The 111,919-nt window shown below is 64.4% G+C and carries 110 protein-coding genes (2 of these 110 running past the window's edge); 47 read left to right on the top strand and 63 right to left on the bottom strand.

What is annotated here, in order from left to right:
• Positions 1 to 440, bottom strand: the beginning of a protein-coding gene (gene poxB, locus B5D62_RS19515) for a ubiquinone-dependent pyruvate dehydrogenase (RefSeq protein WP_085935601.1). 1,282 nt of this gene lie to the left of the window's left edge; only the first 440 of its 1,722 coding nucleotides appear in the window; the start codon lies at positions 438 to 440; the stop codon falls past the left edge of the window.
• A 209-nt stretch (positions 441 to 649) separates the two neighbouring features.
• Positions 650 to 1,513, bottom strand: a complete 864-nt coding sequence (locus tag B5D62_RS19510) for an alpha/beta fold hydrolase (RefSeq protein WP_170921029.1) — start codon at positions 1,511 to 1,513, stop codon at positions 650 to 652.
• Here B5D62_RS19510 and B5D62_RS19505 point away from each other — a divergent pair.
• Positions 1,503 to 2,291 (top strand): TetR/AcrR family transcriptional regulator, encoded by a 789-nt coding sequence (locus B5D62_RS19505; RefSeq protein ID WP_231714873.1) that lies wholly within the window; start codon positions 1,503 to 1,505, stop codon positions 2,289 to 2,291. The two genes, B5D62_RS19510 and B5D62_RS19505, sit on opposite strands and share 11 nt — an antisense overlap.
• Here the strand turns inward: B5D62_RS19505 and B5D62_RS19500 are convergent.
• The 5 genes from B5D62_RS19500 to B5D62_RS19480 form a co-directional block, all read right to left on the bottom strand.
• A complete protein-coding gene (locus B5D62_RS19500; RefSeq protein ID WP_085935600.1) occupies positions 2,288 to 3,313 on the bottom strand; it encodes a histone deacetylase family protein in 1,026 nt (341 codons plus the stop codon). The two genes, B5D62_RS19505 and B5D62_RS19500, sit on opposite strands and share 4 nt — an antisense overlap.
• A 9-nt stretch (positions 3,314 to 3,322) precedes the next feature.
• Entirely contained in the window at positions 3,323 to 4,495 is a 1,173-nt protein-coding gene (locus tag B5D62_RS19495; protein WP_085935599.1) for a CaiB/BaiF CoA transferase family protein, read from the bottom strand.
• A gap of 61 nt (positions 4,496 to 4,556) precedes the next feature.
• Complete coding sequence (locus B5D62_RS19490) at positions 4,557 to 4,886, bottom strand: type II toxin-antitoxin system RelE/ParE family toxin (RefSeq protein ID WP_085935598.1); 330 nt, start codon at positions 4,884 to 4,886, stop codon at positions 4,557 to 4,559.
• Positions 4,883 to 5,167: a type II toxin-antitoxin system Phd/YefM family antitoxin gene (locus B5D62_RS19485; RefSeq protein ID WP_085935597.1), complete on the bottom strand. Its 285-nt coding sequence runs from the start codon at positions 5,165 to 5,167 to the stop codon at positions 4,883 to 4,885. Before B5D62_RS19485 ends, B5D62_RS19490 begins: the two co-directional genes overlap by 4 nt.
• 107 nt (positions 5,168 to 5,274) lie before the next feature.
• On the bottom strand, positions 5,275 to 5,838 hold the full coding sequence (locus tag B5D62_RS19480) for a carboxymuconolactone decarboxylase family protein (protein WP_218191159.1): 564 nt from the start codon (positions 5,836 to 5,838) through the stop codon (positions 5,275 to 5,277).
• 102 nt (positions 5,839 to 5,940) lie between these two features.
• Between B5D62_RS19480 and B5D62_RS19475 the strand changes: the two genes are divergently transcribed.
• Positions 5,941 to 6,273: a winged helix-turn-helix transcriptional regulator gene (locus B5D62_RS19475; protein WP_085935596.1), complete on the top strand. Its 333-nt coding sequence runs from the start codon at positions 5,941 to 5,943 to the stop codon at positions 6,271 to 6,273.
• A 417-nt stretch (positions 6,274 to 6,690) separates the two neighbouring features.
• Positions 6,691 to 7,320, top strand: coding sequence for an OmpA family protein (locus B5D62_RS19470; RefSeq protein ID WP_085935595.1), 630 nt, complete (start codon positions 6,691 to 6,693; stop codon positions 7,318 to 7,320).
• A 75-nt stretch (positions 7,321 to 7,395) separates the two neighbouring features.
• On the opposite strand, the gene B5D62_RS19465 is transcribed toward B5D62_RS19470, so the two are convergent.
• The 12 genes from B5D62_RS19465 to boxC form a co-directional block, all read right to left on the bottom strand.
• Positions 7,396 to 8,184, bottom strand: coding sequence for an ABC transporter permease (locus B5D62_RS19465; RefSeq protein WP_218191158.1), 789 nt, complete (start codon positions 8,182 to 8,184; stop codon positions 7,396 to 7,398).
• Positions 8,181 to 9,020, bottom strand: coding sequence for an ABC transporter permease (locus B5D62_RS19460; RefSeq protein WP_085935594.1), 840 nt, complete (start codon positions 9,018 to 9,020; stop codon positions 8,181 to 8,183). Before B5D62_RS19460 ends, B5D62_RS19465 begins: the two co-directional genes overlap by 4 nt.
• 44 nt (positions 9,021 to 9,064) lie before the next feature.
• On the bottom strand, positions 9,065 to 10,129 hold the full coding sequence (locus B5D62_RS19455) for an ABC transporter ATP-binding protein (RefSeq protein WP_085935593.1): 1,065 nt from the start codon (positions 10,127 to 10,129) through the stop codon (positions 9,065 to 9,067).
• Entirely contained in the window at positions 10,071 to 11,153 is a 1,083-nt protein-coding gene (locus B5D62_RS19450) for a polyamine ABC transporter substrate-binding protein (protein ID WP_085935592.1), read from the bottom strand. The genes B5D62_RS19455 and B5D62_RS19450 overlap by 59 nt, the downstream gene beginning before the upstream one ends.
• 16 nt (positions 11,154 to 11,169) lie before the next feature.
• On the bottom strand, positions 11,170 to 11,871 hold the full coding sequence (locus tag B5D62_RS19445; protein ID WP_085935591.1) for an ABC transporter ATP-binding protein: 702 nt from the start codon (positions 11,869 to 11,871) through the stop codon (positions 11,170 to 11,172).
• Positions 11,871 to 12,623 carry an ABC transporter ATP-binding protein gene (locus B5D62_RS19440; protein WP_085935590.1) on the bottom strand — a complete coding sequence of 251 codons (753 nt, stop codon included), beginning with the start codon at positions 12,621 to 12,623 and terminating at the stop codon, positions 11,871 to 11,873. Before B5D62_RS19440 ends, B5D62_RS19445 begins: the two co-directional genes overlap by 1 nt.
• Positions 12,616 to 13,596, bottom strand: a complete 981-nt coding sequence (locus tag B5D62_RS19435; protein WP_218191157.1) for a branched-chain amino acid ABC transporter permease — start codon at positions 13,594 to 13,596, stop codon at positions 12,616 to 12,618. The genes B5D62_RS19440 and B5D62_RS19435 overlap by 8 nt, the downstream gene beginning before the upstream one ends.
• A gap of 5 nt (positions 13,597 to 13,601) precedes the next feature.
• Entirely contained in the window at positions 13,602 to 14,513 is a 912-nt protein-coding gene (locus tag B5D62_RS19430; protein ID WP_085935589.1) for a branched-chain amino acid ABC transporter permease, read from the bottom strand.
• A 113-nt stretch (positions 14,514 to 14,626) separates the two neighbouring features.
• Positions 14,627 to 15,769, bottom strand: a complete 1,143-nt coding sequence (locus B5D62_RS19425) for an ABC transporter substrate-binding protein (RefSeq protein ID WP_139373987.1) — start codon at positions 15,767 to 15,769, stop codon at positions 14,627 to 14,629.
• 111 nt (positions 15,770 to 15,880) lie between these two features.
• A complete protein-coding gene (locus tag B5D62_RS19420) occupies positions 15,881 to 17,434 on the bottom strand; it encodes a benzoate-CoA ligase family protein (RefSeq protein WP_085935587.1) in 1,554 nt (517 codons plus the stop codon).
• Positions 17,435 to 17,523: 89 nt separating this feature from the next.
• Complete coding sequence (gene boxB, locus B5D62_RS19415) at positions 17,524 to 18,942, bottom strand: benzoyl-CoA 2,3-epoxidase subunit BoxB (RefSeq protein ID WP_231714871.1); 1,419 nt, start codon at positions 18,940 to 18,942, stop codon at positions 17,524 to 17,526.
• A gap of 38 nt (positions 18,943 to 18,980) precedes the next feature.
• On the bottom strand, positions 18,981 to 20,657 hold the full coding sequence (boxC, locus tag B5D62_RS19410; protein ID WP_085935586.1) for a 2,3-epoxybenzoyl-CoA dihydrolase: 1,677 nt from the start codon (positions 20,655 to 20,657) through the stop codon (positions 18,981 to 18,983).
• 82 nt (positions 20,658 to 20,739) lie between these two features.
• On the opposite strand from boxC, the gene B5D62_RS19405 reads away from it, so the two are divergent.
• From B5D62_RS19405 to katG, 5 genes are all read left to right on the top strand, one after another.
• Positions 20,740 to 21,159, top strand: a complete 420-nt coding sequence (locus tag B5D62_RS19405; RefSeq protein ID WP_085935585.1) for a GNAT family N-acetyltransferase — start codon at positions 20,740 to 20,742, stop codon at positions 21,157 to 21,159.
• A 22-nt stretch (positions 21,160 to 21,181) separates the two neighbouring features.
• Positions 21,182 to 21,595, top strand: a complete 414-nt coding sequence (locus tag B5D62_RS19400; RefSeq protein WP_085935584.1) for an Rrf2 family transcriptional regulator — start codon at positions 21,182 to 21,184, stop codon at positions 21,593 to 21,595.
• 72 nt (positions 21,596 to 21,667) lie between these two features.
• Complete coding sequence (locus tag B5D62_RS19395) at positions 21,668 to 23,557, top strand: putative toxin (protein WP_085935583.1); 1,890 nt, start codon at positions 21,668 to 21,670, stop codon at positions 23,555 to 23,557.
• Entirely contained in the window at positions 23,554 to 24,270 is a 717-nt protein-coding gene (locus B5D62_RS32965) for a hypothetical protein (RefSeq protein ID WP_139373972.1), read from the top strand. Before B5D62_RS19395 ends, B5D62_RS32965 begins: the two co-directional genes overlap by 4 nt.
• Before the next feature lie 291 nt (positions 24,271 to 24,561).
• Entirely contained in the window at positions 24,562 to 26,739 is a 2,178-nt protein-coding gene (katG, locus tag B5D62_RS19385) for a catalase/peroxidase HPI (RefSeq protein WP_085935581.1), read from the top strand.
• Between the two features lie 71 nt (positions 26,740 to 26,810).
• Here the strand turns inward: katG and acdA are convergent, their stop codons facing one another.
• The 9 genes from acdA to B5D62_RS19340 all read right to left on the bottom strand — a co-directional run bounded on the left by acdA (position 26,811) and on the right by B5D62_RS19340 (position 36,927).
• Positions 26,811 to 28,016, bottom strand: coding sequence for a 3-sulfinopropanoyl-CoA desulfinase (gene acdA, locus B5D62_RS19380; protein WP_085935580.1), 1,206 nt, complete (start codon positions 28,014 to 28,016; stop codon positions 26,811 to 26,813).
• Positions 28,013 to 29,530, bottom strand: a complete 1,518-nt coding sequence (locus tag B5D62_RS19375; RefSeq protein ID WP_085935579.1) for an adenylate/guanylate cyclase domain-containing protein — start codon at positions 29,528 to 29,530, stop codon at positions 28,013 to 28,015. The genes acdA and B5D62_RS19375 overlap by 4 nt, the downstream gene beginning before the upstream one ends.
• Positions 29,527 to 31,077 carry an adenylate/guanylate cyclase domain-containing protein gene (locus B5D62_RS19370; protein WP_085935578.1) on the bottom strand — a complete coding sequence of 517 codons (1,551 nt, stop codon included), beginning with the start codon at positions 31,075 to 31,077 and terminating at the stop codon, positions 29,527 to 29,529. Before B5D62_RS19370 ends, B5D62_RS19375 begins: the two co-directional genes overlap by 4 nt.
• 17 nt (positions 31,078 to 31,094) lie before the next feature.
• Complete coding sequence (locus B5D62_RS19365; protein WP_085935734.1) at positions 31,095 to 32,180, bottom strand: transglutaminase-like domain-containing protein; 1,086 nt, start codon at positions 32,178 to 32,180, stop codon at positions 31,095 to 31,097.
• Between the two features lie 162 nt (positions 32,181 to 32,342).
• Complete coding sequence (locus B5D62_RS19360; protein ID WP_231714870.1) at positions 32,343 to 33,059, bottom strand: ABC transporter ATP-binding protein; 717 nt, start codon at positions 33,057 to 33,059, stop codon at positions 32,343 to 32,345.
• A complete protein-coding gene (locus B5D62_RS19355) occupies positions 33,056 to 33,787 on the bottom strand; it encodes an ABC transporter ATP-binding protein (RefSeq protein WP_085935577.1) in 732 nt (243 codons plus the stop codon). Before B5D62_RS19355 ends, B5D62_RS19360 begins: the two co-directional genes overlap by 4 nt.
• A complete protein-coding gene (locus tag B5D62_RS19350) occupies positions 33,784 to 34,782 on the bottom strand; it encodes a branched-chain amino acid ABC transporter permease (protein WP_085935576.1) in 999 nt (332 codons plus the stop codon). Before B5D62_RS19350 ends, B5D62_RS19355 begins: the two co-directional genes overlap by 4 nt.
• The gene (locus tag B5D62_RS19345; protein WP_085935575.1) at positions 34,779 to 35,660 is read right to left on the bottom strand and encodes a branched-chain amino acid ABC transporter permease; all 882 of its coding nucleotides are present in this window, start codon (positions 35,658 to 35,660) and stop codon (positions 34,779 to 34,781) included. The genes B5D62_RS19350 and B5D62_RS19345 overlap by 4 nt, the downstream gene beginning before the upstream one ends.
• 13 nt (positions 35,661 to 35,673) lie before the next feature.
• A complete protein-coding gene (locus tag B5D62_RS19340) occupies positions 35,674 to 36,927 on the bottom strand; it encodes an ABC transporter substrate-binding protein (protein ID WP_085935574.1) in 1,254 nt (417 codons plus the stop codon).
• Between the two features lie 94 nt (positions 36,928 to 37,021).
• Here B5D62_RS19340 and uraD point away from each other — a divergent pair, with 94 nt between their 5' ends.
• A complete protein-coding gene (uraD, locus tag B5D62_RS19335) occupies positions 37,022 to 37,903 on the top strand; it encodes a 2-oxo-4-hydroxy-4-carboxy-5-ureidoimidazoline decarboxylase (protein ID WP_085935573.1) in 882 nt (293 codons plus the stop codon).
• 20 nt (positions 37,904 to 37,923) lie between these two features.
• Complete coding sequence (locus tag B5D62_RS19330) at positions 37,924 to 39,363, top strand: NAD-dependent succinate-semialdehyde dehydrogenase (RefSeq protein ID WP_085935572.1); 1,440 nt, start codon at positions 37,924 to 37,926, stop codon at positions 39,361 to 39,363.
• Positions 39,364 to 39,372: 9 nt separating this feature from the next.
• On the opposite strand, the gene B5D62_RS19325 is transcribed toward B5D62_RS19330, so the two are convergent.
• Together B5D62_RS19325 and B5D62_RS19320 are read right to left on the bottom strand one after the other, a co-directional pair.
• Positions 39,373 to 39,888, bottom strand: a complete 516-nt coding sequence (locus B5D62_RS19325) for a hypothetical protein (RefSeq protein WP_085935571.1) — start codon at positions 39,886 to 39,888, stop codon at positions 39,373 to 39,375.
• Between the two features lie 72 nt (positions 39,889 to 39,960).
• Positions 39,961 to 40,953, bottom strand: a complete 993-nt coding sequence (locus B5D62_RS19320) for a Bug family tripartite tricarboxylate transporter substrate binding protein (RefSeq protein WP_085935570.1) — start codon at positions 40,951 to 40,953, stop codon at positions 39,961 to 39,963.
• Positions 40,954 to 41,078: 125 nt separating this feature from the next.
• Here B5D62_RS19320 and B5D62_RS19315 point away from each other — a divergent pair, with 125 nt between their 5' ends.
• The gene (locus B5D62_RS19315; protein ID WP_085935569.1) at positions 41,079 to 42,905 is read left to right on the top strand and encodes a CocE/NonD family hydrolase; all 1,827 of its coding nucleotides are present in this window, start codon (positions 41,079 to 41,081) and stop codon (positions 42,903 to 42,905) included.
• Here the strand turns inward: B5D62_RS19315 and B5D62_RS19310 are convergent.
• From B5D62_RS19310 to B5D62_RS19300, 3 genes are all read right to left on the bottom strand, one after another.
• Positions 42,902 to 43,648 carry an SDR family NAD(P)-dependent oxidoreductase gene (locus tag B5D62_RS19310; protein WP_085935568.1) on the bottom strand — a complete coding sequence of 249 codons (747 nt, stop codon included), beginning with the start codon at positions 43,646 to 43,648 and terminating at the stop codon, positions 42,902 to 42,904. The genes B5D62_RS19315 and B5D62_RS19310 overlap by 4 nt on opposite strands.
• Positions 43,648 to 44,829 carry a CaiB/BaiF CoA transferase family protein gene (locus B5D62_RS19305; RefSeq protein WP_085935567.1) on the bottom strand — a complete coding sequence of 394 codons (1,182 nt, stop codon included), beginning with the start codon at positions 44,827 to 44,829 and terminating at the stop codon, positions 43,648 to 43,650. The genes B5D62_RS19310 and B5D62_RS19305 overlap by 1 nt, the downstream gene beginning before the upstream one ends.
• A gap of 110 nt (positions 44,830 to 44,939) precedes the next feature.
• Positions 44,940 to 45,728 carry an enoyl-CoA hydratase gene (locus tag B5D62_RS19300; protein ID WP_085935566.1) on the bottom strand — a complete coding sequence of 263 codons (789 nt, stop codon included), beginning with the start codon at positions 45,726 to 45,728 and terminating at the stop codon, positions 44,940 to 44,942.
• A gap of 126 nt (positions 45,729 to 45,854) precedes the next feature.
• On the opposite strand from B5D62_RS19300, the gene B5D62_RS19295 reads away from it, so the two are divergent.
• From B5D62_RS19295 to B5D62_RS19280, 4 genes are read left to right on the top strand one after another with little or no spacing between them, the layout of a single operon-like run.
• A complete protein-coding gene (locus tag B5D62_RS19295) occupies positions 45,855 to 46,928 on the top strand; it encodes an ABC transporter ATP-binding protein (protein ID WP_085935565.1) in 1,074 nt (357 codons plus the stop codon).
• A complete protein-coding gene (locus B5D62_RS19290) occupies positions 46,925 to 47,986 on the top strand; it encodes an extracellular solute-binding protein (protein ID WP_085935564.1) in 1,062 nt (353 codons plus the stop codon). The genes B5D62_RS19295 and B5D62_RS19290 overlap by 4 nt, the downstream gene beginning before the upstream one ends.
• Positions 47,987 to 47,991: 5 nt before the next feature.
• On the top strand, positions 47,992 to 49,041 hold the full coding sequence (locus tag B5D62_RS19285; protein ID WP_218191155.1) for an extracellular solute-binding protein: 1,050 nt from the start codon (positions 47,992 to 47,994) through the stop codon (positions 49,039 to 49,041).
• Positions 49,038 to 50,738: an ABC transporter permease gene (locus tag B5D62_RS19280; protein ID WP_085935563.1), complete on the top strand. Its 1,701-nt coding sequence runs from the start codon at positions 49,038 to 49,040 to the stop codon at positions 50,736 to 50,738. Before B5D62_RS19285 ends, B5D62_RS19280 begins: the two co-directional genes overlap by 4 nt.
• On the opposite strand, the gene B5D62_RS19275 is transcribed toward B5D62_RS19280, so the two are convergent.
• Both B5D62_RS19275 and B5D62_RS19270 read right to left on the bottom strand, forming a co-directional pair.
• Positions 50,735 to 51,730, bottom strand: coding sequence for an ABC transporter substrate-binding protein (locus B5D62_RS19275; protein WP_085935562.1), 996 nt, complete (start codon positions 51,728 to 51,730; stop codon positions 50,735 to 50,737). The two genes, B5D62_RS19280 and B5D62_RS19275, sit on opposite strands and share 4 nt — an antisense overlap.
• 35 nt (positions 51,731 to 51,765) lie before the next feature.
• Positions 51,766 to 52,680: an ABC transporter substrate-binding protein gene (locus tag B5D62_RS19270; protein WP_170921028.1), complete on the bottom strand. Its 915-nt coding sequence runs from the start codon at positions 52,678 to 52,680 to the stop codon at positions 51,766 to 51,768.
• 212 nt (positions 52,681 to 52,892) lie between these two features.
• On the opposite strand from B5D62_RS19270, the gene B5D62_RS19265 reads away from it, so the two are divergent.
• The 4 genes from B5D62_RS19265 to B5D62_RS19250 all read left to right on the top strand — a co-directional run bounded on the left by B5D62_RS19265 (position 52,893) and on the right by B5D62_RS19250 (position 55,418).
• Positions 52,893 to 53,318, top strand: coding sequence for a tetratricopeptide repeat protein (locus B5D62_RS19265; RefSeq protein ID WP_170921027.1), 426 nt, complete (start codon positions 52,893 to 52,895; stop codon positions 53,316 to 53,318).
• 207 nt (positions 53,319 to 53,525) lie between these two features.
• Entirely contained in the window at positions 53,526 to 54,563 is a 1,038-nt protein-coding gene (locus B5D62_RS19260; protein WP_170921026.1) for a M23 family metallopeptidase, read from the top strand.
• Between the two features lie 89 nt (positions 54,564 to 54,652).
• Positions 54,653 to 55,153, top strand: coding sequence for an NUDIX hydrolase (locus B5D62_RS19255; RefSeq protein WP_085935558.1), 501 nt, complete (start codon positions 54,653 to 54,655; stop codon positions 55,151 to 55,153).
• A 52-nt stretch (positions 55,154 to 55,205) separates the two neighbouring features.
• On the top strand, positions 55,206 to 55,418 hold the full coding sequence (locus B5D62_RS19250; RefSeq protein ID WP_139373970.1) for a hypothetical protein: 213 nt from the start codon (positions 55,206 to 55,208) through the stop codon (positions 55,416 to 55,418).
• A gap of 4 nt (positions 55,419 to 55,422) precedes the next feature.
• Here the strand turns inward: B5D62_RS19250 and B5D62_RS19245 are convergent, their stop codons facing one another.
• The 6 genes from B5D62_RS19245 to B5D62_RS33650 form a co-directional block, all read right to left on the bottom strand.
• The gene (locus B5D62_RS19245; protein ID WP_085935557.1) at positions 55,423 to 55,968 is read right to left on the bottom strand and encodes an ester cyclase; all 546 of its coding nucleotides are present in this window, start codon (positions 55,966 to 55,968) and stop codon (positions 55,423 to 55,425) included.
• Between the two features lie 40 nt (positions 55,969 to 56,008).
• On the bottom strand, positions 56,009 to 56,755 hold the full coding sequence (locus B5D62_RS19240) for a hypothetical protein (protein WP_085935556.1): 747 nt from the start codon (positions 56,753 to 56,755) through the stop codon (positions 56,009 to 56,011).
• The gene (grrM, locus tag B5D62_RS19235) at positions 56,752 to 57,960 is read right to left on the bottom strand and encodes a cyclophane-forming radical SAM/SPASM peptide maturase GrrM/OscB (RefSeq protein WP_170921025.1); all 1,209 of its coding nucleotides are present in this window, start codon (positions 57,958 to 57,960) and stop codon (positions 56,752 to 56,754) included. Before grrM ends, B5D62_RS19240 begins: the two co-directional genes overlap by 4 nt.
• A 13-nt stretch (positions 57,961 to 57,973) precedes the next feature.
• Positions 57,974 to 58,270 (bottom strand): GrrA/OscA1 family cyclophane-containing rSAM-modified RiPP, encoded by a 297-nt coding sequence (grrA, locus tag B5D62_RS19230; protein WP_170921024.1) that lies wholly within the window; start codon positions 58,268 to 58,270, stop codon positions 57,974 to 57,976.
• Positions 58,271 to 58,403: 133 nt separating this feature from the next.
• On the bottom strand, positions 58,404 to 60,746 hold the full coding sequence (locus B5D62_RS19225) for a xanthine dehydrogenase family protein molybdopterin-binding subunit (protein ID WP_085935554.1): 2,343 nt from the start codon (positions 60,744 to 60,746) through the stop codon (positions 58,404 to 58,406).
• A gap of 124 nt (positions 60,747 to 60,870) precedes the next feature.
• Positions 60,871 to 61,302: a DUF6496 domain-containing protein gene (locus B5D62_RS33650; RefSeq protein WP_178097481.1), complete on the bottom strand. Its 432-nt coding sequence runs from the start codon at positions 61,300 to 61,302 to the stop codon at positions 60,871 to 60,873.
• A gap of 90 nt (positions 61,303 to 61,392) precedes the next feature.
• On the opposite strand from B5D62_RS33650, the gene B5D62_RS19215 reads away from it, so the two are divergent.
• Positions 61,393 to 62,403, top strand: coding sequence for an adenosine deaminase (locus tag B5D62_RS19215; protein ID WP_085935553.1), 1,011 nt, complete (start codon positions 61,393 to 61,395; stop codon positions 62,401 to 62,403).
• On the top strand, positions 62,400 to 63,323 hold the full coding sequence (locus B5D62_RS19210) for an SAM-dependent methyltransferase (protein ID WP_085935552.1): 924 nt from the start codon (positions 62,400 to 62,402) through the stop codon (positions 63,321 to 63,323). The genes B5D62_RS19215 and B5D62_RS19210 overlap by 4 nt, the downstream gene beginning before the upstream one ends.
• On the opposite strand, the gene B5D62_RS19205 is transcribed toward B5D62_RS19210, so the two are convergent.
• Complete coding sequence (locus B5D62_RS19205; RefSeq protein ID WP_085935551.1) at positions 63,289 to 64,203, bottom strand: LysR family transcriptional regulator; 915 nt, start codon at positions 64,201 to 64,203, stop codon at positions 63,289 to 63,291. The genes B5D62_RS19210 and B5D62_RS19205 overlap by 35 nt on opposite strands.
• A 113-nt stretch (positions 64,204 to 64,316) precedes the next feature.
• On the opposite strand from B5D62_RS19205, the gene B5D62_RS19200 reads away from it, so the two are divergent.
• Genes B5D62_RS19200 through B5D62_RS19160 form a run of 9 tightly spaced genes read left to right on the top strand, consistent with a single transcriptional unit; the run spans position 64,317 to position 72,976 of the window.
• Positions 64,317 to 65,351 (top strand): ABC transporter substrate-binding protein, encoded by a 1,035-nt coding sequence (locus B5D62_RS19200; RefSeq protein ID WP_085935550.1) that lies wholly within the window; start codon positions 64,317 to 64,319, stop codon positions 65,349 to 65,351.
• A 12-nt stretch (positions 65,352 to 65,363) separates the two neighbouring features.
• Positions 65,364 to 66,287, top strand: a complete 924-nt coding sequence (locus B5D62_RS19195; RefSeq protein WP_085935549.1) for an ABC transporter ATP-binding protein — start codon at positions 65,364 to 65,366, stop codon at positions 66,285 to 66,287.
• 52 nt (positions 66,288 to 66,339) lie between these two features.
• Complete coding sequence (locus B5D62_RS19190; protein ID WP_085935548.1) at positions 66,340 to 67,191, top strand: ABC transporter permease; 852 nt, start codon at positions 66,340 to 66,342, stop codon at positions 67,189 to 67,191.
• Positions 67,188 to 67,994 carry an ABC transporter permease gene (locus tag B5D62_RS19185; protein ID WP_085935547.1) on the top strand — a complete coding sequence of 269 codons (807 nt, stop codon included), beginning with the start codon at positions 67,188 to 67,190 and terminating at the stop codon, positions 67,992 to 67,994. Before B5D62_RS19190 ends, B5D62_RS19185 begins: the two co-directional genes overlap by 4 nt.
• Entirely contained in the window at positions 67,984 to 69,108 is a 1,125-nt protein-coding gene (locus B5D62_RS19180) for an NAD(P)/FAD-dependent oxidoreductase (protein WP_085935546.1), read from the top strand. Before B5D62_RS19185 ends, B5D62_RS19180 begins: the two co-directional genes overlap by 11 nt.
• Positions 69,089 to 69,379 (top strand): (2Fe-2S)-binding protein, encoded by a 291-nt coding sequence (locus tag B5D62_RS19175; protein WP_085935545.1) that lies wholly within the window; start codon positions 69,089 to 69,091, stop codon positions 69,377 to 69,379. The genes B5D62_RS19180 and B5D62_RS19175 overlap by 20 nt, the downstream gene beginning before the upstream one ends.
• A complete protein-coding gene (locus B5D62_RS19170; RefSeq protein ID WP_419188796.1) occupies positions 69,379 to 70,785 on the top strand; it encodes an FAD-dependent oxidoreductase in 1,407 nt (468 codons plus the stop codon). Before B5D62_RS19175 ends, B5D62_RS19170 begins: the two co-directional genes overlap by 1 nt.
• Entirely contained in the window at positions 70,782 to 71,900 is a 1,119-nt protein-coding gene (locus tag B5D62_RS19165) for an NAD(P)/FAD-dependent oxidoreductase (protein ID WP_085935729.1), read from the top strand. Before B5D62_RS19170 ends, B5D62_RS19165 begins: the two co-directional genes overlap by 4 nt.
• The gene (locus B5D62_RS19160; RefSeq protein ID WP_085935543.1) at positions 71,897 to 72,976 is read left to right on the top strand and encodes an SGNH/GDSL hydrolase family protein; all 1,080 of its coding nucleotides are present in this window, start codon (positions 71,897 to 71,899) and stop codon (positions 72,974 to 72,976) included. The genes B5D62_RS19165 and B5D62_RS19160 overlap by 4 nt, the downstream gene beginning before the upstream one ends.
• Positions 72,977 to 72,993: 17 nt before the next feature.
• Here the strand turns inward: B5D62_RS19160 and B5D62_RS19155 are convergent, their stop codons facing one another.
• From B5D62_RS19155 to B5D62_RS19145, 3 genes are all read right to left on the bottom strand, one after another.
• The gene (locus B5D62_RS19155; protein ID WP_085935542.1) at positions 72,994 to 73,923 is read right to left on the bottom strand and encodes a glutathione S-transferase family protein; all 930 of its coding nucleotides are present in this window, start codon (positions 73,921 to 73,923) and stop codon (positions 72,994 to 72,996) included.
• A gap of 3 nt (positions 73,924 to 73,926) precedes the next feature.
• Positions 73,927 to 74,724, bottom strand: coding sequence for a phytanoyl-CoA dioxygenase family protein (locus B5D62_RS19150; RefSeq protein ID WP_085935541.1), 798 nt, complete (start codon positions 74,722 to 74,724; stop codon positions 73,927 to 73,929).
• An 86-nt stretch (positions 74,725 to 74,810) separates the two neighbouring features.
• Positions 74,811 to 75,254: a GNAT family N-acetyltransferase gene (locus tag B5D62_RS19145; protein ID WP_085935540.1), complete on the bottom strand. Its 444-nt coding sequence runs from the start codon at positions 75,252 to 75,254 to the stop codon at positions 74,811 to 74,813.
• A gap of 70 nt (positions 75,255 to 75,324) precedes the next feature.
• Between B5D62_RS19145 and B5D62_RS19140 the strand changes: the two genes are divergently transcribed.
• Entirely contained in the window at positions 75,325 to 76,491 is a 1,167-nt protein-coding gene (locus tag B5D62_RS19140) for an alpha-hydroxy acid oxidase (protein WP_085935539.1), read from the top strand.
• Between the two features lie 4 nt (positions 76,492 to 76,495).
• Here B5D62_RS19140 and B5D62_RS19135 read toward each other — a convergent pair whose 3' ends face one another.
• The 3 genes from B5D62_RS19135 to B5D62_RS19125 all read right to left on the bottom strand — a co-directional run bounded on the left by B5D62_RS19135 (position 76,496) and on the right by B5D62_RS19125 (position 78,723).
• A complete protein-coding gene (locus tag B5D62_RS19135) occupies positions 76,496 to 76,888 on the bottom strand; it encodes a VOC family protein (protein ID WP_085935538.1) in 393 nt (130 codons plus the stop codon).
• A 261-nt stretch (positions 76,889 to 77,149) separates the two neighbouring features.
• A complete protein-coding gene (locus B5D62_RS19130; protein ID WP_085935537.1) occupies positions 77,150 to 77,821 on the bottom strand; it encodes a DUF4410 domain-containing protein in 672 nt (223 codons plus the stop codon).
• A 299-nt stretch (positions 77,822 to 78,120) separates the two neighbouring features.
• A complete protein-coding gene (locus tag B5D62_RS19125) occupies positions 78,121 to 78,723 on the bottom strand; it encodes a bifunctional transcriptional activator/DNA repair enzyme AdaA (protein ID WP_231714869.1) in 603 nt (200 codons plus the stop codon).
• Positions 78,724 to 78,745: 22 nt separating this feature from the next.
• Between B5D62_RS19125 and B5D62_RS19120 the strand changes: the two genes are divergently transcribed.
• Both B5D62_RS19120 and B5D62_RS19115 read left to right on the top strand, forming a co-directional pair.
• Positions 78,746 to 79,429, top strand: coding sequence for a GNAT family N-acetyltransferase (locus tag B5D62_RS19120; protein WP_170921023.1), 684 nt, complete (start codon positions 78,746 to 78,748; stop codon positions 79,427 to 79,429).
• Complete coding sequence (locus tag B5D62_RS19115) at positions 79,411 to 80,601, top strand: MFS transporter (protein ID WP_170921022.1); 1,191 nt, start codon at positions 79,411 to 79,413, stop codon at positions 80,599 to 80,601. The genes B5D62_RS19120 and B5D62_RS19115 overlap by 19 nt, the downstream gene beginning before the upstream one ends.
• A gap of 344 nt (positions 80,602 to 80,945) precedes the next feature.
• Here the strand turns inward: B5D62_RS19115 and B5D62_RS19110 are convergent, their stop codons facing one another.
• From B5D62_RS19110 to B5D62_RS19100, 3 genes are read right to left on the bottom strand one after another with little or no spacing between them, the layout of a single operon-like run.
• Positions 80,946 to 82,136 carry an acetyl-CoA C-acyltransferase gene (locus tag B5D62_RS19110; RefSeq protein WP_085935534.1) on the bottom strand — a complete coding sequence of 397 codons (1,191 nt, stop codon included), beginning with the start codon at positions 82,134 to 82,136 and terminating at the stop codon, positions 80,946 to 80,948.
• Positions 82,129 to 82,626 (bottom strand): hypothetical protein, encoded by a 498-nt coding sequence (locus B5D62_RS19105; protein WP_085935533.1) that lies wholly within the window; start codon positions 82,624 to 82,626, stop codon positions 82,129 to 82,131. The genes B5D62_RS19110 and B5D62_RS19105 overlap by 8 nt, the downstream gene beginning before the upstream one ends.
• Before the next feature lie 6 nt (positions 82,627 to 82,632).
• Entirely contained in the window at positions 82,633 to 84,729 is a 2,097-nt protein-coding gene (locus B5D62_RS19100; protein ID WP_085935532.1) for a 3-hydroxyacyl-CoA dehydrogenase NAD-binding domain-containing protein, read from the bottom strand.
• A gap of 162 nt (positions 84,730 to 84,891) precedes the next feature.
• Between B5D62_RS19100 and B5D62_RS19095 the strand changes: the two genes are divergently transcribed.
• Both B5D62_RS19095 and B5D62_RS19090 read left to right on the top strand, forming a co-directional pair.
• The gene (locus B5D62_RS19095; RefSeq protein WP_170921021.1) at positions 84,892 to 85,887 is read left to right on the top strand and encodes a Bug family tripartite tricarboxylate transporter substrate binding protein; all 996 of its coding nucleotides are present in this window, start codon (positions 84,892 to 84,894) and stop codon (positions 85,885 to 85,887) included.
• An 8-nt stretch (positions 85,888 to 85,895) separates the two neighbouring features.
• Positions 85,896 to 86,465 carry a dihydrofolate reductase family protein gene (locus B5D62_RS19090; protein ID WP_085935530.1) on the top strand — a complete coding sequence of 190 codons (570 nt, stop codon included), beginning with the start codon at positions 85,896 to 85,898 and terminating at the stop codon, positions 86,463 to 86,465.
• On the opposite strand, the gene B5D62_RS19085 is transcribed toward B5D62_RS19090, so the two are convergent.
• Both B5D62_RS19085 and B5D62_RS19080 read right to left on the bottom strand, forming a co-directional pair.
• The gene (locus B5D62_RS19085; protein WP_085935529.1) at positions 86,462 to 87,352 is read right to left on the bottom strand and encodes a TauD/TfdA dioxygenase family protein; all 891 of its coding nucleotides are present in this window, start codon (positions 87,350 to 87,352) and stop codon (positions 86,462 to 86,464) included. The genes B5D62_RS19090 and B5D62_RS19085 overlap by 4 nt on opposite strands.
• A 9-nt stretch (positions 87,353 to 87,361) precedes the next feature.
• On the bottom strand, positions 87,362 to 88,069 hold the full coding sequence (locus tag B5D62_RS19080) for a helix-turn-helix transcriptional regulator (protein ID WP_085935528.1): 708 nt from the start codon (positions 88,067 to 88,069) through the stop codon (positions 87,362 to 87,364).
• 79 nt (positions 88,070 to 88,148) lie between these two features.
• Between B5D62_RS19080 and B5D62_RS19075 the strand changes: the two genes are divergently transcribed.
• Genes B5D62_RS19075 through B5D62_RS19065 form a run of 3 tightly spaced genes read left to right on the top strand, consistent with a single transcriptional unit; the run spans position 88,149 to position 90,010 of the window.
• On the top strand, positions 88,149 to 88,553 hold the full coding sequence (locus tag B5D62_RS19075) for a RidA family protein (RefSeq protein ID WP_085935527.1): 405 nt from the start codon (positions 88,149 to 88,151) through the stop codon (positions 88,551 to 88,553).
• Positions 88,554 to 88,581: 28 nt separating this feature from the next.
• The gene (locus B5D62_RS19070; RefSeq protein ID WP_085935526.1) at positions 88,582 to 89,505 is read left to right on the top strand and encodes a DMT family transporter; all 924 of its coding nucleotides are present in this window, start codon (positions 88,582 to 88,584) and stop codon (positions 89,503 to 89,505) included.
• Positions 89,453 to 90,010: a pyridoxamine 5'-phosphate oxidase family protein gene (locus B5D62_RS19065; RefSeq protein WP_085935525.1), complete on the top strand. Its 558-nt coding sequence runs from the start codon at positions 89,453 to 89,455 to the stop codon at positions 90,008 to 90,010. Before B5D62_RS19070 ends, B5D62_RS19065 begins: the two co-directional genes overlap by 53 nt.
• 12 nt (positions 90,011 to 90,022) lie before the next feature.
• Here the strand turns inward: B5D62_RS19065 and B5D62_RS19060 are convergent, their stop codons facing one another.
• The 6 genes from B5D62_RS19060 to B5D62_RS19035 all read right to left on the bottom strand — a co-directional run bounded on the left by B5D62_RS19060 (position 90,023) and on the right by B5D62_RS19035 (position 96,997).
• On the bottom strand, positions 90,023 to 90,433 hold the full coding sequence (locus tag B5D62_RS19060; RefSeq protein ID WP_085935524.1) for a hypothetical protein: 411 nt from the start codon (positions 90,431 to 90,433) through the stop codon (positions 90,023 to 90,025).
• Between the two features lie 94 nt (positions 90,434 to 90,527).
• Positions 90,528 to 92,159 (bottom strand): 3-(methylthio)propionyl-CoA ligase, encoded by a 1,632-nt coding sequence (locus B5D62_RS19055; protein WP_085935523.1) that lies wholly within the window; start codon positions 92,157 to 92,159, stop codon positions 90,528 to 90,530.
• A 13-nt stretch (positions 92,160 to 92,172) separates the two neighbouring features.
• The gene (locus B5D62_RS19050) at positions 92,173 to 93,321 is read right to left on the bottom strand and encodes a mandelate racemase/muconate lactonizing enzyme family protein (RefSeq protein WP_085935522.1); all 1,149 of its coding nucleotides are present in this window, start codon (positions 93,319 to 93,321) and stop codon (positions 92,173 to 92,175) included.
• Positions 93,322 to 94,170, bottom strand: coding sequence for a serine hydrolase domain-containing protein (locus tag B5D62_RS19045; protein ID WP_170921016.1), 849 nt, complete (start codon positions 94,168 to 94,170; stop codon positions 93,322 to 93,324).
• A complete protein-coding gene (locus tag B5D62_RS19040; protein WP_139373968.1) occupies positions 94,167 to 95,153 on the bottom strand; it encodes an isopenicillin N synthase family dioxygenase in 987 nt (328 codons plus the stop codon). Before B5D62_RS19040 ends, B5D62_RS19045 begins: the two co-directional genes overlap by 4 nt.
• 209 nt (positions 95,154 to 95,362) lie before the next feature.
• A complete protein-coding gene (locus B5D62_RS19035; protein ID WP_085935520.1) occupies positions 95,363 to 96,997 on the bottom strand; it encodes a 3-(methylthio)propionyl-CoA ligase in 1,635 nt (544 codons plus the stop codon).
• 181 nt (positions 96,998 to 97,178) lie between these two features.
• On the opposite strand from B5D62_RS19035, the gene B5D62_RS19030 reads away from it, so the two are divergent.
• From B5D62_RS19030 to B5D62_RS19020, 3 genes are all read left to right on the top strand, one after another.
• On the top strand, positions 97,179 to 99,140 hold the full coding sequence (locus tag B5D62_RS19030) for a mechanosensitive ion channel family protein (RefSeq protein ID WP_170921020.1): 1,962 nt from the start codon (positions 97,179 to 97,181) through the stop codon (positions 99,138 to 99,140).
• 28 nt (positions 99,141 to 99,168) lie between these two features.
• Positions 99,169 to 100,116 carry an aldo/keto reductase gene (locus tag B5D62_RS19025; RefSeq protein ID WP_085935518.1) on the top strand — a complete coding sequence of 316 codons (948 nt, stop codon included), beginning with the start codon at positions 99,169 to 99,171 and terminating at the stop codon, positions 100,114 to 100,116.
• 121 nt (positions 100,117 to 100,237) lie between these two features.
• Positions 100,238 to 101,317 (top strand): rhodanese-like domain-containing protein, encoded by a 1,080-nt coding sequence (locus B5D62_RS19020; RefSeq protein WP_085935517.1) that lies wholly within the window; start codon positions 100,238 to 100,240, stop codon positions 101,315 to 101,317.
• Between the two features lie 18 nt (positions 101,318 to 101,335).
• Here B5D62_RS19020 and B5D62_RS19015 read toward each other — a convergent pair whose 3' ends face one another.
• Together B5D62_RS19015 and B5D62_RS19010 are read right to left on the bottom strand one after the other, a co-directional pair.
• Positions 101,336 to 102,901, bottom strand: coding sequence for an ABC transporter substrate-binding protein (locus B5D62_RS19015; RefSeq protein ID WP_085935516.1), 1,566 nt, complete (start codon positions 102,899 to 102,901; stop codon positions 101,336 to 101,338).
• A 22-nt stretch (positions 102,902 to 102,923) separates the two neighbouring features.
• Positions 102,924 to 103,994 (bottom strand): isopenicillin N synthase family dioxygenase, encoded by a 1,071-nt coding sequence (locus tag B5D62_RS19010; RefSeq protein ID WP_170921019.1) that lies wholly within the window; start codon positions 103,992 to 103,994, stop codon positions 102,924 to 102,926.
• Positions 103,995 to 104,119: 125 nt separating this feature from the next.
• On the opposite strand from B5D62_RS19010, the gene B5D62_RS19005 reads away from it, so the two are divergent.
• Both B5D62_RS19005 and ctaD read left to right on the top strand, forming a co-directional pair.
• A complete protein-coding gene (locus tag B5D62_RS19005; protein ID WP_085935514.1) occupies positions 104,120 to 104,890 on the top strand; it encodes an SDR family NAD(P)-dependent oxidoreductase in 771 nt (256 codons plus the stop codon).
• 278 nt (positions 104,891 to 105,168) lie between these two features.
• Positions 105,169 to 106,794 carry a cytochrome c oxidase subunit I gene (gene ctaD / locus B5D62_RS19000; RefSeq protein ID WP_085935513.1) on the top strand — a complete coding sequence of 542 codons (1,626 nt, stop codon included), beginning with the start codon at positions 105,169 to 105,171 and terminating at the stop codon, positions 106,792 to 106,794.
• A 100-nt stretch (positions 106,795 to 106,894) separates the two neighbouring features.
• Here the strand turns inward: ctaD and B5D62_RS18995 are convergent, their stop codons facing one another.
• A complete protein-coding gene (locus B5D62_RS18995) occupies positions 106,895 to 107,785 on the bottom strand; it encodes a LysR family transcriptional regulator (protein WP_218191151.1) in 891 nt (296 codons plus the stop codon).
• Positions 107,786 to 107,908: 123 nt separating this feature from the next.
• On the opposite strand from B5D62_RS18995, the gene B5D62_RS18990 reads away from it, so the two are divergent.
• The 4 genes from B5D62_RS18990 to phnC are packed head-to-tail and all read left to right on the top strand — an operon-like array spanning position 107,909 to position 111,374.
• Entirely contained in the window at positions 107,909 to 108,766 is an 858-nt protein-coding gene (locus B5D62_RS18990; protein ID WP_085935512.1) for a phytanoyl-CoA dioxygenase family protein, read from the top strand.
• Positions 108,767 to 108,788: 22 nt separating this feature from the next.
• Positions 108,789 to 109,655 (top strand): phosphate/phosphite/phosphonate ABC transporter substrate-binding protein, encoded by an 867-nt coding sequence (locus B5D62_RS18985; RefSeq protein WP_085935511.1) that lies wholly within the window; start codon positions 108,789 to 108,791, stop codon positions 109,653 to 109,655.
• A 59-nt stretch (positions 109,656 to 109,714) separates the two neighbouring features.
• A complete protein-coding gene (phnE, locus tag B5D62_RS18980) occupies positions 109,715 to 110,584 on the top strand; it encodes a phosphonate ABC transporter, permease protein PhnE (RefSeq protein WP_085935510.1) in 870 nt (289 codons plus the stop codon).
• The gene (gene phnC, locus B5D62_RS18975) at positions 110,577 to 111,374 is read left to right on the top strand and encodes a phosphonate ABC transporter ATP-binding protein (RefSeq protein ID WP_218191149.1); all 798 of its coding nucleotides are present in this window, start codon (positions 110,577 to 110,579) and stop codon (positions 111,372 to 111,374) included. Before phnE ends, phnC begins: the two co-directional genes overlap by 8 nt.
• A 19-nt stretch (positions 111,375 to 111,393) precedes the next feature.
• Here phnC and B5D62_RS18970 read toward each other — a convergent pair whose 3' ends face one another.
• On the bottom strand, positions 111,394 to 111,919 hold the 3' portion of the coding sequence (locus tag B5D62_RS18970) for a 2OG-Fe dioxygenase family protein (RefSeq protein WP_085935509.1). Its footprint extends 224 nt past the window's final position; 526 of the gene's 750 nt are visible here — the last part of the coding sequence; the start codon falls outside the window, past its right edge — the gene reads right to left on this strand; the stop codon is at positions 111,394 to 111,396.

The following is a 111,919-nucleotide window of genomic DNA, read 5'->3' as shown; positions in this document are numbered from 1 at the left end:
ACGCGGATCGCCTTGTCGAGCACCCGCGGCATCTGCTCGACGCTGGAGATCGTTCCGACATAGTGCGAGCATTCGGTGAAGAGCTGTTCCGGGCGCGTCTCCTGGAAATAGTGACCGCCGATCTCGGCACTGGGGATCTGCGCTGCGATGGCCAGCACGGGCACGCGGCTGCGGTAGCAATCGAACAGACCGTTGACGAGATGCATGTTGCCGGGGCCGCAGCTTCCGGCGCACACCGCGAGTTCTCCGGTGATATGGGCTTCGGCGCCGGCCGCGAAGGCGCCGGCTTCTTCGTTCCGCACATGCACCCAGTCGAGTCCCTTCATGCGGCGCAGCGAGTCGGTGAAGCCGTTGAGCGAGTCCCCGGCCACGCCGTAGACCCGCTTCACGCCGGCGGCTTGAAGCGTCTCGGCCATCAGGTCGGCAATCGTCCGTGCCATGCAGAACTCCGTGTTGCTGGTCGGGCAATCGCCTATGAAGTCATTTCGTCATCCCGAGCGAAGCCGCCTGCAGGGCTCGCTCCGCTCGGCTTCGCTCGGGATGACGGGAAATCTTTGCATAGGCGATTGCCCTAGGGGAGGGTGCGAGTGAGAGCCATCGCACTACCCCACGGAGGCCGTGTGCCACAAGCGCCGGCTGCAGGCCGCGATCAGCTCGAGGCGAAATCACCGAGTTCGCGATTGAACCGTTCGGCGTCTTCGTAGAAAGGCGTGTGACCGGCTTGTTCGTAGATCGACAGCGTGGCTCGGGGATTGAGGGTCAGGAGGCGACGGGACATCTCCGGTCGCGTCAGCGCATCCTTCGCGCCGAATGTCACGAGCAGGCGGGGAGCCCGAGCGAAGGCCTCGTCCAGACCGTCGTTGCCGATTCGCACCACGCCCTGCTGCACGGCGCGGGGCACCATGCCGTTGAACACGAGCATGCGTGCGAACGCCTCTGCCGACGGCATCTCGGCGAAGCAGGCGGCGAGGAAGCGTGCGATCGCTTCGGTCCGCGCCGACAGGTCCGGCGAGGCGAGCCGGCCGGCATAGTCGAGCGATGTCTGCGTCAGCAGGTCGGGCGACAGCTTCGTCACGGCATTGACCAGGTTGATCCCGCCGATCCCGTCGATGCCGCGGCGCGCCACATAGTGGCCGATCACGAGTCCGCCCAACGACCAGCCGACGAGAGTCGGCCGCCGCAGCTTGGCGGCCGCGATCACGGCGCCCAGATCGTCCGCCCAACGGGCTCCGTCGGCATAGGCGGGCGCCTCGTCCGGCTTGTCGGAATCGCCGTGGCCGCGCAGGTCGAACGTCACGATGCGGAAGCGTTGCACGAGGGCGCTGTCGGTCTGCAGTTCCCACGACAACCGGCTCTGGCCCAGGCCATGGACCAGGACGATTTCCGGATGGCCGGGATCGCCATAGGCGCGCGCCGACAGCCGCAATCCGTCGGGTGTGCGGACCGCGAGAGGCTGGCCCGGCTCGACCGATCCTGAAAGCTGCTGCTGCGCGCGCAGCTGCGTGGCGGCCAAGCCGAGTCCAAGAGCTGTGCCGAAAAGGACGCGTCGCGAGAATTCCATGGCGAACCTCATATGTTATGTAGTGATCGATAAAGAACTGTCCTTGACCTCTCGTGTCAAGGGTTGTTTAGTGGTCGTTATGGAAGTGGAGGAGAAAGAGAAATCAAAGGGCGGGCGGCCGCGCGGCTTCGATCGCGACAAGGCCGTCGACATCGCCATGCGCCTGTTCTGGCGACACGGCTATGAGGGCGTGTCGATCGCGGAGCTAACGAAGGCGATCGGCATTGCCGCGCCGAGTCTGTACGCCGCCTTCGGCAGCAAGGAGGAACTGTTCGCTGCGGCGCTTGCCCGCTATGAGCAGGATTCCGCGGCGTTCGATCTCTCGAAGCTGCGGGGCGCGAAGTCGTTGTCGCAGGCGGTGCGGCTGTTGCTGGAGGCCAGCATCGATGCCGTCACCAGTCCCAAGCGGGAGCGTGGCTGCATGATTTCAAGCGGGTTGATCGCCTGCCATCCCGACCATCAGGCACTGGCCGATGATCTCGGTCGGCGCCGCGATGCCATGCGCAAGGCGATCGGCGCGGCGCTGCGTCCCTGGGTTGACGAGAAGGAGGCGCAGCGCATCGCCCGACATCTGGCGGCAGTGATGCAGGGCATTTCCATCCAGGCCCGTGATGGCGCTTCGTCGGTGGAGTTGCGTGAGATCGTCGACGAGGTCGTGGCCGGCTTGGCCACCCGTCCGGCGGCAGCGGTTTCCGCCCGGCATCGTGCGTCGCGATCGCGATCGAACTAGCGACCCTTCTCGAAGCCCGACAGGACCTGCACCAGGTTGCGGCCGAGATCGTCGCTGAGATAGCCGCCTTCCTGGACCAGCACGGTGGGCAGCCCCAGGCTGGCGATCTTCTGCCCCATGGCATGGAAGCCGGCACCGGTGACCTTCAGCCCCTGTAGCGGATCGCTCTCGCTGGCATCGAGACCGAGGGCGATCACGAGGGCGGTGGGATTGAAGGCGCGGATCCGGGCGATCGCCTTGTCGCCGGCCGCAAGCCAAACGGCATCGGATGAGCCAAGCGGTTGCGGCAGGTTGAGGTTGAAGCCCTGGCCCGCGCCAGCTCCCGTCTCGTGCGCATGGCCCCAGAAGTAGGGATAGTAGTCGGCCGGATCGGCATGGATCGAGATGGTGAGCACATCGGCACGCTCGTAGAAGATGCCCTGCGTGCCGTTGCCGTGATGCACGTCGATATCGAGGACCGCCACGCGCTGGTGTTTGGCGAGCAGCCGCTGGGCCGCGATGGCGGTGTTGTTCAGAAAGCAGAAGCCGCCTGCCATGTCGGCATAGGCGTGATGGCCGGGCGGTCGGCACAGCGCATAGGCCTCGCGGGCGCCTTCCAGCACGAGGTCGGCGGCTGTCGCCGCTACCTCGCTCGAGGCGAGGGCGGCCTCCCAGGTACCGGGTCCGATCGGGCAGGCAAGATCGGCCTGATGCCAGCCGGCGCGGCCGGCCAGTGCCCGCGGATAGGTCGCGGCGTAGCGCGAGGGATGCATGTTCGGCACGACCTCGGCCGAGGCGTTGGGCAGCTTGGCCCATTCGCGCGAAGCGATATGCAGGAAGTCGAGATAGTCAGGCGTATGGATGGTGGCGGCCGGGGCGGTGCCGTAGGCGCGCGGTCCGACGATCTCGTGGCCGGCCTCGGTGGCGGCGCCCAGAAGACGTGTTGCCCGCTCGGGCTGCTCGGTGCTCCTCTGCTTCACGCCGCGCACGACGAAGGTCTGCGGATCGTGAACGGCATGCTTGTCGGAATAGACGATCTTCATCGAGCGGACTCAGGTTGTGGCGACGGCTTTCGCCTCCCGAAGGGCGGCGATCTCGGCATCGCTATAGCCCACTTCGCGCATGATCTCGACGGTGTGTTCGCCGACCATCGGCGACTTGCGCCGAGTCTCGACCGGCGCGTCCGACAGCTTGATCGGGTTGTTGGCCGATTTCACCGTGCCGATGCCGGGATAATCGATCCCCAGCACGCTGCCACGCGCCGCGGTGTGCGGGTTCTTCACCACGTCGCTCACCTTGTAGGCCGCCGAACAGGCCATGCCGGCCGGGATCAGCTTGTCGAGGAGTTCGTCCGCCGTGTGCTCCAGGAAATAGGCCTCGATCATCGGCTCGAGGATGGCGCGGTTGGCGACCCGGTCGGCATTGGTCGTGAAGCGCTTGTCGTCCAGCCAGTCCTTGCGGCCGAGCGCGGTGCAGAGAATGCGCCAGAAGGCATCGTTGGTGCCGGCGATGAAGATCGGCTGCGTGCGGGTCGGAAAGACGCGCAGGGGGCAGATCAACGAATTCGACGTGCCCATGCGCTCGGGATTTTCCCCGGTCAGCCCGTGATTGGTGATCCAGTGGCTCATCAGGTGCATGCCGACATCGAACAGGGACAGGTCGAGCCGTTGGCCCTTCCCGGTCTTGTGGCGCCCCAGCAGGGCGAAGGCGATGCCGCTGGCGCAGGCGAGGCCGGTGGCATAGTCGATCGGCGCCGTGCCGACCCGGCACATCTCGCCCTGGTACGGGCCGGTGGCGTCCATCAGGCCGATCTCCGCCTGGATGCAGGGATCGTAGCCCGCGCGGTGCGAATAGGGGCCGGTCTGGCCGTAGCCGGAGATCGAGGCATAGATCAGCCGCGGATTCTCCTTCGCCACCACCTCCCAGCCGAAGCCCAGCTTGTCGATCACGCCGGGGGTGAAGGCTTCCATGAAGACATCGGCCTTGCGCACAAGCCGCATCAGCACCTCGCGGCCGCCCGCGGTGCGCAGATCGAGCGCCAGGCCGCGCTTGTTGCGGTTCATCGACGGCACCCAGGCGCCGCCGAAATGCGGCCGGAAGTGTTCGCCATGAAGCGGTTCGACCTTGATCACGTCGGCGCCCATGTCGCCCAGGATCTGGCCGGCGGTCGGACCGGCGATAACCTGCGTGAGATCGAGAACGAGCGTATCGCTGAGCGGCAGCATTGCGTGACCCTTGGAAGTGAGGCTGGATCATTAGCCTCGCTCTTCCGGACGGGCCAGCGCGCTAGGCTCCCAGCAATCGTCTGGCGAGCAGGGACCGCATGTCGCGCCGTCCGTCGGCGATCAGGAAGATCACGACCTCGCGCTCGTATACCCGGTAGATGACGCGGTAGGGCTTGAAGTGGATTTCCCGGAACATCCGGTTTCCCATCTCCAGCAGTTCGCGTGGATGGGCCCCCCGACTTGGGAGCGTGGACAGCGACGAGAAGGCTCGCTCGATTTGCTGCGCAACGTACTCGGCCCTTTGAGGCGTGTCGTGATGCGCGATGTAGAGAGCGATGTCGTCGAGATCGAGAAGCGCCTGCTCGGTCAGCCGGACGGCGTAACGCTTCATTTTCTGGGGCTGCGCTTCGTCCGCTCCCGAAAGCGCTGCATCGCCTTGGCAGCCGTTACGGTCTTGCCTTCCTTTACCTGCTGCTCTCCGAGCGCAAGGATTTTAAGGAGTGCCAGGGTCTCCTGGGTCTGCTCATAGGACGCAATATCCTGGACGATCGCCTTCGCCTCGCCGTTCTGCGTTATGATCAACGGCTCTCCGCCTTCGTTCAGGTCGCGGATGACCTCGGCGGCATTGGCCTTGAAATAGCTGATGGGCTTGATACGAGCGGCACGGGTCATGCGGAACTCCAGGTCACGGTCTGAATTTAGTCCGTTAACGGTTCGGTGGCAATGAAGCGGGCGCATGAGCGCCACCGATCCTCCTGTTCTCCGACTTGTCGCCCGTATCAGGACGAATGCGGCAGTTCCTTGGGCGGGAAGCGGGCGCCATAGCTTTCGAGCGGCAAGTCGAGGCCGCGGCAGAGGAAACTGATGGTGTGATAGTAGCCGACGAGCGCGATCGCCTCGAGGCTCTGCGCATCGTCGAAATGGGCGCGCAGAGCGTCCCAGGCGCTGTCGCCGATCGTGCGGCGATCGACCAATTCGTCGACGAGCCCGATCAAGGCGCTTTCGGCCGCCGTCCAGCAGGCCGCCGTCGCGGGGCCATGGACGATGGCGGCGATCTCCTGCTCGGTGAAGCCCACGCGCTCGGCGAACAGGGCGATATGCACGCCCCATTCGTATTCACAGCCCAGCCGCGCGGTGGTGCGGTCGATGACCAGTTCGCGGTGGCGCAGACTTAGTGGCCCCCTGTCGAGCAGCCCGCCCGCGAACATCTTCGCGAAGATCCTCGGGCTTGCGGCCATGCTGCGGAACAGCAGCAACGGTTCCAGGCCGGGCGGCATGATCTGTTGCAACGCGTCGGCGATGGCAGGGGCATAAGGCGCTCGTACGGGTTCGATACGCGGCAAGCGAAACTCCCAGGCAAGTTGCTATATTTTCTGTAGCATACCGGATGCTGTAGCGCATCGAATCGCATGGCGCTATGGAAATTGTAGCAATAGGATACGCGAATGACGAAACCCCTCCGACCTGGGAAGCCGGCCCGCGGTTCCGCGAGCGGGCGCCCGATCATGGTCCTGCTCGACCTCCTGGGTCGGCGGTGGACGCTGCGGCTGCTTTGGGAGTTGCGCGAGAAGCCCAGGCGGTTCCGGGCGCTTCAGGACGCGATCGGGGCCAGCCCGGCGATCGTGAACGAACGGCTGAGAGAATTGCGGGACGCCAAGCTCGTGGTGCTGGACGATACCAGCGGCTATTGCCTTACCTCGCTAGGCGGCGAGCTCGTGACTCTCCTGCTGCCGCTTCACGTCTGGTCCGAGAAATGGGCTCGTCACCTGCCCAAGTAACCTGGTCAAGCGGCGCCTGCTGTTGTCATAAAGACAGCTCAATGAGAACCGCACATCGGGAACGGCCAAATTGGGGCCTCGCCTGACTGATGCGGCCCTCGGATGGCCGCTCCCGGCGCGTCATTCGTGAAGTGCCGCTATGCCGATGCCCGAATGCTTGCATCGCCAATCATCGCGGCCCGCTTACCCGGTGGAAGCATCTAAACCTCCGTGTCGGATATGACTGACATAATCCAGTCACGCACCGGCAACGTTGTCAATATCATCGTTACAAATGCGTGTCTGATTGCCATAGGTTCGCTCAGTTCCAGAAAACTGCTTTGACGTAGATCAAAGGCGCATGACGCGGAGGTCGTCATTGTGATCTAGTTCGTTTTGGGTTCGCGGTGATCGCGGCCTAACTGAGGGGGAGAATACATGTTCAAGAAGTTGATTGCCGTGTGTGCCGCTGCATTCCTGATGGCGGCCTGTGACGAGACACCTCAAGCATCGATGCAACCGCCGCCGCCGCCGCCCGCTCCGAAGACCTTCATGGTCTTCTTCGATTGGGACAGCATCAAGCTGAGCGACCAGGCGCTGAGGACACTCACGCAGGCGGGCGACGCCTACAAGACGAGCGGCAACGTGCAGGTCACCGTGACCGGCCACACCGACACCTCGGGCTCGCCGCAATACAACATGGCACTGTCGCTGCGCCGCGCCAATGCGGTTAAGGACGTGCTGGTCCGCCAGGGTGTTCCCGCGACGGCCATTACGACGGTGGGCCGTGGCGAGCAGGGGCTTCTGGTCCCGACCGGTGATGGGGTGCGCGAGCCGCAGAATCGCCGGGCCGAGATCGTGATCCCGCAGCCTGCCGCGTCGCCCAACGACGCCGCCTATTGCGCCGCGCTGAGCGCCAAGTATCGCACGATCGACCGCGCCAACGAGGTGCAGGCGGCCGCTGCGGATGCCATGAACAAGTGCGCCCAGGGCGACTATGCCGCCGGCATTCCGGTGCTGGAGAAGATCCTCATCGACGGCAAGGTGCCGCTGCCGCCGCGCACCTGATCGCACCACAAACGCTTTGGCCAGCTGGACTGGCCATGCAGGAACGCGCCGGGGGCAACTCCGGCGCGTTTTCCTTTAGCGCCGCCGCGTCAGTCGACCCGAGATCGCCAGCGTCGTCGCCGCGATGACGACGACAAGCGTGGCGAGAACGTTGATCTGCGGATCGACGCCGAGGCGCACGCTGGAATAGACTCGCATGGGCAAGGTCTGCGTCTCTGCGCCGGCGACGAACTGGGTCATGATCAGATCGTCGAGCGACAGGGTGAAGGCCAGTAACCAGCCCGAGCCCAGCGCTGGTGCAATCAGCGGCAGGGTGATGGTGCGAAAGGTCGTCCACGGCGTTGCGCCAAGATCCATCGCCGCCTCCTCGAGCGAGCGATCGAAATCGGCCAGGCGCGCCTGCACGACGATGGCGACGAAGGAGAGCGAGAAAGTCGTGTGCGCGATCACGATGGTGAGGAAGCCGCGATCCGGTCCGCCGAGAAAACGTTCGGCGCCCACGAAAAGCAGAAGCATGGAAATGCCCATCACCACTTCGGGCATCACCATCGGCGCGATGACCAGGCTGCCGAAAAGGGTGCGGCCGAGAAAGGCCGGTGCGCGTGCCAGCACATAACCGGCGGCAAGACCGAGGATCGCCGACAGCGTCGCACTCACGAGGGCAATGCGCAGCGACAGCCACGCGGCGGACAGCATGGCCTCGTTCTGGAACAGGGTCCGCCACCAATGCAGCGAGAAGCCAGCCCACACCGTCACCAGCCGCGAGGCGTTGAAGGAATAGATCATCACCAGGCCGATGGGCACATAAAGAAAGGCGTAGCCGAAGCAGAGCACCGTGAAGGCGAAGCGCGCTCGCGGCATCATCGGTGTCGCTCCAGGCTGCGCGCCTGCTGGCGCTGGAACAGGGCCATCGGTCCGACCAGCAGGACAAGCAGGCAGACCGCGACCGCCGAGGCCAGCGGCCAGTCGGCATTGGTGAAGAATTCGTCCCACAGAACCTTGCCGATCATCAGCGTGCCGGTGCCGCCCAGCAGATCCGGGATCACGAACTCGCCGACGGCCGGGATGAAGACCAGCAGGCAGCCGGCGACGACACCCGGCAGTGACAGAGGCAGCGTGACGGTGAGGAATGCCGCCACCGGTCTGGCGCCCAGATCCGCCGCGGCCTCGAGCAGGCTCCAGTCGAGCTTCTCCAGCGTCGCGTAGAGCGGCAGCACCATGAAGGGTAGATAGGCATAGACGATGCCGATATGGACGGCCCATTCGGTGCCGAGGATCGTGCCGGGATCCGGGACCAGTCCCGTCCAGCGCAGGAACTGGTTGAGGATGCCGTTCTCGGCCAGCAGACCCATCCAGGCATAGACGCGGATGAGGAACGAGGTCCAGAAGGGCAACACCACCAGCATCAGCGGGAGCGAGCGCCGTTCCGGTCGAGCGCGCGCGATGGCGTAGGCCATGGGATAGCCGAGCAACAAGGTCGCGATGGTCGAGGTCGCGGCGATGCGCAGCGAGCTCAGCCAGGCGGCAACGTAAAGATCGTCCGTGAACAGCAGCTTGAAATTGTCGAGGCTCCAGGTGAGCGCGACCGGCGGCGCGGCATCGGGCGCGTTGGTGCCGAACGAGATGGCCAGCACCAGCGCGAACGGCAGCAGGAAGAATACGATCAGCCAGGTGAAGGGCAGGGCGATGACCGCGCGCATGTCAGGGCCTGGAAAGGCAAACGGCGTCGATCGCCGGCATCGGCCTATTCATCCAGCACCTGCCCGGCATCGTTGCCCCAGCCGAGCCAAACGGGCTGGCCGCGACGGAACGACGGCTCCTCGACGCGGCGGACGTTTGCCCGCCAGACCAGCATGACCGGCCCACCCTTGACCGCGACGCGGTAAAGCGAGCGATCGCCTTCGTAGGCGACATCGACCACGTCGCCTGGGACCGCGTGGGCGAGATCGGGGCGATCGACAGAGAGCGCGATCTTCTCGGGCCGGATCGCCAGCCACCGGCCGTTTCCCAAGTCGAGGATATTGGCGACGCCGACGAAATCGGCCACGAAGCGCGACACCGGCCGCTCGTACAGCTGGTGTGGTGTTCCCGTTTGCACGATGCGGCCGGCATTCATGACCGCCAGCCGCGTCGCCATCGACATGGCCTCTTCCTGGTCGTGCGTCACCATCACGAAGGTGAGGCCGAGTTGCTCCTGCAGGCGCACCAGCTCGAAGCGGGTGCCCTCGCGCAGCTTGCGATCGAGTGCCGCCAGCGGTTCGTCGAGCAGCAGCAGCTTCGGCCGCTTCACCAGGGCGCGCGCCAGTGCCACGCGCTGCCGCTGGCCGCCGGAAAGCTGGGCCGGCCTGCGACCGTCCAGCCCCTCGAGCTTCACCAGCGCCAGCAGCTCGGCGACCCGCTCGGCGATCTTGGCGCGGGCCAGGCCTTCGCGGCGCAGTCCGTAGGCGACATTGTCGGCGACGGTCATGTGCGGGAAGAGGGCGTAGGACTGGAACATCATGTTCACGGGCCGCACATGCGGCGGCACGCCCGTCATGTCGTGACCATCGATCAGCACGCGGCCGGCATCCGGCGTTTCGAAGCCCGCCAGCAATCGCAGCAACGTCGTCTTGCCGCATCCAGACCCGCCCAGCAGCCCGAACAGCTCGCCGCGAGCGATCTCCAGATCGACGCCGTCGACTGCGGCCACGTCGCCGAAGCGTTTGACGAGGCCCTCTACCTTGACGATCGGTCCGCTCGGCGACACCGGCTCACCGACCGGTCTTGATGGTGGTCCAGAGCCGGGTGCGCTCGCGCACCTGCTCGGCATTGGCGGCGGTAACGGTATAGAGCTTGGCGCGGATGTCGGGTGGCGGATAGATCCAGGGATTCTCCGCTATCGCCTTGGGGAGCAGGGCGGTTGCCGCCGCATTGCCGTTGGCATAGCCGGTCAGGGTGCTGGAAGCCGCCGCCACCTTGGGATCGAGCATGAAATCGAGGAAGCGGTAGGCAGCCTCGGGATGCGGCGCATCCTTGGGAATGGCGGCGACATCGATCCACAGCATCGCGCCCTGGCTCGGGATGGCGTAGGCGATCTCGCGCTTCTCGACGGCCTTTGCCGCGCGGTCACGGGCCTGCAGGATGTCTCCCGAGAAGCCGAAGGCGAGGCAGATATCGCCGCCGGCCAGCGCATTGATGTACTCGGAGGAGTGAAACTTGCGGATATAGGGCCGCACGGCCTTCAGGACCTCCGCCGCTTTCTTGAGGTCCTCCGAGCTCTTTGAATCGGGGTCGAGGCCGAGATACTTGAGCGCCGCCGGCAGCACGTCGGTCGGGCTGTCCAGCACCATCACCCCACAATCGACGAAGCGCGATACCACAGCCGGATCGAAGATCATGGCGAGCGAATCCACGGGCGCGTTGGGCATCCGGCGGCGGACCTCGGCGACGTTGTAACCGATCCCGACCGTGCCCCACATCCAGGGAATGGCGTGGGCATTGCCGGGATCGTACTTGGCAAGCTGCGCCATGATACCGGGATCGAGATTGCCCCAGTTCTTGAGCTTGGCCCTGTCGAGCGTCAGGTAAAGGTTGGCCGCAAGCTGGCGCACGAAGAACGGCGATGCGGTCGGCACCACGACGTCATAGCCGGAGCGGCCGGTCTTCAGCTTGGCATCCAGGATCTCGTTGGAATCGTAGGTCGTGTAATTGACCTTGATGCCGGTGTCCTTGGTGAAGACCTTGAGCTGGTCCTCGGCGATATAATCCGACCAGTTGTAGACGTTCACCTGGCCCTGGGCGAAGGCAGGGCCGGCGAGGCAGGCCAGCAGACAGGCGAGGAAGCCGAGACGCATCAGCAACTCCGGAACGTCAGACGCCAAGATATCTATGCTGCAACGTCGTGTCCTGCGCCAGCGTCTGCGACGGTCCGCTCCAGACAACCCGGCCCTTTTCGACGATGTAGTGGCGATCGGCCAGGCCAAGCAGGGCGCCGACATTCTTGTCGATCACCAGGATCGACTGTCCCTCGCGCTTCAGCCGGCGCAGACAGGACCAGATCTCCTCACGGATCAGTGGGGCCAGGCCTTCCGTGGCCTCGTCCAGGATGAGGAGCTTGGGGTTGGTCATCAGGGCCCGGCCGATCGCCAGCATCTGCTGCTCGCCGCCGGAGAGCTGGTTGCCGCCGTTTCTCTGCCGTTCGGCAAGTCGTGGGAAGAATTCGAACACGCGCTCGAGCGTCCAGGGTTGCGGGCGGCGGCCGCGATTGGCTGCGGCCGCGACCAGGTTCTCGCGGACGGAAAGATTGGGGAAGATCTGGCGGCCCTCCGGCACCAGGCCAAGCCCGAGCCGCGCGATGCGGAAGGACGACAGCAGGTCGAGCCGATGGCCATCGAACTCGATGGCGCCTGAACGGCCGGGAAGCAGGCCCATGATCGCGTGCACGGTCGTGGTCTTCCCCATGCCGTTGCGCCCCATCAGGGTTACGACTTCGCCGGCCTCGATGGACAGCTCCATGCCGAACAGGGCCTGGCTGGCGCCGTAGAAAGCCGTGAGATCGCGAACCTTCAGCATCACGCCACTTCCTCGCCGAGATAGGCCTGGCGGACCTGGGCGTTGCCGCGGATCTGGTCGGGCGTCCCGGAGGCGATGGCGCGGCCATAGACCAGGACGGTGATGCGGTCGGCCAGCGCGAAGACCGCATCCATGTCGTGCTCGATCAGCAGCATGCCGCAGCGGCTCTTGAGGTTGCGCAGCATCCCGACCAGACGCTGGGACTCCTCCGGACCCATGCCGGCCATCGGCTCGTCGAGCAGCAGAAGCCTGGGCTCCCCGGCCAGCGCCATGGCGATCTCGAGCTGCCGTTGTTCGCCGTGGCTGAGCGCCGAGGCCAGGGTCTCGGCGCGGGCCTGCAGTCCGACGGCTTCCAGACCGCGTCGGGCGGAATCGCGCAGCCTTCGGTCGGCGCGCACGTCGGCCAGAAAGCGAAACGAATGCCCATCATGGGCCTGGACGGCGAGCGCCACATTGTCGAGCGCGGTGAAGTCGCGCAGCACGGCCGTGATCTGGAACGAGCGCGCCAGTCCCAGCCGGACGCGGGCATGGAGCGGCAGGCGCGTGACGTCGCGACCGGCAAAGCGGATGGAGCCGCTGTCCGGGCGCAGGTTGCCCGTGAGCTGGCTGACCAACGTGGTCTTGCCGGCACCGTTGGGACCGATCAGGGCATGGATCTCGCCCGGCATGACCTCGATCGAGACATTGTCGGTGGCCAGCAGGCCGCCGAACCGCTTCACCAAGCCCTGCGCCGACAGCAATGGCTCAGCCATGGCGCCGCCCCAGCAGCGAATCGATGCCGCCCTGCGCATAGAGGGCGACCATCACCAGGAGCGGACCGAACACGATCTGCCAATATTCGCCCCATCCCTTGTGCAGGAGGTCGAGCAGCGGCTTGAGGAATTCCTCGACGGCAAAGAAGCCGATGGCGCCGTAGAGCGGCCCGAACAGGGCGCCCATGCCCCCCAGCACGACGATGACGATGAGGTCGCCCGACTTCACCCACGACATCATGGCGGGCGAGATATAAGCGCCCTCGTTGGCCAGCAGGATGCCAGCGAGTGCACCGAAGGCGCCGGCGATGGCGAAAGCGGCGAGCCGGTAGCGGAAAATCGGGAAGCCCAGCGCCGTCATCCGCAACTCGTTCGACTTGGCGCCGCGCAGGACATAGCCGAAGCGTGAATTGACCAGCCGGCTGCTGAACCAGAGCGTCGCCAGTAGCAGGGCGAAGCAGAGCCAGTAGAAGGAAGCCTTGTCGCGCAGATCGATCAGGCCGCTGAAGCGGCTGCGACCGATATTGAGGCCGTCGTCTCCGCCGTAGGCTTCGAGACCGGAGCCGAGATAGTAGACGAGCTGCGCGAAGGCGAGCGTGATCATGATGAAATAGACGCCGCGTGTCCGAAGCGACAAGGCGCCGATCAGTGCCGCCCACACGCCGGCAATCGCAACCGCGGCCGGCCACTGGATCCAGCCGCTGTTGATGCCGTTGGCCGACAGGATGCCGACCGTATAGCCGCCGATGCCGAAAAAGGCGGCATGACCGAAGCTCACCAGGCCGCCATAGCCCAGGATCATGTTGAGGCTCGCGGCGGCAATCGACCAGATCACGATGCGCGTGCCGACCAACAGCAGATAGCGCTGGTCCAGGGCCTGTGTGAGCAGCGGCAGCAGGGCCAGCACGAGCAGCAGCGCCGTCGTGACGAGGCCGCGCGGCGTGCGCAGCGAGGCGATCAGGGAGGTCTGCAAAGCAGCTAGCTCCGCTGCCCGAACAGACCAGTCGGACGCCACACCAGCACAGCGGCCATGACGACATAGATCAGCACCTGCGAGATCGCGGGCGCTGCCGCTGATGCACTGGCGGGGTCCAGAAAGGTCTTGAGAAAGTCGGGCAGGAAGGCGCGGCCGACGATATCGATCTGGCCCACCATCAGGGCAGCGACAAAGGCACCCTTTATCGAGCCGATGCCGCCGATCACGATGATGACGAAGGCGACGATCAGGATATCGTCGCCCATGCCGATCTTCACCGAGGCGATCGGTGCGGCCATCAGGCCGGCAAGGCCAGCGAAGGCCGCGCCGAGACCGAACACCAGCGTGAACAGCAGCTCGATGTTGACGCCCAGCGCGCCGATCATGCGCCGGTTCGAGGCGCCGGCGCGGATCAGCATGCCAAGCCGCGTACGCGCCACCAGCCAGGCGAGCAGCAAGGCCACCGCCGTGCCGACCACGATCAGCGCGAAGCGGTAGGCCGGGTAGGGGATGCCCGGCAGGATCTCCACCGTATGGTCGAGGAAGGCCGGCACGGCGATGCTCTTGCCGTCCGGTCCCCAGATCGCGCGCACCAGCTCGTTGAAGAACAGGATCAGGCCGAAGGTCGCCAGCACCTGGGCGAGATGGTCCCGCGCATAGAGCCGCCGCGCGACGACGACCTCGACGACGACGCCCAGCAGGAAGGTGGCGGGTATGGCCAGCAGGGCGCCAAGCACGAAGGAATCGGTCCAACCGATCAGGGTCCAGGCGAAGTAGGCACCCATCATGTAGAGCGAACCGTGCGCCAGATTGACGAGGTCCATGATGCCGAAGGTCAATGTCAGCCCAGCGGCAAGCAGGAACATCAGCAGGCCGAGCTGCAGCCCGTTCAGAACCTGGATCAGATATTCCATTCCCTCGGTCTTTCAGCCCTGTCGAGACGACACAGTCATTCGCAACTTTCACGCCATCAAACGAAACGGGAGCGCCCTGCCGCGCTCCCGCCGGTGATCGCTCGCGTCGCCGGTCACTTCATCGGACACTTGTCGGCAAAGGGATCCTTCGCCGCGGTGACCGCCGTGGCAATGGTCTTCACCGTCATCAGCCCCTGCGGATCCTTCACCGTCTCCTGGATGTAGAAATTCTCGACCGGGAAGTTGTTGTTGCCGAACTTGAAGTCGCCGCGCAGCGACTTGAAGTTGGCCTTCTTCATTTCGGCCCGCACCTTGTCCTTGTTCGACAGGTCGCCCTTGAGGGCCTCGACCGCCGAGGCGATCAGCATGATCGCATCGTAGCTCTGAGCGCCGTAATAGGACGGGTAGACGTTGTATTTCTTCTTGAAGTCCTCGACGTAGCGCTTGTTCTGGTCGTTGGGCAGATCGTTTACCCACTCCTGCGCACCCAGCGTGCCCAGGGCGAGGTCGCCCTGCTGCGGCAGGGTGATCGCATCGATGGAGAACACCTGATACAGCGGCACGGTCTTGTTGAGGCCGGCCTGGGCCCATTGCTTCACGAACTGCACGCCGTGGGCGCCGGGATAGAAGATGAAAATGCCGTCGGGCTTGGCGGCGCCGATCTTGGTGAGCTCGGCCGAGAAGTCGAGCTGGTCAGGCCACTTGGTGTAGTCCTCGCCGACGATCTTGCCTTTGTAGGTGCGCTTGAGGCCGGCCAGCATGTCCTTGCCCGCCGCATAATTCGGCCCGACCAGGTAGAGGTTCTTCACGCCCTTCTGGTTCAGGTACTCGCCCATCGCCATCGGCGTTTGGTCGTTCTGCCACGATGTCGAGAAGAAGTTCTTGTTGCAGAGCTCTCCGGCGATCTGAGACGGGCCGGCATTGGCGGAGATCATGATCGTGTCGCCTTCGTCGGCCACGGTCTTGAGCGAGGCCAGCAGCACGTTCGACCAGATGTAGCCGGCGATGAAGTTCGCCTTGTCCTGCTCGACGAGCTTCTCGGAGCGCTGCTTGCCGACATCCGGCTTGAATTGATCATCCTCGTAGATGATCTGGATCGGCTTGCCACCCATCTTGCCGCCGAGATGCTCGACCGCGAGATCGACGGAACGGCGCATATCCTCTCCAATCGCCGCCTGCGGGCCGGAGAAGGTGCTGACGAATCCGATTTTTACAGCCTGCTGTGCGAACGCCGGCTGCAGTCCGAGCGCCAGCATCGCTGCGACAGTTGCGCCCCCAAATAATTTACCCGTCATCCAGCCCCGCTCCCTGTTTCTGTTTGCGACATAGAAGCGGAAAAACCTCCCGGCAACAACGGGGAACGTGTCTCAATCGCGCAATTTGAAGCGCTGTATCTTGCCCGTGGCGGTCTTCGGCAATTCGGGCACGTACTCGATCCAGCGCGGATACTTGTACGGCGCGAGGCTCTTCTTGCAGAGGGTCATCAACTCGTCGGTGAGGGACGCGCCGGCATCGCCGGACTGCTTCAGGACGACGACCGCCTTGGGCTTGATCAAGCTGTCGGCGTCGGCATAGCCGATGACGGCGGCTTCGAGGACGGCGGGGTGCCCGACGAGGCAGTTCTCGATCTCCACCGGCGAGCACCAGATGCCGCCGACCTTCAGCATGTCGTCGCTGCGGCCCTCGTAGATGAAATAGCCATCGTCGTCTTGGCGGTAGGTGTCGCCCGTGTTGAGCCAGCCCTCGACCATGGTCTCGGCCGTCTTGTCGGGCTTGTTCCAGTAATACTTGGCAGCGGACTCGGCGCGAATCCACAGACGGCCGCTTTCGCCCTTGGGCACGGGATCGCCATTCTCGTCGAGGATGCGGACCTCGTAACCCGGTACGGGGCGACCGCTGGTGCCAGCGCGATGGTCGTCGAGGCGGTTGCCGATGAAAATGTGCAGAGCCTCGGTCGAACCGATCCCGTCGAGGATGACGGTACCTGTCTTTTCCTTCCAGCGCCGGAACATATCGGCTGGGAGGGCCTCGCCCGCCGAGACGCAGGCGCGCAGGCTCTCCAGTCGCCGCGGCTTTGCGTCCAGCGCCGCCAACTGCGCCGCATAGAGCGTGGGCACGCCGTAAAAGATCGTGGGGCTGAATGTCTCGATCGTCTCGAAAGTCGAATCGGGAGTCGGACGCCGTTCGTCGAGCACGGCGGTCGCGCCGGTCCAGAGCGGAAAGGTCATGCCGTTGCCGAGACCATAGGCGAAGAACAGCTTGGCGGCAGAGAAGCAGATATCCTCTTCCGTCACGCCCAGCACGCGAACACCGTAAAGCTCACTGGTGACGACCATATCGCGCTGAGCGTGGACGGCGCCCTTGGGGCGTCCGGTCGACCCGGAGGAGTAGAGCCAGAAGCAGTCGTCATCCGGTGCCGCAAGCCGCGGCACGAGACTGGGAGAAGCCTTGTTCACCTCGGCCAGGAATGCGTCGACCGTCAGGGCGGGCGGCGCCTTTGCTCCGAGCTGCCTCAGTGCCGGCTCGATTTCTCCCGCATATTCGCGGGAATAGACGACGAGCCGACAACCCGAATCGTCGATCATGTAGGCGTAGTCGGGCGCGCGCAGGAGTGTGTTGGGCGGGATCGGGACGATGCCGGCCTTGATGGCGCCCCAGAACAGATAGAAGAAGGCCGGGCAGTCCTTGACGACCATGAGCAGGCGGTCGCCGGGCGCCATTCCGAGGGCGAGCAGTGCGTTGCCGGCGCGGTTCACGCGCTCGGCAAGCTCGGCGTAGGTAACCGTCTCGTGGGCCGTACGGATCGCCGGCTTCGAGCCACGACCTTGATCGATGTGGCGGTCGATGAACGGCACCGCCACGTTGAACGCCTCGGGCAAGCGAACCTTGTGGTCCGGTCCGAATTCGATTCCCGGAATCATCCTTTGCGTCGTCCTCCCCAGGCGACTCTATATGGCGACCGACGGTGGGCGCTACGCCCATCGTGGCTCTCTGAGCATGCAGATGTCGCTCAGTTGAACCGTACGTACTCGAAGTCGACCGGCTGACCGTTGATGCCGCGGGCTGGCGGCGCAATCCAGTGCGCGTACTTGCCCGGCTCTGTCACGGGTGCGCCCATCAGCGAGGTCACGAAGGCGCGGTCCGCGTCGGTGGGCAGCCACTTGCTCTCGTTGGCCTTCCACTCGGCCTCGCTCAGCACCTTGCCGTCGGGCGAGACGTTGAGGCCGGCGAAGGCGCCGATGCGCCGATGGAAGCCGCGATGGGGCAGCTTCATCTCGAAATCGATGCCGGCCTTCTCGAGGATCTTGTTCCAGCGCAGCACGCCGCGGCCGCAATCTTCGATATAGTCCTGGCGCAGCCGTTCGTTGAGGGCCGACAGGGCCGGTACGGGCTTGCGCACGATGCCGCCACCCTCGGCGGTCTCGATCTCGTAGGCTGCATCGGTCAGGACGTGATCGTCCTCGATGCGCGTCTCGAGGAAGCGACCCTTCAGCCCCTGGCTGTAGTAGTTAGCAGCGTTGGTCGAGGTTTCCTGCCCGAACAGGTCCAGCGACACCGAGAAGTGGAAGTTGAGATACTTCTGGATCGTGCGCAGATCGATGGCACCGAGCGAGCGGACATCGTCGGTCTTGTGTTCCTTCATCAACTCGCAGGTGCGCTGGATGATGCGGCCGACGCCAGTCTCGCCCACGAACATGTGGTGCGCTTCTTCGGTCAGCATGAAGCGGCAGGAGCGCGCCAGCGGATCGAAGCCGGACTCGGCCAACGAGGCGAGCTGATATTTGCCATCGCGGTCGGTGAAGTAGGTGAACATGAAGAAGGACAGCCAGTCCGGCGTCTTCTCGTTGAAGGCGCCAAGGATGCGCGGCTTGTCGGGATCGCCGGAGTGGCGCTCCAGCATCGCCTCGGCTTCCTCGCGGCCGTCGCGGCCGAAGTATGCGTGCAGCAGATAGACCATCGCCCACAGGTGCCGGCCTTCCTCGACATTGACCTGGAACAGGTTGCGCAGGTCGTACAGCGACGGCGCCGTCTTGCCGAGCAGGCGCTGCTGCTCGACACTGGCCGGCTCGGTGTCGCCCTGCGTCACGATCAGGCGGCGCAGTGTGGAGCGCAACTCGCCGGGGACCTCCTGCCAGGCGGGTTGCCCTTTGTTGTCGCCGAAGGCGATCTGCCGCTCGGGATCGCGCTCGGCGAGAAAGATGCCCCAACGATACTCCGGCATCTTCACATAGCCGAAGTTGGCCCAGCCGTTGGCGTCGGTCGAGATGGCGGTGCGCAGATAGACGTCGAAGTCAGTGGATCCGTCGGGCCCCAGTTCCTTCCACCAGTCGAGGAAGCCCGGCTGCCAGTTCTCGAGCGCGCGCTGCAGGCGGCGGTCGCTGGCGAGGTCGACGTTGTTGGGAATGCGCTGGCTGTAGTCGATGGCCATGATTTCCTCCTTGTGCCTGGCGCTTGCCGTGTGCCGTTTCAGGCGCGCTTGCGGTCGTACTTGCTCTGCTTGCCCGTGCCGTAAAGCTTCAACGCGCCCTCCGGGCCGGTCGCGTTGGGTCTCTGGAAGATCCAGTTCTGCCACGCCGAGAGACGGGCGAAGATCTTGGTCTCCATCGTCTCGGGGCCGGCAAAGCGCAGGTTGGCCTCCATGCCGATCAGACCGTCGGGCGAGAAGCCTGCGCGTTCCTCGACAGCAAGGCGCACCTCGTCGTCCCAATCGATGTCGTCGGGCGTAAAGGTGACGAGACCGAGATCGTCCGCCTTGCCGGCATCGATCGACTGGCCGATGTCCTTCTTCAGAACCTCGACATGCTCCGGCTCGGCCAGGAAGCGCGTCGCCAGACGCGTCAGGCCATTGCCCATGGGATAGGGCCCGAAGTTCATCGCAGTGAGCTTGACCTCGGCTTCGGGCAGGTTCGAGCCTTCGAACACGCCATCGAGCATGTAGGAACGGTCGGCCGCCAGCACGAGTTCGAACAGTGTCCCGGCGAAGCACGAGCCCGGTTCGACCAGCGCGATCAGGCTGCGCGAGCTGACATCGAGGCGCTTCAGGGTGCGCTTCCAGTAGAGCACGATCTCGCGCACCAGCCAGTTTGAGCCCTCGCGGGCAAGCAGCGCATCATAGGCCTCGACGGCGGCGGGATCGCCCTGGCTGTGCAGGACCCAGGTGCCGATCTCGGTCTCGTTGAGGCGCAGATGCATCATCGCATCGTCCAACGCGCGGGCGAGCGCCAGCGGCCAGAAGGCGGCGCCTTCGGCGTGGATGGCCGCCGCGTCGGCGGGAGCAGGAGAGGTCGGTCCACCGATCCGGAAATGAGCGGCGCGCCGCTCGCGGTCGATCTCCACGCTGAGATGCGGATAGCGGATCGTATCGCCCTCGATCGTGCGCTCGATCATCGGCAGCGCGATGCCCTTGGCGTTCTTGGGGCGATCCGACCCGGCGGCGATCTCTTCGGCGATCTTCTTCGTCTCCTCCGCAAGCTTGCTGGGTGCGATCAGCCTGTCGACCAAGCGCCACTGCTGGGCGCGCTTGCCGCGGACGCCTTCCGCGGTGGTGCAGAAGAAGTCGGCATGGTCGCGGCGCACCAGGCGCTTGTCGACCAAACGGGTAAGGCCGCCGGTACCCGGCAGCACGGCCAGCAGCGGAAGTTCTGGTAGCGAGACGGCGCTGGAGCCGTCGTCGGCGAGCAGGATCTTGTCGCAGGCCAGCGCCAGCTCGTAACCGCCGCCGGCGGCGATACCGTTGATGGAGCAGATGTAGCTCTGGCGCGAATGCTCGGTCGCATCCTCGATTGCCAGCCGCGTCTCGTTGGTGAACTTGCAGAAGTTCACCTTGTGGTCGTGGGTCGAGAGGCCAAGCATGTTGATGTTGGCGCCCGAGCAGAAGATGCGGTCGCGCTGGCTGCGGATCACGACCGCGCCGATTTCCGGATGCTCGAAGCGCAGGCGCTGCACGGCGTCGGCCAGTTCGATGTCGACGCCCAGATCGTACGAATTGAGCTTGAGCTTGTAGCCGGGCTTGAGTCCCGCTTCTTCGTTCACGTCCATCGTCAGGTAGGCGACGCCGTTCTCGAGGGCGAGCTTCCAGTGCCGGTAGCGGTCGGGGGACGTCCTGAAATCGATCGGCGCGGCGGATGCGGACTCTGCGGCCATGGCGTTTCCCGTGAATTGCGTAATTCGGTACTGAAATACTTATTTACTTTGCCGGCCGCAAGCGCATCTTATTCACGTTCAGATGATTTCGATCCGTCCCGCGCAAGCTCTTGATCTTCCGGCCATTTCGGCGCTGGACAGCCGCATCACGGGCTCGACCAAGCCGGACTACTGGCGGGATATGCTGGCCCCTGACCGCCATTTCCTTGTCGCCGAGACGGAGCGGGGCGCGCTGGCCGGCTTCATCGCCGGCGAGATCCGCGCGTGGGAATTCGGCCAGCCGGCGGCCGGCTGGGTGTTCGCCATCCAGATCGCACCCGGCCTGCGCCTGCACGGCGTCGGGAGCCGGCTGTTCGAGGCGCTGGTGGCGCGTTTCAAGGAGAAGGGGGTGACCCGCGTGCGCACGCTGGTGGATCGGAAGGACCATCTGATCCTCTCCTTCTTCCGCGCTCAGGGCATGGTGGCCGGTCCGTCGCTGCAGCTCGACATGGACGTGTCGTGAGGCGCGTCTTCTGGAGCGCCGCGTGAAGCTGCAGACGGCGACGCGCCTCGGCCTCTATGCGGTGCTTGAACTGGCACGCGATCCCGAGCGCACTTTGTCGGTCATGGAGCTTGCCGACCGCTTCGGCGTCTCCAGCCATCACCTCGCCAAGGTGCTGCGGACCTTGAGCGTCGCCGGCCTCGTGCGTGGCGACCGCGGCGCCGCGGGCGGCTATCGCTTCACCGGCAATCGTCGCCGCACCACCTTGATGGATGTCGTCGCCCTGTTCGAGCCGGCGCCCGGCCAGCGCGCCAAGGAACCCGGCGAAGACACCGATATCGGCGCCGCCCTGCAGCGTGTGCTGATCGAGATCGACGAGATCGCCGAAGCGACATTGCGCTCCATCAGCCTCGAGACGCTGCTCAAGAGCAACGCTTCGTTCCTGCGCGGACTGTAGGGGCCGGTGAACCGATCGGTTCGGTAAGGACCATAATCGGTGATTGAGAGTCTGCGGTCGTAACTTGTCCGCATGTCACGCTATCTCATTTCCCCGCTTCCTCCTGAGGATACTGCGCCACCGTCCAGGCCACAGGACTTCAATATTCCCGACGAGGCCTACGGCGCCAGAAAAGCCTTCGATCGGCTACAACCGGGAGAAGGACTCGGCCCAGACTTTCAGCGAGAGATCGCAATCGCAAATGCGACACGCGCCTCGGAACTGCAGAACCAGTTCCTCGAACGCCAGCGCGAGATACTTGCCACCGGGCCTGACGCATACCTGAGCACGAGGGGCAGGGATGCTCTTCTGGGTGCCGATGCAACGATCGCCAGGTTGGACGCGGCAAGAGAGGACGTTCTCAGTCAGGCCGCGAATGCCACACAACGAGAACTGCTCTCGCAGGCGTTGGCCGATCACCGGCTCGTCGAGCATGCGACTGTCTCCGATCATGTTGGACAGCAGACGCGCGAGTGGAGGGCGGCGACCGCTGCCGCGCGTCTCGACCAGCTTGGCCGGCAGGCCGCTCTTGACTATGGCGATCCTGGTGCCGTTGAAGCCTATGACCGTGCAAGCCAGAGCGCTGCCCAGGAGAAGGTGCGGGCCTCGGGATGGCTCGAAAGCTCCGACGAAGCGATTTCGACGGTAGGGCGCGCGCGTTCCTCGATCTGGCGCCAAGCGATCGAGGCCGCGCTCGGTAAGATGGAGCTTAAGCCCGCGATTGCTTTGTACGAGCGCGGCAAGGACAGGTTGGCAGCGGCCGATCGGTCCGCCCTGTCGACGTTGATTGGCGTTGCGCACGAGCACGAGATTGCCCGTGAGTATGTCGAGGCAATTGCGCCGATCGCCTATGCACCCCAAACGCCGGCGGACATCGACGATGCGCACGAGGAAGCGAGCGCCCGTAGCGACGCGGATTGGGGCCACGACCCGGAACTGCGTGCGACGATCCAGCATCTCCTCGATGTGCTGTTCGGCAAGCTCAGAGTTGGCGGAGCGGAAGCCGAAGGCAAACGCGGTTCGGCGCTGGACGATTGGCTCAGCAAGCGGGGCGAAGACGGGCTTCCGCAAACCGCGCTTCCTCCGCCGGCCATATGGGCGGAACTCGATCCCGAGCGACAACAGGCGGTCAGGGACATCCTGAAGCGGAATGCCGAAGGTGGAGCGAATGTCCTCGGGAGGACCCGGCCTCGGATCATCCCGGTCTCGGACAAGCATGAGGAAGATGAGACGGAAGAGGTAAAGAAGGAAATAGACAAAGAGACCGGGAAGTTCGGGCGGCGGGTGCTTCATGATCTCGATGAGACACACATCCGGCCGCACGAGATCCCCCAACCTCTCGCGCCGTATCGCCCGCCTTCTTCCGCGGTGAAGCCATCTGAGACGCCCACGCCGGCGCCCAAGACTATTCCTCCAATCCTGTCCGAGGGGGCCAAGCCTCCAGTCTCGAAACCTCAGACTCCTGCAGAAAAGTTGTCCGCCAGCCGGGGGAAACTGAAACAACTCGACCCCTCCCATCCAGAGGTATCGGGCAGTCCGGAAATCAAGGAGCCGTCGCTGATAGAGGAAGCCCTGGTCAAAGTAAGGAACGCGCTGAAGTCGGCAATCTTGCGTATCTACGGACATCGAGGGCGAAATTTTGAGGCTCGTGTTCTGAAGATGCTTGGACTTAATAAGAATACCATAAAGGTGACTACAGATGAGGGAAGCTCGATCCCGGATGCCCTAACGGACACAGAACTCATCGAGATCAAGGATCGTGCCTATGTCACCATGACCCGGCAATTGTGTATACAGGCTAAAGCCGCGAAGAGGTTGGGATTGACGGCTGTGTTGTACGTAAGGAAAGGCGCACGGGTTAGCGCGGAAGTGCGAGCGAATTTCATAGTGCGTGAGGTAAGTGAAGCGGAGCTGCCCTTATGACGAAGAAATCGACCATTGTATCCAGACTCGTTTTCCCGGCGGCTGCGCGAGCTGAGGTTCTTGCTGCATTCTTGTCTCTTCCTGGCGACATGGGACCCACTCATCACCGTGTGGGCGAAAGAGATCGTCGTAAACCCATTGGGGATCCGTCTGAATTCCAGAACACGATGCTGGGCGGGCGTAGCTTCTACCTTGTTGCGCCACAGGGGACTTACAATTTCAATCCAAACGCTCACTTGCCCATCGACTGCTCGGCTCGTCGCATTCCTTCAGCCTTGGCTCGTGATTATCTGACACACATGGCAGCGGCAGGGCCAATCTTCGGGTACTGCTGCGCCGACGAAGAGGAAATGCACCGGCACTATCTTCGCATGGAAGTGAAGAGCGGCGTCATGTCCGGTTACTACGGGCGCAATATCGATCGGTACGTCCCGGGGCTCTACTGGTTGACGCTGGTTTCGGAGCAGCTTCTCGAGAAGCATGGGGTGCCGATCAGCGTGTTGGAGAACATCGCGCTCGAACATGTCGATCTGGGGGGCGGCATCCATCTGTTCCGATTCTATGACCATCCCGAGGACTGGCGCTCCAGTAAGGCCATCGATGATGTCTTACGGTCGGTGCCGGGGTTCTTCGATCTCAAGAAGGTTCAGGCCAACTTGACGCCCGGTGTCGACTTCCAGGAACGCAGCCAAGAACTTCGGCCCTGGGACTGACGGTTGGCAACATACTGCTTTGTGATCGGTCGGGCTCCATCCCCCGTGCGTCTAGGGCAACATATTCTTGAGCGGCCACGTCAACCGCGACGTGGCGTCTCTGCCAGTCCGTAAGCACAAGTCCACGGAATCGTGATAAATCTCTCTGGTCGGGCGGCTTATTCAGCAGCTCCGTAACGCGCATTTTTCCGTGCCGCGCGCTTAGGCGGGAGAGGCTCGAAAAAGTCCGCCGCCCCTTGATTAGAATTAATCTAAACTATATTCAAGCTATTGAAGACGATCGGAGTGGCCATGACAGAAGAAAGCAAATGCCCGTTCGCGGGCGGGAAGCGGGTTTACGGCAATCGGGACTGGTGGCCGAACCAGCTGAACCTCCATGTTCTTCATCAGCATTCCAGCCTGTCCAATCCGATGGGGGAGGCGTTCGATTACGCCAAGGAATTCAAGAGTCTCGATCTGAATGCCGTGATCGAGGACCTCCGCGCCTTGATGACGGAGTCGCAGGAGTGGTGGCCGGCCGATTTCGGCCACTATGGCCCGCTGTTCATTCGGATGGCGTGGCACAGCGCCGGCACTTACCGGATCGGCGATGGCCGGGGTGGCGCGGGGCGCGGCCAGCAACGTTTCGCGCCCATCAACAGCTGGCCCGACAATGCCAATCTCGACAAGGCGCGCCGGCTGCTGTGGCCGATCAAGCAGAAATACGGGCGCAAGATTTCCTGGGCGGACCTGCTGATCCTCACCGGCAACGTTGCGCTGGAGTCCATGGGCTTCAAGACGTTCGGGTTCGGCGGTGGCCGGATCGATAGCTGGGAGCCCGATGAGGACATCTACTGGGGCCCCGAGGGCAAGTGGCTGGCGGACGAACGTTATAGCGGCGATCGCGATCTGGAGAACCCGCTTGGCGCGGTGCAGATGGGGCTGATCTACGTCAATCCGGAAGGTCCGAACGGCAAGCCGGACCCGCTTGCCGCGGCGCGCGATATTCGCGAGACCTTCGGGCGCATGGCGATGGACGACGAGGAGACGGTCGCGTTGATTGCTGGCGGCCATACCTTCGGCAAGACCCACGGCGCCGGGGATGCCGCCCTGGTCGGGCCGGAACCCGAGGGAGCTGCCATCGAGGACCAGGGCCTGGGCTGGAAGAGCCGATACGGAACGGGCAAGGGCGCCGATGCGATCACCAGCGGTCTTGAGGTCACCTGGACCTCGACGCCGACGAAGTGGAGCACAAACTTCTTCTGGAACCTGTTCGGCTACGAGTGGGAACTCACCAAGAGCCCGGCCGGCGCGCATCAATGGACGCCGAAACATGGCGGCGGGGCCGGCTCGGTGCCGGACGCGCACGATCCGTCGAAGCGCCACGCGCCGTCGATGCTGACCACCGACCTCGCCCTGCGTATCGATCCCGTCTACGAAAAGATCTCTCGGCGCTTCTACGAGAATCCGGACCAGTTCGCCGACGCGTTTGCCCGCGCATGGTTCAAGCTTACGCACCGCGACATGGGTCCGATCGTGCGCTATCTCGGCCCGCTCGTCCCGAAGGAGGAGCTGCCGTGGCAGGACCCGATCCCGGCGGTGAATCATCCACTGATCGATGAAGCCGACATCGCCACGTTGAAGGCGAAGGTCCTTGCTTCGGGGCTGTCGGTTTCCCAGTTCGTTTCGACGGCCTGGGCATCGGCATCGACGTTCCGCGGCTCCGACAAGCGCGGCGGCGCGAACGGCGCGCGCATCCGGCTCGCGCCGCAGAAGGATTGGGAGGTCAACCAGCCGGCGCAGCTCGCGGCGGTTCTCCAGAAGCTCGAAGCGATCCAGAAGGAATTCAACGCTTCGCAGGCGGATGGCAAGAAGGTTTCGCTGGCCGACCTGATCGTTCTCGCTGGCGGTGCGGCGATCGAGAAGGCCGCCAAGGCGGCCGGACACCAAGTCACGGTGCCGTTCACGCCGGGACGGATGGATGCCTCACAGGAGCAGACCGACGTTCATTCGTTTGCGCCGCTCGAACCGATTGCCGACGGCTTCCGCAACTATCAGCGCGGAAAGCAGCGTGTATCGCCTGAGGAACTGCTGGTCGACCGGGCTCAATTGCTCACGCTGACGGCCCCCGAGATGACGGTGCTCGTCGGCGGGCTGCGCGTTCTCGGCGCGAACATTGGCAAATCCGAGCATGGCGTCTTCACTGCGCGGCCGGAGACGCTGACGAACGACTTCTTTGTCAACCTGCTCGATATGGGCACGGAATGGCGGCCGTCCGCCGGCTCCGACGGCGTCTATGAGGGAACAGACCGCAAGACGAAGCAGGTCAAATGGATTGCCACGCGCGTCGACCTGATCTTCGGTTCGCATTCCCAACTGCGTGCCCTGGCCGAGGTCTATGCCTGCACCGACTCGTCGGAGAAGTTCGTGAAGGACTTCGTGGCGGCCTGGACCAAGGTGATGGACCTCGACCGCTTCGACCTCGCCTGATCCTTCACAGCGATCAGGGAAGATCACCGACCTATGCTGCGATCATCGCAGCATAGGTCGGGTATAAGACATCATCGGATCGAACCGTCCTTGCTCCAGCCGTCGCGCGTCTGGGGCAACTTCTTCTTGAGCAGGGCGCCGGCCACGACGTTGCGCAGGACCTCGGCGGTGCCGCCGCCAATGGTGAACATGCGCACGTCGCGGGCCATGCGTTCAAGCGGCAGTTCGCGACTGTAGCCGCGCGCTCCGAAAACCTGCAGCGCGTCGTTCACCACCTGGATGGCGTTCTCCGACGTGAAGACCTTCGCCTGCGCCGCCATCAGCATGTCCGGGAAGCCGCCTTCGCCAGAGCGGGCGGCCTTGTAGACCAGGGCCTGGGCGGCGGCGAGCTTGATCGACATGTCGGCGAGCTTCCATTGCAGACCCTGGAACTCGTTGATGGGCCGGCCGAACTGCTCCCGCTTCTCCGACCAGTCGAGGGCGAGCTGATAGGCGCCCTCTGCGATGCCGAGCGCCACCGTCGCCGCGCCGACGCGCTGGCTGTTGTAGGCGTTCATCAGGTCGGCAAAGCCCTTCCTGAGGCCGCGCGGCGGGATCACGAGCGCGGAGGGCGGCACGTCCATGTCCTCGAAGTCGATCACCGCCTCGGGAATGCCGCGCAGGCCCATGGTCGGCTCGCGTTTGGTGATCTTGAGGCCCTTGGTCTCGTCGCGGATGGCGAGGAAGCCGCCGATGCCTTCGAACTCTCCCTTTTCGTCGTAGACCTTGGCGAAGATCAGGTGCAGGCGCGAGACGCCACCGCCCGTGATCCAGTGCTTGCGGCCATTGAGGACATAGCGGTTGCCCTTCTTGTCGGCGCGCGTGGTCATGCCGTTGGCATCGGAGCCGGCTCCAGGCTCGGTGATGCAGATCGCCGGCTTGTCGCCGGCCAGCACCATGTCGGCGGCGAGCTTCTTCTGCTCTTCCGAGCCGTAGGCCATAACGGCGCTGATGGCGCCCATGTTGGTCTCGACGGCGATGCGGCCGGTAACGGCGCAGGACGCCGACAGCGCTTCGATCGCCAGGACCGCCTCGAGCCAGCCCTTGCCTTGGCCGCCATACTGCGTGGGGATCGTCATGCCGATCAGCTTGGCATCCTTCAGCAGCTCGACATTATCCCAGGGATATTGCTCGGTGCGGTCGACCTCCGCGGCCCGCTGCGAGACCGGCCCAGCCGCCAGTTCGCGGGCGCGGGCCTGGAGCTTCAGCTGGTCGGCAGACAATCCAGAAACGTTCATGGCAGGCTTTCCTGATGGCAGGGATCAATGCTGTAGATGTTGGCCGGATCGCTTCGGCCACGCACGGCAACCGTGCCCAGAGGCGTGAAGGTGAAGCCTTCGCCGCAGGCCTGGCAGGTGCGCTCGGACACGAGGATGCGCGTGCCGTATTCCTTGTTCAACTCCTCGAGGCGGGCAGCGAGATTCACCGTATCGCCCAGCAGCGTGAAGCTGAGGCGTTTGCCAGCGCCGACATCGCCACCGATGACGGCGCCGGTGCTGATTCCGATCCGGGTCGGGAAGGCGACCTGGTGATCGCCGAAACGGCGAGAGGAGACGGCCCGCTGGATGTCGATGGCCGCGCGCACCGCGGCCGCGGGATGGTCATGGCAGGCCAGAGGCATGTTGAAGGAAGCAAAAAGTCCATCGCCGATGAAGGTGTTGACGATGCCGCCATGGTCGCGAATCGGCGCCAGAACAGTCTCGAGATAGGCGTTGAGCGCGGCGACGAGATCAGGTGGGTCCAGATGCTCGGCAATCGTCGTGAAGCCGGCGATGTCGGTGAACAGGATCGTCGCCTCGGCCATCTCCGCGGACCGCTGGCCGTCGCCTTGGCGGCGCAGAATGGTGGCGGCGACATTTTCGTCGACATAGCGGCCAAAGGTTTCGCGGATGCGTTCCCGCTCACGCAACCCCTCGACCATGGCGTTGAACTGGCGGGTCAGCTCGCCGATTTCGTCGTTCGAGGTGACAGGGACGCGGATGTCGAGATCGCCACCGGCGACCTTGGTCATCGCGTTGGAGAGGATGCCGAGCGGCCGCAACAAGGTGCGGATGATGAAGTAGGCCGTGATCGCGATTCCCAGCACGGCGACGCCGACATCGTTGGTGATCTCCCTCTGCAGCCGATCTCCCGTATAGGAGAACAGATCGACGATGATGGCACTGAGTGGCGCCAGCGAGATCGCCATCAGCGCGACCAAGAGCTTGAGCGGATAGCTGCCGAAGAACAGTTCGAGCGTCCGCCCATAGTGGCGCGAGATGAAGGTACAGAGCTGGGCCAGGTAGTCGCTGACGACGAAGTAAGTGTAGGTGAAGTAGAAGATCGGCAGAACGATCGTGACGACGATGAGATCAGCGATGGTCGGAGGCAGAATGCCGAGCGCAGCCGCGCTCGGAAGATAGCCGATCGCCTGCCGGTAAGCCGTGAGAACGAACTCGAGGATCGCGACATTGCGAGCCGTCAGCAGAGGGAGCTGCGTCAGACGACGTTGCGTCTCGTCGAAGCTTTGCTCGCCGTCCAGGTAACGCTGGATCGGTGCAAACAGCCGCCGGCAGAGCAGATACTGGAGGCCGCCCATCACCAACAAGCTCGCCGCCAGCGAGGAGGGGGCGGCGACCCAGGCGTCGTGTACGACGATGAAGATGATGGCAACCAGGATGTCGAGCCCGGCGACCGAGAGCGCCATCCAGAAATACCGTCGGCGGATGACGCCAATTTCGGCCGCCGTGGCTGGGGCAGCCGAGGCGGTCATGCCTGTGGGTCGATGCTGTACACGATGACATTGCCTCTGTGTCCGCGCACGTCGGTCTCGCCCAGGCAGGTATAGGCAAAGCGATTGCCGACGGCCCGGATGGTATTCTCGGTCACCAGGATCGAAGTATGGAAGTGCTTGTTGAGCTGTTCGACCCGAGAAGCGATGTTCACCGCATCACCCAGCAACGTGTAGCTCAGCCAATCCGCCGTCCCGATCGTGACGCCGATTACCGGACCGGTGTTGATGCCGATACGGGTACGGATGCGCATGTTGGCGGGAAAGGCGACGGTTGCGAGGGCGCGCTGGACCTCGAGGGCGGCTTGGATGGCAGCCGCAGCATGATCTTCCTGCGGAAGCGGCAGGTTGAAGCTCGCGAACAGGCCGTCGCCGATGCAGTTGTTGACCACGCCGCCGCGGTGCTGAATCACCGGGACGACCGTCGCGTAATAAGTGTTGAGAATGCGGGCGACTTCGTGCGGCGACAGCATCTCGGACAGGGCGGTGAAGCCCTCGATATCCGTGAACATCAATGTCGCTTCGGCCAGCGTATCGGCAACGCGGCCGTGGCGCTCCTGGTCGGCCAGGATTTCGGACGCAACCCTTTCGTTCACGTACTTGCCGAAGACATCACGCAGGTATTGGCGTTCCGTAAGGCCTTCCGCCATCAGGTTGAAGCCGCTGGTGGCTCGTCCGATCTCGTCATCCGATGTCACCGGCAGCCGGACCGCGAGATCGCCCTCGGCGATATGGCGCATGCCATCGTCGAGCCGAGTGATCGGCCGGGTCAGGGCCTGGGAGATCCAGTAGTAGATGATGATGACGCCCATCACCGAGGCAGAAACATCGACCGCGGCCTCGCGCAGGAGGCGATTGCCGCTGTAGCTGGCGATATCGCCGGCCAGCAGCGTCATGGCGGCGAACGACACGAACAGGATGGCGACGCCGACCTTGCGCCGGAAGGTGCCGCGAAAGGTCGTGATGTTCACGCCCCGGGTCTCGAACAGGAACTCGCACAGACGGTCGAGATAGGTGCTGACGATGAAATAGGTCAGGACGACGTTGAACGACGTCTCGACCACGAAGGACGTTATGGTGTCGGTCCAGGCCTGAATCTCGAAGGTCGCACCGAAGGTGATACCAGCTCGGGCCGAGAGCATATGAAACGCCATCAGCGGCGCGTCGAAGAGCGCCACGAGCGCCGCGCAGGATCGCGGAAGGTTTGCCAACCGGCGCTCGACAGCCGAATAAGGGATCTCGCCGTCAATGTAGCGGTGTACCGGTCTGAACAGCAGCCACGCCGCCGAGCCGAGCCCCAGGACCAGGAAAAGCGCCGACACGGCTGCCATGGGCGGAAGAGCCAATGGCTGACCGTTGATCGCCACATAGACCGCGGATGTCGCCACATCGATGGCGAAAGGCACGCCCATCGCGAGGTAATAGCGGGCGACGATATTGTTGGCCGACAACGCCGGCACCGCGCGGGACGACGCGACCATGTCGATTGTATAGAGCGGATCGCGTCGGAACGGAACGACCTGCGACACCGGCCTCGGGATGCCGCTCAGGTCGTCAGTTCATGCGCTGTAATCTTATATTGGAAGGCCTCCGGGTCGAGCGGATCGACCAGGCCGGATTTGTCTTCAGCCTGCGGGTACATGAGGAAGGGGAGCGCCGCCTGCTGGCTCCCGGGCAGGGAGACATCGTGGGCGACGTTGAAGGCGACCCAGTTGCCTTCCCAGGCCCCGAACAAGGCGCGACGCGCCGCCGCGACCTTGGGGTCCAGCAAGGCGAGATTGGTCGGCGGCTCCTCGAGTACGACCTTGCGTACGTCGGCGGGATCGACTGGTGTCCAACCGCTACCAGCAAGCCAGACCTCGGCCCGGCAGTGCTGCGCCTTGGTGACGATGTCGGACGCGGTGCCAAGAGATTTGTAGCCGAACTGCGATGGCAGGACGCGGATGCCGTAGACATCGCGGGCGGGCAAGCCGACCGAGCGGGCCATGGCGACGTAAAGTGCGTTCAGGTCAGCGCATTTGCCGTTCAGGTTACCGGTCTTGATCATCCAGCTCACGTCGCCGATGCCGCAGCCCCGCGTCTTGGGATTGCGGAAGGTGTTCTCGACGACCCATTCGTACAGCGCGCGGGCCTTGTCGACGTCCGTCGTCTTGCCGCGGACGATGCCTTCGGCCGTTTCCTTGACGATGCCGTCGACCGGAAGGAGGGCCGTGGCCTCTAGGTTGATGGCGCGTTCCTTGTCGTCGAGGGCCGCTGCGGTTCCTTTGCCCGGGACGACAGCACGGTCGCGCGTCTGGACGGTCGTCGTCACCTCGAGCGCGGGCGCCTGGACATCGGTCGCCCATTCGACGCGCAGCATCTCCGCTCCGTACTTCGCATCCTTCACGCGCTCCGCCATCGTCGCGTTGCCGGTCCAGGTGACACTGCCCGGCCGCTGCCATTCCGATGCGACGAAGGTCGGCAGCGGGATCCAGGCCTTGTTGGCGAAGGTCGGTTCGACGCGGGTCGTCAGCGAGACCGTGCGCCATCCAGCCGGAACGGGTGAAAAGTTGCCATCGCCCCTTGCCAGGCGTGGGGCGATGCCGACGGTTGCGACAGCAAGTCCAGCGGACAACAGCCTGCGTCTATTCATCATCCCTCGTTCCTCCAAGCTGAGACGCCGGGAGGCGGATGGTCCGTCGACGGATAATCCGAACTGTCCCGGATCGGACTGCACCGCACCGCGGCAGCAGTCGAAATCCGATGGGGTCAACGTGCAGCGCGTACGCTCCGGCGTCAACCGCGAGGGATGGGATCACAGACCGAGATAGGCTTGGCGCACGCGATCGTTATCGAGAAGTTCGCGGCCGGAGCCCGACAATTCAATGCGCCCGTTCTCCAGCACATAAGCGCGATGTGCGATCTTGAGCGACGCCGTCACATTCTGTTCGACCAGCAGAATGGTCAGGCCTTCCTCGTTCAGACGCCGCACGATGCGGAATACGTCGTGCACGATGGCGGGGGCGAGACCGAGCGAGGGTTCGTCGAACATGATCAGGCGCGGCTGTCCCATCAGGCAGCGGCCGATGGCCAGCATCTGCTGCTCGCCGCCCGATAGTGTCCCGGCGGGCTGCCGACGGCGTTCCGACAGGCGCGGGAACATGGTGAAGACACGTTCGAGCGTCCGCTTCTCCGCACCGCGCGCCCGTTTGAGCGTAGCGCCCATCTCGAGATTCTCGAGCACAGTGAGGTTAGGGAACACTTGCCGTCCTTCGGCGACGTGCCCGACGCCGACCTCGCAGGTGCGATAGCTCGGCCAGGCCGTGATATCGACACCGTCGAAGCGAATGCGGCCGCTGGCCGGTTTCTCGATGCCATGGATGGCGCGGATCAGCGAGCTCTTGCCGGCCCCGTTGGCGCCGACGATGGCCACGATCTCGCCCGTCCGGATCTCGAGCGAAACGCCGCTGAGCGCCTGGGCGTCGCCATAATAGAGATCGACGGCGTCGACCTGCAGCAGCGGGTCGCTCACGCTGCGTCCTCTTCGCCGAGATACACGTCGAGGACGGCTTGATTGCGCGAAATCTCGAGCGGGGTGCCCTCGGCGATCTTCTCGCCATAGCTCACGACCACCACTTCGGCCGCCAGTGCCATGACAGCGCGCATGACGTGCTCGATCAGCAGGATGGTGAGGCCGGTCGTCCGGTTGAGGTCGCGCAGGAACGCCACCATCACGTCGACTTCCGTCGGCCTCAGGCCGGCCATGACCTCGTCGAGCAACAGCAGCTTCGGGTCCGTCGCCAACGCGCGGGCCACTTCGAGCCGCTTGCGATCGGGAAGGGTGAGGCTTTCGGCGAGCCGATGGCGCCGATCGTGGAGTCCGAGCTGGGTCAGAATTGTCTCGGCGCTGTGCCGCGCTTCGACGAGATCGGCATGCCGATGCAGGGCGCCGATGGTGACGTTCTCCAGGACGCTGAGCGCCTTGAAGGGCTTCACGATCTGGAACGTGCGGCCGACGCCCGCGGCGCACACGCGATCGGGGCGCAGGCCGGAGATGACGTGTCCGTCGAGGCTGATCGATCCGGCATCGGGCGTGTAGACGCCGGCGATCATGTTGAAGATCGTCGTCTTACCGGCCCCGTTGGGGCCGATCAGGGCGTGAATGGCGCCGGCGGGAACGGCAAAGCTCACGTCGTGCACGGCGCGCAACCCGCGGAAGCTCTTGCCGACACCGGCAATCTCCAGTCGCGCGCCGGTCATTGGCGATGCTCCCCGATACCCAGGCGCGCGGCCAGCCAGGGCCAGATGCCAGCCGGGCGATACATCACGATCGCCAACAGGGCGATGCCGTAAAAGATCTGCTTGATGCCCGGGATGCCAAGCGCATCGCCGAGGTCGGTGAAGACCTCGCCCAGACCGGTGAGGACGACCGCACCGACGACCGGGCCGAACAGCGTCCCGAGGCCGCCGATGATGGGCGCCAGCGTAATCTCGATCGACCTCCCCATTCCGAAGGCCGTCTCCGGAAACAGGTTGTTGTAGTAAAAGGCGTTCCAGACTCCGGCCAAGGAGGTGAGGGCGGCTGAAATGGTGATGGCCAGCATCTTGTAGCGCAGCACCGGCACGCCGACGGCCTGCGCCGCTTCGGCGTCCTCGCGGATGGCGAGCCAGTAGCGGCCCAGCCGGCTTTCCAGCAGCAGCCGGCAGAGGATGAAGGTGCCGGCGGCAAGCGCCAGGATCACATAATAGAACAGCAGCGGTCCGCCGCGCAGGTCGAATGGATTGGGTGCCACATCGACCTTGAGGAACAGCCCGCCCGAGGCGCCGAACCAATCGAGGTGGTCGAAGGCGATGCGGGTGAACTCGCCGAAGGCGATGGTGAGCAGGGCGAAATAGACGCCGGCGAGCGAGAAGCGGAAGCCGAGATAGCCGACGATCGCGCCGGCAAGGGCTGCGGCCGCCGCAGCGGCGAAGGCTCCGGCCCAGGGGCCGATGCCGTAATGCGTGAACAGGCCAGCGGCAACGTAGCCTCCGAGACCGGCATAGAGCGCGTGACCAAGTGACAACTGGCCAGCGAAGCCCATCATGATGTTCCAGGCTTGGCCGACATAGGCGAAGTAGAGCACCAGGATCAGGACCGACAGGCCGTATTTGTCGAGCACGGCCGGTGCCACCAGCAGCAACGCCAGCAGCGCGACCAGCACCCAGAGAATCCGTGGCGCTACGCCGTGGATCAGTCGGCGGAGGAGCATCATGGGTTGCGCTTGCCCGTCAGTCCCTGCGGACGCAACAGCAGGACCAGGATGAGAAGACCGAAGCTGAACATGCTCTTGAGCGACGGGTCGACCAGCAGGCCGGCGACGGCCTCGCTGACGCCAATCAGCAACCCGCCCAGCAGGGCGCCGGTCATGCTGCCAAGCCCGCCCACGATGACGATAATGAAGGCGAGCAGCGTGTACTCCGCGGCAAGGAAGGGGGTCACCGGAATGATGGTGATCATCAGGGCACCGGCCGCGCCGACGCAGGCGGCACCGACTCCGAACGTGATCGCATAGAGGCGCTTCACGTTCAGGCCGACCACCAGGGCGCCCATGTTGTTGTCGGCGGCGGCACGGATCGACTTGCCGATTCGGGTATGGGTGAAGAACAGCCACAGCAGGCCCGCGATGGCCACCGCGGCGATGGCGGCGTGCAGGCGAACGGCATCCAGCACCAGCGGGCCGAATTCGTACGAGTCGAACTGGGAGTCGAGCTGCACGCCGCGGGAATCCGGGCCGACGACAGCGAGGCAGACATTCACCAGCACCAGCGCAATGCCGAGCAACAGCAGGAATTGCTGGTGCTCGGGCCGCCCGATGAACGGTGATATCACGCTGCGCTGCAGGGCATACCCGGCCACGAAGAAGACCACCGCGATCACCGGCAGGCTGATCAGCGGCGACACCTGCAGATACTCGAAGCCCGCCCAGGCGAGATACATGCCCACGACCATCATCTCGCCATGCGCAAAGTTGACGACGCGCATGACACCGAAAATGACCGAGAGCCCGAGCGCCATCAGCCCGTACACCATGCCGGTGAGCAGGCCCTTGGTGATCGCCTGGGCGAGTGAGAGGAGGAAGTCCGACGTCAAGATGACAGCGTGATCACGTCCGGCGCTTGTCGTTCCAGCCCGGCTCCGGGAAGACCAGATCGGCTGCCGCAGAGGCCTTCGGCATCACCACCGTCGGCTTGCGCTTCAGGTTCTGCACCGCCGCCGCCACGATATTGACGTTCTGGCCCTTGGCATCGAACTGGATCGGACCACCGACCATGACGTGCTGATCGATCTTCAGGCCGCGCAGCGCCGCCATCAGGGCGTCGGCCTTGGTCGACTTGGCGGCCAGCCAGGCTTGCGCCGCGATCAGCATCGCCTCGAAGGTGAAGCCACCGTTGAGGTCGAGCTGGTCGCTGGCGAACTTGGCGGCGTGCTGCTTCTCCAGTGACTGCGTCATGGCCGATTTGGGATCGAGCCACGGCACGTTCGAGATATGGAAGTCGCCGTACTTGCCCATGGTCTTGAGGAAGTCCTGCTCGTACAGGCCGGGCGCACCTGGGTTCATGATGGCCATCGGCTCCCAGCGCTGCTTGACCATCTCCTGGATCATCAGCTTGGCGTCGTTCAGGCGGCTGACCGGCATGAGCATGTCGGCCTTGGTCGCCTTGGCCTTGGCGACTTCGACCGAGAGATCCTTGGCGGCGGGATCGTAGGTGATGATGTCGACGAGCTGGTACGGCATGTCGAGCTTGGGGAACATCGCCTTGATGCCGCCGACCATCGAGGTCCCGAACGTGTCGTTGATGCTCATGAGCACCGCAGTTTTGGGCGTGACGCCCGAGGCCTTGAAGATTTCCTTGTGCAGGGCAAAGGCGCCGGAGATCAGCATCGGCGCGGTGGGGAAGTTGCGGACCACGAACTTGTAGCCCTGTTCCGTGATCTGTGGCGCGGCGGCGATATTGACGATCAGGGGAATGCCGCGCTGTTCGGCGACCTGGGCAATGGCGATCGTCTGGCCCGAATCGAAGGCGCCGATCAGGACATGGGCGCCGGCCTCGATGGCCTTTTCTGCCTGGGTCCGGGCGACGTCGGGCTTGGTTTCCGTGTCGTAATTCACCACGTCGAGCTTCACCGGCATCTTCATGTCGGCGAACACCGCGTTGGCCACGTCGGAACCGCGCTTGCAAGCCTGTCCGATCTGCGCCTGGGTACCCGATGTCGGCAGCAGCACGGCGACCTTGAGGTCACCGGAACCAGACTGGGCGAGGGCATGGCGCAGTGGCAACGGCGCGCCGATGACGGCGGCTCCGGCCAAGGCGGCTCGGCCCAAATGACGACGGGTGAAGCGGATCTGGTTGGTCATCTGACCCTCCCTGTATTCGGCGGACCTCTGCGGCCCCTGTTTTTGGCTGGCCGGACTATAGAGACGGTCGCGCCGCCATGCTAGGTCGACCGACATGGTTGTGAGCCTTTCAGACCTCAACGGCATGGCCCTGCCGGCCTTCGAAGCGGTGGTGGGCCCGACGTTCGAGCTTGCCCCGTGGGTTGCGGCGGCGGCCCATGCGAAGGGGCCGTTCGCCACGGTGACCGCGCTGCACGCGGCGATGATGGAGGCGGTCCGAGCCGCGCCCCATGAGACGCAGCTCGGCTTCGTCCGCAACCATCCCGACCTGGCCGGAAAGGCGGCCCGCGCTGGCGACATTACCGTCGAGTCGCGACACGAACAGGCAAGTGCCGGGCTGGATGCCTTGTCGGACGAGGAGTTCAGGCTTTTTCACAGCCTCAACGATGCCTACAAGGCCAAGTTCGGCTTTCCGTTCATCATCTGTGTGCGGCGGCATACGCGCGACTCGATCCTGCGTCAGTTCGAGCGTCGCCTGAAGCACGAGCAGGATGTCGAATTCACGACAGCCCTGCAGGAGATCTTCTACATCACGCGGCTGCGGCTGGCCGATGCCGTGATCGGGGACGGCATGCCCAAGGTGACTGGGCGCCTCAGCACTCATGTGCTCGACACACATGTGGGGCGCCCTGCTGCCGGCATGGGCGTCGAGCTCTATGAACTGGCGGGCGACGGGGCTTACCGAATCGCACGCACCGTGACGAATGCCGACGGGCGCACCGACGCTCCCTTGATCGCCGGTAAGCCGCTGCCGATCGGTCGCTACGAACTGCGTTTTGCCGTCGGTGACCACTATCGGAATAGGGCTGTGGAAGGCGGAGATCCGCCATTCCTCGATATCGTGCCTTTGCGCTTTTCGATTGCCGAGCCCGAGGGGCATTATCACGTCCCGTTGCTGTGTACGCCCTGGAGCTATTCGACCTATCGCGGAAGCTAGGGAAAACAAGGAGGAAGCCAATGACCACCTATAGTGATGTCTCCCTGATGATCGATGGCGCCTGGACCAAGGGCGCGAACGGGCGGACGATTCCCATCGTCAATCCGGCGACCGAGGAAGTGATCGGCCAGGTTGCCCATGCCGAGACCTCGGATCTCGATCGCGCCCTGGCGGCGGCCGACAAGGGCTTCCGGCAATGGAAGAAGGTTCCGGCCTTCGAGCGCTACAAGATCATGCGCAAGGCAGCCGAGCTGATGCGCCAGCGGCTCGATGATATCGCCGCGATCATGACGATGGAGCAGGGCAAGCCGCTGTACGAGGCCAAGATCGAGACCAATCTCGCCGCCGACATCATCGATTGGATGGCCGAGGAGGGCCGGCGCACGTACGGGCGCATCGTTCCGGCGCGGGGCGAGAACATTCATCAGCTCGTGATGAAGGAACCGGTCGGCCCGGTCGCGGCCTTCACGCCTTGGAACTTCCCGATCAATCAGGTCGTGCGCAAGGCCTCCGCCGCCATCGCCACGGGCTGCTCCATCATCATCAAGGGACCGGAAGATACGCCAGGTTCCTGCGCGCAACTCATCAAGGCCTTCGTCGATGCCGGCGTGCCGGCGGGCGTGATCCAGCTCGTCTACGGCGTGCCGTCGGAGATCAGCCAGTATCTGATCCCGCATCCGGTCATCAAGAAGATCACCTTCACCGGCTCGACGCCGGTCGGCAAGCAGCTGGCGTCGCTGGCCGGCGCGCACATGAAGCGCGTCACCATGGAACTGGGTGGCCATGCTCCGGCGATCGTGTTTGAGGATGCCGATCTCGAGCAGGCCGTGAATGTGCTGGGCGCCAACAAGTTCCGCAACGCCGGCCAGGTGTGCGTGGCGCCGACGCGGTTCCTGGTGCACGAGAAGGTCTATCCCGAGTTCGTGGAGCGCTTCACCACCTTCGCCAAGAACCTGAAGGTCGGCAACGGGCTCGAGGCCGAGACCAAGATGGGGCCGCTGGTGGCGGAGCGCCGCCTGCATGCGATGGACTCAATCGTGAGCGATGCGATCTCGAAGGGAGCGAAGATCCAGACCGGCGGGCAGCGCAAGGGCAACAAGGGCTACTTCTATGAGCCGACGGTGATGACCGATGTGCCGCTCAACGCCAAGATCATGAACGAGGAGCCGTTCGGCCCACTCGCTCCGATCACGCCGTTCAAGGATTTCGACGGCGTGATGAAGGAGGCCAATCGCCTCGACTGGGGATTGGCGGCTTATGCCTACACCAGGAACAGCAGGACGATGGCTCAGGTCGGCGCCGCCTTCGAAAGCGGCATGGTGTCGATCAACCATCACGGTCTGGCCCTGCCCGAGGTGCCGTTCGGCGGCATCAAGGATTCGGGCTACGGCTCGGAAGGCGGTGTCGAGGCGCTCGAGGCTTACCTCAACACCAAATTCGTGACCGCGCTCGGCATGTAAGCCGAGCGCTCAGCGCACGAGCGCGAACGACGACAGGAAGCGCCGGGCCTCTGGCGCTTCCTGCACGGCGGCAGGACCGACATAGACCGCCTGGATCAGGCGGTGGTCCTGCATCACCAGGAGGGTATCGGCGACCTGGTTGCTGCCAGGAATATCGATCACGAGATGTCGTGCGGGTGCATCCCCGACCGTCAGCCGCTCTTGCCGCCGTAATGTTCCGTTGGCCCTCTGGATACTGCCAGCACCGGCACGATCGAGATTGGTTTCAGGATCGCCCATGGTCATCGTCGACGGATACTCGGAACGCACGGTGATGAAAGTCTGGTTACCGATGCTCAAGGCCGAAGTGTGGGACTCGATGACGCCAGCATTGGTGGAGGTACGACGTGTATCCTCCGTCGGTGTGCCTGGAAATTCGACACGGTAACCCTCGCCCCGCGGCTGATAGTCCTTCCATTGCTGGGCGTAGGCCGGGCTCAGCAATCCGAAGGCGACAAACAAGACAGGCAACAGGGTTCGGTACATGGTCATTCCTCTCACTGGTTCAGCGGAGGAATGACGCCCCTTGCAGAAGGTTGCCTGCCCGGTCGCAGTTCTTCAATCGACCTTGGCGCCCGACGCTTTGACGATGGGGGCGAATCGCGCCTCCTCGCTGCGGCGATAGGCGACGGTGTCGGCGACGCTCTTCCAAAGCGGCGTTGCGCCATTCTTGAGATAGGCCTTCTTCACGTCGTCGCTGTCGAGGGCCTGCTTGGTCAGGGCATTGAGCTTCTCGACCATCGCCGGCGGCAGGCCGGCTGGCCCGCAGATACCGCCCCAGGAGTTGATGTCGTAGCCCGGCAGGAACTCCGCCATGGCTGGTACATCGGGCGCCATCGGACTGCGTTCGGTGCCGGTTACCGCGAGACCCCATACCTTGCCACCACCCATCTGGGCCAGCGATCCGGGGATGTTGTCGAAGATCATGTCGACCTGATCGGCCAGCAGATCCTGCACAGCCGGCGCACTGCCCCGATATGGCACATGCAGGATGTCGATCTTGGCCATCGAGACGAAGAGGGCGCCGCTCAGGTGCACCGTCGTCCCCGAGCCGGACGAGGCATAGGAGAGCTTGCCTGGCTTTTCCTTCGCGAGCGCGATCAGTTCCGGTACCGTCTTCGGTCCGAGGCTCTTGCGCACCACCAGAAGATTCGGCAGTGACCAGAGCATGGTCACCGGCGTGAAGTCCTTGTCTGCGTTGAACGGCAGCTTGGCGTAGAGGCTGGGCGCAATGGCATGTGAACTCACGCTCAGCAGGCCGATCGTGTAGCCGTCCGGCGGCGAGTGGGCGATCGCATCGGCGCCGACATTGCCGCCCGATCCACCGCGATTCTCAACGATGAACTGCTGGCCACTGAGTTCCGACAGCTTCTGGCAGACGATGCGCGACAGCGCGTCGGTCGGGCCGCCGGCGGGGAAGCTGTTGATGTATTTGACCGGCTTGCTCGGCCAGTCGTCGGCGGCCCTGGCAATTCCTGAGGCCAGCATTGGCGCGGCAAGTGCGCCACCCGACAGGATCAGCGCCCGTCGGCGCGGCAAGACGAACTTCACATTTTCCTCCCTGACGTCAACTTCATTGGTATTTGTATGACCGTATACATACGAACACTTCAGTCGAAGTGCACGTACTGAATGAGAACACTGCCGCGGATTTTGGAGCAGGTGAGGGCGTAATCATGGCGGATCGCGACGATTTTGGGCGGGCTTGGCATATTCCGCCCAGTCGATATCTGGCGGAACGCACGCCGGAATTCTCCATCGGAGCGCCGCAGTCCGTCTATGTCACCATGCCGGATGGCTGCCGTCTGGCAGTCGACGTGCTTCTGCCGAACGGCGATCGAACCCGGCGCTGGCCGACGGTCCTGATCCTGACGCCTTACGTCAGACGGTTCGAGTTGGCCCGAGGTGCGAACGGTGTCGAACCTTCCCCCAATACCTACCGCTATCGCGACATGTTCGTGCCCCGCGGCTATGCGCTGGTGGTGGTCGATGCGCGCGGCACTGGTGCCTCCTTCGGTACCCGAGACTCCTTCCGGTCGCCGCGCGAGCGGGAGGACTACCGCGTCATCGCCGACTGGATCGTGGCTCAGCCCTGGAGCGACGGCGCGATTGGCGCGACCGGAATCTCCTATCTCGGTGCGGCCTGCGATTTCTTGGCCAGCACCGGCCACAAGGCCGTGAAGGCTATCGCGCCGCTCTTCGCTGTCTGGGACACCTGGGCCGACAACTATTATCCAGGTGGCATGCTCATCAAGCGGCTGGCGCAGGTCTATGACGAACTGATGCTGGCGCTCGATCACGATCGCCGCGATCTCCGTGCGCAGTTTGCCTACTTCGCCAATCCGGCCCTGCTGGGCCCGATGCCGGTCGACGACGACCGCGATGGATCGCTGGCGCGCGACGCCGTGAAGGGCCATCTCTCGAACTTCCGCATGCCCGACTTCATCACCGAGTTCAAATGCCGGGACGATGCGCTGCCCTACGATCCCGATTTCACTTCGGCTTCATTCAGTCCCTATCACTATCTCGATCAGATACCGCGGGACGTCGCCGTCTATGCCATTTCCGGCTGGATGGACGGGGCGGGCTATGCCAACGGCGTGCTGTCGCGCTTTCTCTCTCTGCCCAACCCCGAGCGGCGCGTGCTGCTCGGGCCATGGGATCATGGAGCTCGGGTCAACGCATCGCCGTGGCGAAGCAAGCAAGAGCCGGAATTTCCAGTATTGGGCGAGGTCCTGCGCTTCTTCGATCATCATCTCATGCGACGCGCGACGGGGCTCGATCGGGAAGACCCGATTCACTACTTCGCGGTCCATGCCGAGGAGTGGCGTGGGACCAAGAGCTGGCCGCCCGTCACCGGCAGCAAGCGCTTCTTTACTGCGCATGCCGGGCGGCTCCTATCGACTCGACCTGCGGATGCGGTCTGGGACTCCCACGAATCGGATTTCACCGCCGGCAGCGGGTCTCAGACGCGTTACGAGCGGATCGCCGGCATCGACGCGACCAACTATTACGAGGACTGGCCCGAGCGCGAAGCCAAGCTGCCGAGCTTCACCACGGAGCCGCTCGACGAGGCGCTGGAGATTGCCGGCCATCCCGTCGTGTCCCTGTGGCTGGCCTCGAGCGAACCGGATGCGTCGGTGTTCGTCTATCTGTCGGAAGTCGAAAGCGACGGAAGGGTACGCTACGTCACGGAGGGCGTCCTCCGTGCCATCCATCGTGCCGAAGCGTCCTGTCCGCCCAATTATCGCACCACCTGGCCTTGGCGCACCTTTGCCCGTGCCGATGTCAGGCCGATGCCGATCGCAGAACCGCAGCTTCTGAAGTTTGCGCTGCTGCCTGTGGCGTGGCGGTTCGCCAAGGGCAGCCGGATCCGGTTGTCGATCGCGGGCGCCGATGCCGATCACTTCGTGCAGACGCCCCATGGGCGACCGCCCGTTTTGTCGATCGTGAGTGGCGGCGATCAGGCGAGCCTGCTGGAGCTGCCGACGGACGACTCCTAGGTTTCGGCGCCGCCGTTTACCTGGATCATCTGGCCGTTGATATAGGCGCCGTCGTCCGAAACCAGCAGGCGGGCGGCGGCTGCGACTTCCTTGGGCGCTCCCATGCGGCCAGCCGGTACACGCGACAGAATTTCCTGTCGCGCCTGTGCCGATGCGTTCTTTTCCTCGACATCCGGCGCAATCGGGCCGGGCGAGATCGCATTGGCGGTGATGCCCTTGGACCCGAACTCCTTGGCCAAGGCCTTGGTCAATCCCCAGACGCCATGCTTCGCCACCGAAACCGGCGTCCGGCCGGCATGGCCGTGAATGGCGTTCATGCCGGTGAAATTCACGATTCGGCCCCAACCTTTGTTCAACATGCCAGGGAGGCATGCCCGCGATAGCCACACTGCGGCATCGAGATCGACCGAGATCACACGTCGCCACTCCGCTTCGCTCATCTCGAGGAACGGCTTGTTGGGCCGCAGGGCGGCATTGTTCAGCAGCGCATCGACGGCCCCGAAGCGGTCGAGCGTCTCGCCGGCGATGCGACGGCATTCGTCCGCCGATCCGACGTCTCCCATAACCACCAGCGTGCTGACGCCGAAGGCCTGAGCGGCGCGCGCCACGGACTCGCAGGCGGCCCGGTCGCTCGAGCCGTTGATGGCGACATTGAACCCTTCGGCCGCCAGGGCGAGAACGCAGGCGCGACCGATATTGCGGCCGGCTCCCGTGACCAGCACCGTCCGGCCCGTACCGCTCATCAGATCACCCCTCCGGCACGCAGGCCTTCGATTGCCGTCCTGTCGTATCCCAGGTCAGCCAACACCTCCTCGGTGTTCTGGCCGAGCTCGGGCGTCGGCTTCAAGGAAGCCGGTTGCGGGAAATCGGAGAGGTTGATCGGCTGGCCGACGACCTTGATGTCGCCGAGCTTCGGGTGGCTCACGGACCGGGCGATGCCGAGATGCTGGACCTGCGGCTCGGCGAAGGTCCTGTCGATCGTGTTGATCGGTCCGCAGGGGACACCGGCCTTGTTGAGGGCCTCGATCCAATGCGCCGAGCTATTGGTTCTGGTGACGGCGGCAATCCGCTCGTTCAGTGCCTTGCGGTGCTGTGATCGGAGCGTCGGGTTCGCGTGCTCGGGATGGTCGATCAGCTCGGGGGCGCCAAGCGCCTTGGCGAACCGCTTCCACATATTGTCGCCGGCAGCCGCGATGTTGATGTAGCCGTCCGCGGTCGGGAACACGCCGGTCGGAATCGAGGTCGGATGGTCGTTGCCGGCCTGCTTGGCGACCTCGCCCTTGATCAGCCAGCGCGCTGCCTGGAAATCCAGCATGAAGATCATCGCCTCGATCAGCGAGGTATGGACCCATTGGCCCTTGCCGGTGCGCTCGCGGTTGTAGAGCGCAAGCAGGATCGCTTGGGCCAACAGCAGGCCGGAAGTGAGATCGGCGATGGGAATGCCCACGCGCATCGGCCCGCGACCTGGCTCGCCGGTGATCGACATCAGCCCTCCCATACCTTGGGCGATCTGATCGACACCTGGGCGTGCGGCGTCCGGCCCGCTCTGGCCGAAGCCGGCGATCGAACCGTAGACGATGCGCGGATTGATCTTGGCCACGGTATCGTAGTCGACTTTCAGCCGGTGCTTCACATCGGAGCGATAGTTCTCGACGATGACATCGGCCTTCGCTGCCAGCTTCATGAAGATGGCGTGGCCTTCCGGACTTTTGAGGTTCAGCGTCATCGCCTGCTTGTTGCGGTGCAGGTTCTGGAAATCGAAACCGTGGCGGGCCCCGCCCATGGAGTCGGTCTTGCCGTCGGAAGGCGGCTCGATCTTGATCACGCTGGCGCCCCAATCCGCGAGCTGACGGACTGCCGTCGGACCGGCACGATGGGCCGTAAGGTCGAGCACGAGCAAGTTCGAAAGCGGCAAGTCGGTCATGGGCGTTTCCTCAAATTGTTATCGTGTAGGATTTGGCCACAGCGGACGCAGTCAAGGATCTCCGCAGCGTCGTCGAAGATCCCCTGCGGGTTTGCAACGATGCGGCGAGGCTAGCGTCCCTTGAAAGCCGGCTTGCGCTTCTCCATGAAGGCGCGGCGTCCTTCCTTGTAGTCCTCGCTGTCGAAGCAGGCCTTGGTCATCGCTTCGAGCTTCTTGTGATCCTGCTGGGATTCGGGCTTGGCGATTTCCCGCGCCGCCGCCTTGGCGAGGGCAATGGTGAGCGGGGCGTTCTGCGAGATCGCGTCCGTCGTCTTGGCAACCAGCGCGTCGAGTTCGGCGTCGGATGCCACGCCGCTCACCAGACCCATCTCGTAGGCTTCCTTCGAAGAGAACTGCTTGGCGGTGAACAGGAATTCCATCGCGCGCGGCAGACCAACGATGCGCGAGAGGCGTTCGATCCGCAGGAAACCGTAGCCGAGACCAAGCTTCGCTGCCGGCACGCCGAAACGGGCACCGTCGTTGCAGAAGCGCATGTCGCAGCAGGCTGCGAGATTCATGCCTCCGCCGATGCAGTAGCCGGTGATCTTGGCGATGGTTGGCTTGGGAAAGTCGTAAAGCGCCTCGTATCCCTGCTTGGAGATGGCGTCGTAACGGACCTGTGCTTCGGCGTTGGCCCGCTCGCTCTCGAATTTCGAAATGTCGGCACCGGAGACGAAGGCCTTGCCGCCCGCGCCGCTCACGACAAGGCAGCGGATCTCGGGATCCTTCTCATAGTCCTTGAGGATGCCGACGAAGCCGTCCCACATGTCGAGTGAGACGGCATTCAACTTGGCCGGATTGTTGAAAACGACGTGTCCAACGGCGCCCTCGCGGCGACCATAGATCTTCTGTTCCTGCATGCGGCGATCCTCCGATGATGGCGCAATATACAACACCATTGTCATGCAGGGCGAAGCGAAGCATCTTTGATCGAACGATAAAGACCCCTTGGGTTTTGAGCCCAAAGGCACGGTCTGGGAGGAAATGTGGCCGCGGTAGAACTGAAGGGCCTGGGCAAGAGGTACGGCGCCGCCGTGGCTGTCGAGCACGTGTCGTTGCGCATCGAGCACGGGCAGCTCGTCTGCCTGCTTGGCCCCTCGGGATGCGGGAAGACCACGACGTTGCGCCTGATCGCGGGCTTCATCGAGCCCTCGGAGGGCGAAATCCTGGTCGGGGACAAAGTGCTGTCGTCTCCGGCCCGGACAGTGCCGCCGGAAGGCCGAAACATGTCGATGATCTTCCAGAGCTACGCACTCTGGCCGCATATGACCGTGGCCGAGAACGTGGCCTACGGACTGAGGATCCGGAAGATGGACAGGGCGACGGTCGAGGCCAAGCTGAAGGCCATCCTATCGACGGCGCGGCTGGAGGCCCTTGCGGATCGCTATCCGGGTGAGCTTTCAGGCGGCCAGCAGCAGCGCGTGTCCCTCGCCAGGGCCATGGTGGTCGAGCCGGAGACCTTGCTGCTCGACGAGCCGCTGTCGAATCTCGATACAAATCTTCGTGAGGAGATGCGGTTTGAGATCCGGCGCCTGCACGATCGCTACCGCTACACGACGGTTTACGTGACACATGACCAGGCCGAGGCGATGACGACGGCCGATCTGATTGTGGTCATGAACCATGGCCGGATCGAGCAACTCGGCACGCCGCTGGAGATCTACGACCAGCCCCGCTCGGCCTTCGTCGCCCGCTTCATCGGCGGCAGCAACATCCTGACGGGTCAGGCGCTGGACGCCGGCCATGTCGAGATCGCGGGGGCGCGGCTCGTCGCCGAGGGCCGGCCGCTCAAAGCAGGCGAAACGGTGGCTCTGTCGGTGCGTCAGCACGAGATCGATCTCCTGACGGCGCCGCCCACTGACGGTGTGAACGTCGTGAAGGCGATCGTCAGCCGCGGTGTTTTCCTCGGCTCCTCGCGCGACTACACCGCGGTACTGGGCGACAAGACCGAGATCCGGATAACGACTCCGCCGGATCGGAACGTGATGCCAGGAGCGGAGGTATGGTTGCGCATGCCGGCACGCGGCTGCCGGGCGCTGATGGGGGGTAACGAAGCATGACCAAGCGTTTCCGGCGTCGGCAGCTTCTCGCTGGCGGTACCGCCCTTGCGGCGACCTCGTTCGTCACCCCTGTCTTCGGCGCGCCGCCCGAAGCGCAGAAGATCACGCCGGACCTGGTCGAGGCTGCCAAGAAAGAGGGGAAGGTTACCTGGTACACGTCAGTGGACCTGGCTCTGGCCGAGAAGGTCGCGAAGGCGTTCGAGGCTAAGTACCCCGGAGTCACCTTGCGCGTGGAACGTTCGGGGGCCGAGCGCAATTTCCAGCGGATCGGGCAGGAATATGCCAGCAAGATCTACAATTGCGATGTCGTTAACAGCTCGGATGCGGCGCACTTCATCCTCTGGAAGCGGCAGGGCATGCTCGCTCCCTATCTTCCGGAGGACGTGGCTCGCGATTTTCCGGCCGAGCACAAGGATCCGGACGGCATGTTTGCGTCGTGGCGCGTCACGGTCAGCCCGATGGCCTACAACACGAAACTCGTGAAGGCCGACGACGCCCCTAAATCGTACGCTGAGTTGGTCGATCCCAAATGGTCGGGGAAGATCGTCAAGGCGCATCCCGGCTATAGCGGCGTCATCATGACCTCGACCCAGCAGCTCGCCCGGGAACTCGGCTGGCCATGGTTCGAGAAGCTGGCCAAGCAGAAGGTGCTGCAGGTTCAGTCCGCCACGGAGCCACCCAAGAAGTTGGCTCAGGGGGAGCGCGCCATCATGGCCGACGGCGGCGAATACGTTGTGACCGAGCTCAAGGCCAAGGGCGAGCCCGTCGAGCTGATCTATGCCAGCGAGGGAACGCCTCTGATTACAGGACCATCCGGCATCATGGCGCAGGCGCCTAATCCCAACGCCGCCCGGCTGTTCCAGGCGTGGTCGATGACGGCCGAAGCGCAGCAGCTCAATGTCGATGTCGGTGCCCTGCGGTCGGCTCACCCGCGGGTGAAGGACAGACCCGATATGCGGAAGTTTTCCGAAATCAAGACGATGCGCGAGGAAGCGACTGTCGTGGCCGACAAGGCGGACGAGATCAAGGCGCACTACGTCAAGCTGTTCAAGGTGTAGTGTCGGTGCGCCGTCGGACTTTCGTCAGGAACGCCGCCGCATTGTCCATGCTGCCGTTGGGCGCGCGCGTTCTATCCGCAGCTCCCGCCGCGGAACCGGTAACGCCGGCCCTGATCGACGCCGCGAACAAGGAAGGCAAGGTCACCTACTACACGGCGATGGATCTTTCCGTGGCCGAGCCGATGGCCAGGGCCTTCGAGGCCAAATATGCCGGTATCAAGGTCACAGTCGAGCGCACCGGCAGCGAGCGCCTGTTCAACCGCATCGCCCAGGAGCAATCGAGCCGGCTCTTCAGGGTCGATGTCGTCAACAGTGCCGATGCCGCGCATTTCCAACCGTGGAAGCGGGAAGGGTGGCTGGCGCCTTTTGTTGCGGAAGCGGTGGCTCGCGACGTTCCGGCCGAGATGGTCGACGCCGACGGCATGTTCTGCAACCAGCGCACCCATCTCAGTACGATCGCCTACAACAGCAAGCTGATTGCGCCCGAAGATGGGCCCAAGGGTTTTCAGGATCTGCTCGACCCGAAGTATGTCGGCAAGCTGGTGAAAGGCCATCCCGGCTATTCAGGAACCATCATGACGGCCACCCAGCAGATCGCTCGCGAGCTCGGCTGGCCCTATCTCGAGAAGCTGTCGAAACAAAAGGTGCTGCAGGTTCAATCGGCCACCGAGCCGCCGAAGAAGATCGAGGCCGGTGAGCGGGCGATCGCTGTCGACGGCAGCGATTACCTGTTCTGGATGGCCAAGGAACGCGGCTCGCCGATCGAAGTGGTGCATGCCGTGGAGGGGACGCCACTGATCACAAATCCGATGGGCATCTTCAGGTCGGCTCCCAATCCAAACGCCGCGCGCCTGCTGGTGAGCTGGATTATGTCACCGGAAGGACAGCAGTTCATCGTCTCCTTGAGCGGTCAGTATCCGGCCAACCGGCAGATCAAGCCCAAGCCCGGACGACCGCTTCTGTCGGATATCAAGACATTCCGCGAGGATCCTAGGGCCGTCGAAAGAGAGGCGGAATCGATCAAGACCCAGTACGCGCGGTACTTCAAGGTATGAAGGTGCGCCGAGTCGATCTTTCCTTGCCGATTTTCATCGGCATCGTGGTCGTGCTGGTTGTCATCATCGCGCTGCCCATGGGATGGCTTGGCGTCTTCGCCTTCAGCGACAAGGCGGGCAACGCGACGCTTGCGAACTTTGTGACCTTGTTCAGCGATCCGAGCTTCGCGGATCCTCTCGTCACGACGCTCATCATCGCCGTCTCCGTCAGCCTGATCTGCGCGGCCGTGGCTGCACCGCTGGCCTGGCTCGTGGCGCGCACCGACATGCCGCTTGCCCGTATGGTGCGGACCTTGATCATGGCGTCGCTGGTAACTCCGCCCTTTGTCGGTGCTGTTGCCTGGGAGATGCTGGCCGCACCCAATTCCGGCTTGTTGAACCAGTTCTGGCGACTGGTGACCGGGGCTTCCTCCGATGAGGCGCTTCTGGATATCTACACGCTTGAGGGCCTGATCTTCGTCATCGCCTGCTACACGTTCCCCTATGTCTTTATCCTGCTGGCGAATGCTCTCGAGCGCATGCCAGGAGAACTGGAAGACGCCTCCTCGATGCTGGGAGCAGGAGCCTGGGCGACGGCCCGCCGCATCACGGTGCCGCTGGCATTACCAACGCTGCTTGCCGGGACGCTGGTAGCCTTCCTGCAGGCCCTCAATCTGTTCGGTTCTCCGGCGATTCTCGCGATACCCGCCGGATTTCACACTTTGACGACCAAGATCTGGAGTCTGTTCGAGTTCCCGCCCAAGCCCGAGCTGGCAGCGGCGGCGGCACTTCCATTACTGCTTCTCACGGTCGCCCTCCTGAGGACCCAGGCGCTCGTTCTCGGCCGTCGCGGCTATGCCATCGTCGGCGGCAAGTATGGGCCGCCGCGTCTCATCAGGCTGGGGGCGTGGCGTTGGGCGGCCACGGCTTTCGCGATGCTGATATTGTCGTTGCCCCTGTTCCTGCCGTACCTGTCCTTGCTGAACACGGCATTCTCCCGCGTATCGTCGCAGATTGTCGGCCTCGACAATTTCACCTTGCGCAACATCCGGTTCACCTTCTGGGAGCTCAGCTCGACGCTGCCGGCGCTGCGGCACACGTTCTTCCTGGCCGTGTCGGCGGCGACGCTGGGCGGATTGCTGGCGCTGGTGATCGCCTACGTGGTGGCTCGCCGTCTGATCCGCGGCCATCGCATCCTTGCCTTCCTGGCCACCGCGCCTCTTGCAATTCCGGGCATCGTCCTGGGAGTTGGGTTGTTCCTCGCCTACACGAGGCCACCGCTCACCCTATACGGGACGCTCTGGATCCTTCTGATTGCCTTCGTGACAATCGAATTGCCGGCCGCCTATCAGCAGTTCAGTTCGGCCTTTCATGCGGTGCATCCCGAGCTGGAAGAGGCCGCGCGGATGCTCGGTGCCAGCCGGTTGCGGACTCTCGGCGACATTGTCGGGCCGCTCCTGCGCTCGGCGGCGATCGCCACCTGGTGCTTCATCTTCGTCGGAGTCATCCGCGAATTGTCGGCGGCAATCATCCTCTTCACCTCCGAGACGAAGGTCCTGTCCGTGCTGATCTTCGATCTGAAGGAGAGTGGCGATGTCGGTGCAATCGCCGTGCTGAGCCTGACGATGGTCCTGATCACGACGGTCGTCATCGTCGCTGCCAACAGACTGGTTGGCCGCCCCGCAATCGGCAGGCTGCCGACACGGATAGCCGGTTAATTGTCGAAGATCGCCACGTCGTCGACGGTGATCGGTTTAGCCAGCAGGCCCAGCGAGGAAAGCGTATTGATCGTTTCCTGCCAGCCGGCACGCGTCTGGGCCCCCACCGGCGGTGGGTTGAGCTGCTGCGAGACCACCGCCATGCTCCGGTCGACATAGTTCGGCGCAAGGCGCGGGAACAGGGTCGAGAAGCGCGCCGCGGCATCGGCCGGCCGTTCATTGACCAGGCTGTAGCCCTCCTGCACCGCCTCGGCGACCTTTTGCGCAATCGCCCGCTTCTCGGGTGAGGCCCATGCCTCCTCGTTGACGATCAGGTTGAGGCTGTAAGTGCGCACGCCAAAATCGCTCAAGCGCAGCAGGAGCAGGCGGCGCCCCTCGGAGAAAAGCTCTGCCGGCGTCATCTCCTCATAGTCTACCAGCGCGTCCACCTTCTTTTCGAGGAGGGCCCAAGGATCCCACTCGACATTCACCTGTGTGATCTTGCTTCCGTCGAGGTGATTGAGGTCGAGCATGGCCCGGAATTCCTCGTTCGTGATGCTGCCCTTCACGAAGCCGATCTTCTTGCCATAGAGATCGCGGGGATGGGCGATGCGGTCCTCGGCGCGCGTAAAGACCGCGCTGGGCGTCTTGCGGTAGTAGACGGCCAGGCTCTTGATCGGCAGGCCCTTGGATCGGGCGATCGCGGTCGCCATGCCACTCGACGATCCGATCCAGAATTTCTTGCCGTCTCCGATCATTTCCGCAGCAGTGGTTGCGCCCTGGGCTTCGCCGAATGTGACCTCCAGGCCCCGACGCTCGAACGCCCCCATCTCCCGGGCGAGGAAAAAGCCCGCATAAGTCGGCAGCGGCTTCCAATCGAGAAGCACATCGACCTTTTGCAAGGGCTGGGCCGCAACATTGGAGACCTGAGCTCGTGCATCAGATCCATATCGCGTCGCGACTGCCGCCGCCGCGGCGACCAGCATGCTCCGCCTCGAAATCGATGTAGTCATGCGCTTCTCCCCAAAAACGCCGGCTCGATCGACGATCAATCGTAGATGGCGACCTCTTCAGCGCTGACGGCGCGCGAGAGGAGGCCGAGCGACGACAAGGTCTTGAGCGTGTCTTCCCAGCCCAGCCGGGTTTGGCTGCCGATCGGCGTGGCCAGCTGTCGGCTGACGATCTGGAAGCTGAGCTCGAGATAGCGTGCGGAGAAGTCCGGGAAGAGCTTTCCAAACTGCGCGGCCGATTGCTTCGGATGGTCGCGAACAGCTTGGTAGCCTTCGACCAGGGCTTCGGCGATCTTGCGGGCGATCTCCTGTCGGGCAGGGTCGAGCCAGGCCATCTCGTTGACGACGAGATTGAGGCTGTAGAGCCGCACTCCGTAATCCGCGAAGCGCAGGGTGGAAATCTTGTGGCCCTCCGCCTGCAATTCGGCGGGGGCAAGTTCCTCATAGTCTATGAGTGCATCGACCTTGTGGTCGAGCAGCGCCTGCGGTCCTGGCTCGACCTCGACTTCCTTGATGTTCGCCCGGTTGAGCCGGTTGGCCGATAGCAAGGCACGGAATTCGTCGACCGCCATCGAGCCCGGCACGAGGCCCACCTTCTTGCCATAGAGGTCACGCGGAGCGTCGATCCGCTCGGACGCCCGGGCATAGAGGACAGTCGGCTCGCGCCGATAGTAAACAGCAAGGCTACGGACAGCCTGGCCGTTGGAACGGGCGATCGCCGTGGCGCCGGCGCTCGATGTCGCGATCCAGTACTCCTTGCCCATGCTCACCATCTCGGCGGCGATGTTCGCGCCGTGGCCCTCGACGACCCGCACATCGAGACCCCGCTTCTCGAAGGCGCCACTCTCACGAGCGATGAAAACACCCGCATGTGTCGGACTTGGCTTCCAATCGATCAGCAAATCGACGTGCCGCGGCTGCTCCGCCCGTACTATGGCGGGTGCCAGCGGCATTGTGGCAAGGCCGGCCACAATGGACCGGCGGGAAGGATGCGAATTCCTCATAGGCGCCAACTAATGACTCACCATTCATTTACAGTGTCAAACGGATCAATGACTTCTGAGCAACTGAACAATACGATAGCCCTATGCGAGCCAAGCTCTTGATATCACTCATATTGCTCTTTGGCACGAGCTTCGCGGCGGCCCAGTCGCTCGAAGAGCGCATGAGGACTGCCGCGGGCGCCTACGAACGCAACGATTATGCCACAGCTATTGCGATCTGGCGGCCGCTGGCCGAGCAGGGTAATGCCGAGGCGCAGACGCTGCTGGGCGCCATGTACTGGAGCGGGGAGGGGGTGCCGCGAGACCACCGCGAGGCGGCCAGGTGGTATCTGCGGGCCGCCGAGCAGGGCTATGCCCGGGCGCAAAACGACATCGGTTTCATGTATGGCTTTGGTGAGGGAATTCCGCCTCACGACGATGTGCAGGCCTATAAGTGGATCAGTCTGGCAATCATGCGATACACGGCCAAGAATCAGGATCGTCTCGATCAGGCGGCGAAGGATCTTGCCACGCTGAAGGCGCGCATGACTCCGGCGCAGATCGCCGAAGCGGAACGCCTGATCCGTCAATGGGAGGCGCCGCGTTGACTCGTCACGGCCTTGTCACACCGCGTTCCTGTAATTCGTGCTGGATATGAACGCCTCCGGCTGCCCCAACGCTTTCGAGGCCTGATGATCAGGATGTCGTCGCACGCGGTGGCACTTGCCATCCTCTGCTCCTGTCTCGCTGTAAGTGCTCACGCTACGTCACCCGAGGAGGAACGACTCCTGGGATGCGATTGCGCGGAGGCGCAGTTGCAGAGCTATCTGCCTTTCACGCGAGCCATTGCCGTGAGTGGCGTCGTCAAGGACGGACTCGACCGATCAACAGCGGAAGCAGGCGTTCCGCCGGCCGTGATGCTCGAGGGCTTGAAGGCGCTGGCGACGACGATCGATCTCGATCGCGACGTGCATGACGGTGATCGCTTCTACGTTCGCTACGCGCAGATGTTCACCGCCGCAGGAGATCCGATCGAAGTCGGGCACATATTGTGGCTCGAACTCAAGACGGCGGCCAAGGGGACGCTGGCACTGCATCGCTTCCGGCCGGCAAGTGCCGGACAGGAGTCGCTATGGTTGGCCAGCGGTCAAAGCACGGCACCACCCGAACTCGAAATGCCGCTGGCGTCGATTACGGTCACGTCGGGGTTCGGCATGAGAGCCGATCCGGTGGATCAGCCCTGGGCGTCCCGCGTCGCCATCGGGCCGATCGGTCCCGCGCCCTGGGGGGCCGGACAGAACTGGAGGCCGAAGGTCGTTCCCGCGCCAAGTCCGCTGACGAGTGCCGGCAAGGTGAACGCACCAACTCCTCTCGGTCTTGCGATGGGCCTGGCGCCGCCGGGAAGCGGCCGCCTGTCGGGCTTCAAGGTTGGTGGAGCGCCGATGCAGTTGCACGAGGGTGTGGACCTCGTGGCGGCAGTCGGCACACCCGTCTATGCGGCCGGCGACGGGATCGTCATCGGCGCGGAACCGAAGGGGCGCTACGGCAACTGGATCGAGATCGACCACGCCGGCAAGCTTGCCACCGTATACGGCCACTTGTCCGCTTTCGCCGCTGGCATCAAGGCCGGTAGCGAGGTGAAGCAGGGGGACTTGATCGGCTACACTGGCAATACCGGGCGGACGACCGGGCCGCATTTGCATTTCGAAATTCGCGTCAATGGCCGTCCTACCAATCCGATTGGTAATGCTGCCCTGAAGCATGCCCAGCTTCGCGGACCCGACCTGGTGAAATTCCGCAAGGTCGTGGCGGACGACCTTGCCGAACGCGCGCGCGAAGCTAAATCGATGTAGCGTCGCATCGTGAATCTCTGCGGAGCCATGGCGGAGACGACAGCCAGGTCGACAGACGACCTGGTTCTGTAAAGACGGTCGTATCGACAATGGTGAAGAAAAGAACCAGTGCCGGCCTCGTCCTCTATCGGCGAGTGCCGGGCGAAGCGTCTTCTGTCGAGTTCTTCCTGGTCCATCCGGGCGGTCCCTACTGGACCCGCAAGGATGACGGCGCCTGGTCGATCCCCAAGGGCGAGGTCGACGACGGCGAGGACCTGCTGGCGGCCGCCAAGCGCGAGACGCAGGAGGAAACCGGCTTCAGCATCCGTGGACGTTTCCGCCGCCTGCCGCCGGTCCGACAGAAGAGCGGCAAGCTGGTTCATTCATGGATGATCGAGGCCGCCGATCTCGATCCTGCGAACCTCAAGAGCTGTCTGTTCGAGATGGAATGGCCGCCGCGGTCCGGTCGCATGGCTTCCTTTCCGGAGGTCGATCGCGCGGCCTGGTTTGGTGCCGACGAAGCCATGGTCAAGATTTTGGGCGGGCAAAGGCCGATCTTGGAGAAGGCACTGGCCCGCCTGGAGGCCGATGCGCGTCAGCCGGCTTGCTGAAACCACGCGCGGGCCACCACGTTCTTTAAGGACAAGATCATGGAGTTCGGCTGTGAGCAGATTTATCGGCCTGCTCGCGCTGATGTTGACTGTCGGCGCCTGCGGCCATGATCCGGGAACGCGTGCCTTGACCGGAGGCGCGATCGGCGCGGGCGCCGGCGCAGTCGTCGGCTCGACGACCGGCGTCGGCGTCGTGCCGGGTGCGGTTGTCGGCGGTGTGGGCGGCGCGGTCGTCGGCATCGCGACCACGCCGCTGTCGTGGTGAAATTTTAGATCGGCTTGCCGGCGCTGGTCGCCCAGCGAGCCATGAGTTCGTTGCTGGGCAGGGTCTTGTCCTGGACCTTGCGTGCGGTTTCGAGTCCTGCGACGGGCAATCCCTTGGGATCGAGCCAGCCGATCTGCACCAGCACCGAGGCCTGATCCCAGTAGATGTGCTCGTGTGCGACCTTGCCATCCACGAACTTCACGATGGCGACCAGGGGAATCTCCACGCGTCGACCAGTCGGCGGGATGCCTGGGATCATCCAGTCGACTTCGCTGGTGTGCGTGAAGGCGAAGATCATCTCGTCGACGATCTGGTCGGCACCGACTGTGCGGCTGACGGGCGTCAGCGTCGTATCGGGCGGATTGCCGCCAATGAAATGGTACTTGTAGAAGCGCTTAAGCTGATCGTGGCCGACGCCGCCGGTCATCGTCGGGACATGGTTGACGTAGGGCGATGCGACCATCGTGGCCATCGTCGCATCGACGTCGCGGGTTTCGAATTCGTGCCGGCAGTGTTCTTCCCAAAGCGCGACAAGATCATGGGATGCCATGAACGACTCCTATGTCAGAGCGCGCAGTGTGGCACAATTTTCAGTCCCAGCCCGCATCGCTGATCCGGCCATCCTCGGTCAGCACCAGGGTCAGGCGATTGGGATCCAGCACGTAGTTGGGAATGCCCTGATCCGGACGGATCACGCGGAAATCGCCCGGAAGATCTTCCTGGCGGACGATATCGGCGGCGGGGACGTTGGCGGGCGCTGCCTGGCCCTTGGCCACGAAGTACTTGCCGACGCAGGTGGCGCAGTCGGTCTTCTGGAACTTCGTCTCCACGAAGCCGGGGATGGTCTTGAGCGTCACGGCATTCGAGCTCGAACGTACGCGTACCGCCTTGTAGGGATGGCCCGGTGCGATCGGCAGAAGAGCCTCGACTTCCATGAACGAGCCCAAGGGGCTGGGCATCTGCGGTGCATTGCCCTGGAAGATCAGGTCCAGAACGCCGTCGACCGTCGGGCCGGCATTGATCGGCAGGAGACGCGGAGCAGACCAGGCATTGGAGGTCACGAGACCGCGGGCCCGCACGATGTCCATGCCGCCGTCACGGGCCGATCGCAGAACTTCCACACTGGTGACGAACAGGATCGGCAGCGGAACACCCTCCGGCGCCATCTGGGAGCCGGGAGCCATGTCGGACGTCTGGCCGCCGGATGGTGGGGCGCCGGAGGAGGTCGAAGCCGGCGTATTGGAGGGACGAGCTGGCCCCGTCTGGGCATGAGCTCCGAAGGACGCGCAGATGGCGGCCAGAAGGGAGGCGGTGGCGAACAACGTCGATCTGGTCATGGCATCCTCGGTGACGGTGCGCTGGCCTGCGGGACCGCAGGGGATTCGGCTTGTGGGAAAGATGAACTGTCGTCGGTCCAACTCTGCTCGAGCCGGTCATAGGCTTCGAGGACCAGGTCGGTCGGCACGATCTGCGTCAGCTTGCAATAGGAGGTCTTGGTGCTGGCGAACGAGCCGTTTTCGAACAGCTTGTTGATCGGAGCGCCGCCCCCGCAGACCGAGAAATAGTCGCACTCCGCCTGGCAGGCCATGACGCCGGCGCGGATATCGCGCAGCAGCGCCGACTGCAGGCAGTTCTCGTAGATCGTTGAAAGCGAGTCGCGGTTGATGTTGCCGAGCAGGAAGTCGCCATAGTCGGCGTTCTTGAGGCCGAGCAATTCCGGAGAGAAGCTCGAGACATTGCCGTGACTGTCGACGTTCAGCATTGCCAGCGGCTCGACCTGCGTGTTGTGCGCGTCGCTCTCGCTCGGACGGAAGATGCGCGGGATGGCGAGATCGATCTCGCGCACGAACTGCACCCTGCCGCTCGCTCGGGCGGCGTGCCAGAAGCGTCGCAGGAAGCGTTCGTAGCGTCCCTGGAGATCGCCCCCGTCGAACAGCGCCGAGATATGACTGCCCTCGGACTCCTCGACGTTGAAGCAGATCTGGTCGATGTCGTGGGCCAGATAGAATTCGAGCAGTTCGTCTGGACGATCGAGACTTGCCGCCGACAGCACCGAAATGACGTGGAAGGGTATCCCCTCGGCCTGCAGGCAGCGGATGCCGGCCATGGTGCGATCGAACGTGCCCGCGCCACTGCGGGTCTTGCGGTTCGCATCATGCAATTCCCGTGGTCCGTCGAGGCTGATGCCGACGCCGACCTCCCAATCGCGGAACAGCGCACACCAATCCGCGTCGATGAGCATGCCGTTGGTCTGGAAAGCATGAACGACGCTGACCGATGGCGGGCGCAGCCGCTCGATAAGCGAAAAGGCATCGCGATAGAAGTTCACCGGAACGACCAGCGGCTCGCCTGCGTGCCAGATGACCGTGATCCGAGGCAGCGCCCATCCGGACGCGAACAGTTCGGTAAATAACCGCTCGACCGTAGTCTGCGCCAGCACATGCTTGCTGTCGCGATCGGGCAGATAACAATACGTGCAGTTGATGTTGCAGAAGGCGGTGGGCTGCAGGACCACGATGCCGATCTGCGGCGGGGCAGGCACAGCCGATCTCCAACTACCAGTTATGCCAGCCGTTGCCCCAATTGTGCCAGCCGTTGTGCCATCCGTTGCCCCAGTTGTGCCAGCCGTTTCCCCAGTTGTGCCACCCATTGCCCCACCAGGCGAGGCGCTGGGCAGGATCGACCTTGAGGAACGGCGCGTCGCCGTCGGGCATTTCGTTCAAGGCGCCGGACACCGAACTCCGGATCGATTGGAGGCGCTCGGCGACAGAGCCCGGCTTCTTTTCGCCGCTGTCGGGGACGGCCGTGGCCTTCGCATCGGTCGTGGCCAAGGCAGTGGAAAGAGTCAGCACGCCCGCTGGCAACAGAGAGGCGAGCGCATGCAACCTACGACGATCTTGTGCCAAAGCTATCTCCCCCAAGAGGTCAGCAGCTTATGCAGACCTCCCGGAGAGAAACAAACAAAAACTCTGTTTCAATTCTTTGCTATGCCGCCTTCCTCGTGCGGTTGGCAGCGATGACCGCCCACAGGCTCGCGGGCGTTACCGGCATGTCGACGTGCTTGACGCCGGTCTCGGGATAGATGGCGTCGATAATTGCATTGACGACCGCCGGTGGCGCTCCGATGGCTCCCGCTTCGCCCGCCCCCTTCACGCCCAGTGGATTGGTCCTGCAAAGGCTGTTGTGCATGTCGAAGTGCACGTGTGGCACCACGTCGGCCCGCGGCAAGGCATAGTCCATGAAGCTGCCGCTCATGAGCTGGCCCGACTCGTCGTCGTAGATGGTCTTTTCCGTCAATGCCTGGCCGACGCCCTGGCCGACACCGCCATGGACCTGCCCTTGCAGCAACAGCGGATTCAATGCCGTGCCGAAGTCATCCATGATGCTGTAGTTCAGGATCTCGATGGTTCCCGTGTCGGGATCGACCTCGAGTTCGCAGACGTGACAGCCGTTGGGGAAGGTGGCCGCCTGGGGCGTCCGCGTGAAGTCGTCGTCGAGGCCGGGCTTCTCACCGGCTGGCACGTTCTTGGGATCCTTCGCGGCCTTGGCGACCTCGAACAGGCTCATTTGCCGGTCGGTGCCGACGATCTTGAAGATCCCGTCGGCATAATCGATGTCGCCGGTGCTTGCCTCCATGACGCTGGCGGCGACCTGCTTGCCCTTGGCGATGATCTTGTCGCTTACTCCCAGGACAGCCGCGCCGGCCACGGGGATGGAGCGGCTGCCGCCGGTCATGCCCTCGGGGGTGAAGTCCGAATCGCCCTGGACGATGCGGATGCGATCGCCATCGACACCGAGCCGGGCCGACATGATCTGGGTGAAGGCCGTCTCGTGGCCTTGACCATTGGTCTGTACGCCGACGTAAACGGTGATCGTATCATCGTCGTTGAACTTGGCGATGGCGCTCTCCGGCGCGCCGCCCGAGCACTTCTCGACGTAGGTGGACATGCCGATGCCCCGCCACCTGCCCTTGGCGAGCGACGCCGCCCGGCGCGCAGGAAAGCCCTTCCAGTCGCCCTTCTCCATGCCCTTCAGCATGACATTGTCGAAGTCGCCGCTGTCATAGACATCGCCCAGCGCCGTGGTCCAGGGAATCTGGTTGGGTTTCACGAGGTTGCGCTTGCGGATCTCGTCGGGGGTCAGCCCGGTCTCGCGCGCGATATGATCGACGAAGCGCTCGAGCAGATAGGCGGCCTCCGGCCGGCCGGCACCGCGATAGGCGTCGGTCGGCACCGTGTTCGTCATGACGCCCTTCACATTCACGTAAATGGTCGGCGTCTGATACAGACCGGCCAGCATGCCGGTTCCCGCCATGGTCGGGATGAAGGCTCCGAAATGGCTGAGATAGGCGCCCAGGGCCGCATAGGTGGTGACTCGCAGTCCGAGGAACTTGCAGTCCTTGTCGAGGGCCATTTCCGCTACCGAGACATGGTCGCGGCCCTGGACGTCGCTTTGGAAGGCCTCCTGGCGGTCGGGGATCCATTTGACCGCGCGCTTCAGTTCGCGTGAGGCCCAGACGACCATCGGATATTCGGGATGCACGAAGATCTTCATGCCGAAGCCGCCACCGACATCGCCGGTACGCACGCGCAGCTTGGGTTGGCCGATCTTCAGAATCATGTCCGCCACGACCGGGCGGATCACGCTCACGCCCTGCGAAGATACCCACAGCGTGGAGCGGTCGTCCTTGGCATCGTATTCGCAGATGGCGCCGCGCGGCTCCATCGAGTTCACAACCAGACGATTGTTCACCAGCCGCAACGTCACCACCCGGTCGGCCTTGGCGAAGGCCGTCTCGGTCTTGGCTCTGTCGCCCATCTCCCAATCGAAGGCGATGTTGCCCTTGATGTGATCGTGGACCAGGGGCGCGCCGGGCTGGGCGGACTCGTATGTGCCGACGGTATGGGGGCGGGGCGCGTAATCGATCTCGATCAGTTCGGCGGCGTCCTTGGCCTGCTCGAGCGTCTCCGCGACCACCAGTGCCACGGGGTCCCCGACATGCCGGACGCGGCCTTGCGCCAGCATCGGCCTCGACGTTTCGGCGCGCGGCGTGCCGTCACGGTTGGTCACGGGCACCAGACAGGGGAGGTCGCCGAACCCCGCTTTCTTTACGTCCTCCCCAGTGAAGACCAGCAGCACGCCCGGCGCCTTCTTCGCCGCTGCCGTGTCGATCTTGGTAATGTCGGCGTGAGCGTGCGGGCTGCGCAACACATAGGCGCGAGCCGCAGGCTGCGCGAGCTTGGTATCGTCCGTATAGCGACCGCCACCGGTAAGAAGGCGGGGATCCTCGACTCTGCGAACCGATTGACCGATGCCGAATTTCGCCATGCATTCCTCCGCTATTCCGTGGAGGTTAGACGGCCGGCAGCCGGATTGAAAGCCTCGCGGATCACGTCGCTGCGCGGTCCGCGAAGCTTGTGTTACGACCTGGAAATCCGCGAACGAGGAGGGGTTACGCCGCCTTGCGTCGGCGCGCCGTGCTCTTGCGACGGCGGGTGGCTGCTGCCGGACGGCGGCTGCTGCTCTTGCGTCGGGCGGTCGTGACACGACCGCCTCTACGCGTTGTGGTCTTGGCATTCTTGCCGCCCATCGCCCGGCTGCTCTCACGACGGCCGCGCGCACCGACCCGGCTCTTGCCTTCGGCTTCCTGCTGCGCGGTCTCGCCGCGTGCCTCCTTCTGCTTGGTGCGGGCGTAGCTGCGGCGATTCTCTTGCTTGCCCTCGTACTTCGAGGCACCGGCCTCATGCAGCGCGATCGCGATCGCCTGTCGAGGATTCTTGACCTTGCCGGCCCGTCCGCGTGGGCCGCTCTTCAGCTCACCGTGCTTGAACTCGTGCATGACCCGCCCGACGCTCTTGCGCTGGGACGGCGATTGTCTGGCCATGAAATGCTCCCTTGATGAAGCCCCCCGACTCGGATTGCCGTTCTTGACTTCCCTTGTCTGCGAACGCCGACTTAGGTGATAGGTTGCAGCATGACCGACCTCGGCCAGTTCATCGCGCAGCTTCCCAAGGCGGAACTGCACATCCACATCGAAGGCAGCCTCGAGCCGGAGATGATGCTCGCATTGGCGGCACGTAACGGAGTCCAATTGCGCTATGGCAGCGTGGCGGAACTGCGTGCGGCGTACCGCTTCACCAACCTGCAGGACTTCCTTGATCTCTATTACGAGGGCATGAGCGTGCTGCGGCAAGAGCAGGACTTCCATGATCTCGCCATGGCCTATCTGCGGCGGGCAGCGTCCCAGAATGTTCGCCATGTCGAGATCTTCTTCGACCCGCAGGGGCACACGGAGCGTGGCATCGCCTTCAAGACCGTGATCGATGGTCTGTGGCGCGCACTCAAGGATGCGGAACGTGAATTTGGACTGACGACCGGCCTGATCATGTGCTTCCTGCGTCATATCGACGAGGCAAGTGCCGAGAGGACCCTGCAACAGGCGTTGCCATGGCGGGACCGCATCATTGGCGTCGGCCTCGATTCGTCGGAGAAGGGTAATCCGCCGTCGAAGTTCCGGCGCGTCTTCGAGCGGGCGCGCGATCTCGGCTTCGCCACCGTCGCGCATGCCGGGGAGGAGGGGCCGGCCGACTATGTCCGCGAGGCGCTGGATATCCTGGCCGTTCGCCGCATCGATCACGGCAATCGCGCGCTCGACGACCCGGAACTCACGGCGCGGCTGGCAGCGGAGAAGGTCCCGTTGACGGTTTGCCCCTTGTCGAATCTCCGCCTGTGCGGCGTCTCCGACATGGCCCAACATCCTCTCAAGCACATGCTGCGAGCCGGATTGATGGCGACCGTCAATTCCGACGATCCGGCCTATTTCGGCGGTTACGTGACCGAAAACTTCCTGGCCGTCCAACAGGCGCTCGGCCTGACGCGCGAGGATATCGTCACGCTCGCCCGCAACAGCTTTACGGCCGCCTTCTGCGACGAGGCCGTCAAGCAGCGGCATCTGGCGGCGCTGGACGCTTTTCTGAAGGAATGACTTCCGCCTATCTCGCCGCCGAGGGATTCGAGGCGCAACTCCAGGAAGAACTGCGGCGAGCCGGCAGAACGGTGCGCGCCCGACATGGCCGACTGTTCATCTGCGATCAACCGGCCATGTCCGCCGCCTGGGCGGCCAATACCTGGTTCGACTGCCGGGAGTTGCCGGTGCCCTCGATCGGGGAAGCCGCCAAGGCCTTGCGTGCGATCCAGCGCAACTGGGCGATGCATGCGCCGCTCCATTATCGACGGGCGGCGCTGATCCAGGAACGGCTGCCGCATGTCTCCGCCAAGCCGATCGTCTTTCCCGCGCCGGCACCGACCGCGCCGCTCGGTTCGTGGACGTTGCTGGCACCGGACCGGATGCTGGCGGCCGCCCGGTGTAGTTCGCCCTTTCCCAACGGCGAGGTGACTTTCGTCGAGGACAAGGCCGGGCCTCCAAGCCGGGCGTATCTTAAGCTATGGGAAGCGCTGGTTCGCCTCCGCCGCTGGCCGCAACCCGGCGAACGCTGTATCGACCTCGGGGCTTCGCCGGGCGGCTGGACCTATGTTCTGGGGAAGCTCGGCACCGAAGTGATCGCCATCGACAAGGCGCCGCTCGATCCGAAGGTCATGGCCATGCCGGGCGTCCAGTGGCGCGGTGAGAGCGCCTTTGCCCTCGAACCGCACAGCATCGGACCTGTGGATTGGCTGTTCTCCGACGTCATCTGCTATCCGGCCCGTTTGCTCCGTCTCGTCGAACGGTGGCGGGCGTCGGGGCTGGTGCGGAACTTCGTCTGCACCATCAAGTTCCAAGGCGAGACGGACCACGACACTGCGGCGGCCTTCGCAGCGCTGCCGGGCGCACGGGTGATGCATCTGCATCACAACAAGCATGAGCTGACATTCATGCTGGAAGGGGATGGCGCAGGAAAGCCGTGACGTGGGCCTTGAAGCTGTCGATGAACTCGCGGGCCACGGGCGGCGGGGTGCGTTGCGCCGCATAGAGAGCGGCGAACTCGAAGTTGATGCGCGGCTCGAATGGCCGCACGACGATGCCGCGGGTCGCATATTCGGTCGCGGTGAAGGGCTCGCAGAGTGTCACACCCGCCCCCGATCCGGCGAACGAGCAGGCGATCTCCGACAGCGGCGTCTCGATGCGCAGGATGCGGTTCACGCCATGCTCGGCGAAGACGCGGTCGACGCGGAACCGTGACAGCGACGAATGGCCAAGCGAAATGAAGTTCTCGCCCTCGAAGTCCTTCGGCCGCAGTCGCTTCTTGCGGGTCAGCCGATGGTCCTGCGGGAGCACCGCAACGAACGGCGCCGCGGGCATGCGTTCGTGGCGCACGGCAGCATGTTCGATCGAGGCCTCGGCAAAGCCGAGATCGCATTGGCCTTGGGCGACGGCGGCGACCACGGCGTGCGAGACCAGGCCGGACAGGACGACATCGAGCTTGGGCCGATCGGCGAGGAATCGGCCGACGAAGCGCGGCAGAAAGCCGTTCGCCAGCGCGGGCAGGGCGGCGATGCGCAGGAAGCCGGCGCCGCGAGTGCGCAGTTCTGTCGCCATCTGCGAGATACGCTCCAGCCCCACGAAGGCGCGTTCGACCTCGGCATAGAGCGACAGCGCCTCGCTGGTGGGTACGAGCCCGGTGCCGCGACGCTCGAATAGCGTCAGGCCGAGCTGCCGCTGCAGGTCGCGGATCATGCGGCTGACCGCCGGCTGGGTGACGTTGATGAGGTTGGCGGCCGAACCCACTCCGCCAGTCAGCACGACGGCGCGGAAGGCTTCGATCTGCCGGGGATTCAGGCCTCGCATCGGGCTTTATAACATCCTGTTATGAAAACGCCTGAAATTTCGAATTTGACGCCACCATGACGACCGGTGAGCATAAACGAGGCAGCCTTCAAAACAGGCAAACGGAGGGGCAGATGGGGCGTTCAACCTGGATGGCGGGAGCAATCGGGACGGTGGCCCTGTTGATCGCCGGATCGGCATCGGCACAGCAGACACTCACGGTTGCCGGTTACGGCGGCGTCTGGGATTCACTTCTGCGCAAAGAGGTGTTTCCGGCCTTCGAAGCCAAGCACGGCGTGAAGATCGAGTATGTCGCGGGAAACTCGACCGATACGCTGGCCAAGCTGCAGGCACAGAAGGCGAACCAGGTCATCGATGTGGCGATCGTCGATGACGGTCCGATGTATCAGGCCATCCAGCTCGGCTTCTGCGCCAAGATCGACGGGCTGAACAAGGATGAGCTCTATCCTGCCGCCCTGTTCAAGGACGACAAGGCCGTCGCGGTCGGCCAGACCGGTACCGGCTTCATGATCAATACCAAGGTCTTCAAGGACAAGGGTTGGGCGACGCCGACCTCCTGGAACGATCTCAAGGATCCCAAATTCAAGAAGCAGCTCGTCATCCCGCCGATCAACAATACCTACGGCCTTTACACCCTCATGATGTTCGCCCGCATGAACGGCGGCGGCGAGAAGAATATCGAACCGGGCTTCAAGGTGATGAAGAACGACGTCAATCCCAACGTGCTGGTCTATGAGCCGTCGCCGGGCAAGATGACCGAGCTGTTCCAGTCGGGTCAGGCCAACATCGCGGTCTGGGGCACCGGTCGTGTCCAGGCTTTCGCCAATACCGGGTTCCCGGTCGACTTCATCTATCCCAAGGAAGGCGCGCCGATCCTGCTGGCGTCGGCCTGTCCGGTGGCCAAGGCCAAGGTAAATCCGCTGGCGAGCGAGCTGATCAAGACGCTGATCTCGGCCGAGGTGCAGACCCTGATGGCCAAGGAGATGGGCAACGGCCCGGTCAACACCAAGGTCGACGTCAACATGCCGGAACTCAAGATGGCGCCGGTTGGCGAGCGCGCCAAGCTGATCATCACGCCGGACTGGGACGCCATCAACGCGCAGCGCGAGGAATGGACCAAGCGCTGGAATCGCGAAGTCGAGCGCTAGAACGGCCGGCACGTGTCCTTCCTCGAACTTGATGCGCTCCGAAAGACATTTGGGGCGCAGGTCGCGGTCGATGGTCTGTCGCTGAAAGTGCAGAAGGGAGAATTCGTTTCCCTCCTCGGCCCTTCCGGCTGCGGCAAGACGACGACGTTGCAGATGATCGCAGGCTTCGTCGATCCGAGCGGAGGGGCGATCCGGCTGGAGGGCCAGGATCTGCTGGCAGTGAAGCCGGCGAAACGCGGCCTCGGGATCGTATTCCAGAGCTACGCCCTGTTTCCGCATATGACGGCGGCCGAGAACGTCGCGTTCGGTCCGGAGATGCAGGGAGTCGGAGGCGGCGAGCGGGCCAAGCGGGTGGCCGATGCCCTCGAACTCGTGGGACTTGGCGCTTTCGCGGCGCGCCATCCGCGGCAGCTCTCCGGCGGCCAGCAGCAGCGCGTGGCGCTCGCGCGGGCGCTGGTGATCCGGCCACGCATTCTTCTGCTCGACGAGCCGCTCTCCAACCTCGATGCCAAACTCCGCGAGGAGATGCAGATCGAACTGCGTCAGATCCAGCGCACCGTCGGGACCACGACGATCCTGGTGACGCACGATCAGGCCGAGGCGATGGCACTCAGCGACCGGGTCGTGGTGATGAACAAGGGCCGGGCCGAGCAGATCGCGACGCCGCTCGACGCCTATGAGCATCCGGCGACGCCCTTTGTCGCGAGCTTCCTCGGCAAGACCAATCTTCTCGAGGGCAGCGCCGTGCGGCCGGAGCGGATCGCCTTCGCCACGAGCGGGTTGGCCGGCACGGTGCGCACCCGAATCTTCCAGGGCAATCATTGGCTGTACCAGGTCGAGACGAAATCGGGCCTCGTGACGGTGATCCGCCAGAATACCGGCGAAGACATGCCCGGCGAGGGCGCTGCGGTGCATCTGGCCTGGGGAACGAGATGATCCGTCGGGCAGAAAATAGGGTTGATCGGTTTGTGCCGGAGGCCTCGGTCAGATGAAGTCCGCGCCGTACCTGCTCTCGCTGCCGGCGCTGCTGCTGTTCGCCGCCATCGTGATCGTGCCGCTCGGCATGACGGTGGCGCTGTCGTTCCACGACTGGGGCCAATACAAGGGCATCGAGCCGGTCTTCATCCTGAAGAACTGGCGCGAGGTCTTCACCGATTCCTATTACGCCGAGATGTTCGGGCGGACCTTTCGCATCGCCCTGCTGGTCACGCTGTTCTCCGCCGTCTTCGGAGCGCCCGAAGCTTATATCCTCAACCGCATGAAGAGCCCCTGGCGCGGCATCTTTCTGCTGGTGATCCTTGGGCCGCTGCTGATCTCCGTCGTCGCCCGTACATTGGGATGGGCGCTTCTGTTCGGCGGCAATGCCGGGCTGGTGAACAAGGCGCTGACCGGATTGGGCCTGATCGACGCGCCGCTGCCCTTCATGTTCACCGAAACCGGCATGGTTGTCGCCATGGTGCATGTGCTGATGCCTTACATGGTGCTTTCCGTTTGGGCGGCCTTGCAGCGCCTCGATCCCCAGGTCGAGAATGCCGCGATCGCCCTGGGGGCAGGGCCGTTGACGGTGATGCGCCGCATCGTCCTACCGCAGGCGATGCCCGGCATCCTGTCGGGCGCTGTAATCGTCTTCGCGCTCGCCGCTTCGGCCTTCGCCACGCCCGCCATCATCGGCGGGCGACGACTCAAGGTCGCATCGACGCTCGCCTACGACGAGTTCCTCAACACCCTGAACTGGCCGTTGGGAGCCGTGGTCGCAGTGCTGCTGCTCGTGGCGCTGGTGATCATCATGGTCGGGGCCAACCGTCTGGTCGAACGCCGTTACGGGCAGGTGTTCCGATGAGCCGCAACGGCCCGCTGGCACTCGCCTATCACACGCTGTTCGTCATCTTCATGCTGATGCCGATCGTGGTCGTGTGCTGGGTCGCCTTCACGCCGGAAGGATTCCTGTCCTTCCCGACAAGTCACTGGTCGCTGCGCTGGTTCTACGCCATCGGCCGTTATCCGGAGTTCATTTCCGCCTTCTGGCGCAGCCTCGGCCTGGGTGCTCTCTCCTCGGCGTTTGCGGTCGCGATCTCGGTGCCGGCGGCACTGGCCATCGCCCGCTATCGATTCCCGGGACGGGAGGGCATGACGGCGCTGTTCATGTCGCCGTTGATGATCCCGCACGTCGTGCTGGGCATCGCCTTCCTGCGCTTCTTCACCGAGATCGGTCTCGGAGGGACCTTCACCGGCCTGGTGCTGTCGCACATCGTGGTCGTGCTGCCTTTCGCCCTGCGCCTGACGCTGGCCTCGGCGGTGGGACTCGACAGCCGCATCGAGCATGCCGCGATCTCGTTGGGTGCCTCCGAAGCGACGGTGCTCAAGCGGATCACCCTGCCGCTGGTATTGCCTGGCCTGGTGAGCGGCTGGGCGTTGGCTTTCATCAATTCATTTGACGAGGTGACGATGACGGTGTTCATCGCAGCCCCCGGAACGGAAACTCTCCCTGTGCGCATGTTCCTCTACATCCAGGACAATATCGACCCGCTGGTGACGTCGGTGTCGGCGTGCGTGATCGCCGTCACGGTCGCGGCACTGATCGCTCTCGATCGGGCTTACGGGCTTGAGCGCCTGTTGGTCGGAAAGGCCGGTCATGGCCGCTAGTGAATACGACGTCGTCGTTGTCGGCGGTGGACTGGTCGGCGCCGCCACGGCCTGGGGCCTGGCGCGCGAGGGCTGTCGCGTCGCGCTGCTGGACGAGGGCGACCGTGCAGTCCGGGCGAGTCGCGGCAACTTCGCCCTGGTATGGGTGCAGAGCAAGGGATTGGGCCTCGCCGCCTATGCCGGATGGACCATCCGATCGTCCGAGGCCTGGGCGGGCTTCGCCGGCCTGCTCAAGGACGAGACCGGGCTCGACGTCTGCTTCCAGAGGCCGGGTGGCTTCCATCTGGCCCTGTCCGAGAAGGAGCTAGAGGCGCGGGCCAACGTCCTGAAGCGCCTGCACAACCAGCCCGGCATCGTCGATTACAAGACCGAGATCCTCGACCATTCGCAGGTCGCGAAGATGCTGCCGGATATTGGGCCGGAGGTTGTCGGCGCCAGCTATTGCTCGCTCGACGGACATGTGAACTCGCTGCGGCTTTTCCGGACGCTGCATCAGGCGATCCACGCGCGCGGCGTCGCCTATCTGCCGAGCCATCGGGTCGACGACATCCGCCGGGAGGGCGGGACCTTCAGGCTCTTCACGCCGCAGGGCGAGGTGAGGGCCGGCCGTGTCGCGCTTGCCGCCGGCAATGCGAACATGCGGCTGGCTCCGATGGTCGGGCTCGAAGCGCCGATGAAACCGGAACGCGGGCAGATCGTGGTGACGGAGCGGCTGCGGCCGTTCCTGAATTACCCCGTGGTGACGCTGCGCCAGACCGACGAGGGCACGGTCATGATCGGCGATTCCAAGGAAGAAGGCACCGATCCGGCTCGGCTGACGCTGGGCGTGGCGGCGACGGAAGCCGAGCGTGCGGTGCGGCAGTTTCCGCTGTTGGCGAACGTCAACGTCGTGCGGACCTGGAGCGCGATCCGCGTCATGACCGGGGACGGTTTCCCGATCTACGACGAGTCGGAGACGCATCCTGGCGCCTTCGTGCTGTGCTGCCATTCGGGCGTCACGCTCGCGGCCAATCACGCGCTCACCGTGGCGCCCATGATCGCCCGTGGCGCTCTCGACAAGTCGCTGGTCGCTCCTTTCAGCGCGCGGAGGTTCCATGTTCAAGAGGCTGCATGACACGCCGACCGTGACCATCAAGGTCAATGGTCAGACGGTCCGCGCCCGCAGCGGTGATACGGTCGCGGCAGCGCTGCTGGCGGCCGGTATCGACCACTGCCGCACCACACCCGTCACCGGTGCCCCGCGGGCGCCCTATTGCCTGATGGGTGTCTGCTTCGACTGCCTGGTGACGATCGACGGAATCGGCAATCGGCAGGGATGCCTCGTGCCGGTGCGCGAAGGCATGGAAGTGGCGACGCAGGTCGGCAAGCGGGAGGCGGGGCGATGATCGCAGCAGCGGATCTTTCTCCAGCCTACGATCTTATCGTCATCGGCGGCGGCCCGGCGGGGCTGGCGGCGGCGTCCCTCGCTGCCCGGGCAGGGCTGTCGACCGTACTGTTCGACGAGAATCCGGGCGTTGGCGGCCAGATCTATCGCGGCATCACCTCGACCCCGGTCAAGAACGGCACCGTCCTCGGTGAGGATTACTGGGCCGGTGCGGCCCTGGCATCCGAAGCCAAGGCGAGCGGCGCGTCGATCGTGAACGGCGCCACGGTCTGGACGTTGGACCCGTCTCTGGCGGTCGGGATTTCGATCGCCGGCAAGGCCCGGCTCGTCCAGGCGGGCCGGGTCATCATCGCGACTGGCGCGCTGGAACGACCGTTCCCCATTCCCGGCTGGACGCTGCCCGGCGTCATGACGGCGGGCGCCGCCCAGACGACCTTGAAGGCCCAGGGTCTCGTCCCGAGCGGACGCACCGTGCTGGCCGGCTGCGGGCCGCTGCTATGGCTGCTGGCGGCGCAGCTCCTGCGTGCCGGGGTGAAAATCGAGGCGATGCTCGAGACATCCTCGCGCCGCAACTGGCTGCGCGCGCTGCCGCATCTGCCGGATTTCCTGCTCTCGCCTTACTGGCGCAAGGGCCTTGGGCTGATGCGTGAGGTGAAGGCCGCGGTCCCGGTGATCCCGGTGCAGAAGCTCGCGGCGACCGGCGCCGGCAAGCTCAAGGAAGTGGTCTATGTCTCCGGCGGCAGCGAACGCCGACTGTTGGCCGACCTGCTGCTGCTGCATCATGGTGTCGTGCCGAACGTGAACCTCGCCATGGCGGCCGGCGCGGCCCATCGCTGGAACGAGCGCCAGCTCTGTTTCGTGCCCGAACTCGACGACGATTTCGGCAGTTCCGTACCTGGCATCGCCATCGCGGGCGATGGAGCCGGCATTGCCGGCGGCACGGCGGCGGCTGAGCGCGGGCGGATCGCGGCCATCGCTGCGGTACGGGCGCTGAAGCCCGAGGCCTCCGTGCCCGCTCCGCAGGTCGTCCGGCAGAAGCTGGCGCGCGAGGAGATGGGCCGGGCCTTTCTCGATGTGATCTATCGGCCCAGCGATTCCTTCCGTCGGCCGGAGGGCGACACGATCGTCTGCCGGTGCGAGGAGGTGACCGCCCAGCAGGTCCGCGCCACTGCCGACATGGGCTGCGAGGGTCCGAACCAAATGAAGGCGTTCCTGCGCTCCGGCATGGGGCCCTGTCAGGGACGACTGTGCGGCCTCACCGTCACGGAGCTCATTGCCGAGCAGCGCCGCGTCTCGCCGGCCGAGGTTGGCTACTATCGCCTGCGCCCGCCGGTCAAGCCGATCACGCTGGCCGAGCTCGCCTCGCTGCCGATCGGCGAGGCCGAGCGCAAGGCCGTGGAGCGCTGACCGTGAGGACCGCCGACGTCGTCGTCATCGGCGGAGGTATTCATGGCTGTTCGACGGCGCTGCATCTTGCCCTGCGCGGCCTGAAGCCGATCCTGGTCGAGAAGGACTATGCCGGCCGCCATGCCTCGGGCGTCAATGCCGGCGGCGTGCGCCAGCTCGCCCGCCATGTCGCCGAGATTCCGCTCTCCATTTCGTCGATGGCGATCTGGGAGCATATCGAGGACCTGGTCGGCGACGATTGCGGCTTCGACAGTCACGGCACGGTGCTGGTGGCCGAGAGCGAGGAGGAGTTGGCGGGCTTCCGCGCCCGCGTCGATGAGCTGCGCCTGCGCGGCTTCACGTATGAGGAGCTGATCGACCGCGCCGAGCTGAAGCGGCTGGTGCCGGCGGTGTCCGACCACTGTCCGGGCGGCGTGGTGTCGCGCCGCGACGGCGCCGCCGATCCCTTCCGTACGACGCAGGCCTTTCGCCGGCGCGCGATTGAGAAGGGAGCGGAGGTGATCGAGGGCGTGCGTGTCACGAGCCTCTCCCGAGCCGGCACGGTCTGGCGTGTCGAGACCAGCGACGGTCCCATCGAGGCGCCGAAGGTGGTGAACGCCGCCGGGGCCTGGGCCGATCGCATTGCTGCCCAGCTGGGCGAGCCGGTGCCGCTCGAGGTGATCGCGCCGATGCTGATGGTGAGCAGCCGCGTGCCGCCCTTCATTCAGCCGGTGGTGATCCTGCGCGGCCGCAAGCTCTCCTTCAAGCAGCTTGCCAATGGCACGGTCGTGATCGGCGGCGGCCATCTGGCCACGCCGTTTCGCGACGAGAACCGCACGGTGCTCGACTGGAGCAAACTCACGACATCGGCGCGCACGGTCTGGGAGTTGTTCCCGGTGATGCGGGAGGCCACGATCGTCCGTGGCTGGGCAGGAATCGAAGCGCGGATGCCGGATGACATTCCCGTCATCGGTCCCAGTTCGACCTCGGAGGGCATCTATCATCAGTTCGGCTTTTCCGCCCATGGCTTCCAGCTCGGACCCGGCACGGGGGCGATGATGGCGGAGCTGATCGCCACCGGCGCCAGCAACGTGCCGATCGACGGGCTGGGCATCGCGCGGTTCAGCAGGGGATGAAGCGTCGATCGTCCCGCCATTCGCCTTCGCTCGCGGGAGGGCTCGCTGTTTCCTTCGTGACCGTCGTGCTGTGTCTGCTGGTCGGTGAGGTGCTGACACGGGTCTTCGATCCCGAGGCGTCGCTCTGGCGCTATCCCAACTACATCCATGAACTGACCTACCGACCGGTGCTGCAGCGCCAGCTCGCCTACGACTCCGAACTCGGCTGGCAACCGATCCCGGGCGTGTCGGGCACGCTCATGGACAAGCCGTTCACGGTTTCGGCCGAAGGCACCCGGGCGCACAATCTCGGCCAGCCGGCGGCCACCGGCCCCCTGATCCTCACGCTTGGCGACTCCTTCACGGAAGGGTTCGGCGTCGGCAACGACGAGACGTGGCCGGCCGACCTCGAGCGGCTAACGGGAAGGCGGGTGCTCAACGGCGGCGTGCGCGGCTACGGCATCGACCAGATGGTGCTGCGGGCGGAGCGGCTGGTGCCGCGCCTCAAGCCGCACACGGTGGTGCTGGCCTTCATCGCCGACGACACGACGCGCACCTCGTTCTCCGTGCGCGACTCGATGGGCAAGCCCTATTTCATGCCGGCGGGCGATAGTCTGGAGCTGCGCAATGTGCCGGTGCAGACCGCGCTCAAGTCGCCGTGGCTGACGGCCGCCCGCGATGTCCTCGGTTATTCGCGCCTGCTGGACTTCGTCATGCGCCGGCTCGGCGCGGTCGAGCTCTGGTATGGCGACGTCGTGTGGACGGGTGCCGATCCGGCCGTCATCTCCTGCCGCCTGATGGATCGTTTCGCCGATCTGGTCCGACGCCAGGACGTCAAGGCGCTGGTGGTGTCCTTGCCCCAATCGTTGGGCTGGTCCGATCCGGCCGGCGGCGCGGCCGAACATGCCGCCGTGGCGGCCGTGCTGGGTTGTGCGACGAAGGCCGGACTGCCGACTCTGGACACGTTCGGGCCGTTCGAGAAGGAGGGCGTGGGCCGCGCGCCCGACTCCTACTACGCGAACTATCATCTCAACGTCCGCGGCAATGCCCTGGCGGCACGGCTGATCGCCGACGCGCTCAAGACCGGTGACGAGTAGGCAGCTCGAAGCGCGCGTCAGGCGCGCATCGACCGCCAATCGTAGCCAAGCCGCGGGAAGTGGACCGCAACCTCGCCGACCTCCGGATCGTGTCGCAACAGGCTGATCTCCTCGGCATCGACGAACAGGACCTCGCCCTCGACCCAATCCCTGGCATTGTCGGCGGGGCGCACACGAGCCTGTTGCCCCGGGCGAGGATCGCCCTCCTGCGGATCTGACGGGCGGGGCGGGAGCGGCGTTTCTGCCCGGGCGATTTCGAGACCTTCGGCGGGCTCGATCTCGGTGCGGCTGCCATGGCCGATCGCCGCCATGCGGTCGCGCCATTCGATCAATCGGGGATAGGGATCGAGCTCGGCGCGGCAATCGATCTTGCGACCACGCAGGAACCAGACGACGTGATAGCCGGCGAAATCGGCAATGCAGGGTCGTTCACCCAACAGATACGGTCGTTCGTCACGCAGCATGTCGGCCAGCCACCGAAGCTGCGGCCGTACCAGATGCCGGTTGCGGGTGGCGGCCGCGCGCACAGCCTCGATCGACGGGACGGGCAGTCCGTGCAGCCGCGCCCGATCGGCATGAAGTCCTTCGGGCATGTGGTCGGCGTTCACGCCCGAGACGAACAGTGCCATCGGACGCATGAGCTGATGCTCTGCCCACCAGGCGATCGCCTCGGCAAAGCCGCTGGTCTCGGGCGGAAACAATGTCGGGCTGGGTACGCGCCGTTCGAGTTCGCGGGCGATCAGGCGCGTATCGCACCACAGATCCGCGCCGTCCTGCAGCACCGGGATACGACGGTATCCGCCGGTCAGCGGCGTGAGGAACGGCTTGGGCGCAATCGGCGGCTGCTCGATGCTCTGCCAGGCCAGCCGCTTGAAGCCCAGCATCAATCGCGCCTTCTCGGCGAAGTTGGAGAAATCGTAGTGATGGAGGACGAGAGGACGGCGCAAGAGCTACGCCGCCTTCAGCACGCCATCGTCGGCTTCGACCGGCAGCGGAGCCCAGTTCCGCGACACGACCCAGTCCGGCCGGGGATTGGGCCCGAGCTGCGGCTTGTTGGCGACGGTGTTGCACGACACATAGATGTGCCAGCGATCCTCGGCCGAGAGATTGTGCCCGGACGCATGCAGCACATTGCAATGGAACAGCACGCAGGTTCCGGCGTGACCGGTGACCGCAACTGGCTCGGGCGAGCTCTTCAGGATCTCGATCATGCGCTGCTTGGGCATGGCCCAGAATTTGTACGCCGTCGATTCGTCGTAGACGGGCTCGATGCGCCCGAGCTTGTGGCTGCCGGGGATGATGTAGAGGGCACCGCCCATCTCCGTGGTGTCCGTCATCATCAGATTGAAGGTGGCCATGTCGGGCCGGGCGCAGCCGTCGCGCATCCAGGAGCCGTAGTCCTGATGCCATTGCCATACCGTGCCCTCGATCGCCGGCTTGGTGTTGATCTTGGTGTGATAGACATAGACCGCATCGTCCTTAAGCACCTGCTGAACCGGGCGCAGCACGCGGGGTGTGCGCACGAAGGCGTGGAAGGGCTGGGAGCGCGTGGCGCCGTCGCTCTCGTGCACGCGGAAGATGGTGCGCACGCCGCCGCTATGCTCGCGCACGACCTCCTCGCCCTCGACCTGGCTGAGGCGCGCCACCTCGCGGCGCAGAATGGCGACTTCGTTGCGCGAAAACAGATCGGGGAAGATCAGGAAGCCGTCGCGGTCGAACTGCTCCAGCTGCTGGGCAGAGAGTTCCATGGGCGCATCCTCCGTTTGTTTTTCCAAACGGTAAGGGAAAGGCCCGTCGGTGTCATCCGGACGGTGCGGCGGGAGGCGACCGCGCGTCAGGGCTCCATCACGTAGTAGATCTTCTTTTCACGGCGCATGCCGAGGCGGTCGTAGAAGCGCTGCGAGCCGAGGTTGTTCTCGCCCGTAGTCCAGATGACGCGACTGACGCCGCGTTGCTGCGCCAGCTCGCGGATAGCGTCGATCAGCCGCTCGCCCACGCCCTCGGAGCGGGCATGGGCTGCCACATAGAGCTCCTTGAGAAACAGCCCATGGCTTAGATTGGGTCCCGGGAAATAGGGATTGAGGATGGCGAAGCCGAGCAATCGCCCATCCAGCTCCGCTATCAGGCAAATCGGACCGCCGGCCGGCGGGGCTATCAGGAAGGCCGCGCCGGGCAGGCCGGTGCCGTGCGCGACGGGATTGCCGTAGTGATGCTCATGCTCTTCGAGAAGGTGGGCAAGATGGGCTTCGTCCCCCTTATGCGGATGTCTGATTTGCATGCGCCTCGTCTAACATCGCTGGTCCGATCCGGCAAAGCGCGGCAAGATCGCAGCCATGGGAGAGAAGCGCATGAATGGTGTCGTCAATATCGAGGATCTGCGAAAGCTGGCCAAGAAACGGCTGCCCAAGATTGCCTATGACTTCATCGAAGGCGGGACGGACGACGAGGTCGGGCTGGTCACCAACGAGCAGGCCTTCCGCAAGGCCCGCATCGTTCCGCGCTACCTGGTCGATGTGTCGGTGCGCGACCAGTCGACCACCCTGTTCGGGCGGACCTATTCGAGTCCGATCGGCATCGCCCCCACGGGGCTTGCCGGCCTGTTCCGGCGCGGCGCCGACCTGATGCTGGCCGAAGCGGCGCGGGAGGCCAACGTGCCCTTCATCATGTCGGGCTCGAGCACCGGCTCGATCGAAGATCTTGGCCGGATCGCGCCGGACCATGGCTGGTACCAGCTCTATTCCGCCAAGGACCAGAGCGTGTCGGAGGACATGATCAAGCGTACCGCCGATGCCGGTCTCAAGACCCTGGTCTTCACCGTCGACGTCCCCGAAGGCTCCAACCGGGAGCGCAACACGCGCAACGGCTTCGGTCGGCCGCTGCGGCTGAGCTGGAAAGGCAAGTTCGAGGCCCTGCGCCATCCCGGCTGGATGCTGGAATGGATGCGGCACGGCACGCCGATGTTCGACAACTGGCTGAAGTACGCGCCGGGCAAGAGCGCGGATGCGGTCGCTGACTTCGTCGGTCAGCAGAACCGTGCGCCCATGACCTGGAAGCATGTCGAGCGCTATCGCCAGCTATGGAAGGGCAACTTCGTCCTCAAGGGCATCATGCATCCGGACGATGCGCTGCGGGCCTGGTCGCTGGGAGTGGACGGCATCATGGTGTCGAACCATGGCGGCCGGCAGCTCGACATCGCTCCGTCGCCGCTCGAGGTGCTGCCGGCGATCCGCGATGCCGTCGGCGACAAGATGACCGTGATGTTCGATGGCGGCATCCGGCGCGGCATGGACGCCGTCGTCGCTCTCTGCCTTGGCGCCAAATACTGCTTCGTCGGACGGCCAACGCTTTATGGCGTGACGGCCGGCGGTGTTACCGGTGCCGCGACGGCGCTACAGATCTTCCGGCGCGAGATCGATCTCACCATGGCGCAGATCGGCGCCACCAAGATCGCCGATCTCGGCCCGCACTTCATGATGTGGAAGGACGAGGAGGAATTGCGGCGTAACCGGCGGTGAAGCGTCAGGCTGGCGTGTGGCAGCAGACGCAGAGCTTGTTACCGTCGGGATCGCGGAAATAGGCGCCGTAGTAGTTGGCATGGTAGTGCGGCCGCAGTCCCGGCTCGCCTTCGGACGTCCCTCCGGCCGCGAGGGCTGCTTTGTAGACCCGGTCCACCGTCTCGCGATCGCCGGCGAGAAAGGCTGTCATGTGGCCGTTGCCGTGATCGGCGGGGCGACCGTCGAAGGGGCGGCCGACCAGGAACAGCGGCCTGTCGTGGCCCGGTGATTGCCAGCCGCCCCAACCGCGCTCCGGTTCGCTGAACCGTTCCTGCAGGCCGAGAAGGGGAAGGACCGCCTGATAGAAACGCCAGGCGCGGGCGAAATCGGTGACGCCGATATGAACATGCGAAAACATGACGACGACCCTATCAAGTCATCGTCGGCCTTTCCTCTGCGATCACCGCTTATGGGAGCTCCGGCGCAATCGCAGGTGGCAAAGCTTCTCCGTCGTCCTGAGCGGGGCCGAGCGTAGCGAGGCGCAGTCGAAGGACCCATTTTCTGCGCCAACATCGAATGGAGCATGGCCAGGACGGGCCCCTCGGCTGCGCCGCCCTTCGGGTGGCTACGCTCTGGGTGACGCATCCTACCTGTGAGGAGGTGCGGGAGATCGAGGCCGTCAATGGGCGGCGGCCCTGACCTGGCGTGAGATCTCGTCGGCGATCTTCTGCGCCGTTTCGCTGACGCTGCGGTCGAGATCCCGTCCATCGAGGACGAATTTCGCGGCCGCCACGTAAGGATTCAAGGTGACGGCGGCACCTGGCATCTTGCCGCTCCGGGCATCGGTCTGCAGGCGGTAGAGCGGGGTGGGTGCGTCTGCCGGTGATAGCCGCTCGATCGACGCGGAGACCTCCACGTCGGTTGCTCCGACGCCAAAGCCGATGGCGGCCCGGGCCAGTCGATTGCCTTCGTCGACGGTGGTGAAGACGCCGCGGACCAGCCATCCGCCGGGCGGCAACGGTTGGTTCCCGGTCACGCGGTCGGCGGCAATTCCCTTCTTCTGCAGGTTGTCGACGATGGAACGGCTGAGCTTGTCGACCAGCGATTGCGCCTTGGCCTGCTCGAGACGGGTATGCAATGGCAGCACGGCCCGCAACGATTGCGACTTCACCGCATCGCCGGGCAGGTCGAAGTCGACGACATGGACGGCGGGGGGCCGCGTTTTTACCCCGGTGGAGACATCCTCGGCCGAGACGATCCGCGCCGTCGAACAGGCGCCGAGCAGAAGCGTGGCGGTCAGGAAGAGGGGAACGCGTCCGAAGCGGACGGCGCGGAGAGGGGTCTCGCCCATGGCAAGTCTCCACAGCTGTATTTCCGGAGAAGTCTGTCGCGCTGCCGTCAGGCAGTGACTCGAATGTTATGCGCAGGGCTCCGCCTTTCTACTCACGTTCCCCAGGGGCGCTGAGCGCACAGCACGAAGAGCGGAAGCTGCTGATCTTCTGACTCTATTTCGGGCCCGCGCGCGCTGCCTGCAGCCAGCGGCATCGCGCGATCGCGGGGACGGCTCGGATTTTCGTGAGGCTGAAGGCGCGAAGGTGCGCTGCGCTGGTGACGGTAAAGCCGGAGGCCCGCAGTTGGCGGCCACTACCGCTAGGATCGCGTTGCGACCCGACGGATGGCCGTCGGCGGACGGCCGTACACTTCGGCGAACACGGTGTTGAAGCGCCGCAAGCTCGTGAATCCAGAGCGGAAGGCAATCTCCGGCATCGGGAGAGACGTCTGGTCGAGCAGGCGCTTGGCCCGTTGCACGCGATAGGTGCGGGCAACCTGAAGTGGACTGGCGCCGATATGACGCTTGAACAATCTGTCGAGATGCCGCGTTCCGACACCCAGCCGGTCGGCGAGTGCTTCAAGCCCCGCGTCGTCCAGGACGCCGTCGCGGATCAAGCGTAACGCACGATGCACCGTTGCCCGCGATCCCTGCCAGGCCGGCGAGAAGGGCGCGGTCTCCGGGCGGCAGCGCAGGCAAGGGCGGAAGCCGGCGCCTTCCGCCGCCGCCGCCGATCCGAAGAAGATGACGTTGCGGCCATGCGCGGGACGGACCGGACAGACCGGGCGGCAATAGATGCCGGTGGTGCGCACGCCGCTGAAGAACAGGCCATCGAACCGGCGATCGCGCCGTACACGGGCGCGCTCGCAGATCGCTGGGGCGAGCGGGAGGATGGAGTCCGATTCCGGCGAGCTGGTTTTCACACCTCATGGTAGCTCGCCGGTCATGACGATCAACGTTCTCGACAATCCGGTTTGGCACGCCCTCACCGGTCCGCACCGTCGGCATGCAACGCTGCAGGAGCGCGCCGCTCACTATCCGCGCGACATGGCGCCGTTCTCGGCCATCGTCGATGCGAGCGACGGCTCCTACGCCGATCTCGCGCTCGACCTGCCGCGCGGCAGCGAAGCCCGGCTGTTCCGGCCGCTGAACGAGCCCATGCCGGGAGGATGGGAGGAAGTCGACGCATTCCCGATGCTGCAGATGATTGCCGTCGGTCCGTCGGCGGCCATGAAGGAGGAGCGTGCTGTCGCTCCTCTCTCACTGGCCGACACCCCGGCAATGCTCGAACTGGTCGAACGCTCCAGGCCGGGTCCCTTCGGCACGCGCACGCCGGAACTCGGTCGCTACCTCGGCATCAAGGAGGGCGGCCGGTTGATGGCCATGGCGGGAGAGCGCTTGCGGCCGCCGGGCCATGTCGAGTTGAGCGCGATCTGCGTGCATCCGGAAGCACGCGGAAGAGGATATGGCCAATGCTTGACCCTGGCGCTGATGCGGCAGGCCTTTTCTGACGGCGAGGTGCCGTTCCTGCATGTGCGACCGGACAATGGGGCGGCGGTATCGCTCTACCGGAAGCTTGGCTTCACGGTGCGTCGGGAGATTTTCGTCCTGTGGCGGCGTCCGAGGTGATCGTCGCCAACCGGGAAGGATGGCGCGTCGCCTGGGTGGCGTTTGTCGTCGCCGTGTTCGGCTGGGGTGTCGGCTTCTATGGACCGGCTGTTTACCTTCAGTCGCTGCACCAGGCTCAGGGATGGTCGATCTCGACAGTCTCGTCCGCCGTCTCGGCGCATTTTCTCGTGAGCGCGATCCTCATCACGTGGTTGCCGGACGCCTATCGCCGCTTCGGCGTGGGGCGCGTGACTTTCGCCGGCGCGCTGTTGGCGGCCTCCGGCGCCGCGGCCTGGGGCCATGCCCACGAGCTCTGGCAGATCGGACCAGCAGTGTTGTTAAGCGCGGCCGGATGGGCGGCGACGAGCGGCGCGGCGCTCAATGCGATCGTGTCTCCATGGTTCACCAGCAACAGGCCGAGGGCGATCAGCCTGGCTTTCAATGGCGCCAGCGTCGGCGGCGTCGCGTTCGTGCCCCTATGGATGGTGTTGATCACGCGGTTCGGTCTTGGCGGGGCGACCACCATCCTTGGGGCCCTGATGGTGGCGGTGCTGTGTCCGCTCGCCCGGGCTTTCCTGTGGGAGTCCCCTGGCGCCAAGACTATCGACCTGCGGCAGGCGGCGGCCACGACGCGCGGCAGGCTGATGCGCATGCCGCGTTTCCTCACCCTGTCGGCAGCCTTCGCGCTTGGCCTCTTCGCCCAGATCGGCATGTTCGCGCATCTGATTGCCCGGCTTACGCCGCCGCTCGGGCCAAGCCTGGCTGCCGCCGCCGTCAGCCTGACGACGATTTGTGCCATCTTCGGCCGTGTCCTGGTTGGTCGGCTGATCGGCGGACGTGACGCACGGCTCCTCGGTGCGGCGAGCCTCGTGACCCAAGCCATAGGGACGTCGATGCTTGCGTTCGGCGCCGGCTTGGCGCAGCTCACGCTGGGGTGTGTGCTGTTCGGCCTTGGCGTCGGCAACCTCGTGTCCTTGCCGCCCGTGATCGCTCAACGCGAGTTCTGCGCCGTCGATGTCGGTACGGTCGTGGCTCTGGTCACGGCCATGAACCAGGCGCTGTTTGCCTTCGCGCCGGTCGTGCTCGGCTGGCTGAAGGACAGCACGCACGATTACCTGGTGCCGTTCGCGCTCGCGGCGGCGGTACAGGTTCTGGCAGCGATCGTCGTCGCGGGCGGGCGTTCGCGACCATAATAGGGAGTGCGCACGAGGCGAGCGTAAGGTGGCGACCATGATCCGATCGCTGCCAATCCGTTCATTTTCCGCCCGCCTGTCGTGCTTCTCGCGAAGCTCGCGAGCCTCGCGAGGAATCGTGCAAAAGCGCGCCAGGCCGCCGATTTACGGCAATCCTCGCGAGGATTTTTTGTGAGAGCGGAAGGGAGGCGGGGAGACCGGGAAGAATCGCCGATAGACCTTATGTCATCGGCATTCGAGGCTTCCGACGAGAAGGGAAGGAGCGGGAAGCCTCCGTCGGTCGTTCGCGTGGCCTTCCCCCGATCACAGGAGAAGGCAACGATGAGTCTCTGGCCGGGAGACGCTTAGTGCACGACCTCGAACAGGCCGGCAGCGCCCATGCCGCCGCCGATGCACATTGTCACGACGACGTTCTTGGCCTTGCGGCGACGACCCTCGATCAGGGCGTGGCCGGTGCAGCGGGCGCCCGTCATGCCGAACGGATGGCCGATCGAGATCGAGCCGCCGTTGACGTTCAGCTTCTCGTTCGGGATGCCGAGCTTGTCGCGGCAGTAGAGCACCTGCACGGCGAAGGCTTCGTTCAGCTCCCACAGGTCGATGTCGTCCATCTTGAGCCCGAAGCGCTTCAGCAGCTTGGGGATCGCGTAGACCGGACCGATGCCCATCTCGTCCGGTTCGCAGCCGGCGATGACCAGGCCCTTGTAGATGCCGAGCGGCTTCAGGCCGCGCTTGGCGGCTTCGGCGTCGCTCATGATCACGGCCGCCGAGGCACCGTCGGAGAGCTGGCTGGCGTTGCCGGCCGTGATCCACTTGTCCGGGCCCATGACCGGCTGCAGCTTGGCGAGGCCTTCGATGTTGGTATCAGGGCGGTTGCCCTCGTCCTTGGTCAGCTTGACCGTCTTCTTGGAGGTCTCGCCCGTGTTCTTGTCGGTGACGAGCATCGTGGTTTCCATCGGCACGATCTCGTCGTCGAACTTGCCGGCCTGCTGGCCCGCTGCCGTGCGCAGCTGGCTCTGCAGCGAATATTCGTCCTGGGCCTCGCGGCTGATCTTGTACCGGGCGGCCACCGTGTCCGCGGTCTGGATCATGCTGTGATAGATGCCCGGCACGTGCTCCTGCACCCAGGGATTGACCAGGCGGTTCTTGTTCCCGCCCGGCGGACCCTGAACCAGCGAGACCGACTCGAGGCCGCCGGCGATCATCACCGGCACCTTGTCGACCAGCACGCGCTGGGCCGCCATCGAGATGGTCTGCAGGCCCGACGAGCAGAAGCGGTTCACGGTCGCGCCCGAGACGCTGACCGGTGCGCCGGCGCGGATCGCCGCGACGCGCGCGACGTTGGAGCCCGTGGTGCCTTCCGGCGCGGCGCAGCCCATCAGCACGTCCTCGACCTCGCCCAGTTCGACCTTCGCGCGCTCGGCGGCGTGCTTGATCACATGCGCGCCCATGTCGGCGCCGTGGGTGTCGTTGAAGATGCCGCGGAAGGCTTTTCCGATCGGCGTGCGGGCGGTTGAAACGATGACGGCATCAGCCATTGGTTTTCCTCTCAGGTTTCAGATGGAACTTTAGCGATGAAAAGAACTTCTCGACATCGGGAGAATTCTCGGTGCCTGCGCATCCTTCGTAACATTGCTCAATGGCGATGCCATCCACAAGGAACACGCGCTTACGCTCTATATATCCGGTCGTGGTCGGCCATGTCGCCTCCAGGCCCTGAACTCCCTCGACCTCGATCTCTCTGCCGTGGAGTTCGAATTCGACGGTGAAGTTAGAGTCAAAAGTCTTCAGGGCTTCTACTCCCGCTTGCGGATCACCTGGTTCGAAAGTCGGCTTCTGCCAAATAACGAAATAGGAAGTTCCCATAGCAGGTTTAAGGAACAGCGCATGGACAAACACGGTCCGAGGCGGATTCTCATCGGGATAGACGTGCTTTTGTGTGTCTGCTTCCGGCTTGCCGGGAAACGCGACGGAAACCTTATCCTCCGCCGCGACCGCGGTATGCCAAAATGGCGGATCGCTTGGCATTTCGGCCTACAACTGGGAGAACTTCTTTCCTTCCTGCACCAGCTTCTTGAGCAGGGGTGCAGGTTCCCAGAACGGGTCGCCGGACGCGTCGCGATACTTCATCAGCGCGTCGTGGATGGTCTTGAGGCCGACCACGTTGTCGGCCCACCACATCGGGCCGCCGCGATAGACCGGCCAGCCGTAGCCGTTGACCCACACCACGTCGATGTCGAGCGAGCGCTGCGCCATGCCTTCGGCCAGGATCTTGGCGCCCTCGTTCACCATCGGATAGAGCGTGCGCTCCAGAATCTCCTGGTCGGAGATGGCGCGGCGGGTGATGCCGAGCTTCTTCGACGTCTCCTCGATGATCGCCTCGACCTCAGGATCGGGGATGGGCGTGCGGTCGGGCAGGTTGTACTTGAAGTAGCCGGAGCCGGTCTTCTGGCCGAAGCGGCCCAGCTCGCAGATGGCGTCGGCGACATAGCCGGAGTAGCGCACGTTGCGCTTCTCCTTCTCGTTCTTGCCCTGACGGATGCGCCAGCCGACGTCGTTGCCGGCCAGGTCGCTCATGGCGAACGGGCCCATCGGGAAGCCGAAGTCGTACAGCACCTTGTCGACCTGCTGCGGCAGCGCGCCCTCCTCCAGCATGTAGGCCGACTGGATGCCCCTCATGCGCAGCATGCGGTTGCCGACGAAGCCCTCGCAGACGCCGACCAGCACGGGGATCTTGCCGATCTTCTTGCTGAGCGACATCACGGTGGCGATCACGTCTTTCTCGGTCGCCTTGCCGCGCACGTTCTCCAAGAGCTTCATGACGTTGGCCGGCGAGAAGAAGTGCATGCCGATCACGTCGCCGGGGCGGTTCGTGTAGCTCGCGATCTGGTTCACATCGAGGCCGGAGGTGTTGGTGGCCAGGATGGCGCCCGGCTTGGCGACCGCGTCGAGCTTCTTGAAGACGCCTTCCTTCACTTCCATCGTCTCGAAGACGGCTTCGATGATGACGTCGCAGTCCTTGAGACCGTCATAGGAGAGCGTCGGCGTGATCAGCGCCATGCGCTTCTCGACATCCTCGGCCTTCATGCCGCCGCGCTTGGCGGTGTTCTCGTAGTTGGTGCGGATCGTCTTGAGGCCGCGATCGAGCGCTTCCTGCTGCGCCTCGAGGATGGTGACGGGGATGCCGGCATTGGCGAAGTTCATGGCGATGCCGCCGCCCATCGTGCCGGCGCCGATGATGCCGGCGGTCTTGATCGGGCGTTGCGGCGTATCGGCCGGCACGTCGAGTACCTTGGCGGCCTCGCGCTCGGCGAAGAAGTAATAGCGCTGCGCCGCCGACTCCTGGGACGTCAGGAGCTCCACGAAGAGTTCGCGCTCGCGCTTCATGCCCTCGTCGAACGGCAGTTCGCAGGCGGCCTGGACGCACTTGATGATGTTCCACGGCGCCTTGAAGCCACGGGCGCGGCGGGCGATCGCCTTCTCGGTCTCGGCGAACAGGTCGGGCGATTCCAGCGTGACCGTGAGATCACGCACGCGCCGGCGCGGCGCGTTCTGGGCAACCAGCATCTGCGCGTGGGCAACGGCACCGGCCAGCAGGTCGTCGCCCTCGACCAGCGCGTCGATGATGCCCTTGTTCTTCGCCTCGGGCGCGGGAATGTGCCGGCCCGACAGGATGGCGTCGAGAGCGTACTTGGCGCCAGTGAGGCGCGGCAGGCGCTGCGTGCCGCCGGCACCCGGCAGCAGGCCGAGATGCACTTCCGGCAGGCCGACGCGCGTGCTCGGCAGGGCAACGCGATAGTGCGCGCCGAGCGCGGTCTCGAGACCGCCGCCCAGCGGCGTGCCGTGCAATGCCGCCACCACGATCTTGGGGCAGTTCTCCATCGCGGCGATCACGTCGTTCAGGTTGGCGCCCTGCGGCGGCTTGCCGAACTCTCTTATGTCGGCGCCGGCGATGAAGGTGCGGCCGCCGCCGATCAGGACGATGGCGTCGATGTTTGCATCGCCGCCGAACGCCTCGATGCCGGCCTTGATGCCGTCGCGCACCGCCGCGGCCAGCGCGTTCACCGGTGGATTGTTGATCGTGAGAATGCCGATCCGCCCCTGGGTGGAGCGAAGCACTGCGTCGGACATGGGCTTCTTTCCTATCGTGAAGACCGTAGAAGGTGGACGGTCTTAGCAATCCCGAGGCGCGCCGCCCAGCGGGCAGTGGTTTCGCCTTGCGGAGAGTCGTCTGGCCTTTCCCGCTTTGCCTGGTCTATGCGTACTGGCGTTAGCACACAGGGAGTGAAGCGAATGAAGCAAACAAGAAGAGCCGTTCTGCGCGGCCTTGCCGGTGTCACCGTCGCAGGTCCCGTCGTCGCCGCGCCGTTCATTGCGCGCGCGGAGGCGATGTGGCCCGCCAAGCCAGTCACCATCGTGGTGAACTTCCCCGCCGGCGGCCTGACGGATGGCATTGCGCGGGCTTTCGGCCAGGCGGTGCAGCAGGCGACGGGTCAGCAGGTCATCATCGACAATCGCCCCGGTGCCTCGGGCAATATCGGCGCCGCGCAGGTCGCGCGCGCAAACGGCGACGGTTACACCTTCCTGCACACGGTCTCGAGCACGCTGGTGCAGAACCGCGCCATGTTCAAGAATCTGGGTTTCGATCCGGACAAGGATTTCGTGCTCGTCTCCGGCATGTCGTCGGGCGTACTGCCGGTCGTGGTGCACAAGTCGGTGCCGGTGACCAACCTCAAGGAGCTCGTGGCTTACGCCAAGACCAACAAGGTCAACTTCGGCTCGTGGGCGCTCGGCTCGTCGGCGCATATCCTGGCGCAGCACCTCAACGAGAAGTTCGGCCTGTCGATGGAGATCGTCACCTACAAGGGCGAGGCGCCGATGTGGCAGGACATGGGCGCGGGCTCGCTCCAGGCGGCGATGGGCAGCCCGCAGGCAATGAACGCGCTGCTGGTGAAGGGCGAGATCCGCCCGATCGCGGCGCCGAGCCGGGTGCGTGCCGGCAAGCTGCCCGACGTGCCTACCACCATCGAGCAGGGCTTCACGGACGACGCCTTCGTCGTGCGCGGCTGGCTCGGCCTCGCGGCGCCGGCCGGCACGCCGAAGGAGGTCGTCAAGCGCATGTCCGACCTGTGGGTGGCGGCTGCCGATTCGGAGCCGGGTCGGCGGATGATGGAAAGCTTCGGCCTCACGGAGAAGCCGATGCCGCATGAGGAGGTGACGGCCGACTACGAGACGCTGAAGGCGTCGCTGATCCCGATGATCGTGGCGCTCGGCATCAAGCCGGAATAGACAGAGCCATGACCGTCGCGCGTCCCTATGTCGAGGGCTATGCCGTCATCTCCCGCGAAGGGATGATCGCGACAGCGGACGGCCGTTTCCCGGAGCAGATCAAGATTCCGGCCGACCACAAATTTTACCAGGAGTCGGTCGACCGGGCGTCGGCGATCATCAATGGCCGTTATTCCGCGGAGGGTGGCCCGAAGGAGAAGCTGCGCCGCCGCCTCGTCGTAACAGGGCGCGTGACGGCGTTGATGCCCGATCCGACCAATCCGCGGGCGATGCTGTGGAATCCGGCATCGACGCCCTTTGCCGAGGCGTGGTCAGGACTTGGGATCGAGAATGGCGTCGCGGCCGTGGTCGGCGGGACCGCGGTGTTCGGACTGTTCCTGACGATCGGCTACGACTGCTTCTACCTCACTCGCACGGATGCCAGCGTGCCGGAAGGCCGGCCGGTGTTTCCCGGTGTGGGTTCGACAACGACGGTCGAGGCGGTGATGGCGCGCCACGGCCTGGTGCTGCGCGAGACGCGCATGCTCGATGCGTCGGTCAATTGCCGCGTCGAGTCCTGGATGCCGGCGGCGGGTTAGGGGGCCTGGTCGAGGCTCGAGACCTCGTTGGTGAGCGTGGTGCGGCGCAGGTCACGCACCTGCGTATGGTCGTAGCGCCGGGCGCGATGCATGGTGACGCGGTTGTCCCACATCATCACGTCGTGCGGGCGCCAGACGTGGCTATAGACGAACTGGCGCTGTGTCGCGTGCTCGGTGAGATCGCGCAGGAACGCCCGCGCCTCCGGTACCGGCCATCCTTCGATGCCGCCGGCGTGGCTGGCGAGATACAGCGACAGGCGGCCCGTGTTGGGATGGCGCCGCACCAGCCGCTGCGGCACTGGCGCCCACTTGACCCGCTCCTCGTCGGTGAAGTCGGTGAAGCCCAGGAGCCCGCGCGAGAAGATCTGGCTATGCCAGCAGATCAGGTCGTGCACCTCGCGCTTGGTGCGCTCGTCGAGGGCGTCATAGGCGGCGCGCATGTCCGCGAATTCAGTATTGCCGCCTTCGGCTGGGATGGTGCGCGCCGAGAGGATCGAATACTTGGCCGGCACCGCCTTGAAGGAGCTGTCGGAGTGCCAAAGCTGGTTGCCGATGCCGAACAGGCGGCGGCGATCGTCGCGGGCGACGACCTTGTTGTCCTTGTCGAGGTTCGAGATGTCGTTGAGATCCATGCTCACGCGCCGCTCGTGCGCCGCGGCGATATCGCCAGTCGCGGTCTCGAGAGGACCCAACTGCCGGCTGAAGACGAGTTGCTGCTCGTCGTTCAGCGTCTGGTCGTGGAACACCAGCACGCCGAACTCGTCCATGCCGGCATGGACAGCGGCGACTTCCGCCGGCGACAGGGGATGAGTCAGGTCGATGCCGGAGACTTCGCCTGCAAAGAACGCCCGGCCGACCGGATCGATGGGTTTGATGGCGATGGTCATGGCGCGAGCCTAGCGCCGTTGCCAGGCCGAGTCAGGCCGCTCCTTGGGCAGCGCGGACCACTCTGCGAACAGGCGGCCGTTGTCCTGGTCGAAATGCTCGTCGAGGACCCGCGAGGACAGGATGCGCTCGACGCGGAAATTGCGGTAATCGGCGCGCAACTCGCACCAGGCGCCGACCAGCGTCACGTCGACATAGTAGGCCATTGCAATGGGCCAGATCGTGCGGTTGGTGCGCCGGCCCTTCTCGTCGGCATAGGCGATGTGGAGCTTGCGGCTGTCGCGGATGGCCGCGCGGAGCTCGGCTAGGTCGACTCCTTCGGCCGGGACCGCGCTTCCCTCGGAGACGAAGATGTGCGGCGCACCCAAGGTCGATCGTAACGCCTCGGGCAGCACGGTGGTCACCTTGGCCAGCACGCTGGCTGCCGCCTCCTGAAGCTTGGGATCGCGCAGCCGCTGGACCAGGCGTGCGCCGACGGCGATCGACTCGGCCTCGTCGGCGGTGAACATCAGCGGCGGCAGGTTGAAGCTCTTGCGCAGGACATAGCCGACGCCGGCCTCGCCATCGATCGGCACGCGGCGCGCCTGCAGGGTGGCGATGTCGCGGTAGACGGTGCGCACGGTGACTTCGAGATCGGCAGCCAGCATCGCTGCGGTCACCGGTCTGGTGGCGACACGCAGGTGTTGGATGATGTCGAACAGGCGGTCGGACCGGCGCATTCCGGGGTTTCTACACTACTGACATAACGGTGTCAGGAGGGCCGACTTAGGGTCCGGACATCCCCTTTCAGGAGCCCTCATGTCCCGCATCGAAATGATCAAGCCCGACGTGCCCGCTTTCACCAAGTTCGTTCAGCGAATCGCCGTGCCGGCCTCACCCGTTGTGCGTGCCGGCGACTGGGTATTCGTGTCCGGACTGGCACCGGTCAACGCCGAGACCGGCGGCTACGATATCCTGCCGATCGACCAGCAGGCCCGGCGATGCCTGGAGCGGCTGACGCAATGCCTGGACGCGGCGGGCTCGTCGCTCGACCGCGTGGTGAAGTGCACGCTCTACTGTTCCAACCCAGCCTACTTCGCGACGATCAACGAGATCTACGCCGAGTATTTCGGCGATCTCAAACCGGCGCGCCTGTTCCTCTGCACGGCGGGTTGGTTCGGCCCCTTCGACCTCGAGATCGACTGCGTGGCCCTGGCCCGATGACCTTGGCCGTGGATTCCGGTAGCTCACCATGGCGATAAAGCCCTCGACGACAGCCTGGATCGGCACGCTGCTGCTCGGGGGGTCGGCCATGGCCTTCAGCACGGCGGGCTTCTTCACCCGCCTGATCCATGTCGACGTCTGGACCATGCTGTTCTGGCGCGGCGTGTTTGGCGGCCTGTTTCTCGTCGGCATGCTGGTGTGGCGCGAGCGGACCAAGACCCTTCGGGCGGTCCTCGCCATCGGCCGGGACGGTATCCTGATCGGGCTGTGCTCCGCCGTCGCCACGGTCTGCTTCATCAACGCCATGCGCCTGGCGAGTGTGGCCGACGTGCTGGTGATCGATGCCACCATTCCGTTCCTGACCGCCGGTATCGCCTGGCTGGTAATCGGGGAGCGCGAGGACAGGATCACGCTGGCCGCCAGCGTCGCCGCCTTCACTGGCATGATCATCATGGCGGGCCCGGCGGTGGCGGAGGGGCATTTTCTCGGCGACCTGCTTGCCCTGGTAATGGCGACGCTGATGTCCCTGGTGTTGGTGCTCATCCGGCGTCGGCCGGACGTCAGCATGCTTCCGGCGGTCGGCCTTTCGGCATTCCTGTGCGCCGCCATCGTGTCGCCGTTGGCGCGGCCCTTCAGCGTCGACGCCAGCGACATCGCGCTGCTGGCCCTGTTCGGGGCCAGCCAGTTCGGCCTCGGACTCCTGCTGCTCTCGCTCGGCACGCCGCTGGTATCGGCGACGCGCGGGGCGCTCATCGGCGTCCTGCAGACGCCATTGGGCACGCTGTGGGTCTGGCTCGCCTTTGCCGAGGCACCGGGGGCTGCGACGCTGGCCGGTGGTCTCGTCGTGATTGCGGCCGTGGTCGCGGATATAGTCGTGCCCCGTTCCGGGGAGAGATCCATTGAGCAACCCGCCGCCGCAGGTGCGACGCGCCGACAGGCTGATGGCCGATGAGCAGGCCCGCGATTTCATGCTGCATGGCCGCACCGGACGGCTGGCGACGGTCAGCGCGGACGGATCGCCATACTGCATACCGCTTCTCTATGTCTGCCTCGACGGCGAGATCCTGGTCCACAACACGGCCGCCCGCGGCCATCTGCGCCTCAACGTCGATCGGGAACCGCGTGTCTGCTTCGAGGTCGACGAGGCGGGCGAGGTGTTCGACTATGGCCGCTTCGAGTGCGATGTCTCGATTGCCCATCGCAGCGTGATCGCCTTCGGGCTCATCCGCATCATCGAGGATCGGTCGGTCAAGCAGCACTTCTGCGATGCGCTCATGGCCAAGTATCACGGCCGTGATGTCGGGCGGCCCAAGGGGTTCTATCCGCGGCTGGACGACATCACCGTCTACGCCATCACCATCGAGCGGCTGACAGGAAAGGAGACACCGCTGCCAGCGCGCTCCGAGCAATGGCCGGCGCGGGACAACACCAAGACGCCCGACGTCCGGGCGCCTTGACGTTTCGGAACATCAATGTGCCGGGGCGATTTCGACCAGTTCCATCGAATGAACCTCGTCGGGCTCGCCGGTATAGATCACCAGTGCGGTGGTCTCGGTGGCGATCATGGCGCTGTGCGGTTGACCCTTCGGGTTCAGGCTGTAGCCGCCGCTTCCGTGCGCCGGCTGGCCGCTCTTGGTCGCGCGCCCACCCTGCAGGTTGAACACGTGCTCGTCCGACAGCGCGGTCGCGACGATCTTGATCAGCTTGCCGCTGGGCGGATCGAATTTGACCAGCCAGGCGATTCCGCCACCTTCGGCGCGGCGGTCGCTCAGGATCTTGAGCTGGACCAGCTCGCGGCCGGCCTGGACCGCTGCCGGTCCATAGAACGGCACTGCAGAGGTCCAGTCCATGCTGTCATAGTCGACTCGTGTCGAAGCCATGTGCGTCTCCTTTCCTGACCCGGCGCACCCTATCGCGCACCTGCTGACAACGGTCTGTCAGCAGAAAGGGTGAAGGGCCTGGAAAGGTTGCCGCTCAGGCGGTGGGCAGCTTGTAGTCCTCGAACCGCTTGCGCAGTTCGGTCTTCAGGATCTTGCCCGTGGCGCCGTGGGGGATCGCGTCGATGAACTGCACGTCGTCGGGCAGCCACCACTTGGCGACCTTGCCGTTGAGGTAGTTGAGGAGATCGTCCTTGGTGACGTTCGCCTCAGGGCGCCTGACGATCACCAGCAACGGCCGTTCGTCCCACTTGGGATGACGCACGCCGATCACCGCCGCTTCCGCCACGCCGGGGCAGCCCATGGCTGCGTTCTCGAGATCGATCGAGCTGATCCACTCGCCGCCCGACTTGATGACGTCCTTGGAGCGGTCGGTGATGACGACCGAGCCGTCGGGCTCGATCTTGCAGACGTCGCCGGTCATGAACCAGTCGTCCTTGAGGAACTGGCTCTTGCCGTCGCCCTTCATGTAGCCCTTCACGATCCAGGGGCCACGAACCACCATGTTGCCCGAGACGCTGCCGTCCTTGGGCAGGTCGTTGCCGGCGTCATCGATGATCTTCATCTCGCAGCCGAAGACCGGCCGGCCCTGCTTGGCGGTGATGGCGAAGCGCTCGGCGTCGGGCAGGTCGCGTTCGCCGCGATTGAAGCGGGTCAGCGTGCCGAGCGGGCTCATCTCGGTCATGCCCCAGCCCTGCGCCACCTCGACCTCGTGCTCCTTCCAGAAGCGCTCGATCATGGCGTAGGGAACGGCCGAGCCGCCGATCAGCGTGCGCTTCATGGCAGACATCTTGACCTTGTTCTGCGCGCAGTAGTCGAGCAGGGCCAGCCACACGGTGGGCACGCCGGCGCTCAACGTCACCTGCTCCTTGTCGAGCAGCTCGTAGACGCTGCCGCCGTCCAGCTTGAAGCCCGGGAAGACCAGCTTGGCGCCAGAGAATGGGCCGGCATAGACGAGACCCCAGGCATTGGCGTGGAACATCGGCACCACCGGCAGGATGGTGGTGTCGGGATCGATGGCCAGCACCGGGCCCGACGCCATCATCATCGAGTGGATCATCGTCGAGCGATGCGAGTACAGCACGCCCTTCGGGTTGCCGGTCGTGCCCGAGGTGTAGCAGAGCGACGACGCGGTCTTCTCGTCGAATTCCGGCCAGGTGAGCGTGCCCGGCTTGCCGGCGATCAGCTCCTCGTAGCAGAGCAGGTTGGGGATCTTGCTCGAGGCCGGCATATGGGCGCGGTCGGTCATGACCACGATATGCTTCACCGTCTTGAGCTGCTCGTAGACCCCCTCGACGACTGGCAGCAGGTTGAGGTCGACGAAGATGATCTGATCTTCGGCATGATTGGCGATATAAGCCACATGCTCGGGCGCCAGGCGCGGATTGATGGTGTGCAGCACGGCGCCGATGCCGGAGATGCCGAAGTAGAGTTCGAAGTGGCGATAGGTGTTCCAGGCGATGGTGCCGACACGGTCGCCCAGCTTGATGCCGAGCCCCTGCAGCGCCTCGGCCACCTGCTTGGCGCGCTTATGGGCATCCTTGTAGCCGTAGCGGTGGATCGGCCCTTCGACCGTGCGGGTCACGATCTCGACGTCCGGATAGGACGCGGCGGCGAAATCGATGATCTGCGAAATCAACAACGGACGGTCTTGCATCAAACCCAGCATGGCGCTCCCTCTCTTACGCGTGCCGCTCGATATACAGACTTCTGAATTTGCCGAGCGGTTCCAAGTCAGGTTCTAGACCGAGTCCGGGCCCGTCGGGAAGAGTGACGCGGCCGTCAGTTACCTTGAAACCATCAGCCAACACGTCCTCACGCAGCGGGTTGCGATTGGCATCGACCTCCAGCAGGCCGGGACCCCGCACGGCGGCGAGCAGGTGGAGCGAGTGCATCAGCCCGACCGCGCTGCCGAGGAAATGAGGGCAATAGGTTCGGCCCGCCGCGAGCGCTGCCTTGGCAACGGGAAGGCAGCCGGAATGGCCACCCCATTTCGCCACGTCGGGTTGGATAAATGCCAGCTGGCCTGAATCGATCGCCTGCTGAAAGGGACCGGCGCCGCGTATGTTCTCGCCGCCAGCCAGCGGTGCGGGGGCGACAGCGGCAACGTGGATCCATTCCGCGGCCGGCCGGTCGACCGGCAACGGCTCCTCGATCCAGGTCAGGCCGAAATCGCGAAATTTCGGCAGGACCCGGCAGGCGGTGGCGATATCCCAGCCTTGATTGACGTCGACCATCAGCCGCTCCCCTGGCTGCAACGTTGCGGCGATCGGCTGCAGCGATGCGACGTCCGCCTCCTCTCCGAAGCCCACCTTGATCTTGAAGGCGCGGTAGCCGGCGGCGCGCATGCGCTCGACGGTATCGAACCCGGCCTGGCCGGGATTGAGACCGGAGGCATAGATCGGCAACGGCCGATCGTCGGTACCGCCCAACGCCCGCCACAGCGGCAGGCTCTGCTGGCGAGCCCGCAGATCGTGCAGCGCGAGATCGAGCCCGGCCGCGGCAGCCGATAAGGCGCCGGCGTCGCCGCTCTGCAGGCGCAGCACATGCAGGCCGCAGTCGATTTCGCCCCACAGGCCGACCGGATCGTCCACGGGACGCCCAAGCGCACGGGGCGCCACGATCTCGGTCAGCAGGAGCGCGCGATGCTCGGCCGAGGCGGTAGGAAAGTTGCTCCAGATCTCACCCCAGCCCTGCACGCCGTCGGAGTCCTCCACGCGCACGAACACGGCAGCGCGTTCGGTCATGGCGCCGAACGATGTGCGGACAGGCTCTTCGATCGGAACTCGGAAGACATACGTTTCGACTCGCTTGAGCTTGCCTGAACTCATCTATTCCTCCCGGATACAGCTTCTTTCGACCAGGCCTTGATCGTCGCCTTCGGCATAGGCGGCTACGGTACGGTCCGGCCGAGATGACAACAAATGGTAGACCGCAATCACGCTGCCCGGGCCGCCGCCCGTATGACCCGCGATGATGCGGCCGCCGGTGACCCCGCCGGTCATGAGGCCGAGGCCGTAGCCGGGCGTAAGCCAGGGACGGTCGGAAACAGGGCCGACCGGATGGGCCCGCACCATCGTCGCGACGTCCGTTGCCGGCAGCAGTACGCCGTGCATCAGGCGATCGAGCAACAGCGCCGCCTCGCGCAGCGGGCCGAGCAGCAGGCCGTGATAGACCCAGGCCGGATCGTAGTCGCCGAGATCGCCCATCCGGACCAAGCGCGTCGTTCGCAGGCCGAGCGGGGCCAGGACGAGACGCTGAAGGGCGCGCCCCAGCTCTTCGCCGACCGCATCGACAATGATGTTGCGAACGATGAGATATCCGATGTTGGAGTAGGACCAGCCTTCGCCGGGCGCGTAGATCAGACGATCGGCATCGACGCGCGTCAGGAGTTCTTCGACCGGCCATGCCGGCAGGCGCCTTGCGACCGCGTCATGGTAGTCGGGCAGTGCCCCATAGTTGCCCAGGCCGGCGCGATGCTGCAGCAGCTGACGCACGGTGTAAGGTTTGCCGGAAATCGGGCCGTCGAGAGTGAGACGGCCGTCGCGCACCAGGATCAGGGCGGCGGCTGCCAGCACGGTCTTGGTGAAACTCCACCACGGAACCAGTTCGTCGCCGCCGAAGTCGGCGAGAAGGGCGCCGCGTTCAACGACAACGCGCGCCGGCTCGGCGACAATCAATCCGCCGCCTGCGCGTCGGCCAGGAGGTCGTAGGTCCGCTTCTGATAGCGCACCATGTAATCGGTGTAATAGGTGGTCGGATACTTCGGTGGCCTGTCGGGGCCAACGGTGGTCGGCACGGCGGCGATCGGCCAGTCGATGGTGGCATCGCAGAAAAAGGCGAGGGCGTAGCGCTCGCCGCCGCTGCGATTCACGGCCCGATGCGGCGTGGCGAGGAAGAAATCGTTGGTCCAGCGCTGGAGCATCTGGCCGCCATTGACGACATAGGCATCGGGAATGGCGGGAGCATCGATCCACTTGCCGCTCTGCGTGCGGATCGACAGGCCGGCTACGTCGTTCGGCGCCAGCAAGGTCAGGAAGCTGGTATCCGTGTGCGGCGCCAGGCCGAATTCATCGACCGCCGGCCCCTCCTGGTGAGGATAGTGCGTCATGCGCAGGGAGAATTGCGGATCCTGGAAGGCAGCATCGAAGTAGACGGCGGGCAGGTCGAGCGCGCGCGCATAGAGGCGCACCATCTTCTGCACCAGCCGCTCCAGCTCGTTGCAATAATCGACCACGATCTCGCGGAAGCCGGGCAGATCGGCAGGCCACCGGTTCGGGCCGCGATAGCGACGGTTGGCGAGGACATCGGGATGGTCGGGCGGCAGCTCGCGCTTGACGAAGAAGGCCTCGTTGAGATTGGGCTTTGTGCCGGCCTGCACGGTCGAAGTGCGCAGCGTGTTGCCGCGCATCGGCATGTATCCCGTGCCGTGGTTGTCCAGCTTCAGCGCCATCTTCTTTTCGATCGGCTGCGCATGGAAGCGCTTCACCTGCTCGAAAACGCTACGGATCTTTTCCGGCGAAATGCCGTGATTGGTGATGAAGTAGAAGCCGATCTGCGTCAGCGCGAAACGCAGTTCCTGGGCTGTGCGGTCGAGAGCGCCAGGCTCCCCGGCCAGATAAGGGCCGAGATCGATGACAGGAATGGTTTCGGTAGCGGACACGGTCGGCACTCCATGCCTTGGGCAACTGAAGGACGACGATACGGCCGAAAGCCGGAGGGGTCTACTGCGCGGTGGAGGAACAAATTTTACATGATCCTCGGCATCCTGCGTCGACCATGACCTTTGAGGTGAATACGCCGCCCAGCATTCTGCCCTGCGAGCAGCGCCACCGCACGGGGGCGATGGCGCCGCTGTATCGCGATGCGGGGTCAGCCGGCCGTCGGCAGCTTGTAGTTCTTGAAGTCGTCCCGCAGGCGCGTCTTCAGGATCTTGCCGGTGGCCGTATGGGGGATGGCGTCGACGAACTGCACGTCATCCGGCAGCCACCATTTCGCGACCTTGGCGCTCAGGAAGTCGATCAGCTCGTCCTTCTCCAGCGTGGCGCCCTCCTTCTTGTGGATGATCAGCAGGGGCCGTTCATCCCATTTGGGATGGAACACGCCGATCACAGCCGCTTCGGCGACGGCCGGATGGGCCATGGCGGCATTCTCCAGATCGATCGAGCTGATCCATTCGCCGCCGGACTTGATGACGTCCTTGGAACGGTCGGTGATCTGCATGTAGCCATCGGCGTCGATGGTGGCGACATCGCCGGTCGGGAACCAGCCGCCTTCCTCGAGGACATCGCCACCTTCACCCTTGAAGTAGCCGGAGGTGATCCATGGGCCACGGACCAGCAGATCGCCGAACGCCTTGCCATCGTGCGGCAGTTCCTTGCCGTCGCCATCGACGATCTTCATCTCGACACCGTAGGGCGGGCGACCCTGCTTGAGACGGATGTCGAGCTGCTCCTTGTGCGAGAGCTTGAGGTGCTTCGACTTGGGATGGTTGACCGTGCCGAGCGGGCTCATCTCGCTCATGCCCCAGGCATGCAGAACCTCGACGCCATAGTCGCGATCGAAGGTTTCGATCATCGCCGGCGGCGCCGCCGACCCGCCGATCACCGCGTATTTCACGGTCGAGAGCTTGAGCTTGTTCGCCTGCATGTACTGCAACAGCGCCAGCCACACGGTCGGCACGCCGGCGGTGAAGACAACCTCTTCCTTCTCGAACAGCTCGTAGAGGCTGGCGCCGTCGAGCGCGACGCCGGGGAACACCAACTTGGCGCCGACCATCGGCGCGGAGTAGGGCAGGCCCCAGGCATTGACGTGGAACATCGGCACGACCGGCAGCACCGTGGCGCGGGCCGACAGGCCCAGCGTGTCCGGCAATGCTGCGCCATAGGCATGCAGGATGGTCGAGCGATGGGAATAGAGCACCCCTTTGGGGTTGCCCGTCGTGCCGGAGGTGTAGCAGAGCGACGAGGCCGTCCGCTCGTCGAACTCCGGCCATTCGTAGGTGCCGGGCTTGTCCGCCAGCAGGTCCTCGTAGACCAGGAGATTGGGGATATTGAGGCCCTTGGGCAGATGGTCGCGGTCGGTCATGGCCACGACGTGCCGGACGGTCTTGAACTGCGGCAACAGCTTCTCAACCGCAGGCAGCAGGTTCAGGTCCACGAACAGGAGCTGATCCTCGGCATGGTTGACGATGTAGACGATCTGCTCGGGGAAGAGGCGTGGGTTGATGGTATGGCAGACCGCACCCATGCCGGAGATGCCATAATAGAGCTCGAAATGGCGGTAACCATTCCAGGCCAGCGTGCCAATTCGATCGCCAGCCTTGATACCGAGCGACTGCAGCGCCTCGGCGACCTTCTTCGAACGGAGACGCGCGTCCCGATAGGTGTAGCGGTGGATACCGCCTTCGAGGGTGCGCGAGACGATCTCGGTATCGCCGTGATTCAGCGCCGCATGCTCGATGAGTTGCTGGATCAAAAGAGGGCGGTCCTGCATCAGGCCGAACATCGGACGTTTTCTCCTAGGAGTTGAGCTTCGTGATTAAGACGGGCGGAACCTAGCAGACGGCATGCAGGGCGCCAGCGGGAACAGCGCCGCATCTTCGCCTACTGGCGGGTTCTTACGTTCTGGCCTACCGTTCTGGCACGGGCGGAGGCTGACGAAAGCGATGCGGTGGAAATTTGCAGTGATGGCGGCCGCCACCTGCGTGGTCGTGCCGGCAACCGCTGCCTGGGCGCAGGCGGCGAAGATTTTCGGCACCGGCAGCACGACCTTCGGGACCTTTCTGACCACCCTGTCGGAACGGCTCGACCATACCGTCACGCACATTCCGAAACTCGTCCGCTATCTGGTTGCCCTTCCTCAGCAATTCGATCTGGCGACGGTATTGCTGCTGGCCGCCATCGTGATCGGCGGCCTGACCGCGGAATACCTGACCCGGCAGGCCCTGCAGCGGATGCGCCACGGCATCTTCGCCCGTCATGGCGGCGAGTCCCCCTTGCGGGCCTTTCTCCACGCCGCCCTGCTGGATGGCCTTGCGTTGCTGGCGTTGATGGTCGTCGGCCGCTTCGTCGTCGGCCAGGTTGGCGATCCGGACTCCATCCCCGGCAAGGTCGCGCATCAGGTGCTCATCGCCCTGCTTTACTGGCGCGGCTTCAACTTCATCTTCCGGGCTTGGCTCCATCCGACGGCACCCGAGGGTCGGATCGCACCGGTCGATGACGCAACGGCGCAGCGGCTGCTGGTCGGCCTGAATTTCGTCATCCTGATCCCGCTGGTAGCCCGGCACATCGTGATGTTCATGGCCGTAACCCAGGCGGGATCCAACGTCATTTCGACAGCGATCATCTTCACGGTGCCCTTCTTCGGCGCCTGCCAGGTCTACGTCATCTGGCGCTGGCGGCGCGACATGGCCGCATGGCTTTCAGGTATGGTCTCCAAGACCGACCTTTTCCGGGCGCTCAAGCTGGCCATGGCGGAGGAGTGGTGGATCGGTGGTATCGCCTTCTACACGGTGACCGCACTGTCGGCGATCTATGCCGCGATCACCGAGCGGGCCGACGCGATGCGGGGCCTCGCCGTGGTCGAGTCCATGCTGATCCTGCTGTTGTTGCTGGAAACGCTGGTTCATCGCCGTACGCGCCATCTCACGACGGAAGTTCCGACGGTCGGTGAGGTGCTGGCGAGCTGCCTGCGCCTTGCGGTTCGGTTGCTGGCGCTTGTGGTGGCAATACCGGCCATCCTGATCGACGCGCTGGGCATCATGACGCCGGAGGAGTGGGCGCCGCACCAGAACGCGATGAAGCTGGCCGCGTTGTCGACGCTCGCCGCTTTTGTCCTGTGGCGGATCGTGAAGTACCGCATGGACCGCTACATCGCCGACAATCCGTTGCCGGCGGCAGGCTTCGATGCCCAGGCCGAGGAGGACCAGCCGGCGTCGGCCTCTCGGCTCCGGACCATCATGCCGGTTCTGCGCATGACGGCAGGCATCACCATCCTCGTGCTGGCAACGCTGCTGGTGATGTCCGAGCTCGGCATCAACATCACGCCGCTGATTGCCGGCGCCTCGGTGCTGGGTCTTGCGGTCTCGTTCGGCAGCCAGTCGCTGGTGCGGGATATCGTTTCCGGCGTCTTCTTCCTGGCCGAGGATTCCTTCCGTGTCGGCGAATATATCGACGCGACCAAGGTCAAGGGGACCGTCGAGGGCTTCTCGATTCGGTCGATCCGCCTGCGGCATCAGAATGGCCAGTTGCACATCGTGCCGTTCGGCCAGCTCACCCACATCACCAACTTCAGCCGCGACTGGACGACGGTGAAGTTCAACCTTGCCTTCGCGCTCGAGACCGATGTCGAGCTTCTGCGCAAGACGGTGAAGAAGATCGGGCTCGACATGATGAACGAGCCGGCCTTCGCCAAGGAGCTGTTGCAGCCGTTGAAGATGCAGGGCATCGTCGATATCAAGGACGCGTCGCTGATCGTGCGCTTCAAGTTCACGGCGCGGCCCAACAATCCCAGCCTGATCCAGCGCACGGCAATTCGACGCCTGTTCGAAAGCCTGCCAAAGCTCGGCATCGCCTTCGCCAAGCCACCCTATGCGATGATGGGCTTCGGCGGGTTCGATGCCGCCGCCCGGGCGCAGGCCGCTCAATAACCAACGCAGTAACCTTCGGAGGAGCAGTATGGAAAAGCGCAAGCTCGGCAAGTCGGATATCGAATTTGCCCCGATCGCCTTTGGCGGCAACGTCTTCGGCTGGACGGCGGACGAGGCGACCTCGCACCGGCTGCTCGACGCCTTCGTCGATGCCGGCTTCTCCTTCGTCGACACCGCCGACGTCTATTCGCGATGGGCGCCGGGCAACAAGGGCGGGGAGTCCGAGACGATCATCGGCACCTGGATCAAGAAGGACAGGACCAAACGCGACAGGATCGTGCTCGCCACCAAGTGCGGCATGGGCCTGCCGTCCAAGGCGCTGTCGCGCCAGCACATTCTCGAATCGGTCGATGCTTCGCTGAAGCGTCTCAACACCGACCGCATCGATCTCTTCCAGTCGCACAAGGACGACAAGGACACGCCGCAGGAGGAGACGCTCTCGACTTATGCCGAGCTGATCAAGGCCGGCAAGATCCGCTTCATCGGCGCCTCCAACTTCGAAGCGCCGCGGCTGGCAGAGGCGGCCAAGATCGCCCGGGAGAAGGGGCTGCCGCAGTATCAGAGCCTCCAGCCGCACTACAATCTCATGGAACGCGCGCTGTTCGAGGGCGATCTCGAGAACGAGTGTCTGAAGGAGAGGATCGGCGTGATCCCGTACTACTCGCTGGCGAGCGGGTTCCTGAGCGGCAAGTATCGGTCGGAGGCCGACCTGGCCAAGAGCGCCCGCGGTGCCGGGGTGAAGAAATATCTCAACGACAAGGGACTGGCCGTACTCAAGGCGCTCGACGACGCGGCCAAGAAGCACAACGCCAACAGCACGCAGGTCGCGCTTGCCTGGCTGATTCAGCGCAAGTCGATCACGGCGCCGATCGTCAGCGCAACCAGTGTCGAGCAGCTCAAGGATCTTATCGCGGCACCGGCGATCAAGCTGGATCCGGACTCGGTTGCCGCCATCGACAAGGCGAGCGCACCTTAAGCGGCGCGGCTCGAATGGAGCATCTTCCGGGGGGGGGGGTAGCGGGATTCTTCGGATCGCCGAAGGATCCCGCGCTTCCGGGAGTTAATCTCTTTGGCCTGCAGGAGAGCGATAGAAATCCATGCTCGTCTTCCGCCAACTCTTCGATCCGACCTCCTCGACCTATACCTATCTTCTCGGCGACAGCATCTCCGGCGAGGCGGTGCTGATCGATCCTGTCTTCGAGCAGGTCCGGCGCGATGCCGCGCTCATCGCGGAGCTGGGGCTGAAGCTCCTGTGGACCCTCGAGACTCATGTCCATGCCGACCATGTCACGGGGGCGTGGCTGCTGAAGCAGCGCCTGGGAAGCCGCATTGCGCTTGCGGCAGCCGGCGGCGCCAAGGGTGCAGACCGGCTCCTCCAGGATGGAGAGCGCGTGAGTTTCGGCAAGCGTTTGCTCGAAGTACGGGCGACACCGGGGCACACCAACGGCTGCCTCACCTATGTGCTCGATGACGAGAGCATGGCCTTCACGGGCGATTGCGTGTTGATTCGCGGCTCGGGACGTACCGACTTTCAGGAGGGCGATGCACGGACGCTCTACCGCTCCGTTCGTGCCCGCATCTTTTCGTTGCCGGATTCGTGTCTGCTCTATCCCGGCCACGACTATCGCGGCCTGACGGTCACCAGTGTCGGCGAGGAGAAGAAATACAATCCGCGCCTTGGCGGTGAAATTGGGGAAGGCGACTGCGTCGGCTACATGAAGAATCTCAACCTGCCCCATCCCAAGAAGATCGACGAAGCCGTGCCGGCAAACCTGCGCTGCGGGCAGCCGGTCGCCGGGGCGGAGGCGTCGCTCGGCGCCGAGCCGGGCTGGGCGCCGTTGCGCTTTACCTTCAGCGGCCTCTGGGAGGTCGAGCCGCATTGGCTGGAGGAGAATCTCGGCAAGGTCTGTGTGCTCGATGTCCGAGAGCCCGACGAATTCACCGGTCCGCTGGGGCATATTCGCGGCGCCATGCTGGTGCCGTTGGGCGAGCTTGCACAACGCGCTGCGGAGCTGCCTCGGGACAAGCCGATCGTTGCAGTGTGCCGCGCCGGCAGTCGGTCCGCCCATGCCACCGCGATTCTGCAGAAGGCCGGATTCAGCGACGTCGCCAATCTGCCCGGCGGAATGCTGCGCTGGCGCGGCGAGGGCCGCAGCGTCGAGGGCGGCGCGCTCTGAGAGGCGCGCCGCAGCGCTTCACGGCTTGTCGATGTTCCAGAACACGGGAATCGGCGCCGTCACGATGTCCGTGAGGCCCCGCGTGGCGGTCGGTAGGGTGTACTGGCCTAACGGGACGTGAGTGCCGACCTCGAGCGCGCGTGCCTGCAGATCGGCCGCGATCTTCCTGCGGCTGTCGAGGTCGGGCGCGCGGGCGAAGGCGTCGCGCAGCTGCTCGACCTTCTGGTCGCAGGGCCATCCGAATGCGGCCTTGTCGCAGGAGGCGTTCACCATCGTATTGGTGAGCGGGTTCATCATGTCGATCGACAGCCACGCGGTCATGAAGCCGCTCCAGCCGCCTTCCGAGGGTGGGCCTTTACGCAGACGTCGCGACACGATCGACTGGAAGTCGAGCGGAACCATCTCGACCTTGAATCCGCCGCGTTCGAGCAGCGACTTGGCGATCGGGCCGGCATTGGTCAGCACGTTGATGTCGGTGGTGTGCAGCAGCACGACGGGCGTGCCGTCGTAGCCGGCCTCCTTCAGCAACTCCTTCGACCTGGCGAAGTTCGCATCGAGCAGGCCTTCCGTACCGGCAGTGCTCTCGAGCGGCGTCCCGCACACGAACATCGCCTTGCAGACGCGATAATAGGCAGGGTCGCCGACCACACCTTCCAGGAACTCCTTCGAGGTGAAGGCGTACAGGGCGGCGCGGCGGATCTTGGGATTGTCGAACGGCGGTTGCAGCCAGTTCCAGCGGAAGTCGTACTGCGCGCCGATTGTGTTGTAGACCTTCACGGTGACGCTCCTGTCTGCCTTCAGCAGCGGCAGCAGGTCGTGCGGCGGCGCCTCGATATAGTCGATCTCGCCGGCCAGCAGCGCGTTGACGGCGGTCATGTGGTCCGGGATGGCCAGCCACTCGACGCGATCGACCTTTACCACCTTGCCGCCGGCCAGGCCGGAGGGCGGTTCGGCCCGCGGCTTGTAGTCGGGATTGCGCACATAGACGATCTTCTCGCCGGGCTTCCACTCATCCTTCTTGAAGATGAAGGGGCCCGACCCGACGATCTCGGTGATCTGCGTGCCGGGATCGGTGTCGGCGATGCGCTTGGGCATCATGAACGGCACCGATGCGCCGGGCTTGGCAAGCGAGTCGAGCACGAGGCCGTAGGGTTCCGTCAGGACCATCCGGAAGGTCTTGTCGTTCACGGCCTCCAAGGCGCTTACGAAGCTCAGCAGCTTCTGGCCGGTAAAGTCCTTGGCACCCCAGCGTCTCAACGAGGCGATGCAGTCCTCGCTGGTGACGGGCAGCCCGTCGTGCCACTTGAGCCCGTCACGCAAGGTGAAGGTGTAAATCAGCCGATCCGGACTGAGCTCCCAGTGATCCACCATCTGCGGTTGGACCTGCAGCTTTTCATCCATCGCGAACAGCGTGTCCCACACCATGTAACCGTGATTGCGCACGATGTTGGCGGTGGTCCAGATCGGATCGAGGATCTTGATGTCGGAATGCATCACGGCCCGCACCGTCTTCGTCTGGGCGAGCGTCGGGCAAGCCGCGAGCAGAGCGGCGACGAGCGCCGCTGCAATGGAGCGGAGTCTCATCGATCAGTCCGTTCGTGAGGGATCAGCTTTTCCACCGTGCCGTTGCGCGGTCACCCGGGGTGACGTCCGCGTCGGCCGGCGCCGCTACCTTGGCCATGTGGTTGTAGCGCTGGGCTGCGAACCACAGGGCGTAGTCGCCGAACTTGATAGGCGGATACTTGGCCGGCCTGTCCGCCGAGGCGCAGCCCGGCAGGCACTCGATCATCGTATCATGGTCGGGGTCGCAGAAAAACGGAATGGCGTAGCGAAGCGTGCCGGAGACGTTGCGAACCCGGTGAGGCGTCGACAGGAAGCGCTCGTTGCTCCAGCGATGCAGGATGTCGCCGCCATTGACGACGTAAGCGCCCTCGACATAGGGGGCGTCCATCCATCTCCCATCGGGCAGCAGGATCGACAGCCCCTGCACCTTGTTGGGCGGCAGCAACGTCATGAAGCCCGAATCCGTATGGGGGACCAGGCTGGCAACCGTGTCGTCACCGGCATCGATCTGCGGATAGCGTGACATGCGCAGGATCATGTGCGGCTTGGCAAAGGACGAGTCGAAGAACGTCTCCGGCAGGTCGAGTGCCAGCGCGTAGAGCTTGACCAGCTTCTGGCACAGCGCCTCGAGCGTCCGCATGTATTCCAGCACGTTCTCGCGAAAGCCCGGCAGATTCCCGGGCCACTTGTTCAGGGCGTGGAAGCGGCGGTTCGATACGACGTCGGGATCGTCGCGGGTGCGCTCGCGCCGCAGGAAGTAGGCCTCGTTCTGGCTCGGCTTCTTGTTCTGCGCTAGCGCGTTGGGCGGCGCCTTGTCCTGGATCGGCATGTAGCCGATCGTATGTTCGTCCACCTTGACCGCGAGCTTCTCTTCCATCGGCTGGGCATGGAAGCGGGCTGCCTCGTCGTAGGTCCGGTCGATCAGCGACTGCGAGATGCCGTGGCCTGCGAGATAGTAAAAGCCGACCTTCTCGAAGGCATAGCGGAGCTGCGCGGCTGCCAGTTCGGCGGCGCCAGACTTGTCGGCGAGGAAGTTCGAAACATCGATCAGCGGAATCTCTCCGCCGATCATGGTGGGGGTCACCCCGGCCACGGAGAGCGTGGAACTGGTCATCTCTTGCTGCATCGCGGAACCCCCAATTCGCTCCGATCTATTGCCGAAGATACTGCAATAAATGCGCCATTGGTTGCTTCTGTTGTTTGTGCCACACAGTTGCAAACGAGCTTGGAGGATATCGCATGGCATCGCCGCTTTTCGACCTGACAGGAAAGGTCGCCGTCGTCACCGGGTCGAGCAAGGGCATCGGCAAGTCGATCGCGCTGCATCTCGCGCTGCAAGGTGCCAAGGTCGTGGTGTCGAGCCGCAAGGCGCCAGCCTGCGAGGAAGCCGCCGCCGAGATCCGCAAGGCCGGAGGGCATGCGACCGTCATTCCTTGCAACATCTCCGACAAGGCGCAGTGCCAGAACCTGATCGCCGAGACGCGCAAGCAGCTCGGCCCGGTCGATGTCCTCGTGTGCAACGCGGCCTCGAACCCGTATTACGGGCCGACCGAGAAGATGCCGGATGATGCCTTCATGAAGATCATGCAGAACAACATCCTCAGCAACATCTGGCTGATCACCGCGTGCCTGCCGGACATGCGCGCCAAGAAGGATGGCTCGATCATCATCGTCTCGTCGATTGGCGGCCTGCGCGGCACGCCGGTGATCGGTGCCTACGGCATCTCGAAGGCCGCCGACATGCAGCTCGCGCGCAACCTCGCGACCGAACTCGGGCCGGACAACATTCGCATCAACACGATCGCGCCCGGCCTGGTGAAGACCGACTTCGCCAAGGCGCTGTGGGACAATCCCGAGTATCTCAACAAGCGCCTGGCCACGGCGCCGTTGCGGCGCATCGGCGAGCCTGACGATATCGGTGGCATCGCGGTCATGCTGGCCGGCAAGGCCGGCGCCTTCATCACTGGCCAGACGATCGTTGCCGATGCCGGCGTGACCATCGGCAGCTGACCGCGATGGGCGCCGATCGTCGGGGCGACGGCGATCGCGCGCTTCGGAATCACTTGCAACGATAGTGATAATGACCATCACGAAAATCTCGCGATGCGGGCGCTGATCGCGAGCTTCGTTGATTCCCCTCAGTGAGTGAGGTTATCGCTGGCGCAGGCTCGTGAGCGCCTGCGATTCCTGCGCCTTGAGGCTGAGATCGTCTCACCTCTTCGAAGATGTCGTGGCTTTTCGGGCCCATCCGGGAAAACCGGGACAGCTTCATTGGGGAGAACAAATCCATGGCCAGCCACGGCGCCGCCGTTCACAGCCATCACGCTGACAATCACACACCGACCGGCATCAAGCGCTGGCTGTACAGCACGAACCACAAGGACATCGGCACGATGTACCTCGTGTTCGCCATCGCCGTATCCTTCGTCGGTGCCGGCTTCTCGATGTGGATGCGGCTCGAATTGCTGAATCCCGGCGTGCAGTTCTTCAACGCGGCGGACGGGACGCCTGACGGGCATCTGTGGAATACGATCGTCACGGCGCACGGCCTGATCATGGTGTTCTTCGTCGTCATGCCGGCGCTGATCGGCGGCTTCGGCAACTGGTTCGTGCCGCTCATGATCGGCGCGCCCGACATGGCCTTCCCGCGCATGAACAACATCAGCTTCTGGCTGCTGCCGCCGGCGCTGATCCTGCTCGTGATGTCGGCTCTTATCGGCGGCGGTGTCGGCACCGGCTGGACCGCCTATCCGCCGCTGACGATCCAGCAGGGCGCGGGCATGGACCTGGCGATCTTCTCGCTGCATCTGGCTGGCGCGTCCTCGATCCTGGGCGCCATCAACTTCATCACCACCATCTTCAACATGCGCGCGCCGGGGATGACCCTGCATCGCATGCCGCTGTTCGCCTGGTCGGTGCTGGTGACGGCGTTCCTGCTGCTGCTGGCGGTGCCGGTCCTGGCCGGTGCTATCACCATGCTGCTGACGGATCGCAACTTCGGCACGCACTTCTTCGATCCGGCCGGCGGTGGTGACCCGACGCTGTTCCTGCACCTGTTCTGGTTCTTCGGTCATCCCGAAGTGTACATCATGATCCTGCCGGCCTTCGGCATCATCAGCCACATCGTCTCGACCTTCGCCCGCAAGCCGATCTTCGGCTATCTCGGCATGGCCTACGCGATGGTGGCGATCGGCGTGGTCGGCTTCGTGGTGTGGGCGCACCATATGTATACGGTCGGCATGGACGTCGACACGCGCGCTTACTTCGTGGCGGCGACGATGGTGATCGCGGTGCCGACGGGCGTGAAGATCTTCTCCTGGATCGCCACCATGTGGGGCGGCTCGATCCGTCTCGAGGTGCCGATGCTGTGGGCCCTGGGATTCATCTTCCTGTTCACGGTCGGCGGCGTGACGGGCGTGGTGCTGGCCAATGCCGGCGTCGACTACGCCATGCACAACACCTACTACGTGATCGCGCACTTCCACTACACGCTGTCGCTGGGGGCTGTGTTCGGCATGTTCGCGGGCTTCTATTACTGGATCGGCAAGATGAGCGGCCGCCAGTATCCCGAATGGGCAGGCTACCTTCACTTCACGGTGACGTTCATCGGCGTGAACCTGACGTTCTTCCCGATGCACTTCCTGGGGCTGAGCGGCATGCCCCGCCACTACGTCGATTATCCCGATGCGATGTGGCACTGGAACTTCATCGCGTCGATCGGTGCCTTCATTACCTTCACCGGCGCGATCTTCTGGCTGATCTTCGTCGTGTTCGGGACGTTGCTGTACGGCCGCAAGGTCGGAGCCAACTACTGGGGCGAGGGCGCCACGACGCTGGAATGGACGGTGTCGTCGCCGCCGCCGTTCCATACCTTCGAAGAGCCGCCCCATATCGCGGCCACGCCGGGCCACTGAGGCCCCCGGCGTCTCGGAGAAGGAGAGACGGCGCCTGAAGGCGCCGTCTTTCATTTCTCGGGGATGATCATGTCCGCCCATGCGATGCGCGGACGCGCCCTCACAGCGCGCCTTTCGACAGCTCGCCCAGGGCCGAAACGAAGGCGCGCGACGGCGACGAACTGGGCAGGTTGGCCGGAATGATCGATTGAAGCTCCTTTGCCAGATCGACATCCTCGAGCTCCAGTGCGACGAGGCTCCGGTGCCGCACTTCCTCGCGCACAGAGCTTTCCATCACCAATGAGATGCCCAGGCCTGCCTTGACGGCAGCCTTCACGGCGTCGGTGCTGCCGAGCTGGTAGGTCGTCCTGAGCTGGGAGGAAGACGCGCCCAGTGCCTTCCTGAGCAGGGTTCCTGTGCCGCTGCCCGGCTCCCCGCCGACCAACGGCTTTCCCACCAATTCCTCGATCGACACCATCTTGCGCCTGGCCCATGGGTGAGTCCTCGGGACGATGACGACGAGCGATTGGCGATTCCACGGCGTGGCTTCGAAGCCGGGGCGCTCGTCCCACCATTCCATCAGGCCGACGTCGATTTCGCCTGATTCAAGCTGGTCGGCGATTTCGGGATTGGAGCCGATCTTCAATTCGATAGGTTGTCCGCAGGCGTCGCTCAACTTCTTCATCAATACCGGCAGAAGGTAGATGCCGATATTGCTGCTCGCTCCGACCACGAGCTGGCCCGCCTTGACTGCCGCACGCCCGCGGCGATCGACACGAAGAAGGGCTCTTGCGAAGGGCAGGAACTGACTCCCGGATTTCGTCGGCAGGCATTGCGCATGCCCCCGGACAATCAGGAGGTCACCGAGCGCTTCTTCGAGCTTCCTCACCAACTGGGAAACGGTCGGCTGCGCGCATCCCAGGGCTGCGGCCGCCTCTCTAAAGCCGCCCTGGTCGACGACCGCAAGGAACGCGCGCACCTGCGTCAGATTAAGCAGCTCTTCGTCCAACATTGCTGACCTGCTCCCTTCCAGGCGCCCGATCGCGCCTCGACTGTTTAGTTCAGCGGATAATTACATAACATAATTGAAATCAATGAATGATAACAAAAGACGAAGAACGAGGAGAAAGATCAAATGCTCGACGAAGATCAGGTCGCTCGCTATCGGCGGGACGGGTTCATTGTCATTCCGGATTTCCTGGATGCAGCCGAACTCGGCTCCCTGACCGCAGAGGTCGACGGGCTCATCCGCTCGGCCGAGAAGTTGACGCGCTCCAACGATATCTTCGAGCTGGAGGATACGCATGTGCCCGAGCTGCCGCGGGTTCGTCGGATCAATCATCCTCATGCGCTCTTCGGCGGCATTTCCGCGTTCGCGAAGTCGGAACGACTCCTGTCGGTCCTGAAATCGATCCTGGGCCCCGACATCCGCATTCATGGCAGCAAGATCAATCTCAAGCCGCCGACAGGGGCTGCGGTCGCCTGGCACCAGGATTGGGCATTCTATCCCCACACGAATGACGACTTCCTCAGTGTCGGCGTCCTGCTGGACGATAGCTCGGAGTCCAACGGCGGCATGATGTGCGTGCCTCGGTCGCATCTCGGCCCGGTCTACGATCACCGCAATCCGCAAAACGGTGAGTTCGTGCATGCCATCGACCTCGATGCCCATCCGATCGACCTGTCCGAAGCGGAAATTCTGTCCGGTCGGGCAGGAAGCCTGACCCTGCATCACGTCCGCACGCTGCACGGCTCGGCGCCCAACCGCTCGAATCTGTCGCGGCGCTTTCTCCTGATCACCTACGCGGCTGCTGACGCTTGGCCGCTTCTCGGAGTCGAGGACTACCGCGCCTTCGAGGATGCGATCGTTTGCGGACAGTCGACCGTGTTTCCGAGAATGCAAGAGCTGCCTCTCACCGTGCCCTTCCCCGTGTCGCGTTACGGCGGCCACATCTTCGAAAGCCAGCGCGGGCTTCGGAACAAGCATTTTTGATTTTCGCGGCAAGGAGATACCGATGAAGACGCTTTCACGCCGTGCGGTCGCGGCAGGCCTGGTGGCAGCGCCCGCCATCCTGACAACTCAGGTGCGGGCTCAGAACAACGCCCGACATCTCCGGTTCGCGATCGCGCCGGTGCGGCCGACGCCGCAGATCACGATCAAGGAGTTCGAGCCGCTGTTCAAATATCTGGCGGGCGAACTCGGCATGACCTACGAGCTGGTCTCTCCCGAAAGCTGGGCGGCAATTTCGGTCGCCATGACCAACGGCCATGTCGATGTGGGCTGGCTCGGGCCGTGGGGTTACGTGCTCGCGCATCAGAAAGCCGGCGCCGAGGTCATCGCCACGGCGAAGTATCAGGGCAAGCCGATCTATCACGCCATCATCGAAGGACGTCCCGGACTGCCGATCAAGAAATGGCCCGACGACGCCAAGGGGATGAAGTTGTCGCTTAGCGACCGCGGCAATACCTCGGGCTGGCTGATTCCCATGGCCTACTTTACCAGCCAGGGAATCGATCCCGCCAAGTTCTTCGAATACAAGGAAGGCGCGACCTTCGCCAACAATGTGGCGCTGATCCAGCAAGGCGTCATCGATCTCGGCTCCGACATGGATCGCGGCCGGTATGGCATGATCGAGGCGGGCGAGATGGATCCGCGCAAGGTCAAGGTCTACTGGACCTCGAATCCACTGCCCAACGACGCCATCACGGTTCCCAAGGGCTTCGACCCGGAGCTCAAGGGCAAGATACAGCAGCTCCTGACCTCGCTCTCCGAGGAGAAGGCCCAATCGATGATGGGTGCCGGCTACAACGGCTTCGTGAAGGCGACCTTCGACGACTACGAGCCGATCGTCGAGGCCGGGCGGATCGTCAAGCTGATCTAGGATCTGACGATCGAAGGTCGCGCTGTTGCGCGCAAGAGGACCAGGCGAACAGGGGCGTGATGATCTCTCCAAGGCGCTATGAGGAACCGGCTGTACGGCTGCTGGATCGTTCCAGTCTCACCCGGAACACCTTGCTCGTTTGCTGCGTGGCGGTTCTCGTCGTTTTCTGGCGGGAATCCCACGTCGATTTCGGCAAGCTCGCGCAGGGAATGCCGCGGGTTGCCGGCTGGCTCGGCCAGATGCTGCCGCCCGACACGCGCGACCTTCCGGAAGTGCTGGCGGCCGCATTCGAAACCCTGGCGATGGCGACGATCGGAACGCTCTTTGCACTGGTTGCGGCTGTGCCGCTGTCGCTACTCGCGGCCCGCAATATCTCGCCGCACCCCATCGTCTATCAGATCGCTCGCGGCATCCTTAACCTGAGCCGCGGGACAGAAACGCTGGTGTTCGCGCTCATCTTCACAGCGGCGATCGGGTTCGGTCCGTTCACCGGCGTGCTGGCCATCGCCTTTCACATGACGGGCGCGATCGGAAAGATGCTGGCCGATGTCATCGAACCCGCGGATCGAGGCCCGCTGGAGGCCGCTGCCCTCAGCGGCGCCAGCCGCCTCAAGGTCCTGCGCTACGCCTTGCTGCCGGACATCATGCCGAACTTCATCGCCGTTGCGCTCTACATGTGGGAGTTCAGCGTCCGCACATCGACTGTGCTGGGAATCGTCGGCGCCGGCGGTATCGGGCAGACACTCAAGAACACCATCGACCTGCTCGACTTCCCGAAGATGGTGACGGTCCTGGCGATCATCCTTCTGATGGTTGGCGCAATCGACGTGATCAGCGACTTCCTGCGGCGTCGCATCCTTCAGGATCGAGCCAGCAATGCGCGGCCCGCGCCATTGCGCGTCGGCGATGGGGAGATCGGTCGTGTTTGACCACGCTCTTGCGCCTTCGGCGTCGCTCGCCGTCGACCGCGACATCGTCCTGAGCCTTCGCGATGTCGGCAAATCCTACGGCGGTACGCAAATCCTCCGTCAGGTTTCCTTCGACGTCGGCAAGGGGGAGTTCGCGGTCGTCCTCGGGCCAAGCGGATCGGGGAAATCGACGCTGTTCCGCTGCATCACGCGGCTTACCGAACTTTCCGCGGGAACGGTCCACTATGAAGGCCTCTGCGTAAACACGCTGGATCGGAGAGGGCTGGCGCAGCTCCGCTCCCGCATCGGCTTCGTCTTTCAGCAGTTCAACCTCATCAAGCGTCTGTCGGCCCTGGACAATGTCCTCACCGGACGCCTCGCCAGCGCACCGTTATGGCGCGTTACCTGCCGATCCTTCTCCAAAGCCGATCGTCAGCTTGCGTTGGGCTGCCTCGACGCTGTCGGCATGCTCGACTTTGCCTATCGACGGGTGGACGGGCTTTCGGGCGGCCAGCAGCAGCGTGTCGCCATTGCCCGGGCCCTGGCGCAACAGAGTCATGCCATCATTGCCGACGAACCGATCGCCAGCCTGGATCCGGAATCGGCCTTGCTGGTGATGCAGGTCCTCGGGCGCGTCGCCCGCGACTATGGGATCACGGTGCTCTGCAGCCTGCATCATGTCGACCATGCCTTGAAGATGGCCGACCGGATCATCGGCATGCAGGCGGGCCGCATCGTCGTGGACAAGCCGGCGCGGGACGTTTCGCCGGAAGACCTCCGCTCGATCTATGCGAGCGCGAAGCCCAACTGAGGTTGGACGGCGAGATCGGTCAGGAAGCGGCAGTCTTCTTCCTGAAGGTCACCACCAGCACATCGCGATAGGCCGGCTGGGCTGGATTCTCCGGCACCACCGGCGTCACGCCGTGATAGCAGCGCGAATCGTCGACCAGCGCCGCATCGAGCGGATCGGTAAGGGTGAAGCTGCCGAGCGTGCGCTTGTCGAGATCGTGGATCGTCGTCGTGCCGCTCATGATATTGCGGCGGGCGACCAGCAGCACCATCACGTAGTCGACGCCGTCGCGGTGCATGCCCTCGGGCGTCGGCTTGCCGTGTTCCCCGGTGCGGGCCTCGATGCGGAACTGATGGGTCTCGACATGCCATTCCGCCGTTTCGGGGACGAGGCGGCTGAATAGCGCGCGGGCGTACTCGAGGACGGTGCGGAAGCTCGGGCCTTCGCTGATCTCGGGCTTGATGGGTTCGAACCAGCGCTCGATGCCGCCATTCAGCGTATTGTAGTTGACGCTCTGGTAATGAGGCTGGTGGGGTGCGCGGACGATCTGGCCTTGGCGCGGGGCC

Source organism: Enhydrobacter aerosaccus (assembly GCF_900167455.1).
GTDB lineage: Bacteria > Pseudomonadota > Alphaproteobacteria > Reyranellales > Reyranellaceae > Reyranella > Reyranella aerosaccus.
Note: the sequence above shows the minus strand (reverse complement) of the source record. Positions and strands in the feature narration are given on the sequence as shown.

Excerpts from the sequence above, each read along its gene's own strand:
- B5D62_RS19290 (WP_085935564.1), top strand. The coding sequence starts at position 46,925 with ATGACCAAGCGTTTCCGGCGTCGGCAGCTTCTCGCTGGCGGTACCGCC.
- B5D62_RS19100 (WP_085935532.1), bottom strand. The coding sequence starts at position 84,729 with ATGTCCGACGCAGTGCTTCGCTCCACCCAGGGGCGGATCGGCATTCTC.
- B5D62_RS19180 (WP_085935546.1), top strand. The coding sequence starts at position 67,984 with ATGGCCGCTAGTGAATACGACGTCGTCGTTGTCGGCGGTGGACTGGTC.
- boxB (WP_231714871.1), bottom strand. The coding sequence starts at position 18,942 with ATGGCCATCGACTACAGCCAGCGCATTCCCAACAACGTCGACCTCGCC.
- B5D62_RS19350 (WP_085935576.1), bottom strand. The coding sequence starts at position 34,782 with ATGATGCTCCTCCGCCGACTGATCCACGGCGTAGCGCCACGGATTCTC.
- B5D62_RS33650 (WP_178097481.1), bottom strand. The coding sequence starts at position 61,302 with ATGGCCAGACAATCGCCGTCCCAGCGCAAGAGCGTCGGGCGGGTCATG.
- B5D62_RS19255 (WP_085935558.1), top strand. The coding sequence starts at position 54,653 with ATGGTGAAGAAAAGAACCAGTGCCGGCCTCGTCCTCTATCGGCGAGTG.
- B5D62_RS19160 (WP_085935543.1), top strand. The coding sequence starts at position 71,897 with ATGAAGCGTCGATCGTCCCGCCATTCGCCTTCGCTCGCGGGAGGGCTC.
- B5D62_RS19020 (WP_085935517.1), top strand. The coding sequence starts at position 100,238 with ATGCTCGTCTTCCGCCAACTCTTCGATCCGACCTCCTCGACCTATACC.
- B5D62_RS19145 (WP_085935540.1), bottom strand. The coding sequence starts at position 75,254 with ATGCAAATCAGACATCCGCATAAGGGGGACGAAGCCCATCTTGCCCAC.
- B5D62_RS19200 (WP_085935550.1), top strand. The coding sequence starts at position 64,317 with ATGGGGCGTTCAACCTGGATGGCGGGAGCAATCGGGACGGTGGCCCTG.
- B5D62_RS19240 (WP_085935556.1), bottom strand. The coding sequence starts at position 56,755 with ATGACCAGATCGACGTTGTTCGCCACCGCCTCCCTTCTGGCCGCCATC.
- B5D62_RS19470 (WP_085935595.1), top strand. The coding sequence starts at position 6,691 with ATGTTCAAGAAGTTGATTGCCGTGTGTGCCGCTGCATTCCTGATGGCG.
- B5D62_RS19185 (WP_085935547.1), top strand. The coding sequence starts at position 67,188 with ATGAGCCGCAACGGCCCGCTGGCACTCGCCTATCACACGCTGTTCGTC.
- B5D62_RS19430 (WP_085935589.1), bottom strand. The coding sequence starts at position 14,513 with ATGGAATATCTGATCCAGGTTCTGAACGGGCTGCAGCTCGGCCTGCTG.
- B5D62_RS18990 (WP_085935512.1), top strand. The coding sequence starts at position 107,909 with ATGCTCGACGAAGATCAGGTCGCTCGCTATCGGCGGGACGGGTTCATT.
- B5D62_RS19490 (WP_085935598.1), bottom strand. The coding sequence starts at position 4,886 with ATGAAGCGTTACGCCGTCCGGCTGACCGAGCAGGCGCTTCTCGATCTC.
- B5D62_RS19005 (WP_085935514.1), top strand. The coding sequence starts at position 104,120 with ATGGCATCGCCGCTTTTCGACCTGACAGGAAAGGTCGCCGTCGTCACC.
- B5D62_RS19055 (WP_085935523.1), bottom strand. The coding sequence starts at position 92,159 with ATGCTGGGTTTGATGCAAGACCGTCCGTTGTTGATTTCGCAGATCATC.
- B5D62_RS19140 (WP_085935539.1), top strand. The coding sequence starts at position 75,325 with ATGAATGGTGTCGTCAATATCGAGGATCTGCGAAAGCTGGCCAAGAAA.
- B5D62_RS19130 (WP_085935537.1), bottom strand. The coding sequence starts at position 77,821 with ATGGGCGAGACCCCTCTCCGCGCCGTCCGCTTCGGACGCGTTCCCCTC.
- B5D62_RS19270 (WP_170921028.1), bottom strand. The coding sequence starts at position 52,680 with ATGCCGCTGGCACCCGCCATAGTACGGGCGGAGCAGCCGCGGCACGTC.
- B5D62_RS19110 (WP_085935534.1), bottom strand. The coding sequence starts at position 82,136 with ATGGCTGATGCCGTCATCGTTTCAACCGCCCGCACGCCGATCGGAAAA.
- B5D62_RS19445 (WP_085935591.1), bottom strand. The coding sequence starts at position 11,871 with ATGCTGAAGGTTCGCGATCTCACGGCTTTCTACGGCGCCAGCCAGGCC.
- B5D62_RS19475 (WP_085935596.1), top strand. The coding sequence starts at position 5,941 with ATGACGAAACCCCTCCGACCTGGGAAGCCGGCCCGCGGTTCCGCGAGC.
- B5D62_RS19135 (WP_085935538.1), bottom strand. The coding sequence starts at position 76,888 with ATGTTTTCGCATGTTCATATCGGCGTCACCGATTTCGCCCGCGCCTGG.
- ctaD (WP_085935513.1), top strand. The coding sequence starts at position 105,169 with ATGGCCAGCCACGGCGCCGCCGTTCACAGCCATCACGCTGACAATCAC.
- B5D62_RS19215 (WP_085935553.1), top strand. The coding sequence starts at position 61,393 with ATGACCGACCTCGGCCAGTTCATCGCGCAGCTTCCCAAGGCGGAACTG.
- B5D62_RS19015 (WP_085935516.1), bottom strand. The coding sequence starts at position 102,901 with ATGAGACTCCGCTCCATTGCAGCGGCGCTCGTCGCCGCTCTGCTCGCG.
- B5D62_RS19190 (WP_085935548.1), top strand. The coding sequence starts at position 66,340 with ATGAAGTCCGCGCCGTACCTGCTCTCGCTGCCGGCGCTGCTGCTGTTC.
- B5D62_RS19105 (WP_085935533.1), bottom strand. The coding sequence starts at position 82,626 with ATGCCAAGCGATCCGCCATTTTGGCATACCGCGGTCGCGGCGGAGGAT.
- boxC (WP_085935586.1), bottom strand. The coding sequence starts at position 20,657 with ATGGCCGCAGAGTCCGCATCCGCCGCGCCGATCGATTTCAGGACGTCC.
- B5D62_RS19465 (WP_218191158.1), bottom strand. The coding sequence starts at position 8,184 with ATGATGCCGCGAGCGCGCTTCGCCTTCACGGTGCTCTGCTTCGGCTAC.
- B5D62_RS19245 (WP_085935557.1), bottom strand. The coding sequence starts at position 55,968 with ATGGCATCCCATGATCTTGTCGCGCTTTGGGAAGAACACTGCCGGCAC.
- B5D62_RS19120 (WP_170921023.1), top strand. The coding sequence starts at position 78,746 with ATGACGATCAACGTTCTCGACAATCCGGTTTGGCACGCCCTCACCGGT.
- B5D62_RS19315 (WP_085935569.1), top strand. The coding sequence starts at position 41,079 with ATGGCGGATCGCGACGATTTTGGGCGGGCTTGGCATATTCCGCCCAGT.
- B5D62_RS19485 (WP_085935597.1), bottom strand. The coding sequence starts at position 5,167 with ATGACCCGTGCCGCTCGTATCAAGCCCATCAGCTATTTCAAGGCCAAT.
- B5D62_RS19500 (WP_085935600.1), bottom strand. The coding sequence starts at position 3,313 with ATGAAGATCGTCTATTCCGACAAGCATGCCGTTCACGATCCGCAGACC.
- B5D62_RS19440 (WP_085935590.1), bottom strand. The coding sequence starts at position 12,623 with ATGGCTGAGCCATTGCTGTCGGCGCAGGGCTTGGTGAAGCGGTTCGGC.
- B5D62_RS19325 (WP_085935571.1), bottom strand. The coding sequence starts at position 39,888 with ATGTACCGAACCCTGTTGCCTGTCTTGTTTGTCGCCTTCGGATTGCTG.
- B5D62_RS19035 (WP_085935520.1), bottom strand. The coding sequence starts at position 96,997 with ATGTTCGGCCTGATGCAGGACCGCCCTCTTTTGATCCAGCAACTCATC.
- B5D62_RS19095 (WP_170921021.1), top strand. The coding sequence starts at position 84,892 with ATGAAGCAAACAAGAAGAGCCGTTCTGCGCGGCCTTGCCGGTGTCACC.
- B5D62_RS18985 (WP_085935511.1), top strand. The coding sequence starts at position 108,789 with ATGAAGACGCTTTCACGCCGTGCGGTCGCGGCAGGCCTGGTGGCAGCG.
- phnE (WP_085935510.1), top strand. The coding sequence starts at position 109,715 with ATGATCTCTCCAAGGCGCTATGAGGAACCGGCTGTACGGCTGCTGGAT.
- B5D62_RS19175 (WP_085935545.1), top strand. The coding sequence starts at position 69,089 with ATGTTCAAGAGGCTGCATGACACGCCGACCGTGACCATCAAGGTCAAT.
- B5D62_RS19375 (WP_085935579.1), bottom strand. The coding sequence starts at position 29,530 with ATGACCGCCTCGGCTGCCCCAGCCACGGCGGCCGAAATTGGCGTCATC.
- B5D62_RS19225 (WP_085935554.1), bottom strand. The coding sequence starts at position 60,746 with ATGGCGAAATTCGGCATCGGTCAATCGGTTCGCAGAGTCGAGGATCCC.
- B5D62_RS19365 (WP_085935734.1), bottom strand. The coding sequence starts at position 32,180 with ATGAATAGACGCAGGCTGTTGTCCGCTGGACTTGCTGTCGCAACCGTC.
- B5D62_RS19210 (WP_085935552.1), top strand. The coding sequence starts at position 62,400 with ATGACTTCCGCCTATCTCGCCGCCGAGGGATTCGAGGCGCAACTCCAG.
- B5D62_RS19280 (WP_085935563.1), top strand. The coding sequence starts at position 49,038 with ATGAAGGTGCGCCGAGTCGATCTTTCCTTGCCGATTTTCATCGGCATC.
- B5D62_RS19300 (WP_085935566.1), bottom strand. The coding sequence starts at position 45,728 with ATGCAGGAACAGAAGATCTATGGTCGCCGCGAGGGCGCCGTTGGACAC.
- B5D62_RS19265 (WP_170921027.1), top strand. The coding sequence starts at position 52,893 with ATGAGGACTGCCGCGGGCGCCTACGAACGCAACGATTATGCCACAGCT.
- B5D62_RS19090 (WP_085935530.1), top strand. The coding sequence starts at position 85,896 with ATGACCGTCGCGCGTCCCTATGTCGAGGGCTATGCCGTCATCTCCCGC.
- B5D62_RS19425 (WP_139373987.1), bottom strand. The coding sequence starts at position 15,769 with ATGCTGGCGCTCGGACTGCAGCCGGCGTTCGCACAGCAGGCTGTAAAA.
- B5D62_RS19085 (WP_085935529.1), bottom strand. The coding sequence starts at position 87,352 with ATGACCATCGCCATCAAACCCATCGATCCGGTCGGCCGGGCGTTCTTT.
- B5D62_RS19330 (WP_085935572.1), top strand. The coding sequence starts at position 37,924 with ATGACCACCTATAGTGATGTCTCCCTGATGATCGATGGCGCCTGGACC.
- B5D62_RS19355 (WP_085935577.1), bottom strand. The coding sequence starts at position 33,787 with ATGACCGGCGCGCGACTGGAGATTGCCGGTGTCGGCAAGAGCTTCCGC.
- B5D62_RS19405 (WP_085935585.1), top strand. The coding sequence starts at position 20,740 with ATGATTTCGATCCGTCCCGCGCAAGCTCTTGATCTTCCGGCCATTTCG.
- B5D62_RS19030 (WP_170921020.1), top strand. The coding sequence starts at position 97,179 with ATGGCGGCCGCCACCTGCGTGGTCGTGCCGGCAACCGCTGCCTGGGCG.
- B5D62_RS19460 (WP_085935594.1), bottom strand. The coding sequence starts at position 9,020 with ATGCGCGCGGTCATCGCCCTGCCCTTCACCTGGCTGATCGTATTCTTC.
- B5D62_RS19060 (WP_085935524.1), bottom strand. The coding sequence starts at position 90,433 with ATGGCTTCGACACGAGTCGACTATGACAGCATGGACTGGACCTCTGCA.
- B5D62_RS19275 (WP_085935562.1), bottom strand. The coding sequence starts at position 51,730 with ATGACTACATCGATTTCGAGGCGGAGCATGCTGGTCGCCGCGGCGGCG.
- B5D62_RS19050 (WP_085935522.1), bottom strand. The coding sequence starts at position 93,321 with ATGAGTTCAGGCAAGCTCAAGCGAGTCGAAACGTATGTCTTCCGAGTT.
- B5D62_RS18995 (WP_218191151.1), bottom strand. The coding sequence starts at position 107,785 with ATGTTGGACGAAGAGCTGCTTAATCTGACGCAGGTGCGCGCGTTCCTT.
- B5D62_RS19495 (WP_085935599.1), bottom strand. The coding sequence starts at position 4,495 with ATGCTGCCGCTCAGCGATACGCTCGTTCTCGATCTCACGCAGGTTATC.
- B5D62_RS19010 (WP_170921019.1), bottom strand. The coding sequence starts at position 103,994 with ATGACCAGTTCCACGCTCTCCGTGGCCGGGGTGACCCCCACCATGATC.
- B5D62_RS19150 (WP_085935541.1), bottom strand. The coding sequence starts at position 74,724 with ATGGAACTCTCTGCCCAGCAGCTGGAGCAGTTCGACCGCGACGGCTTC.
- B5D62_RS19420 (WP_085935587.1), bottom strand. The coding sequence starts at position 17,434 with ATGATTCCGGGAATCGAATTCGGACCGGACCACAAGGTTCGCTTGCCC.
- B5D62_RS19340 (WP_085935574.1), bottom strand. The coding sequence starts at position 36,927 with ATGACCAACCAGATCCGCTTCACCCGTCGTCATTTGGGCCGAGCCGCC.
- B5D62_RS19070 (WP_085935526.1), top strand. The coding sequence starts at position 88,582 with ATGGCGATAAAGCCCTCGACGACAGCCTGGATCGGCACGCTGCTGCTC.
- B5D62_RS19205 (WP_085935551.1), bottom strand. The coding sequence starts at position 64,203 with ATGCGAGGCCTGAATCCCCGGCAGATCGAAGCCTTCCGCGCCGTCGTG.
- B5D62_RS19075 (WP_085935527.1), top strand. The coding sequence starts at position 88,149 with ATGTCCCGCATCGAAATGATCAAGCCCGACGTGCCCGCTTTCACCAAG.
- uraD (WP_085935573.1), top strand. The coding sequence starts at position 37,022 with ATGGTTGTGAGCCTTTCAGACCTCAACGGCATGGCCCTGCCGGCCTTC.
- katG (WP_085935581.1), top strand. The coding sequence starts at position 24,562 with ATGACAGAAGAAAGCAAATGCCCGTTCGCGGGCGGGAAGCGGGTTTAC.
- B5D62_RS32965 (WP_139373972.1), top strand. The coding sequence starts at position 23,554 with ATGACGAAGAAATCGACCATTGTATCCAGACTCGTTTTCCCGGCGGCT.
- B5D62_RS19310 (WP_085935568.1), bottom strand. The coding sequence starts at position 43,648 with ATGAGCGGTACGGGCCGGACGGTGCTGGTCACGGGAGCCGGCCGCAAT.
- B5D62_RS19395 (WP_085935583.1), top strand. The coding sequence starts at position 21,668 with ATGTCACGCTATCTCATTTCCCCGCTTCCTCCTGAGGATACTGCGCCA.
- acdA (WP_085935580.1), bottom strand. The coding sequence starts at position 28,016 with ATGAACGTTTCTGGATTGTCTGCCGACCAGCTGAAGCTCCAGGCCCGC.
- B5D62_RS19305 (WP_085935567.1), bottom strand. The coding sequence starts at position 44,829 with ATGACCGACTTGCCGCTTTCGAACTTGCTCGTGCTCGACCTTACGGCC.
- B5D62_RS19455 (WP_085935593.1), bottom strand. The coding sequence starts at position 10,129 with ATGCCGAGCAGGTGCGCGAGCGCACCCGGCTCTGGACCACCATCAAGA.
- B5D62_RS19080 (WP_085935528.1), bottom strand. The coding sequence starts at position 88,069 with ATGCGCCGGTCCGACCGCCTGTTCGACATCATCCAACACCTGCGTGTC.
- B5D62_RS19025 (WP_085935518.1), top strand. The coding sequence starts at position 99,169 with ATGGAAAAGCGCAAGCTCGGCAAGTCGGATATCGAATTTGCCCCGATC.
- B5D62_RS19450 (WP_085935592.1), bottom strand. The coding sequence starts at position 11,153 with ATGCGTCTCGGCTTCCTCGCCTGTCTGCTGGCCTGCCTCGCCGGCCCT.